Raw genomic sequence first — 115343 nt, 5'->3', positions numbered from 1 at the left:
GCCAATCCTATACTATATAGGTCAATTTTCAGGAATTTTAGACCAAAAAATTTGGGCGGCAAAGATAGTTTTCATACTTTTGCCTCGATTTTTACACGCCGCAACGGGCGTATAGTATAAACCAAACCAATACGTTATGAAAAAACTTTTCCTTCTTCTGGCCACCGCTGCCGTCACCTCGGGAGCATACGCCGAAGGATATCAAGTGAACAACCTCTCTTCGAAGCAGAACGGTATGGGACACGTGGGTACGGCCATGAAGCTCAATTCCGAGTCGATCTGGTTCAATCCCGCCGCCGCCTCGTTTCAGGACTCCCGATTCGACATCTCGGTCGGCATCACCGGCATCGCTTCGAAGGCCACCTATACGTCGCTCCCCGACTATACGGGCAAGACCAAGCCGCAGCACTACACCTCGGACAACAGCATAGCGACCCCGCTTTACGCCTATTTCAACTACAAACCCCTCGACTGGATGTCGGTCGGCCTGGCTTTCAATACGCCGTTCGGCTCCTCGATGGACTGGGGCGACAACTGGCCGGGGGCGCAACTCGTCCAGTCGATCAACCTCCAGGCCTACAATCTCCAGCCGACCGTCTCGTTCAAACTCTGCGAGCACCTCTCCATCGGCGGCGGTCTGATGATGACCTGGGGCAAGTTCGACCTTTCGCGCTCGCTGCTGCCTATCGGCGCCGACAATCCGCAGAACAAAGCGCTCATGGGCGCATTGCAAATGCTCAACCCGCAAATGCCCAACCTCTTCGAAATGGCCGGAGACAAAAACCTGATATCGCTGGGGCTCGAAGGCAAAGCCAAAATGGCCGTCGGAGTAAACCTCGGTGTGATGTGGGACATCAACGAACAGTGGTCGCTGGGCTTTACCTACCGTTCGAAACTCAAAATGAAGGTGGATTCGGGTTCGATCGACCTGCGTATGATCGACAATACCCAAATCGCCCAGGTCATCGGACAGCTCCTGCCCCAGCTGGGTCTCGACCCCGCCAAGCTCACGTCGGCCGTCGTGAAGACCGAGCTGCCCCTGCCGGCATCGCTGACGTGGGGTGTCAGCTTCCGTCCCGTCCCGAAGTGGGAGTTCGCCGTCGACCTGCAATATGTGCTCTGGAGTGCCTACGACAAACTCGACGTCAAGATTCTCGAACCCGGCAGCAACACCCCCGTACTGAACATCCCGGTCAGCGATAAAAAATACTCCAACACGCTGGCGTTCCGTTTCGGCGGCCAGTACCACGCACTCGACTGGCTGACCGCCCGTATGGGTATGTACGTGGATGAAAGCCCCGTGCGCAGCGACTATCTCAATCCCGAGACGCCCTCGATGACCAAGCTCGCCTATACGGCCGGCGTCACCTTCCGCCCGATCAAATGGATGAATATCGACATCGCATACGGCTATGTCAATTCGGCCGATCCCGAACGTACGGGCTCCTATCCCTACACCAATTCGGTACTGGGCATCGTGAACGAAAAACTGGCGGCAGCAGGCGTTCCCGAAAGCCAGCTCACCAATCCGGTCACCGATTTTTCGGGTAATTACACCGCCCGGGCCCACACATTTTCGATCGGCGTAGGGTTCAGTTTCTAAAACCGGGAAAAATTATTATATTTGCGGTGCGCTTTGCAGAAAAGTGCGCCGCAATTTTTATCCGGCCTCATAGTTCAAGGGATAGAACGAGGGTTTCCTAAACCCTAAATTCGCGTTCGAGTCGCGGTGAGGCTACGAAAAGGGAAAGGTTCCGGCCTTTTCCTTTTTTCGTTCCGCCCGGGCGGGAGCGGTTTAAATCTCCTGCCGGAAAAGGGAACATCCGACAATTTACATTATCTTTGCCGCACATATAAAGCCAGTTTATGGAGTCACTCAAAGAATTATATAAGATCGGCAACGGCCCGTCGAGCAGCCACACGATGGGGCCAAAAAAGGCTGCCGAACGTTTTGCCGAACGTAGTCGCGACGTCGATTCATACCGTGTGACACTCTACGGATCGCTTGCCGCCACGGGCAAGGGACACCTCACCGACGTGGCGATCCTTTCAGTGCTGGAGCCCATCGCCCCGACCCAGATCGTCTGGGAGCCGAAGACCGTGCTGCCTTTTCATCCCAACGGCATGTTGTTCGAGGGGCTGAAAGCCGGCAAGGTCGCCGACAGTTGGACGATATACAGCATCGGCGGGGGTACCCTGGCGAACGAGAGTTCGCGCCTGGAGATACCCGCCAGCATCTATCCGCTGACGACGATCTCGGAAATCAAGAACTGGTGCTACCGCGAAGGCAAAACCTATTGGGAATATGTCAACGACTGCGAAGGCCCCGAAATATGGGATTACCTCGACCGGATATGGACGGTGATGTGCGAAACGATCCAGCGCGGCCTGAACAACGACGGCGTACTGCCGGGAGGGCTCAAGGTCGCCCGCAAGGCGAGCACCTACTGGGTCAAGTCGAAGAGCTACACCGACTCGCTGAAATCCCGCGCCCAAATCTACGCCTACGCCCTGGCGACCTCCGAAGAGAATGCATCCGGCGGCATCGTCGTAACCGCCCCCACATGCGGGTCGTGCGGCGTGGTTCCGGCAGTGCTCTACCACCTGGCCAATTCGCGCAACTTCCTGCGCATCCGCATCCTGCGCGCCCTGGCTACGGCGGGACTGTTCGGCAACGTGGCCAAAACCAACGCTTCGATCTCCGGCGCCGAGGTCGGCTGCCAGGGCGAGGTCGGCGTGGCATGTGCCATGGCCGCCGCCGCGGCATGCCAGCTTTTCGGCGGCACCCCTTCGCAGATCGAATATGCCGCGGAGATGGGGCTCGAACACCACCTGGGGCTCACCTGCGACCCCGTATGCGGATTGGTGCAGGTGCCCTGCATCGAACGCAATGCGATTGCGGCAGCCCGGGCTTTCGATGCCAACGCCTACGCCACGCTCTCCGACGGCTCGCACATGGTGAGCTTCGACCGGGTCGTGGAGGTGATGAACGAAACCGGGCATAACCTCCCGAGCCTCTACCGGGAAACCTCCGAAGGGGGTCTCGCCAGGCGCTATAACGGCAAGAAATAATCCGGACAGGATTCTTACGGCGGGGAACCGTGTTTTTTTGTGCTCCGGGATTTTTCGCAATTCGGAACAGGGAATCTTCCAAAAATCAGACCGATAAGCATCCGGATAGCGAATGACCTCCGACCGCTCGTGTTCATGCCCTTTGAACGGCTGCACGGCTGTCTTTTGCACAGTCGCCCTGCGCTCTGTCCAGTCGCCGCGTGCGCCGGAATCCGCGTATTCATAGCTTTAGCTCCGCTCCGTAGCACCATCGTAATTGTGGGCTTCCTCCCGGCGTGCCACAAGCCGTCCCCCGGAATCGTAGACACAGGCGGCTTCTACTCCGGGTTCCCGTAGAACCGCATCGGTTCGAGCCAACCGTCCGGCGGCATCGTCTAAAAATTCGGTCGACCGCCCCACCTGCCGCATCACCCTCGTATTCGAGTTCCTGCGCGGCGATCCGGGCTACGGCACCATAAGTCAGCGATGCCGGCCTCCCTGCCTGCGCATCCCCTCCATACAGAAACACCGTATCCGTCCGAAAAAAGTACGGTTGGCAATGCCGCCGGGAGTGCGAACTATTTCGACTCCAGCTAACCATCGGGACAATGACGGTTGAAGATAATCGAGAATCCGGTCAAAATAAAAAGAAGCCGTTCCCCAGGGAACGGCTTCTTTCGAATCGTATATGCAGCCTCGGATTTACTGCGCCTGCTGGAGCGATTCCAGCTCGGCTTTCGAACCGACCACAAGGTTGTCGTAATCGCGCAGGCCCGTACCGCCGGGAATCAGGTGACCGCAGATAACATTTTCCTTGAGGTTTTCCAGCGGATCGACCTTGGCCTGGATCGCAGCCTCGTTGAGCACCTTGGTGGTCTCCTGGAACGAAGCCGCCGAGATGAAGCTCGAAGTCTGCAACGCGGCGCGGGTAATACCCTGCAACACCTGCGTCGAAGTAGCGGGCACAATGTCGCGCACCTGCACGGGTTTCTGGTCACGGCGCTTGAGGCTCGAATTCTCGTCGCGCAGCTTACGCAGCGAAACGATCTGCCCGGGCTGGAGCGACGTCGAATCGCCCGCATCGGTGACGACCACCTTGTCGTAAAGTTCGTCGTTCACATCCATGAACTCCCACTTGTCGACGACCTGGTCTTCGAAGAACCGGGTATCGCCCGGATCCTCGATCTTCACCTTGTTCATCATCTGGCGGACGATGACCTCGAAATGCTTGTCGTTGATCTTCACACCCTGCATGCGGTATACCTCCTGCACCTCGTTGACGATGTACTCCTGCACCTTCGTCGGGCCGAGGATATTGAGGATGTCGCTCGGGGTGATCGCACCGTCGGACAGCGGGCTGCCGGCCTTCACGTAGTCGTTCTCCTGCACGATGATCTGACGCGACAGGGGCACGAGGTAACGCTTCACGTCACCCTGCTTCGAGGTGATGATGATCTCGCGGTTACCGCGCTTGATCTTGCCGAACGATACCTCGCCGTCGATTTCCGACACGATTGCCGGGTTCGACGGGTTACGGGCTTCGAACAGCTCGGTCACACGCGGCAGACCACCGGTGATGTCACCGCCCGACTTGCCGACGGCACGCGGAATCTTGATCAGGATATCGCCGGCCTTGATCTTGGCGTTGTCCTTCACGACGACGTGCGCCGAAACGGGCAGGTTGTATTGCTTGACCTCCTCGCCCTCCTTGTTTACGATCTTGATGACGGGGTTCTTGGTCTTGTCCTTCGACTCGATGACCACCTTCTCCGAAAGGCCGGTCTGTTCGTCACGCTCCTCACGGTAGGTAATACCCTCGACGACGCTGTCGTAAACGGCCTTACCTTCGTATTCGGAGATGATAACGGCATTGTACGGATCCCATTCGCAGATCAGGTCGCCCTTCTTGACCTCGGCACCGTCCGCCATGAAAAGCGTCGCGCCGTAGGGCAGGTTGTGCGTATAGAGTACGATCTCGGTCTTCGGGTCAACGATGCGGAATTCCGACTGGCGCGAAATGACGATGTTGATCGCCTCGCCGGCGGCATTCTTGCCCTTCACGGTACGCAGCTCGTCGATCTCCAGACGGCCTTCGTATTTCGAAACGACATTGGTCTCGACCGCCGAGCCACCGGCCACACCACCGACGTGGAACGTACGGAGGGTAAGCTGCGTACCCGGCTCGCCGATCGACTGCGCCGCGATGACACCCACGACTTCGCCCTTCTGCACCATGCGTGCGGTAGCCAGGTTGCGGCCGTAGCACTTCGCGCATACGCCCCGGCGTGCCTCGCAGGTCAGCACCGAGCGGATCTCCACCGATTCGAGCGGCGATTTCTCGATCGCCTCGGCAATCGCCTCGGTGATCTCCTCGCCTGCCTTGCAGATGACCTCGCCCGTCAGCGGATGGATCACATCGTTCAGGGCGACACGGCCCAGAATACGATCGTAGAGGGTCTGCACGACGTCGTCGTTGCGCTTGATGGCCGTAGCAGTCAAGCCGCGGAGCGTACCGCAGTCCTCCTCGTTGATGATCACGTCCTGTGCGACGTCAACCAGACGGCGCGTCAGATAACCGGCGTCGGCCGTCTTCAGTGCGGTATCGGCAAGACCCTTACGGGCACCGTGCGTCGAGATGAAATACTCGAGCACCGAAAGCCCCTCCTTGAAGTTCGAGAGGATCGGGTTCTCGATGACCTGCTGGCCACCCTCGACACCCGACTTCTGCGGCTTGGCCATAAGGCCACGCATACCGCTCAGCTGACGGATCTGCTCCTTCGAACCGCGGGCGCCCGAGTCAAGCATCATGTATACCGGGTTGAAACCGTCGTCGTCCTTGATCAGCGTGTCGATCACTACCTTCGTCAGCTTGGTATTGATGTTCGTCCAAACGTCGATGATCTGGTTGTAACGCTCGTTGTTGGTGATAAGACCCATGTTGTAGTCCTCCATGATGGCGTCCGAACGCTCGTAACCTTCCTGTACGAGTTTCTCCTTGGCGTCGGGGATAATCACGGCGTCGAGGTTGAACGACAGGCCGCCGCGGAATGCCATGCGGTAACCCATGTCCTTGATATCGTCGAGGAACGCTGCCACCTTGTCGGCACCGGCCTTCTTCATCACCACCGCGATGATGTCGCGCAGCGAACGCTTCGTGAGGATCTCGTTGATGTAACCCACCTCCTTGGGTACCACCTGGTTGAAGAGGATTCGGCCGATGGTCGTCTCCTTCAGCTCGCGTACCGGGTTGCCGTCCGCGTCGATATCGTCCACCATACACTTCACAATGGCGTGCAGGTCGGCCTGGCCTTCGTTGTAGGCGATGATCGCCTCCTCGGGGCCATAGAATGCGCGGCCCTCGCCCTTGACACCCTTGCGGGGTTTGGTAATGTAGTAGAGGCCGAGTACCATGTCCTGCGACGGCACGGTGATGGGTGCGCCGTTGGCGGGGTTAAGGACGTTGTGCGAACCGAGCATCAGCAGCTGTGCCTCCAGGATGGCGGCATTGCCCAGGGGCAGGTGCACGGCCATCTGGTCGCCATCGAAGTCGGCGTTGAACGCCGTACATGCCAGCGGGTGGAGCTGCATTGCCTTGCCCTCGATCAGCTTGGGCTGGAAAGCCTGGATACCGAGGCGGTGCAGCGTCGGGGCACGGTTCATCAGCACGGGGTGTCCCTTTATGACATTCTCCAGAATGCCCCAGATCACGGGGTCTTTCCGGTCGATGATCTTCTTTGCGGATTTCACCGTCTTCACGATTCCGCGCTCGATGAGCTTGCGGATCACGAACGGCTTGTAAAGTTCGGCCGCCATGTCCTTCGGAATACCCATCTCGTGCATCTTCAACTCGGGGCCGACGACGATGACCGAACGCGCCGAGTAGTCGACACGCTTACCCAAAAGGTTCTGGCGGAAACGTCCCTGCTTGCCTTTCAGCGAGTCGGAGAGCGACTTGAGCGGACGGTTCGACTCGTTCTTCACGGCATTGCTCTTGCGCGAGTTGTCGAACAGCGAATCCACGGCTTCCTGCAACATACGCTTCTCGTTGCGCAGGATCACCTCCGGCGCCTTGATCTCGATCAGGCGCTTCAGACGGTTGTTACGGATGATGACACGACGGTAGAGGTCGTTCAGGTCGGACGTGGCGAAACGTCCGCCGTCCAGCGGCACCAGCGGGCGCAACTCGGGCGGGATCACCGGAATGACGTTCAGCACCATCCATTCGGGCTTGTTCTTGCCCTCCGACGCACGGAACGACTCGATGACGTTCAGGCACTTGAGCGCTTCGCTCTTACGCTGCTGCGACGTTTCGGTCGAAGCCTTGTGGCGCAGTGCATAGGACATCGTGTCGAGGTCGACCTGCTTGAGCAGCGTATAGACCGCCTCGGCGCCCATCTGTGCGACGAACTTGTTGGGGTCGCTGTCGTCGAGCGCCTGGTTGCCCTTGGGCAGGGCGGCCAGCACGTCGAGGTACTCCTTCTCCGAAAGCGTTGCCAGACGTTCGATGCCCTGCTCGGCAGCGGCACCGGCGTTGATCACGACATAACGCTCGTAGTAGATGATAGCCTCCAGTTTCTTCGACGGGATACCCAGCAGGTAGCCGATCTTCGACGGCAGCGAACGGAAATACCAGATATGAACCACCGGTACGACCAGCGAAATGTGGCCCATGCGTTCGCGGCGCACCTTCTTCTCGGTCACCTCCACACCGCAGCGGTCGCAGACGATCCCCTTGTAGCGGATGCGCTTGTATTTGCCGCAATGGCATTCGTAGTCCTTGACAGGGCCGAAGATACGCTCGCAGAACAGACCGTCGCGCTCGGGCTTGTAGGTACGGTAGTTAATGGTTTCGGGCTTGAGCACCTCGCCGCTCGACTGTGCCAGGATCTCCTCGGGGGAGGCCAGGCCTATCGAAATCTGGCTGTAACCATTATTCGTCTTATTGTCTTTGGAAATTGACATATTTGTTCTTCGTTTTTCTTATCCTAAATACACCTTACTCGAGTTTGACCGACAGGGCCAGGCCGCGCAACTCGTGCAGCAGCACGTTCATGGCCTCGGGAATACCCGGTTTGGGCAGGTTCTCGCCCTTGACGATCGCCTCGTAAGCCTTGGCACGTCCCATCACGTCGTCGGACTTGATGGTCAGAATCTCCTGCAGGATATTCGCGGCGCCGAAGCCTTCGAGCGCCCAAACCTCCATCTCACCGAAACGCTGTCCACCGAACTGGGCCTTACCGCCGAGCGGCTGCTGCGTGATGAGCGAGTAGGGGCCGATCGAACGGGCGTGCATCTTGTCGTCGATCATATGGCCCAGTTTGAGCATGTAGATCACGCCCACCGTAGCCGGCTGGTCGAACTTCTCGCCGGTGCCGCCGTCGTAGAGGTACGTACGGCCGCTGTGCGGGATACTCGCCTTGGCGGTGTACTCGTTGATCTGGTCGAGCGAGGCACCGTCGAAGATCGGCGTTGCGAACTTCAAGCCCAACTCGCGGCCGGCCCATCCGAGCACGGTCTCGTAGATCTGTCCCAGGTTCATTCGCGAAGGCACACCCAGCGGGTTCAGGCAGATGTCGACGATCGTACCGTCCTCGAGGAACGGCATGTCCTCGTCGCGCACGATACGGGCGACGATACCCTTGTTACCGTGGCGGCCGGCCATCTTGTCACCCACCTTCAGCTTACGCTTCTTGGCGATGTAGACCTTGGCCATCTGGATAACGCCGGTCTGCGGGAGTTCGTCACCGTTGGTGATGTTGTACTTCTCGCGTTTGATGACGGCATCGGCCTTCTTCCACTCGATGGTATAATTATTAATGGTAGCCTCGATCAACGCATCGGTATGGGCATCGCCCGTCCACTTGCACGAACCGAGGTTCAGGTAACCCATCACCACACCCGTCTTCTCGTCGGTCGACTTGCGGGCGATCTCCTCGAGCAGTTTCTGCGAGAACTTCGTGCCTGCGGGATAGAGTTCCACGCCGAAGTAGTCGGTGATACCCGTCGTGGCCTTGCCCTGGAGCAGCGTCCACAGTTTGGCGACCAGGCGCTTCGTCAGCTCCGAAATCTCGGCTGCGAACTTCTCGTCGAGCTTCTCGAGCTGCGCCTTCTCAGCGCTCTTGCCCTTCTTACCCTCCTTGTTCGCACGGCTGTAAAGCCTCGTGTCGATGACCACGCCGTGCAGCGACGGCTGCGCCTTGAGCGAAGCGTCCTTCACGTCGCCTGCCTTGTCGCCGAAGATGGCGCGCAGCAGTTTCTCCTCGGGCGAGGGGTCGCTCTCGCCCTTGGGGGTGATTTTACCAATCAGGATGTCGCCCGGATGTACGTTGGCACCGATGCGGATGATACCGTTCGCATCGAGGTCTTTGGTGGCGTCCTCGCTTACGTTCGGAATATCCGAGGTCAGTTCCTCGACACCGCGCTTGGTGTCGCGCACCTCCATGATATACTCGTCGACGTGCACCGACGTGAAGATATCCTCACGCTGGATACGCTCCGAGATCACGATGGCATCCTCGAAGTTGTAACCCTTCCAGGGCATGAACGCCACTTTCAGGTTGCGGCCCAGGGCCAGCTCACCGTGTTGCGTCGAGTAACCCTCGGTCAGGATCTGCCCCTTCACGACCTTGTCGCCCGTCAGTACGGCGGGCTTGAGCGTGATGGAGGTATTCTGGTTCGTACGGCGGTAACGCGGAAGTTCGTAGGTCGTGACTTCCGGTTCGAACGAGGCCAATACCTCGTCTTCCGTACGCTCGTATTTGATCTGTATCTTGGTAGCGTCGGCGAAAACGACCTCGCCGTCGCCCTCGGCCACAATCTGGATGCGGCTGTCGGAGATCATATCCTTCTCGATACCCGTGCCGACGATCGGGGCTTCCGATGTTACCAGGGGCACGGCCTGGCGCATCATGTTCGAGCCCATCAACGCACGGTTGGCGTCGTCGTGCTCGAGGAACGGGATGAGGCTGGCCGCAATCGAAGCGATCTGGTTCGGAGCCACGTCCATCAGGTTCACCTCGTCCGCCGTAACCACGGGGAAATCGGCTCCCTGACGCGCCTTGATACGCTCGGGTTGCAGGAAATTGCCCTCGTCGTCGATCGGCATGTTCGACTGCGCCACGATCTTGCCCTCTTCCTCCTCGGCCGAGTAGTAGTGGATGTGCGAGTTGTCCAGGTCGATCCGGCCGTTCTCCACCGTGCGGTAAGGCGTCTCGATGAATCCCATCGGTGAAATCTTCGCATAAACGCACAGCGACGAGATCAGACCGATGTTGGGGCCTTCCGGCGATTCGATCGGGCAGAGGCGGCCGTAGTGCGTGTAGTGTACGTCTCGCACCTCGAAACCGGCACGGTCGCGCGAAAGGCCGCCGGGGCCGAGGGCCGACAGACGGCGTTTGTGCGTAATTTCGGCCAGCGGGTTGATCTGATCCATGAACTGCGAGAGCTGCGACGTCCCGAAGAACGAGTTGATCACCGACGACAGCGTCTTGGCATTGATCAGATCGACCGGAGTGAACACCTCGTTGTCACGTACGTTCATGCGCTCGCGGATCGTACGCGCCATGCGCACGAAGCCCACCGAGAACTGGTTTGACAACTGTTCGCCCACGGTGCGGACACGGCGGTTCGACAGGTGGTCGATATCGTCGACGTCGGCCTTCGAGTTGATCAGCTGGATCAGGTATTTGATGATGGCGATGATGTCCTCGCGCGTCAGCGTGCGGATAGCGGGGTCGATATCCAGATCCAGCTTCTTGTTGATGCGGTAACGGCCCACGTCGCCCAGGTCGTAACGCTTGTCCGAGAAAAACAGCTTCTCGATGACGTCGCGTGCCGTAGCCTCATCGGGCGGCTCCGAAGCGCGCAGCTGCCTGTAAATATATACGACAGCCTCCTTCTCGGAGTTGCAGGGGTCTTTCTGCAGGGTATTGTATATGATCGAGAAATCGATGCCCGAGAGGTTTTCCTTATGCAGGAGGATCGTCTTGGCGCCGCTTTCGAGGATCTGCTCCACGTGCTCCTCCTGGAGGACGGTCTCGCGGTCTACGATCACGTTGTTACGCTCGATGGAAACCACCTCGCCCGTATCCTCATCCACGAAGTCCTCGACCCAAGTCGAAAGGACGCGTGCGGCGAGTTTGCGGCCGACGGCCTTCTTGAGATTGGCCTTCGTGACCTTCACTTCGTCTGCCAGGTCGAAAATCTCGAGGATCTGCTGGTCGGCCTCATAACCGATGGCACGCAGCAGCGTAGTGACGGGCAACTTCTTTTTACGGTCGATGTAGGCATACATCACGTTGTTGATGTCCGTAGCGAACTCTATCCACGAACCCTTGAAGGGGATGATACGCGCCGAATAGAGTTTCGTGCCGTTGGTGTGCATGCTCTGGCCGAAGAACACTCCCGGCGAACGATGCAACTGGGATACGATGACACGCTCCGCACCATTGATGACGAACGTACCGCGTTCTGTCATATAGGGAATCGTACCGAAGTACACGTCCTGAACGACGACGCCGAAATCTTCGTGCTCGTCGTCCGTGCAGTAAAGCTTGAGCTTCGCCTTCAGAGGGACGCTGTACGTAAGGCCGCGCTCGAGGCACTCCTCGATCGAATAACGCGGCGGGTCGATATAGTAGTCGATGAACTCCAGAACGAAATTGTTCCGGGTATCCGTAATGGGGAAATTCTCCTGAAACACCTTGTACAGCCCCTCGCTCTTGCGGTTTTCGGCCGTGGTGTCCATTTGGAAAAAGTCCCGGAATGATTTAAGCTGTACCTCCAGCAGATCCGGATAGGGCACCCGGTTCTTGACTGTCGAAAAGCTAATTCTTTGTTGTGTTTTTGCTGTGGACATCGTAAAATCCAAATTATGTTGAAGTGTAATTCTGGTGGGTTACGCTCCCCGAGTTGCTGGGCATCCGATTATCCCGCCAATGCCCCCGTTTACAGGCGCAATTCGCCTCGGGAGCATCCATTTCCAAAGAGTGGACACAGCTCCTGTTCGGCACTTCCAGTCTTTAGACCAAGAAAAGGCATAGAGCTTACACGCCGGTAAGCCCTATACCTGATTCGTCTGAGCAGACTTAAGCAGCAATGCTACTTAAGCTCAACTTCAGCACCAGCCTCCTCGAGCTGAGCCTTGATCGACTCGGCCTCTTCCTTGGAGACACCCTCCTTAACGGCCTTGGGAGCACCGTCGACGAGAGCCTTCGCATCACCCAGCGACAGGCCGGCGATATCCTTAACGACCTTGATAACCTGGAGCTTGGCCTGGCCGGCGGTCTTCAGGATCACGTCGAAAGTCGATTTCTCGGCAACAGCAGCCTCGCCTGCGCCGGCAGCGGGAGCTGCAACGGCAACAGCGGCAGCAGCCGGTTCAATGCCATATTCCTCTTTGAGGATGGTAGCCAATTCGTTTACCTCGGTAACCTTGAGGTTTACCAGTTCTTCAGCAAGTTTCTTTACGTCTGCCATAGTTGTAAGCTTATTAAATTTCGTTTTTAATTCTTGATTGTGATTAGTTGTTTCTCGATTCGAGCGTCTTCACGATGCCCGCGATCTTTTGGCCTGCATTAGCCTGCAATGCAGAAATAACATTCTTCGCCGGGGACTGGAGCAGGGCAATGATATCGCCGATAAGCTCTTCCTTCGACTTGATGTTGCACAGAGCGTCCAACTGATTGTCGCCCACGTAAACGCACCCTTCGGCGAAAGCTGCCTTCAGGACGGGTTTCTCGGACTTCTTGCGGAATTCCTTGATCAGAACCGCAGGAGCCTTTGCTACGTTCGCGAACATAATCGAGGTGGGACCCTCCAATACTTTTACCAGTTCAGCGTCAGCCTTCTCAACCTTCTCGAGCGCCTTGGCCAGCAGTGTGTTCTTCACTACGACCAGTTTGATGTCGCTCTCGTAGCACTTGCGGCGCAGGGCAGCGGTCTGCTCGGCGTTCAGTGCCTCGATGTCGGCGATGTAGAAGTGAGGATAAGCCTGGAGCTGCTCGGCGATGGCGTTAATAACGACCAGTTTTTCTTCCTTTGTCATCTCTTCTCTCCTCCTTCTATTTGGTTTCTACTGATTTGGAATCAATCTGCAAGCCGGGACTCATCGTGGTCGAGAGATAAATACTCTTCACATAAGAACCTTTAGCAGCAGCCGGTTTCAGTTTGAGAATCATGCCCAGCACCTCTTTCGCGTTCTCCACGATCTGGTCTTCCGAGAATGAAACCTTACCTACCGAAGTGTGGATGATACCGAATTTGTCGACCTTGAAGTCGATCTTACCCGATTTCACCTCCTGAACGGCCTTGCCGACTTCCATCGTAACCGTACCGGTCTTGGGGTTCGGCATCAGGCCGCGGGGACCCAGAATACGGCCCAGCGCACCGACCTGACCCATTACGTTCGGCGTACAGATGATCACGTCGACGTCAGTCCAGCCGGACTTGATCTTGTCGACATACTCGTCCAAGCCTACGTAATCGGCGCCGGCAGCCTGTGCTTCGGCCTCCTTTTCGGGAGTACAGAGCACGAGCACCCGCACCTGCTTACCCGTACCGTGGGGCAGCGTCACAACGCCGCGCACCATCTGGTTGGCCTTGCGGGGGTCAACGCCCAGGCGGACGTCGATATCAACGGACGCGTCGAATTTCGTGAACGTAATTTCCTTCAGAAGAGCGGCGGCCTCCGAGAGCTTGTAAGCCTTAGCGGCTTCCACCTTAGCGTAGGCGATCTTTTGATTTTTTGTCAACTTACTCATCTTCGATTACATATTAGGAAATTCACCGACGACGTTGATACCCATACTACGAGCGGTACCAGCAATCATACGCATAGCAGCTTCCAGGGTAAAGCAGTTCATGTCAGGCATTTTGTCCTGAGCAATCTCGCGCACCTGATCCCACGTCACCTGACCGACCTTGTCGCGGTTAGGCTGTGCGGAACCCTTCTGCACCTTGGCTGCTTCCTTGAGCTGAATAGCTACAGGCGGCTGTTTTACAACGAAATCAAACGACTTGTCGCTGTAAACCGTGATGATGACCGGAAGAACTTTTCCTGCCTTGTCCTGGGTACGCGCATTGAACTGCTTGCAGAAGTCCATGATATTGACTCCCTTAGAACCCAATGCGGGACCAACCGGGGGCGAAGGATTGGCGGCACCACCTTTGATCTGCAATTTAATAAATGCAGCAACCTCTTTTGCCATAGTTTTCCTTGGTTAATTATTCTTTTTCTACTTGTGTGAAACCCAACTCCATAGGAGTTTTGCGCCCGAATATCTTCACCGATACCGTGAGTTTCTTGCGCTCGTTGTCGACGGCCTCGATGGTACCCTGGAAGCTTGAGAAAGGGCCATCGGTGACCTTGACGGTCTCGCCGACAAAGAATGGAACTTCGTTTTCCTCCTCCATGGCATTCATCTCGTCGACGCGGCCGAGGATTCGCGCCACCTCCTGCGGACGCAGGGGCGTGGCATTCATCTTGCGGCTGTCCTCCTTGGTATCGCCGAGGAAACCCAGCACATTGGGAGTATTACGAATTATAATCGGAATCTGACCTACGAACGCGGCCTCCACCAACACATAGCCCGGATAAGAAACCTTCTCCTTGGAGACTTTCTTTCCGTTGCGGATGGTATAGACCTTTTCGGTGGGAATCAGTACCTGAGATATGTAATCCTCCAGGTGGTTGTGGCGAATCTCGGCCTCGATATACTCTTTGACCTTGTTCTCCTTACCGCCGATGGCACGGACGACATACCACTGTTTTTTTATCTCGCTCATCGTTTCAGCAACAATTAACGGCCAAAACCACCCAGTACCTTGTAAATCAGAGCCATCAGGTTCTCGAACGACAAGTCCATCGCCAATACGACGACTGCGAAGATGACCGAAGCCACCATCACGACGATCGTAGAGCTCTGGAGCTGCGGGAACGTAGGCCACGTCACCTTGTTTACAAGCTCGTTGTAGGATTCTTTAACGTAATTGAACATATCTTCTTCTTTTACTTTTGGCAGGAGCAGAGAGATTCGAACTCCCATCAACGGTTTTGGAGACCGCTATTCTACCCTTGAACTATGCTCCTAAAAGCGGGAAGCGGTGCGGAACACCGCTTCCCTATGGTTGTGAAAATTATTTCACGATCTTCAGGATCTGACCGGCACCTACCGTACGGCCACCCTCGCGGATTGCGAAACGCAGACCTTCGTTGATAGCTACGGGGTAGATCAGTTTCACGGTGATGGTTACGTGGTCACCCGGCATAACCATGTCAACGCCTGCGGGCAGATGAACCTCACCCGTTACGTCCATCGTACGCAGATAGAACTGGGGACGATAGTTGTTGTGGAACGGCGTGTGGCGGCCACCTTCCTCTTTCTTCAGGATGTAGACCTCAGCCTCAAACTCGGTGTGCGGAGTGATCGAACCCGGTTTGGCAACGACCATACCGCGCTTAACCTCCTTCTTGTCGATACCGCGGAGCAGCAGACCTACGTTGTCGCCGGCCTCACCCTCGTCGAGCAGCTTGCGGAACATCTCGACACCGGTGCAGGTCGAAGTCAGGGTCTTCTCCTCGAGACCTACGATCTCAACGGGATCACCTACGTGGATGATACCGGTCTCGATACGGCCCGTTACGACGGTACCACGGCCGGTGATCGAGAATACGTCCTCGACAGGCATCAGGAACGGCTTCTCGTTCTCACGCTGCGGGATCGGAATATAGGTGTCGACAGCATCCATGAGCTCCATGATCTTGTCCTCCCACTGCGGCTCGCCGTTCAGGCCGCCGAGTGCGGAACCACGGATAACGGGCGCGTTGTCACCGTCGTACTCGTATTTCGAAAGCAGGTCGCGAACCTCCATCTCGACCAGGTCGAGCATTTCGGGGTCGTCAACCATGTCGCACTTGTTCAGGAAAACTACAATACGCGGCACGTTCACCTGACGGGCGAGCAGCACGTGCTCGTTGGTCTGGGGCATCGGACCGTCCGTTGCAGCGACTACCAGGATGGCACCGTCCATCTGGGCGGCACCCGTAACCATGTTCTTCACATAGTCGGCGTGACCCGGGCAGTCCACGTGAGCATAGTGGCGGTTAGCCGTCTGGTACTCAACGTGCGAAGTGTTGATCGTGATACCACGCTCTTTCTCCTCGGGAGCGTTGTCGATGGAGTCGAACGAGCGGAGCTCCGACAGACCTTTCTTTGCCAGAACGGTCGTGATTGCAGCGGTAAGGGTGGTCTTACCGTGGTCAACGTGTCCGATGGTACCGATGTTCACATGCGGTTTCGAACGGTCGAATTTTTCTTTTGCCATAGTATTAAGTATTTAAAGTATTGTTAAAAATTGCTTTAAAGTTTTAAAATTCATTTCGCAGAACAAGCGGGCGACACAAACGTCCCCGCCACGCCAGCTGGGGTCATCCGTATCACACGCGTCTGCGTCTGGAGCGGAAGACGAGGCTCAAACTCGCGACCCTCAGCTTGGAAGGCTGATGCTCTATCAACTGAGCTACTTCCGCAAAAATATACCGTATCAGAGTCAGCCCTCTCCCTCCGCGATGCCCGCAGGCGGGCACCACTGGAAATCTTGCAACTCCAACCGGCACTTTTTTAGTGGGAAGTGATGGATTCGAACCACCGAAGGCGTACGCCAGCAGATTTACAGTCTGCCCCATTTGGCCACTCTGGTAACTTCCCAAATTATCTGCCCCGAACGGACGAATCCCGCATTGCACCGAATCCCCTCTGAGGCTTTCGTCCTGCCGCTGCCCGGGCTGTGCGGAGACCTCTCCCCTTCCTCGCGTCGGCTTTCCGAGCCGATGGAGGGATTCGAACCCCCGACCAGCTGATTACAAATCAGCTGCTCTGGCCAACTGAGCTACATCGGCAAAATCAACCGTTTTGGATTGCAAAAGTAGGCATAAAAAATTTACCAGCCAAATAAATCCCGATAAATTTTCTACTTTTTTACTCTTCTCAAAGAACGTCATTCAGCCGCCGTTATTTCAGGGATGAAATCGGGTGCAAAGATAGGAAAAGTTTTATATTTTACAACAGCTTATCCGAAAAATATCACCCCGGCGGCCGAAGGTTACCACCTTCCCGTCCGGAACGGCTCCGCACCATACCGCGAGCCAGAGCTAAAAGCCACCACACCTATTATATATTAACAATAATATAAATCACGGGAAATTCGTTATCTTTGGCTGGACAAACACAGTATGCCATGAACGCGATCCCCCTGCCCGATGACTTCGGGTTACGCCCGCTCCGTGCGGACGACGCCCCGGACATCTTTACGGCCATAGACACGCAGCGCGAACACCTCGGGCGCTGGCTCCCGTTCGTGGCCGCGACGCACCGCGTGGAACAGACCCGCGAAGTGGTCGCCGCCATGCTGGCCGACCCGGCCAACCCGGTCTTCACGCTGCGCGTCGGGGATGCCTTCGCGGGGCTTATCGGGTTCAAATCGGCGGACAGCACCACCCTCACCATCGAGATCGGCTACTGGCTCCGCTCCGAATATCAGGGAAGGGGACTTATGACCTCAGCCGTGGAAGCACTCTGCCGCACGGCCTTCGGGCAAATGGGCATGGAGAATGTCGAAATCAAATGCTCCGCAGGCAACCTGCGGAGCAACCGGATCCCGCTGCGCCTCGGCTTCAGGCTCGACCGCATCGAAGTACGCGGCGAGCAGCTCGCCGACGGGGAGTTCACCGACCTCAACGTATACCGGCTGCCACGCCCCTGAAACAAAAAAAACCGGGAAGGCGGTTCCTCCCGGTTCCAACTCCCGACAACACCCCCGCGCTGCCGGCACAGCCTCGTCCCAGTCCAGGCCAGGGGCGACATACAGGGACTACCCTTCCTTGATCGAAGCGATCAGCTGGGCAGGCGTCGCCTGCAGGTAATTCTTGCAGAAACGGCTGAACTGCGTATAGTGGCGGAACCCATACTTGTTCATCAGCGCCTTCGTGCTGTCTTCGCCGTCGCGTATGTCCGAGAAAATCTTGAGTGCCTTCTGGCGCATCATCCAATGGTAAACGCTGTCGTTGAAATGCTCGGCAAAACGACGCTTGAACACCGAAAGGCTCATGCCCGCAAGGGCAGCCAGCTCGGCTACGCCCTGTGCCTTGTCGTAGTTATTGCACACGAAGACACGGAAATTGTCCTGCGGCTGAATCATCGACTGGAAGAAATAGGCATGCTCGGTCGGCGTATAAAGCACCTTGATCATCATGAAAAGCTCCGTAGCCTTCATCTTGTGGTAGCGGGAACAACCGCTCATCTCCGGGATCATGAAAAGCCCTTCGAGCAACCGCTCGATCGACGGATGCATCGCCAGTTTGGGCACGTCCTCATTGGGAATGACCGTATCATAGGGCATCACCTTGTCGAAAATGTCCTGTTCGCAGAATTCGATCCTGTGGATCAGCGACAGCACGACAATATTGGCCTCGTCCTGGGCCGTCGCAACGAATCTTTCTCCGCGTGCCAGGCACACATACTGCCTCGAGGTCACCAGGCACATCGTCTCGCCATGCTCTATCATAAGCGCCCCCGACATGACGAAAAGGATACGCACCATACGGTCGGCAGAGAAAGTCACGCCCTCGCCGGGTGTGAGGGTCATCTGTGCAAAACGGCAATAATTCGAATCGCCGATGCGGCGGAACGGCGCAGGAAACGTAGGACAACTACTACAATCCGCAGGACAATTCTCCTTTAATGCCAGCTCCACAAACTGCGGTTTGATCTGATCCATATATTCGATTGATTGTTTAACTGTTCAAAGTTACACAAAAAAATCATAACCAACAAAAAACAAACACTTTCGTCCACCCTTTTTGCATACAAAAGCACCTTGCTGCCGTAAATTTCCACTTCTACACAGAAGGCCGCAAAATTTCCAACATGCAAAAAAAAGTGCGTAAACCTTGCCGGCAAGGCATATCGGCCCGAAATCCCAGTCCCATGTCACAGTAGCCTCAAACGGCCAAATACTGCCTTTCCACACAAAACAGTCCATCCCTCGAAAAGCACCCGCACACCCGGACGGGAAACGATCCGCAACACAGCCGGACGTATAAAAAACGGGGTGCCGCGATAATTGCGGCACCCCACAGGTACTGCACAGCAAACGAATGCCGGCAGCGACGATATTATTTATAACTGATAATCAAAATCTTCGACGACTCCCAAAAACGCACGGGATCAGTAATAAGCAATTTCGTAACTATTTTATCCTTCTCGCCCCCCGTCACCAGTTGATAGGAATCCTCGGGCTGCGCCGTGACGACGGTCACCTTTTTCCGGCCGACGGGGATCTCGGACAGCAGCCGGGAATCGGCCTTCGTAAAACTCTCCAGGTTATTGGTGTTGTTCACCGTCAGCGTACGCCCGATAAAGCCCTGCTTGTCGATGATCTGCGCGTCGCGGAGTTCTTTTTCCACACCGACGATATAGTAGACCGTGTGGAGCTGGTTCTCCAGTTCGACCTTTTCGCTACTCAGGTTTTCCGCCCGGGCATTCTGCTCGGCGACTTGTTCTGTCAGAACCTCCACCTCGACACCCATCTTGTCCAGGCTCTCCCGCAGGCGGGCGATTTCGTCCTTCTTCCCGGCAAGCTGTTTATTCAGGTCTGCGATCATCTTCTCCAGCCCGTCGATACGCAGGTTCGCCTTGCGCAGCTGGGCTGCAGCACGCTGCAACGAGGCGATCTTGTCCTTGTTCTCCTGCAACAGGCGGTCGATCGCCGCGATATCGTTGTTGATCTCCTCGACGGGACGGCGGCCGCCCTCGCTACCACCCGCCACCGAAATCAGGTTTTCACGGGTCTTTATCAGCACCAAGTTTTCGGAGATGGCGTTGATGTCCTCGAAAACGGCATTTATAAGCGAATCCTTGGCACTGACGACCGAAACGAGCGAATCCCGCTGGTCTTCCACCCTGACGACCGTCCCTTTGCTCACGCAGGATGCGAGGGCGAACGCCGCGCCCAGCGCCATGGCTGTAACGTACTTCATAACTTTCTAAGATTTAAGTTATTGTTTGCTTCTCGGGAGGCAAATATAAATATAAAAACGATACCCTGTTCAAAAATCTTCACGACACGCGGGAAATCTGCATTATCGGCAACGTGACACTCCGGCATGAAAGGCTCGAAGACGGTAAAAACAAAGGCCGCACCTTCCGGTACGGCCTTTATCTTGCAGGGAGGGAAGTCTTACTTCGCGCCCTTCTTATCGTAGCGTTTTGCGTAACGGCTCATAAACTTATCGACGCGACCAGCGGTGTCAACCAACTTCATCTTACCAGTGTAGAAAGGGTGCGAGGTGTTGGAAATTTCCATCTTATACACGGGATAGGTTTCGCCGTTCACTTCGATGGTTTCTTTTGTCGAAACGGCGGACCGACACAAAAACACGTGGTCGTTGGACATGTCCTTGAACGCCACTAAACGATAATTCTCCGGATGAATACCCTTTTTCATTTCGCTGTTTTTGTTTTTTAATTGATGCTTAAGCGGGACAAAGGTACTAAATTTATTTCCAACAAACAACATCCCGTCCATATTTTTTTACGGGGATCGACCGGCCGGACACCGCCGCCCGGCCGGAATCGGACACAGGGCACACCATTTTTTTCGCACACAGCGCCCCGAATGGTTGCGCAATCTGAATTGTTTTTTTATCTTTGCAACGCAAAAAGCGCTCATGCGCCGTGCGGGACCCATAGCTCAGTCGGTTAGAGCAGCGGACTCATAATCCGAAGGTCGTGGGATCATGCCCCTCTGGGNNCTCTTGCGATGTTTCGCAACCTCCCGCCTTCATTTAGTCATCCGGTCGCATCACCCTCCGCCGGCGCCGTATCGTCCCTCCCCGGCAAAAATGCCCCGCACAGGGCGGTATCCGGAGCAGGGAGATAGCTACCGCCCGGGCGGCATCGGGCTATCGGTTCTCGTCGTCGGCACGGATTGCCTTGCGGCGGATCTTACCGCTGATGGTCTTCGGAAGTTCGTCCACGAATTCGATGATGCGCGGGTACTTGTAGGGCGCAGTGATCTGCTTCACATGATCCTGCAGTTCCGGATCAACTCCTCCCCGGCCCGCGGCCTGTATTTATCCCCGAGGATGATCGTCGCTTTAACCACCTGCCCCCGGATCTCGTCGGGAACCCCCGTGATGGCACATTCGACGACGGCCGGATGGGTCATCAGGGCGCTCTCCACCNNCTTGCCGCTGATGGTCTTGGGCAGCGACTCCACGAACTCGATCACGCGCGGGTATTTATAAGGAGCCGTGATGCGCTTCACATGGTCCTGCAACTCCCTGACCAGCGCCTCCCCGGCCTGCCCGCGGTAGGCCTCGGCGAGCACGATCGTCGCCTTGACGACCTGGCCGCGGATCTCGTCGGGAACGCCCGTAATGGCGCACTCCACCACCGCCGGGTGGGTCATCAGGGCGCTCTCCACCTCGAAGGGGCCGATCCGGTAGCCCGAACTCTTGATCACGTCGTCGGCACGCCCCACGAACCAGAAATATCCGTCCTCGTCGCGCCATGCCACGTCGCCCGTATAGTACACGCCGTCGTGCCAGACCTCGTGCGTCATCCCGTCGTTCAGGTAATACTCCTTGAAAAGCCCCAGCGGCTTCCCCCGGTCGGTACGGATCACGATCTGCCCCTGTTCGCCGTCCTCGGCCGAACGGCCGTCGGGCGTCAAGAGATCGATATCGTACTGGGGGTTGGGCACGCCCATGCTGCCGGGCTTGGGCTCCATCCACGGAAAGGTGGCGAGGGTCAGCGTCGTTTCGGTCTGCCCGAAACCCTCCATCAGACGGACGCCGGTCAGGCGTTTGAACGTGTCGTAAACGGCACCGTTGAGCGCCTCGCCCGCGGTCGTACAGTACTCCAGCGACGAAAGGTCGTATTTCGAAAGGTCTTCGCGAATCAGGAAACGGTAGATCGTAGGCGGCGCACACAGAGAGGTTATCCGGTACTGCCCGATCTTGCGCAGGATGTCGGCAGGCGTAAATTTCTCGTGGTCGTAAACGAAAATGTTGGCCCCGGCCAGCCATTGCCCGTACAACTTGCCCCAGGCGGCCTTCGCCCATCCGGTGTCGGCAATGGTGAGGTGCAGGCTGCCCTCGTGGAGGTTGTGCCAGAAGCACCCCGTGCTGATATGCCCCAGCGGATAGGTGAAATCGTGGGCGACCATCTTCGGTTCGCCCGTCGTGCCGGAGGTGAAATACATCAGCATGATGTCGTCGTTGGTGTTCACATGCTGCGGCCGCACGAAAGGCGCTGCATGGCGGATGCCCTCGTGGAAATCGAGGAACCCTTCGGGAACCTCGGGGCCGACGCTTATCAGCAGCTTCGTGGTAGGGCTTTCCGGCATGGCCGCGGCAATATGGCCGGTTATCACCGGCTCGCCCGCGGCGACGATCGCCTTGACACCCGCCATGTTGCACCTGTAAACGACATCCTTCCTGGTCAGCAGGTGGGTCGCCGGGATGGCCACGGCTCCCAGTTTGTGCAAGGCAAGGATCGAAAACCAAAATTCATAGCGGCGCTTGAGGATCAGCATCACCATGTCCCCCCGGCCGATGCCGAGGCTCTGGAAATAGGAGGCCGTGCGGTCGGTTTCACGCTTCATGTCGGCAAAGGTGAACTGGATCTCGCCGCCCCGGTCATCCGTCCACAGCAGCGCCTTCTTGTCGGGTTCCTCCGCCGCATAGGCATCCACCACGTCATAGGCAAAATTGAAATCCGCGGGGACGCGGATGCGGAAATTCCTTATGTAGTCTTCCTGGGAAGTAAATACCGTCCGGGATAAAAATTTCTCCACCATACGCCTACATTATTATCGCCAGGAAACGTACCGGCTTGCCGTCGAGCGCCTTCATGCCGTGCGGCAGGCCGGAATCGAAATAAAGGCTGTCGCCCACGCCGAGCACCAGCTCCTTGCCGCTGACCGAGATCAGCAGGCGCCCTTCCAGCACGTAGTTCATCTCCTGCCCCGTGTGGCAGTTCAGGTGCATCGGGGCATCGGCGGCCGAAGGCTCCACCGTCACGATGAAGGGGTCGGCCCTGCGGTCGCGGAAACCCGAGGCCAGCGCCTCGTACTTATAGGCCGTACGCCGTTCGACCGATACACCCGTGCCGGCACGGGTGATGAAATAGGAGTTCATCTTGGGCTCCTCGCCGAACATCAGCACATCCAGGCTGATCCCGTAGCGGCGGGCTATGGTTTGCAGCACATTGACCGAAATATCGGCATCGCCGCTCTCCATATCCCTGTACTCGTCGACCGACAGACGGCAACTGTCCGCCACTTCCTGCTCCGAAAGTTCGAGCACCTCGCGCAATCCGCGCAAACGGGTTGCGATCGATTTAATCGGATCACACATCATTCTATAATTTAAATTATCGGATAGGTTCGGCATTTGCGAAATTCCACCGCGTAAAGTTACGATCCGTAATCGAATCGCCCCACAGCCAGCTTCCCATGCCGGAAATTATCACCTAACAACCTGGGCGTAAAGATAGTAAATATTATTAAAAACTACAACCATCCCCCTTTTCTTTCATTGTCCGCCGGAAAAACGCCCCGTCCCGGCGAAATCCGCAGGCGGCGGTGATATAGCGCAGGCACGGCAGCACCAGAAGCACCAACGGCACCGGCGGCACGGGAAACACCGGCGGCACAACGGCTTACGGGGAATGCGGGCATCTTGCGGGAAGTCTGCGGGAATAATGCAGGAACCTTGCGGGGACTCTGCGGAGCGCCCTGACGGCATCGCAGCGGCAAAACAAAAGGAAGGCCGTACCTGCACAGTACGGCCCCCTTTTCCAAACCGGATCGCCTATCGCACGCTGAAGCGGTAGATACCCGACCCAACGCCGAATACGCGGTACCCGTCCTCCGTACCGAGGCTTTCGACATCCTTGCACTGCGCGACTTCGAGCCCGCTTTCGCAAACCCGGCTGCCGGCAGGGGCGGGGACGTATATCCGCGCCGTTGTGTTGGCCGGCACCTCGACCAACAGGTCGAAACCGCCCTGTTCGGTCGTCCACTCGCTGCGGATCAGTCCATAGGGCGAGCGGAACGAGGCCTCGGCGCTGCGCAGGTCTCCCACGATCTCGGGCCTGACGATGAATTTCTTATAGGCCTGCACCGAATCGTCGCGGCGGATGCCGCCCACATAGGTATAAAACCATTCGAGCAGGTGTCCCAGCATCAGATGGTTATGCGACTTGCGGGGCAGTGCCTGCCATGATTCGGGCAGCGCCGTGGCGCCTTGGGCGAGCATATAACCGTAGCCGTATACGTCGTATCGCGAGTTCATGTCGAAGATCACCTGCGAATTCCCGCTCTGCTCCAGCGCCCGCAGCACGTAGTTGTATCCCACGTCGCCCGCCGTCAGCGCATTGCCGCGGCTGCGGATGTCCTGCACCAGGTTCGCCAGCACGGCATCGCGGTTCTGCGGCTCGCAAATGCCTGAGTAGAGCGCCAGCGCATTGCCGGCCTGGCTGTTCTTGTCATAACTCCCAGTCTGGGGATGATAGTATTTTTCGTTGTAGGCCTTGCGGATATCCTGTGCCAGCTTCCCGTATTTCGCGGCATCCTCCTTGCGCCCCATCTTCTCGGCCGCCTTGCGGATCGTCTCGGCGTCCATATAATAGATCGGTGTCGCCGTTCCGGCCAGGGAGGTGAGCTGCGCTCGGCCGGGGTATTTGGGCCCCAGGTCGCACCAGTCGCCGAGCCCGTGGGAAAGGATATGCCCGTCGGCCTTCGTGCCGAGGTAATCCACATAGCGCTTCATCGCCTCGTAATGCCGTTCGACCAACCGGAAATCACCGTAGTACTCGTAGACCAGCCACGGCGCCAGCACGAACGCACTGCCCCACTCGGGCGAATCGCGGAATCCGTCGAGGAAAGTGACATATTCGGGGCAGATATCGGGAATAAGCCCCTCGGGCGTCTGCGCGAGCTCCATGTCGGTCAGCATCTTGTCGTAGAGGGTATACACGTCGAACTTCGATTGCAGCGACCCGAACATCAGGTGCAGCTGCTCGATCCACGGCAGCTTCTCGCGGTGGGGGCAGTCGGTGAAATAGCTCACCATATTGCCCTTGATACCCCACGCGATAAGCTCCTCGGTCTTGTTGAGCAGGTCGTTCGAACAGTGGAACGTCCCGGCCATCCGGGTGGCGTTGCGCGTATGCAGGCCACGAAGGGTAACGATCTCGGGCAGCCCCTCGGGATTCTCCTCCCCGGCCGGGACGGCATTGCTCACCAGCACGTAACGCTGTCCGAAATAGGTGAACTGGGGGCGCCACGTCTCCATCTCGTCGCCGCGCAGGGTGTAGGTCAACCTGTATTCACCGCGGTAGCCGCCGCATTCGGTAATCGAGTCGCACTCGAAATTGAACAGCTCGGTGGTGTTGAGCTGCACGCTCTGCCCGCGTTTGCCGCGGACTTCCAGCTGCACCGTCCCCGAGAAGTTCTGGCCCATGTCGTAGAGCCATTTGCCGTGGCGGGTCTTGCGGATCGAGACCACGGGGAACTCCTCCATCACCCGCACGGGTTCGGCGACGGGGGAAACCAACTTCCCGCGCTGGGTCGTCACCAGCGGCTCGGCCCAGGCCGAAGCGTCGTAGCCGGGCAGCATCCATCCTGTCCGCTCGCGCGTCGCATCGTAATCCTCGCCGCCGAAGATGCTGCTGTACGTCACGGGGCTTTCGGTTACACGCCAGGCGCGGTCGCTGACAATCGTTTCGTGCGTCCCGTCGGCATACTCGATCTCGGCCTTGAAGATCATCTTGGGATAACCGAAGCTGATGAGCGCCTTGAAATAGCGTTCGCGCGGCACATTGTAGAGGCCGTTGCCGAGCATCACCCCGAACACGTTGCCTCCCGGCTGCAATTCTTCGCTGATGTCGAACGTCTGGTAGCACACCTGCCTGTCGTAGTCGCTCCACGCCGGGTCGAGGAAATTGTCGCCCACCTTCGCCCCGTTCAGAAACAGCTCGAACTGTCCCAGGCCGCAGACATAGACCGTCGCCCGCTCGACGGGCTTGGTAACCTTCACTTCACGGCGGAACTGCGGCAGCCGGTTGAGCGCCGTTTTCCTGTCGCCGATCTTTATTTTGTTGAACTCCTGTCCGGGCACCACGCGCAGGCTGTCGGGCAGCTCCTCGAAGGCGATCCACCGGGCTCCGTCCCAATCGCTGCCGCCGAGCAGGCCGACCGCGAACGACCGGATTTCGCTCCACGGCGAATAATTCCCCGCAGCATCGCTCACCCGCACGCGCCAGTAATAGCGCTGCCCCGGCTTCAGCATCCGCCCGGCATAGCGCACATGCAGTGAAACATCGGATTTGCGTTGTTCGTCCCACAAAAGCTTCCGGCCCCTGGCCAGGTCGGCGGGGTCGGACGCCACCTGAATCTGATACCCGGCCTGCAGGAATCCGCGGCCGACGGAAAGCGTCTGCCAACTGAATTGCGGCGTCAGCGTATTGATCGCCAACGGGTTGTCCCGGTATTCACACCTCAGTTCCGCCACACGAAACTCATCTGCGGCAATGCCCCACAGGCAGCTTAGCAGCAATGGGAACAATAGTAATAGTTTTTTCATAATCATTAAGATTTGGTTTCGTTTCAGGTTGTTTTTAATTTCCTTTGAAGCCAAAAATAATGTTTTTATTTTACTTTTACACGCTCTTGCAAAAAATACGAATCCAAAAAGTCATTTTTCGAATATAAAAAATCATATTTCGAACTTTTCCGGCAAAGGTACTATCCCCGCACAGGCTGCCTACCTGCCGCCAAAGCCCGGCAAACAACCGAATATCAGGCAGGCAGCGCACAATACCCAAGCTACCGGACAGCCGGGCATGCAGCGTGCAAAAATGAAAAACCCGCCCTTCGGGCAGGCCGGAAATCGCACAAAATCATCTTACCCGGCTGTACTGGCCGACCGGACAGGCAACCGAACATAGGGAGTCCGGCGTTGGCCGTGCAAAAAACAATGAAAATATGCAGGATGCGGGTGTTGCGGCATCAAATTGAGGTTTTTGGACTGCGAATCGGGGGAGATTCGGCCGTTACGCCCCGCCCGGCAAAAAATTCTTACGGCTTTTTCAACCGCTCCCGCTCCGAATGTCCCGATTTTTTTCCTACCTTTGTCACAAACAAATCTATCAACACATTTTACATCGATACCATGGAATTCGAAGGAACCGTTTACAAAATAATGCCCGTGACGAAAGGCACCTCCGCACGCGGCGACTGGCAGCGCCAGGACGTAGTGTTCGAGATGAACGAAGGCTCGTTCGCACGCAAAATCTGCGTGACGTTCTTCAACAAGCCCGAAGACGTCGCCCGGCTGAAAGAGGGTGCCGCCTACACCGTCTCGGTCAACATCGAGTCGCGCGAATACAACGGCCGCTGGTACACCGACATCCGCGCATGGCGCATCCAACCCAAGCAGGCCGAATCCGCCGCCCCGATGCCCGACATGCCGCCCATTCCCGAAGAGCCCTCATACGCCTCTTCCCCGGCAGAAGTGGACGACCTGCCGTTCTAAAACGGGCAGACACCATACACAGCGGCGGCCGGAGCGATTTCCGGCCGCCGTTGCTTTATACGCATAAACATGGAAAAACCTACCGACACCGCCATACGCCCCCTGCACGAAACGGAACTGCCGGCAGCATCCGCCCTCGCTGGGCGCGTCTTCGCCGAGTTCGAAGCCCCGGAATACAGCCCCGAGGGCATCGGCACATTCCTCCGCTTTGTCGCACCGGAAGCCCTCGCGGCACAGCACCGCAACGGGTCGATGCAATCGTGGGGCGCTTTCCGGCGGGGAAGGCTCGTCGGGATCATCGCCCTGACGCGACGCAGCCACCTGTGCCTGCTTTTCGTGGAGAAAGCCTGCCATCGGCAGGGCATCGCCCGGACCCTGTTCTCAACACTGCGCGACCACTGCCGCACGGCACCGGACACGCCCCGGATCACGGTAAACTCCTCGCCCTATGCCGTCGGAGCCTACCGCAGGCTGGGATTCCGCGCGACCGGCGACGAACGCACCGTCGACGGCATCCGGTTCACACCGATGGAATACCTATTTATATAAAAAAGAAGCGGGCTCCGCTCGGAGCCCGCTTCCAAATATCTTCCGGAAATGCATCCCGCTTATTTTGCAGGTGCCGGTGCAGGAGCCGTCGCGGTCGAATCGGCCGGTGCGGGCTCCTCGTAAGGGATTACTTCGATCACTTCCACATCGAACTGGAGCGCCTCGTTGGGGCCGATGTCACGGCCTGCACCACGCGTACCGTAAGCCAGGTCGCTCGGAATCCAGAGCGTGATCTTACCGCCCTCGCCCACGAGCTGGAGACCTTCCGTCCAACCCTTGATGACACGGTTCAGCGGGAACTTGGCGGGTTCGTCAGCCTCCTTGGGAGCGCCCTTTTCATCGAACGAATCGGGGCTCTGCTTGCGCATCATCTCCTGCTGCTCTTTCGAGCGGTTCTTGAAGATCGAGGTGTCGAACACCTTGCCTTCACGCGTATATCCGGTATAGTGTACCCGAACCACATCGCGGGGATCCTTCGCCATCTTGGCAGCGTCGCCCTCCTTGGTAACCTTGTAGAGCAGGCCCGACTCGGTCTTCTTGACGCCCGACTTCTTCTCGGTCTTCTCCAGCCATGCCTTCGATGCGGCGGCATTCTCGGCAGGGCGCTTCACCATGAAATAATATTGCAGGTACTGGTTTACCTCGTCCTCGGTCATCTTGGCCTTGCCGTCACGTACGTCCTGCATGGCCTGACCGATCCAAACCAGCTGTATGGGCATACCGCTCTGGCTGATGTTGTAACCGATGTCGTTACCGAAAGCATACGAAATCTCGGCGCGCTCCTCCTCGTTCTCGAACATGGCAGGGTCGGCCGTGGGATATTCGACCTTCGTGCTGTCGCCTCCGGCCAGACGGATGCTGTCCTGCTCGGCACGTTTGGCGGCGATTGCCTGGGCGCGCTCGCCGCGCTTGGTCATGAAGTACTCGCGCAGCATTTCGAGCGATTTGTCGTGCTCCTGCGTAGCCTTACCCATCGCACTTTCCTTGATACCCTTGTCGATGGCCTTGAAATCGAAGGGGATGTCCCTCATTTCAAAATTTATACCGTTACCAATGTTCGCACCCAGCACATACGACAGCGAGTCGAATTCGGAAAGGCTGCCCATACGGACACCGCCGCCCTTGTCTCCGCAGGCGGTCAGGATTGCGGCACCCGCAAGCGCCGCGGCAAAAAGAATCTTTTTCATCGTTTTTTGAATATGTTTAGTCTAATCGTTTGAGCCTGTTCGGGGTTCACCCGCGCAAAGTTATAAAATAATTACGATATCGCCCCAAATTACCGGCGTAAATTATTGCGCCGCGACCAATTCGTATATTTGTCGAGATCGACAAGCTCGATTTCGTAATAAAGCGTGGCATTGGGCCGGATCCCGAGCTCTTTGTCCCCCGCAGAGCCATAGGCAACCGCAGAAGGCATCCATGCATTGATCTTCCCGCCCTTGCCGATCAGCTTCACGCTCTCCTTCATCCCTTTGTTCAGGCTGCCGAGCGACGTGCGCAGCGTGTCGCGGCGCTCGTAGGAGGAGTAGACGTCGGCCCCGTCGGCCGTGCGGATGATGTAGCGCAGAGCAACGCTGTCCCGGTCGGAAACCGGAATCTGCTCCTGATCGCCCAGCACCTCCACGGCGTAGGTCACGCCCGACGGCGTGCGGGCATAGCTGCGGTTCGATTTGGCGAAGTCCGCGAGGAACTGCTCCTCGTAGGCACGCGCCTTTTCGGGCAGCACATAGTTCATGTAACGCAGGTAATAGACCTCGGCATCGTCCGCCGAGAGTTTCGCCCCGGCACGGAACACGTCGCGGATACCCTCGCATACGGCATTGACGTTGAGCGTCGAATCCATTTTGAGCAGGTTCATGCCCACGTTCATACCGATGATATAAGCTACCGAATCGGTGTCGGCCTTGAGTTTCACGCCCCCGCCCGACTTCCTGGAGCAGGCTCCGGCCAGCAACGCCATGGCTGTCAGGGCAAAAAATGTTTTACGCATATTATTTATTTCCGTTTCTTCGAAAAAACCAAAATCAGCAGGCTTCCCAGCACGGCCGCGGCCGTCGAGCCCATCAGGATCGCTATCTTGCCCCGGTCGATCAGGTCGGGTTCGGTGTAGGCCAGCGCGTCGACGAACAACGACATCGTGAAGCCGATACCGCCCAGGCAGGCCACGGCCAGCAACAGGCGCCATGTAGCCCCCTCGGGCATCACGGCAAGGCCGGATTTCACGGCACCCCAGCTCGCAAGAAATATGCCCAAAGGCTTACCGACCACGAGCCCGAAGAAAATACCCATCCCGATCGACCCGATCTCGGACGAATAGTGAAAAATATTCAGGTACTCGGGCGAGGTGATCTCGACACCGGCGTTCGCCAGTGCGAAAATCGGCATCACCAGGAACGTGACATAGGGCGCCAGCGAATGCTCCAGGCGGTAGCTCATACCCACCGAGTCGGCCGCCAGCAAACGCATGCGGCGCATGTAGAACCGGTGGTGCTCGTTGGGAAAATCATCGCCCGACGTTCTCGCAGCCAGCATCAACTCCTTCAGGTGGCGCATCTTATGGGCGAAATACTCCTTGCTGTAACGGGGCGTCATCGGGATCAGCATGGCCATCGCCACGCCCGAAATGGCCGAATGCACGCCCGAATAGTAGAACAACCCCCAGATCACCACGGCGGGCACCAGGTAGAAGAACATGCGTTTTTCGCCCATCTCCTTCATGAAGTAGACCGCGAGCATGATGACCAATGCCGCCAGCAGGCAGCTTATCTGCACCTGCCCCCCGTAAAAGAGCGCGATGACCAGGATTGCCCCCAGGTCGTCGGCGATGGCCAGTGCCGTGAGGAATATTTTGAGCGAAACCGGCACGCGGTCGCCCAGCATCGAAAGGATGCCGATGGCAAAGGCGATGTCCGTGGCCGTGGGTATACCCCATCCGTTGGCCGCTATGGTGCCGTGGTTGAAGAACAGGAAAATGATCGCAGGGGCGAGCATGCCGCCTGCGGCCGCCAATACAGGCAGGATGGCCTGGCGTGCCGACGAAAGCTGCCCGCAAACGATCTCCCGCTTTATTTCGAGTCCGACGGCGAAAAAGAAAATCACCATCAGGCCGTCGTTAATCAGCTTCTCGACGGTCATTCCGCGCGGGAAAACCCAGTCGATCAGCCCGTCGGGGCTGTGCACCATCAGCGAAAGATCCGTTTCGAGCAGATGGCGGTAATAGAGCGAAGTCCCGGGCAGGTTGGCCAGCAGCATGGCTACGATCACACAACCGAGCAGTACGACGCCTCCCGCCCAGGGGGCTTCCAGAAAATTGCGGCCGCGTATACCGATCATATGACGCTCACGTACCCAGCGGTACATTGAAAATAGTCGCATTTACTGTCCGTTTGATTTTAATGTCAAATTACACAATTTCCAGAGCATGCGCGCCCCGGTGATGGCATCCACCTTCGCTTCGGGCGCCGGAGCGACCTCCACGACGTCGAACCCGATAATGCGGCGCCCCGAACGCACGAGCGTATCGAGCAGCCACACGGCCTGATTGAACGTAAGCCCCCCGCAGACGGGCGTACCCGTATGGGGACAGTTCTCAAAAGTGAGGCCGTCGATGTCGAAGCTCACGTAAACCTCCTGCGGCAGCGCATCCACGATTCGCCGGCACAGCGCGTCCCAGGTCTCGCCGCGGAACATCGCGGCGGCGAGCGACAGGTCGTCGAAGGTGGCAACACGGGCGGAAGAAGCGGCCAGGGCGGCTTCCGTCCCGCTGAAATCGCGCACTGCGACCTGGGCGATTTTTTTCACCGAAGGCACGTCGCGCAGGACGTTGAACATGATCGAAGCATGCGAGAACTCGAAGCCTTCGTAAGCATCGCGCAGGTCGCAGTGGGCGTCGATATGCAGGATGCCGAACTCCCCGTGGCGGTCACCCAGGGCACGGATCAGTCCGTAGGGCGTCGAATGGTCGCCCCCGACCAGTCCCACGGTCTTCCCTGCGTCGAGCCACCGCGCCGCCTGCGCCCCGATGTTGGCGTTCATGGCGCGGCAGCCTTCGTTGATGCGGCGCACCTTGCGTACCGCATAGTCGTCCTCGGGACTTCCCCCGCCTTCGAGATGGGCAATCACCTTCTCCGCATCGCTGCGCAAGCGTTGCGACTCCTCCAGCAACGCATAGTCCACATCGGCCGTGGCGATACCGCGGCGCCACACGCCGGGAGCCAGCGGCTCATGGAAGTCGAGCTGCGTCGAGGCTTCGATCACGGCATCGGGCGCATGGGCCGTCCCAGCGCCGTACGACACCGTCACGTCCCACGGAGCCGAAACCAGCACCAGTTCGGCCGTTCCCGGCTCGAAAGGAAGCCCGAAATAGGTTCCGTTATCCACACCGACCCCGTCGGGATCGAAGGCGTTTAGTTCCATACGGTTGAATTTCATTCTCCATTTTCCGCGCCCGGCACAGATAGTCTGCTTGCAACCTCTGTCCCCGCTTAATGAAAATGTTCATTTTAAGTGACAAAGGTACAAAAATTTTAATTTTTCCCTATATTTGTTTCCCGGAAAGAAAAGAAATCAGGAAAAAGCAACTATCCATGAAAATCGTCGCAGACAGTGCCATCCCCTTTTTGCAGGGAGTCCTCGAGCCGTGGGCCGAGGTACGCTACCTGCCCGGCAGCCGGATCGCCGCGGAGGACGTGCGCGATGCCGACGCCCTCATCATCCGCACCCGCACCCGTTGCGACGGGCGCCTGCTCGCCGGTTCGCGCGTCCGTCTGATCGCCACGGCCACCATCGGGTTTGACCACATCGACACGGCATGGTGCGCGGCGCACGGCATACGGGTCGCCACGGCAGCAGGCTGCAACGCCCGCGGCGTACTGCAATGGGCGGGCGCCGTACTGGCCCACCTCGCCCGCACACAGGGATGGGAGCCCGCACAACGGACGCTGGGCATCGTGGGCGTGGGGCACGTGGGATCCCTCATCCGGGAATACGCCTGCCTGTGGGGCTTCCGCGTCGTCTGCTGCGACCCGCCGCGCGAAGAGCGCGAGCATTGCGGGTTCCTGCCGCTGGAAGAGGTCGCACGCCAAGCCGACATACTCACCTTTCACACGCCGCTCGACGCCTCGACGCGGCACATGGCCGGCGAGGGGCTGTTCGCCCGCCTGAAACCGGACGCCGTAGTGATGAACTCCTCGCGCGGCGAAGTGGTCGACGGCGACGCATTGCTGCGGAGCGGCCATTCCTGTGTGCTCGACGTCTGGGAACACGAACCGCACCTCGACCCGCAGTTGCTCGACCGCACGCTGCTCGCCACGCCCCACGTCGCCGGCTACTCCGAGCAGGGCAAAGCCACGGCCACGGCCATGTCCGTGGCCACGCTGGCCGGCTTCTTCGGCCTTCCGCTCCGGGGCTGGTACCCCTCCGAAGCCGCCCCCTCCGTCCCGCGGCCGATCCCGTGGCAGGAGCTTTGCACGACCATCGGCGACGCCTATGACATCGAAGCCGAAAGCTGCCGCCTCAAGGCGCGGCCCGCCGATTTCGAGGCCATGCGCGACCACTACCGCTACCGCAGGGAATACTTTTAGCGAAATCAATTCTTTTTTAGTACCTTTGCGGCCACGGACAATGCCCTTAAGAATATGTACCGGAGAATCATAAAGCCCATACTTTTCTCGCTTACCATCGAGCGGGCACACCATGTGGCGCTTCTGTTGTTGCGCATCATCGGGCTCATACCCGGCGGCCGGTGGCTCCTGCGCAAATGTTACACCGTACGGCACCCGGCGCTCGAACGCGAGGTCTTCGGTGTAAAATTCGCCAATCCCATCGGCCTGGCCGCGGGCTTCGACCGCAACGGCGAGGCCTACCGTGAACTGGCGGCGCTCGGGTTCGGGTTCATCGAAATAGGCACCGTCACCCCGCGCCCGCAGGCAGGCAACCCGCGCCCGCGCGTGTTCCGGCTGCCCAAAGACCGCGCCATCATCAACCGCATCGGGCTCTCCAACCGCGGACTGGACAAGACGATCTGCCACCTGCGCCGCCCGCACGAAGGGCTCATCGTGGGCTGCAACATCGGCAAGAACACCGTGACGCCCCCCGAAAATGCGGCGGCAGATTACCTCCGGCTCTTCCGCAACCTCTACCAGTATGCGGACTATTTCACGGTGAATATCAGTTGCGACAACTCCTGCCGCGAAGGCACCACCTACACACGCACGCACATACTCCAGATACTTGATCCGCTGTTCGACTTCCGCCGCGGGCAGAACCAGTACCGGCCGATCATGCTCAAGGTGTCGCCCGACATGTCGGACGAAGTCATCGACGAAATCAGCGACATCCTGCTCGAAACACCGCTCGACGGCATCGTGGCCACCAACGGCACCCACCGCCGCGAAGGGCTGCATACGAGCCACATGGCGCTCGACAAGATCGGCAGCGGCCGCCTGAGCGGCGCACCGCTCACCCAACGGGCCGTAGAGGTCGTGCGGCGCATCCACACCCGCTCGGGCGGCAACTTTCCGATCATCGGCGTGGGCGGCATCATGAGCCCCGCCGATGCCAAGGCGATGCTCGACGCAGGCGCAGACCTCCTGCAACTCTACACCGGTTACATCTACGAAGGGCCGGGGCTGGTCGGCGAAATCTGCCGTTCGCTGATCGCCGATGCCGAAGCGGCCGCAGCAGCCAAGGCAGCCGCAGAAGCGAGAGCCGAAGAAGAGGCCCGGGCTGCTGCTCAGGCCGCTGAGGCAAAAGCCGCAGCAGCGACGGCTTCAGGCGCACAGGCACCGGAAGCCGGGAAGGCCGCACCCGGAACGGAAACCGCCGCGACAGCCCAAACGCAGGCCGCCGCACCTGCAGAATCGGTGCCGAACCCGTCACCGGAAACACAGAACAGCCCGGCACAACCTGCAGATAACGAACCGGACACCCGCAAGAAACAGCCCGCATCCTGAGCCTCAAATATTGCCATGAAAGCAACGATCATCACCATCGGCGATGAAATCCTCATCGGCCAGATCGTGGATACGAACTCCGTATCCATCGCCAAGCACCTCAACGCCGCCGGCATCGTCGTACACGAAAAGGTTTCGATCGGCGACGACAGCACACAGATCGTCCGGAGCGTGGAACGCGCCCTGGGAGATTCCAACGTCGTCGTCATCACCGGGGGGCTCGGCCCCACCAAGGACGACATCACCAAAAAGACCCTGGCCGGAATGTTCGGCTGCGAACTGGTGCCCGACCAACGGGTCGCCGACCATGTGAAACGCATGCTCGAAGGGCGCGGCATCGAGTTCAACGAACTCAACCGCGGGCAGGCGATGGTTCCGGCCTGCTGCACGGTGCTGTTCAACGCCCACGGCACGGCTCCGGGCATGTGGTTCGAACGCGACGGCAAGGTGGTAGTCTCGCTGCCCGGTGTCCCCTACGAGATGGAACACCTGATGCAGGACGAAGTGATGCCGCGCCTGAAAGCGCATTTCGAACTACGCCAGATCATACACCGCACGATGATCACGGCCGGGCTGCCCGAGTCGATGCTCGCCGCAAAGATCGAAGCATGGGAAAACGCCCTGCCATCCTACCTGAAACTGGCTTACCTGCCCAATCCGGGCGCCGTACGGCTGCGCCTGTCGGCCTATGAGGTCGAGGGCGAAAGCGTTTCGAAGGAGATCGAACGGCAATTCGAGGCACTGCGGAAAATCATCCCCCACAACATCATCGGGTACGAAACGGCCACCATGCAGGAACTGGTACACAAGCTGCTCACCGAGCGCGGGCTGACCCTCGCCACGGCGGAAAGCTGCACCGGAGGCAACATCGCGGCACGTTTCACGGCCATGCCGGGTGCTTCGGCCTATTTCCTCTGCGGCGTAGTTTCGTACAGCAACGCCTCGAAACACGATATCCTGGGCGTAGACCCGGAGGTCATTGCCCGCCACGGCGCCGTCAGCGAAGAGGTCGCACGGCGAATGGCCGAAGGGGCACGACGGATCTCGGGTGCCGACTACGCCATAGCGACCACCGGTATCGCAGGCCCCGCGGGCGGCTCCGCCGAAAAGCCGGTCGGCACGGTATGGATCGCCGTGGCGACCCCACACCGGACGACCGCCATCCTCAAACAGTGCGGTTCCGACCGCGGGCAGATCATCGACCGGGCCAGCGCCTTCGCCATCAGCCTGCTGCGCGACGAACTCAACGGTAAATAATACATTCGTCCCATGCATAGAATACTTGCCTCAACCATCGGTGCACTCCTCGCCCTCACATCCTGCATGCGTCAGCAGCCCGAGGAGCGGGTGCATAAACTCCTGACCGACCGCATCCAGACCCTTGCCACGGCGGAAAGCTGCACGGGCGGTACCATCGCGGCACGCTTCACGGCCATGCCGGGTGCCTCGGCCTATTTCAAATGCGGCGTAGTGACTTACAGCCTCGATGCCAAGCAGAACTTCGTAAACATCTGCTGCGATACGATAGCCCGCTACGGCGCCGTCAGCGAACAGGTCGTACGCCAGATGGCCGAAGGCGTCCGCCATCTGGCAAATGCACACTACGCTATCGCCACGACAGGGATCGCAGGCCCCACGGGCGGCACCCCCGAATACCCGGTCGGTTCGGTATGGATCGCCGTCAGTTCGCCCCTGCGCACCACGGCCCGGCTGATCCATGCCAAAGGCGACCGCACGCAGATCATCCGCGAAGCGGGAACGGCCGCCATCGAACTGCTCGAAGAAGAGTTGCTCGCCGCCCAACCGGGCAAATAGTTTCAAATTACGGCTGATCCGTTTGTTTTTGCAAACAATTTAGCTTATTTTTGCAGCAATTCAGCCCAGCGCAAAATGAAAAGAACCTTATTCCTGTCGGTGTTGTTCGGTATGCTCCTCACCACGGCCCATGCTGAAAACGAAAGCCACCAACAAGTAGACAGTACACTTTACGCCTATTACCGCTGGTGCAACAACAACATACGCGACACGGCCGTCCTCAGCAAGGCGGACACGCTGTTCCGGCTCTCGGGCGAGAAGCACGACATCCGGATGCAGGCCGTCGCCCTGAGCTTGAAAGCCGACCATTACTATTTCAACAACAACCTCGACTCGCTCAAGGCATGGATTCCCCGCGTGCAGGATTTCGCTCGCAAGAATGACCAGATCAAGTATTACTACTTCACCTGGTCGCGGCTGATTCTCTATTATACCAAACAGGCGCAATACACGCTCGCCCAATACGAACTGGAGCAGTATATGTCGCAGGCCGAAAAGGACAATTACAAACCCGCAACCGCCGAGGCATACAAACAGCTCGGACACATCTACCGCACCCGCGGATTGAAAAAACCCGCTGTGGAATACTACCGGAAGGCAATCGATTTCATCATCCAGAACGGGCTCAACACATTCCATCTCTCGAACCTCTATTCGGAACTCGCGACCATGCTGATGGATCTGCAACGCTATCCCGAAGCCGCAGAAGCCGTCGAAAAAGGCAAGGCATGCATTCCGCTACCGGACTACATCTGGGGTCTGAAGGCCAAGGAAACGCACCTGCTCGCCCAGACAGGCCAGACCGACAAAGCCAAAGCACTTTTCAACGAGATCAAGGACGGGCAGAACGGCAACCTCTCGGAGATCAAACTCGCTGAAATCGAGGTCGCCATCTACAACCATTCGCACGAATACGGCAAGATGATCGCCGCAATCGACAAATTGATCAGGTCGTTCGAAAGAGAAGGATACAAGGAATCCTATTTCTACTACCTCTATGAAAACCGTGCAGCCGCCTACGCCGCCCTCGGCAATTTCGAAGCCGCCTACCGGGACATACAGCATTACACCGAACTCTACCACAAACAAGTCAACGACGACAACGAGAAGACACTCGGAGAATTCGCCACGCTGCTCGATGTCAACCGGTTGAACATGGAAAAAGCAGAACTGCGCCAACAGGCGCAGGAAGAGCGCCTGCACCGCACCCAACTGGGCACGATCGGCTTGGCGTGCATTCTCTTGCTGGCCGCTGTCTTCATCGCGGTAATGCTCCGCATGAACCGCCACCTCGCCCGCGCGAAGAGAGCCGCCGAAGAGAGCAACCGGATGAAAGGCATCTTCATCCGCAACATCACGCACGAGATCAATACGCCGCTCAACTCCATCGTCGGATTTGCGGAGCTGGCCGCAGCCTCGGACGATGCCGACGCCGCCGAACGACAATCCTATATAAGCATCATCCAGGAAAACAGCGGCTATCTCCAAAAACTCGTGGACGACGTGCTCTACATCGCCGGACTCGAATCGTCGGAAACCCCGCCGGCCATGAGCCCGACCGACATCAACGAATGCTGCCAGGAGTGTATTCAGAAGGTCTCACAGTCCAGTTCCCGGGCGGTGAGTATCCGTTTTGTCCCGGCACGCGAGAAATTCCACCTGCACACTTCGTGCATGCTGATATCCAAAGCCATCACCGAAATGCTGCGCAATGCCGTACATTTCGCGGCCGACGGAGAAATCACGCTCGCATATACGCTGGACGGCGGCAACCGCCGCATCACATTCACGGTAACCGACTCGGGGCCCGGCATCCCGGCTTGCGAGGCCGAGCATATTTTCGGACGCTTCGTCAAGCTCGACACCTTCTCGCAAGGGCTCGGGCTCGGGCTGACCGTGTGCCGGCTGATCGCCTCGGCCCTGGGCGGCACGATAAAACTCGACACAAATTACAGCGGAGGGGCACGTTTCGCACTTTCGATACCGTTACGTTAAACACTAAAAACCAATACAATAGACCACGCACCGGAAAATTAATGTGGATTATTAATCTTTAATTCTCATTTTTTCCTTATATTTGCACTCCCTTACGGGAATAACGAACAAATTTAGCGAAAACAACAATGAAAGTTTGCGAAATCACAGGCAAGGTAGCGATCGTGGGCAACAACGTCTCGCACTCGCACCACAAGACCAAACGCAAATTCAGCCCCAATCTGAAAACCAAGCGTTTCTGGTTCGAGCAGGAAGGCCGCTGGATCACCCTGAAGGTGTCGGCAGCCGGAATGAAAACAATCAACAAGAAGGGTCTTGCAGTAGCACTGCGCGAGGCTGCCGCACCCAAGTCCGTTTACTAAAACACCGAAGTAACAAATGGCAAAGAAAGGCAACAGGGTTCAGGTCATTCTCGAATGCACCGAACAGAAACAGAGCGGAGTTCCGGGAATGTCCCGTTACATCACGACGAAAAACAAAAAGAACACCCCCGACCGTCTGGAGCGTAAAAAGTACAATCCGTTCTTGAAGAAGGTCACCGTTCACCGTGAAATTAAATAGTTTTGAAGCTCTATGGCAAAGAAAGTAGTCGCAACACTGAAAACCGGCACGGGTAAGAACTTTACGAAGTGCATCAAGATGGTCAAGTCGGACAAGACCGGTGCTTACATGTTCAAGGAAGGCATCATTCCCAACGACCAGGTCAAGGAATTCTTCGAAGAGAAGAAATAAGTATTTTAAGAGCTAATCTTAAATACAAAGGGCATCCGATCGGATGCCCTTTGTATTTCTCCGGCTCTCTCCCGGCGAATCAGAACTTGTGTACCGCGCGCACCAGAAAATTGTTATACTTGGGAATTTCGACGACATAGGGAGGTTCGATACCCATATGCGACGTAAAGGCCGACTTCTCGTCCTTCTCGGTCGAGGAGAAATAGTAGACCAGCCGATCCATACGCTTGCCGCCGTTATTCTTGAGGGCGTTGTTGAACCGGTTACGGGCCTGGCGGCTGGACTGCACACGCGTCCCGCCGCTGTAATTATGGCCGATGTTCAGCAGTTCGTCGATCGACGGAAGGTACCAGCCCTCACCCTTCTCGCGGCACCACTTGAATGCCGGGAAATCGTCCCACGAAAGGTTGTTCTCGGCGATGTAGGCCGCAACTTTCTCCATGTTCACACTGCCGTCGGAACGGTTGTCCGTACCGATGACGCGCAGGTCGGGCTTGCGGAACTCGCTCCAGTGCAGGTAAATCTCATCGAGCGAGATTACCAGCCCGTGCTGGCGGTCGTCGGAGAGCATACACACGACGCCCTTGATCCCGTCCTGGTTATAGAATTCGCCGATCTCGTACTCCTTGACCACATACTTCACCCCATCGGCAGGGCTGGCGGCAGGCGCCTCGGCCGCAGCGGGAGCGGCGGGAGCGGCGGAAACCTTAGCGGGCTCCTCGGCCGGGATGGCCGGGGTCAACGGTGTTGCAGGAATGCTCGCGGCAGCCTTGAAATACTCCTTCTCGCCGTTTGCATATTGGATATAGCTGATTTCCGACACGGGCAGGACGTAAGTCGGGCCGTCGGGATTGGAGAAACGCTTGTAACGAACGGACTCGGGGGTTATCTCCGTCACTTTCGCTTCGACCTTCGAGGCGTCAGCCTTGATTATCAGGTCTTGGGCTGCGACAGTCAGTACGCCGCAAAACGCTGCCAACAGCAGCAGGATCGTTTTTTTCATCATTGCAGGAAATGTATATAGCGCAAATATAACGTTTTTTTCCAAACTTTCTTATTATCTTTGTCAGGATATATAAATATAAGTATGGGATTTTTCGATATTTTCAAAAAGAAACAGGATAGCGCCGCAGCGGACATTCCGGAGAGCCGGCAACAGCAGCAGGAAGAGCTTAACGCGGGGCTCGAAAAGACCAAGACCGGAATCTTCTCGAAACTCGCCCGTGCCGTAGCAGGCCGCTCGACGGTCGATGCCGACCTGCTGGACGACGTGGAGGAGGTGCTGATTACGTCGGACGTGGGCGTGGAAACCACGGTGAAGATTATCCGGCGCATCGAAGAGCGTGTGGCGCGCGACAAATACATGAATACGTCCGAGCTCCAGTCCATCCTGCGCGAGGAGGTCATGTCGCTGATGGAGGAGTCGCACGGCTCGGAGAAGCATTTCGGGCTCGACGCCAGGCAGGGCGAACCCTACGTGGTGATGGTCGTCGGCGTCAACGGCGCGGGCAAGACCACCACCATCGGCAAGCTCGCGGCACAGCTGACCAAGGCCGGGCTGAAAGTCTGGATCGGTGCCGCCGATACGTTCCGCGCCGCCGCCATCGACCAGCTCAAGGTCTGGGCCGACCGCGCCGGGGCGACGATGATCCGCCAGGAGATGGGATCCGACCCGGCATCGGTGGCGTTCGACACGCTGACGTCGGCCAAGGCCAACGGCGCCGACGTGGTGCTGATCGACACGGCAGGCCGCCTGCACAACAAAGTCAACCTGATGAACGAACTGACCAAAATCCGCAATGTCATGGGCAAGGTCATCCCCGGAGCCCCGCACGAGGTAATGCTGGTGCTCGACGGCTCCACAGGACAAAACGCCTTCGAACAGGCACGGCAGTTCACGCAGGCGACGCAGGTCACTTCGCTCACCATCACCAAGCTCGACGGCACGGCCAAGGGCGGCGTGGTGATCGGCATCAGCGACCAGTTCCACATCCCGGTGCGCTACATCGGGATCGGGGAAGGCATCGACCAGCTCCGCATTTTCGACCGCAGGGAGTTCGTGAACGCCCTGTTCGGCCACGAAACGAAATAAAACGCCCCACGCCTGTGAAACCAATCCTCTGGGGCTTATTGCTCGCTCTGGGATGCAGCCTTCCGGGAAAAGCCCAGCAACCGGCCGCGGCAGACAGTTGCCGCATGCAGGCCGACGAACAGGCCGGCACTTCCGCCATGGCAGCACCGACAGCCGGCGACCCCTTCGCGCAGGATTCTGTATGGCAGGAAGCGACGGCCGGGATTCGTGGAACGAAGCGACCAAGGAAAAGCGCTATACGGAGGCATACGACGCATTGAATTCCGCCCTGAAGAAAACCCCGGCAACGCCCCACGCGCTGTCGGACGCTTTGTGGATCGCCCGGGAACTCGGACGGACCAACGAAGAGGTGCAACGGCTCGAATGGCGGCTTTACGCCCTGCTGACATGGATAAGCCTGCTCGGGGAGGGGAGCGAACAGTACCCGGCTGTCGTGGTCAACGTCCGCGACGAATATACCTTCATGTACGATTACATGGGAGTCCGGAAAGTTCTGGGGCAACAACTCATCCGCAAAGACGACGGCATCCCCTACGACAAGATCGACATAGAACCGCTGGACACATCCGACTCCAAAATCTCGGAGGTTTGGTTCGATGTCAGCTACCCGTTCACCATGCTGGCTTCCCCCGGGCATTGGGCGAAAAAACTCACGGGCGAAACACTCACAAAGGACACCGCCCCAGAAAACGAACCCGGCGTCCCGTCCCCGGGAGAATAGCTGGGAACGGGATAGCAACCGCCCCCGGTTTGCGCCGGAACAACGGACGACACACAGTAACAATATAAGTATCAGGCGACAGGCTCCGAAATCGGAGCCTGTCGCCTTTTTTATGTCCGGTTCAACCGAACGGCCCGTGTAGGGAAGTCAATTATACGCAATCTGAGGATTCAAATACGCAAACCACGCCCAGCAAGAATTTCGATATACATAATTTTGAATATCAAATTTCCACATATTACAAATCGACGACAAACACCCGCGATTATTTAAATTATTTTAATAAATCAAGCCAACCTATTCGGTGCAAACCGAGCCTCTATACCAATAATACTAATATTAACCTTAACTCTATGAAAATGAATTTGACTACTTCGGAGAAGAACAGGGGCATCGTCCGCTTTCTTCTGATGAGTATGCTGCTGTGCCTACTCATTCATCCGGCCCAAGCGCAAGACCGCGTCACGGTTACAGGGCGTCTGACCGACACCAGCCATGCACCGCTCATCGGCGCTTCGGTCATAGAACAAGGGACGACCAACGGCGTTACGACCGATACGGAAGGTAACTACCAGATCTCCGTAAGCGGCAACGCGACCCTCGGCTTCTCGTTCATCGGCTACAAACCCCAGAGCGTCGCAGTCCTGAACCGCACCGTGATCGACGTCACGCTGGAGGAGGATGCCACGATGATCGGCGAAGTCGTAGCCATCGGTTACGGTTCGCAGCGCAAGGAAGACCTCTCGATGGCCGTGACGACCGTCAAGCTCGACGAAGCGGCCAAAAGCCGCGCCTCGAACCTGGCGACCATCCTCCAGGGCCGTATGCCCGGCGTCACCGTACAGCAGACCGGCGACCCGATGAAACCCGCCTCGTTCACCATCCGCGGCCGCGGCTCGAAAGGCAACGACGACGACCCGACCTCGGGCGACGGCGTACTTGTCGTCGTGGACGGCGTGCCCAACGCCCCCTACATGATGGAGGACGTCGAGACGATCACCGTGCTCAAGGATGCCGCCTCGGCTGCAATCTACGGCGCATCGGTAGGTTCGAGCGGCGTCATCCTCATCACGACGAAGAAGGCCCAGAGCGGCAAACTCCGCGTAGACGTGAATGTCTCGCTCGGCTTCGAGAAGGTGACCAACCTGCCGAAGATGCTCACGGCGGAACAGTACAACGAAGTGTGGGCAAAAACCGTGGAGAAGAACCCCGGCAGCCAGCTTCCCAGCGCCTCCAACCCGGAGGTATACCCCTGGGGCAACGTAACCCGCACCGACTGGCTGGATGAGATTTTCCAGACCGGTTTCACGCAGCACTACGCCGCAACGATCTCGGGCGGCAGCGAGAAGGTACAGTCCATCTTCTCGGTATCCTACGACAAGAAGGACGGCGTGCTGCTCAACACCTACAGCGAGAGTTTCAACGGCAAATTGCAGACCGACTTCAAACTCACCAACTGGCTCAAGATTTCGGAGCGTGCGTCATTCGTGGTATCCAACGGGCAGGGCAACGTGGACACCAGCCACCAGGGCCCGATCATGGGTGCCATATGGTACCCGCGCGCGGCTTCGGTCTACGAGATGAACGAGGACGGGACATACGCCCGCGACGAGAAGGGCAACCGCTATTACGGCGGTACGAGCCCCGAGTGGGCGGACGTGAACGGCACGCCGATGCTCTACAACCCGGTAGCATACCTCGAAAGGATGCACCGCAAATACCCCGAGCATAAGATCTTCTCGACGACCTCGATCGAAATCAAGCCGATCTCGTCGCTGACGATCAAGTCCGACTTCACGGTCGACCTGCGCAACAAGGAGTCCGACGAGTTCTACCCCACCATGACGGAGAAAGGCCTGCGGCGCGACATCAACTACCGCGAACAGTTCTTCGACCGGGACAACCACTGGCTCTCGGAGACGATCGCGACCTACGCACAGGTATTCGGCCGGCACCACATCAGCGCGATGGCGGGCTTCACGGCCGATTTCAAGAGGCTGCACAGCCGGGAAGTCTATTCGAGAGGGTATCCCGACAACGATATCAACAGTTCGATTTGGGATCAGGCCAACGACTGGACTTCGAACACGCCCAAGGAGAGCAAATACGAACAGACCATGGTGTCGTTCCTGGCCCGCCTGGGTTATTCGTTCGACGACCGCTATTTCCTGGTGGGCAGCGTGCGCCGCGACGCATCCTCGAAACTGCCCACGAGCAAGAACTACGACTGGTTCCCCTCGGTATCGGGATCGTGGAAACTCTCGTCCGAAAAATTCTTCCAGAATGCAGGCCTCGACAAGGTTTTCGACCTGGTCAAGTTCCGCGCAGGCTGGGGGCGTATCGGTAATGTCGACCTCTATCCAAACAACGTCGCCACCGTCGAGCTCCTGAACTACCAATACCCGATCATCTTCGGCCAGAACCTCGACCAGTTGCTCCAGGGAACCTACCTCAACACGATTCCCAACTATTCCGCCCGCTGGGAAACCACCGAGCAGACCAGCGCGGGCCTCGACCTGACGATGTTCAAGAACAAACTGAACATCAGCGTGGATTACTACCACAAGGTAACCAAAGACCTGATCGACTACATTCCCACGCCCGAGCAGATCGGTGTGGCGGATCCTCCCATGGGCAATATGGGCAACGTACTGAACAAAGGCTGGGAGTTCTCGGTGAACTACAACGGCAGTGCGGCACAGGGCAAGCTGACCTACAACGTCTGGGGCAACTTCTCGACGAACAAGGGTTACGTACGCGAATACGGGGTACGCCAGGGCGCCGTGATGCACACCTCGCCCAACCTGAACAGCAACCCGATCCTCTACTCCGATGCAGGGCAACCCTGGTATTCGTTCATGGTCTACCGCACGGCAGGCATCTTCCGTTCGCAGGACGAAATCAACAAGTACATCTACAAGAACCCCGAAACCGGCGAGGCGAAACTGCTGATGCCCGACGCGAAGGTCGGCGACCTGATCTTCATCGACACCAACAACGACGGCGTGATCAACGACGACGACAAGACCTTCGCAGGTTCCTACACCCCCAAGAACACCTTCTCGTTCGGAGGCTCGCTCAACTGGAAAGGCTTCGACTTCAGCTTCTTCTTCCAGGGCGTGACCGGCAACAAGGTCTACAACGGCCTCAAGCAGATGGCCATGAACGGCCGCAACGACTACGGCAACCTCATTTCCGACGTATTCAACAGCTGGGACTTCGACCCCCAAGGCAGCAAATACCCCCGCCTGGCCCTGGTTACGGGCAGCGATACGAACGGTAACTACAGCAAATTCTCCGACATATTCCTCGAAGACGGCGACTACCTGCGCCTGAAGAACATCACGCTGGGTTACACGCTGCCCAAGAGCGTCAGCCGCTTCGTCGGGATGGAGAACGGTTCGCTGCGCGTCTACATGAGCGTCGACAACGTATGCACGATCACCGGTTATTCGGGCGTCGATCCCGAGGTCGGCAACTACGGTATCGACCGCGGTGTTTACCCCGTATCGCGTTTCTTCAATTTCGGTGTGAACATTAATTTCTAACCAACACAAACTACAATAGCGATGAAAAAGATATTGATAATAGCCAGCCTCGCCCTTTGCTGTTCCCTTTTGGCGAGCTGCGAAGACTTCCTCGACACCAAGAAATACGGAGCCAAGACGGACTGGGAGACCCAGGAAGACGTAGAGAAAGCACTCGTCGCCCTCTTCTCCTTCAACACGAACGACTCCGAGGGCGTCACCGGCCGCGGCATCACGTGGTTCGAATGCTGCAGCGACGACATGACCGTAGGCCGCCCCCAGGGCGAAGCCGAAGACATCCGCAACTTCCGCATGTCGCCCAGCAACGGCCGCGACGTGAAGAACAACTGGAAGATCATGTACGAGGTCAACGCCAAGGCCAACAACATCATCAAGGTCGTCCCGACGATGAACCTCGACAACGCGTTCAAGACCAAAGCCACCGGCACCGCCTATTTCTTCCGCGGGTTCGCCATGCTGTGGCTCTCGCCCTACTACGGTGACAACGGCCCCAACGGCGGCATTCCGATCATCCTCGACACGACGGAGCCCGCAGCCATGGACAGCCCGCGCCCGGCCTCCGTATTGCAGAACTACGACCAGATCATCAGCGACCTGCGCGAAGCCGGCGAACGCCTGCCCCTCTTCTCGCAGCTCGCACCCCAAGAGTACGGCATGCCCCACAAGGCCGCAGCCTGGGCCTTCGCCGCACGCGCAGCCCTCTATGCCGCACAGTTCGACGCCAAATACTACGACACGGTCATCGAAATGTGCGACAAGGTGATGGGACTCACCGGCGCCGACAAGCGCGAACTGTTCGACGACGGCACGGACAAGGCCTTCGCCAACCTCTGGCGCAAGCAGCAGAATTTCGGCAGCGAATATATCTTCTCGCTGCTGGGCAGCGCGGTCGACGGCCCGAAATTCCACGGCATGTCCTTCCAGAACGGCGGCTGGGGTCTGTATAACCACTGGGGTTATTTCCAGCCCACCCTTTCCCTGTGGAACGCATTCGAATCGGGCGACACCCGCCGCGACGCGACGATCATCTACCCCGGGCAGACGATCCGCTTCATGGGCCGGGACATCGTATTCGGCAGCAGCTCCTATTCGATCTCCTCGGATACGGGCATGTCGTTCCGCAAATTCCTCTCCCCGTGGGAAGAGGCCGACTGCAAAGGCAAGGAGGTGAATTCCAACGGCGACAACGCCAGCAACACGCTCGGCACCTGCCTCATCCGCTTCGCCGACGTCCTGCTGATGAAAGCCGAGGCGCTGATCTGGAAGAACGGCGAAGGCGACGCCGAAGCCAAACAACTGCTTAACCGCATCCGCAAACGCGCCCGTCTCCCGGAGAACAGCCCGGCGACCAAAGCCGAGCTCAAGAACCAGCGCCGCTGCGAACTGGCGTTCGAGTTCATGCCGAGCCGCCACCTGGACATGGTTCGCTGGGGCGACGCCAAGGAGACCTACGCCAAACCCACGCAGCGTGTGAACTCGCACTGGGATTACGACCTGCAGCAGGTGGTCATCGACGCGCCGAGCAACTATGACAACGGGCGCACGTTCGATCCCGTCATCAACCAGGTTTTCCCGATCCCCGTAACGGCATTCAACGGCACGGTGAACCTGACCCAGAACCAAGGTTATTAGTAAACAACCAAGATCATTACCGAATATGAAACTGTTGAAACATATCATCCGTGCAGGTGCCTTATGCGGCCTGCTCCTTACGACGGCTGCGGCGAAGGCGCAAACCGTACAACTGAAAGTACTGGACTGGAACGTGCTGTCGTTCGAAATGACGGACAAGTCCAACCAGATCGACTTCATCGTCGACGAGTACGTCGACCTGATCAAGGCCCAGAATCCCGATATCGTCTGCATCAACGAGCTCGAGACCGGCACCAGCCGTATGGGCAAGGAGAAACTGACCGAACTGGCGTCCCGCCTGGACATGTACCCCTACTTCATCATGTCCTATCCCAAGGACGTAGGGTTCTACGGCAACGGCATCCTCTCGAAATACCCGATCGTAAGTTCCTTCTCCGCATTGCATCCCTACAAACATGCCAAAGGCGAGGGCAACTACCAGTGGAATACAGGCTATGAATATTATCTGTATGGTTATGACCAACGAAGTATGGGCTACATCGACATTCTGGTACCGACCTCCGATTCGGACGGACAGATCGTGCGCATTATCTGTACGCATTTCGACCATTGCGGAATAGATCAGGTCATCCAACAGCAGGAACAAAATGTTGTAACACAAGCCGGGCTGAACAATCCCGAATACCCGACAATCCTGATGGGAGACTTGAACGTCGTATGGGGAACAAACGTGCTTCCTGAATTCAGAAATTTAGGCGACCACATCGGGGTGTCTTGGGTAGACCACATCTTTGCTTTCCCCAAAGGTCGATGGACGGGCCACGATTTCAAATCCCATTCCTGCCCTGCCGCCAATGGCAAGGCATCGCTCTCCGACCATGACCCGATCACAGCCACCTTGGTACTTAAATAGCAGTTCGTCGAATTCACAAAAGTCGAAAATATGAAAAACATACAAAAATATCTCGCAGCACTGCTCGCGCTCGCCATGGCAGCCCCGGTATTTACCGGTTGTTCGGACGATTACGAGTATTCGCTCAGTTCGGTGGTCGCCAAGCCGTCCGACAAGTTCAACGCCAGGATCCAGTTCGTCAGCCGCCTGAGCGACGGGGCGCTGATTACGGGCGATGCCGACTACACGGCTCTCAACAACTATATGGTCAACACGCTCAAAAGCCGCGAAGAGGCATGGCTCACGGTCTTCGACCGTTCGGACAACGCCAACCTGGACAAGGTGATGCAGATCTCGATCAACACCTACCGCTGGACGGCCTTCGCCTTCAACGGGCTGACCAACAGGACGACCTACAAGGGCAGCACGCTTTTCTTCAACCAGCCGACCCGCTCGGTCAAGGCCACGGCCTGCGGCAAAGGCTGCTACGTCACGGGCTTCTCCCCGCTGATGGAAGGTACGCGCACCGACAAGGATGAAAACGGCACCGTGACCGGCACCGTGGACATCGCCTACGACATCAATTTCCGCACGGTACGCTTCGAAACGAACGAGCAGATCAACGCCTTCGGCGGTGAAAACGGCGTCATGAACACGCTCAAGCGCGAAAATATGAACATGCTGATGATCGGCACGGTCAAGAACGACCTGCTCGGAGCGCTCGAATCGGCAGTACAGAATACGGACGGTTCATTCAAGGTCTACAACGTCGCGTCCGGAAGCGCGTATACGATCTTCATGCTCGCCGAAGAACGCTTCTGGGGCTTTACGGATGTTGCCCCGATATCGGTCGGAAACGGCATCGAGGCCTATACGATAAACGTCATGTGGTAAAGGTTGGTTTAATTTAGTTGGAAGGAGGATGCGGCTTCGGGGCCGCATCCTCTTTTTATGCACGGGAAACCGCCGCGGCTGGCGGCGATTCCGGGATTATTTCGTACTTTTGCAGCGGAAACCAGATACGGAATGAAAAAGATCAACGTCATAACGCTCGGTTGTTCGAAGAACACGGTCGACAGCGAGCACCTGATGGCACGGCTCGCGGCGGCAGGCTACGAAGTCCTTTTCGACAGCGACCGCACGGACGCCAAGGTCGTAGTCATCAACACCTGCGGGTTCATCGGCGACGCCAAACAGGAGTCGGTCGACATGATCCTGCGCGCGGCGGCCGCGAAAAACGCCGGCAAGATCGAGCGGCTGTTCGTCATCGGCTGCCTCTCGGAACGCTATGCCGACTCCCTGCGCGCCGAACTCCCCGAAGTGGACGGGTTTTTCGGCGCCCGCACATGGGATGGCATCGCCCGGGCGCTGGGAGCCGCCGAAGACCCGGCCCTGGCCACCGAACGGCACCTCTCGACGCCCAGGCACTATGCCTACCTGAAAATCTCGGAGGGTTGCAACTGGAAATGCGGCTACTGCGCCATCCCGCTCATCCGCGGCGGGCACGTTTCCGTGCCGATGGAGGAGCTGGAGGAGGAGGCGCGCAAACTCGCGGCCGGAGGCGTGAAGGAACTGATCGTCATTGCGCAGGACACGACCTACTACGGGCTCGACCTCTACGGGAAGCGCCGCCTGGCCGAACTGCTGCGCCGCCTTTGCCGCATCGACGGCATCGAGTGGATACGCCTCCACTACGCCTATCCCACGGCATTCCCCGACGAGGTGATCGAAGCCATGGCATCCGAGCCCAAGATCTGCAAATACCTCGACATCCCGTTCCAGCACATCTCCGACGCACAGCTCTCGGCCATGCACCGCCGCCACACCAAGGCCGAAGCCTATGCGCTGGTCGAAAAATTGCGGGGGGCGATCCCCGACCTGGCCCTGCGCACGACGCTGCTGGTCGGCTATCCCGGTGAAACGGAAGCGGATTTCACGGAACTGGAACAGTTCGTACGGGACGTACGGTTCGAACGCCTCGGGGTTTTCGCCTATTCCGAGGAGGAGGGAACCTACTCGGCACGCGAACTGGCGGACAACGTCCCGGAGGAGGTCAAACAGCAGCGCGTGGAACGCATCATGACGCTCCAGAACGACATCGCCCGCGAAAACAACCTGCGCCGCGTAGGCCGCACGGAACGGGTTCTGATCGATTCGCGGCAGGGCGACTACTATGTCGGACGGACGCAATACGACTCGCCCGAAGTCGACCAGGAAATCCTGATCCCGGCTGCGGAACGGCGTCTTCTGCGGGGGCATTTCTACGAAATACGGATCGACGGCGCCGCCGATTACGACCTTTACGGAAAGGCCGTCAGGAAATAAAATTTGTTTTTTAGCGTTCCTTTTCATACCTTTGAAATGTAAATCGGACTTTACCCGAGACCCAATGGCCGAAAAAAGCGTGATAACGAATATCGAAGCCCGTATCCGGCAACTCATCGATGACCACAAAAGGTTGTCGGAATCGTGTGCGGAACTGACGGCGCAGCGCGACAACCTGAAAGCCGAAAACAGGACTTTGCAGGAGCGCATCCGCGAACTCGACGGCGAATTGTCACGCATGCAACTGACGGAGGGACTGGCGGGTGAAAGCCGCAACCGGGAGAAAGCGCGGGCGCGCGTCAACCGTCTTATGCGGGAGGTTGACAAATGCATCGCACTGCTCGGAAGGCCCGAATAACGAGAAGGGACGGCGAACCGGCAGTAACGCCGCAACCAGCACCCGGGCCGCAGACGAATAAGAGGCAGCAAGATAAACGAAACAAAAAAACGACATGGCACAACAGGCGATAACCCTCAAGATAGCCGGGAAAAGCTATTCGCTCAACATCGAAAGCGAAAAGGAGGAGGTATACCGTCTTGCCGAACGGGAGGTGAACAACTACCTCGCGGCGATAAAACAGAACAACTTCAAGAACTGGACGGGTCAGGACTACCTGTCGATGGCCGCACTGAAATTCGCCATTGCAAACGTCGACATGCGGCAAAGCCGCGAACTGGGCGACGAAGACCTGAAACATCTGGGGCGACTCGGCGAAGAGCTCGACGCCTACCTCAACACCCTGCAACGGTGAGTGAGGGCCAGGCACGGGATTTGCCCGGGCAAACCGTAAAAAACGAGGTTCTTTAACATACGAAGGAAAAATCTACCCGCATAGATTCCTTACAGCTTTGCGAAACTGAACACTTTTTAAATTGGGGCAACTCAAGGCGCTTCAAAATCAGGCCTTGACCCTTCGGGGTGTATGCTACGGCGTACCGTTGGAAGATTGCGATTGTCGGAGCCCCCACACATGACTTATCTGCAGATTCGTCAAACAAGACTAAGGAATCCTATGCGGTTTTTTTATGCACTACAACAAACCCTATAATAACAAATTCAAAACAGCAACAAAAACATGTATACCACCATTTTGGTTGCCTGCATCTCTGCCGTGGCCGCCGTCGGAATCTACGCGGTCGTCACGAACCTCGTAGCCAAGACCTCGATCCGCAAGCGGCGCGAAGCCGCCCTGAAAGAGGCCGAGGCCGAAGGGGAGATGATTAAAAAGGAGAAAATCCTCCAGGCAAAAGAGAAGTTCATACAGCTGAAAAGCGAATACGACCGCCAGGTCAACGAACGCAACCAGAAGATCGCCCAGAGCGAACAGCGCGCCAAACAGATCGAGGGCAACCTGCAGAACCAGCAGCGCGAGCTGGAGAACAAACTCCGCGAGAACGAGCGCTTGAAGGAGCAGATGCAGAACCAGCTGCAAATCCTCGAGCACAAGAAGGAGGAAGTAGACCAGATGATGCGCGAGCAGAACATGCGGCTGGAACAAATCTCGGGCATGAGCTCGGAGGATGCCAAGAACATCCTCATCGAGAACATGAAGGCCGAGGCCAAGACCGAGGCAGCTTCCTATGTGAACGAAACCATCGAGGAAGCGAAGATGACCGCCACGAAGGAGGCCAAGCGGATTATCGTGGCTTCGATCCAGCGCGTGGCCACGGAGACGGCCATCGAGAATGCCGTGACGGTCTTCAACATCGAAAGCGACGAGGTCAAAGGCCGCATCATCGGCCGCGAGGGCCGCAACATCCGGGCACTGGAGGCAGCGACCGGCATCGAGATCATCGTAGACGACACCCCCGAAGCCATCATCCTCAGCGGTTTCGACCCTGTCCGCCGCGAGATCGCCCGCCTGGCGCTCCACCAGTTGGTAACCGACGGCCGCATCCACCCGGCACGCATCGAGGAGGTCGTAGCCAAAGTACAGAAACAGATCGAAGAGGAGATCGTCGAAGTCGGAAAACGCACCACGATCGACCTCGGCATCCACGGGCTGCACCCCGAGCTGATCCGCATGATCGGCAAAATGAAATACCGTTCGTCCTACGGCCAGAACCTCCTGCAGCACGCCCGTGAAACGGCCAATCTCGCGGGTATCATGGCCGCCGAGCTGGGGCTGAACCCCAAGACGGCACGCCGCGCAGGCCTGCTCCACGACATCGGCAAGGTACCCGACGACGAACCGGAACTGCCGCACGCAATCATCGGCATGAAACTCGCCGAGAAATACAAGGAGAAACCCGAAGTATGCAATGCCATCGGCGCCCATCACGACGAAGTGGAGATGACTTCGCTGATCGCACCGATCATCCAGGTCTGCGACGCCATATCGGGTGCGCGCCCCGGCGCCCGCCGCGAGGTGGTCGAAAGCTACATCAAGCGCCTGAAGGAGATGGAGGACATCGCCCTCTCGTACCCCGGCGTCGTAAAGACCTATGCGATCCAGGCCGGCCGCGAACTGCGCGTGATCGTCGGTGCAGACAAACTCACCGACCAGGAGTCGGAAGGGCTGTCGCACGATATCGCCAAGAAAATCCAGGACGAGATGACCTATCCCGGCCAGGTGAAGATCACCGTCATCCGCGAAACCCGCGCCGTATCGTACGCGAAATAAGAACCCCGCCCGTAGGACAGGCTGCACACGGCCTGCCTGCCGCAAATTTATCACAGGTAAAAATCCCTCCGCAAAACGGAGGGATTTTTTTATCTACGGCTCTCTTACCGGTAAGCTCCGGCACACAACGACAGCTTATCCGCGACAGAATCCACACACAATCGCCCGATTCCCGCCACGGGAAGGGCCATAAGCCTCTCACCCGCCGGAGGGGGGGGGCAGCCAGCGGGATTATTTCCAGCTGTTACGCTTCCTGAAATCGGACGGAGTGACGCCCTCCTTATGCTTAAAAAAAGTAGAAAACTGCCCGGTATTCACGAACTTCAAGGCATAGGCGATATCCGATATATTTATATCCGTCCCCGTCAGCATCTCTTTGGCCTTCAGGAGCCGCTGTTGCAACTGGTACTGCGCGGGGGATATCCCGGTGTACTCCTTGAATGTCTTGCGGAACCACGAATAGCTGACCCCCAGTTCCCGGGCGATCGCCTCGACATCGCGGGGGTTATCCACATCCTTCATCAGCTCCCGCGCGGCATTGACTTTCTCGAGGATGAACGTATTGGCATAGGAGTTATTCCGCTCCTTGTAATAGATGGAGCCCAGGATGTGCAGCACGATACTCGACATCATCTGCTGGCACCCCGCCTTTTCGACCGACGCCAACTGCAGGATCTCCTCATAGAGACTCACGATCCCCGAACTTATCCCGATATTATGCAACGGCTGCTCGCGCACTAAAAAGCGGTTCGCTACCCTGTCGTCGATATAGGCACCCTTGAAACCTACCCAGTACTCGTCCCAGCCGGTCTCATCGTCGGGATGGTAGCTATGCCACTCCCCGGGAAACAACGAGATCACCGTCCCGGCCTTCACAGGCGCCTCGGGACAGGACTGCGAGGCGAAATACCCGGAACCCTTGGTGATATAGACCAACTGGTATTCGTTCAGTATCCGTCCGCCGCGGGGCATGAAAGAGTAGTTGTCCGGATGGGCCGACAACGGATACTTCGTCCCCGGCGGAATAAACTGGTACCCGATCGTCGTGACGACAACGCCCCATTTCTCGTCCTTATCCCCGATCGTCAGGTAACATAACTTGTCACGCTCCTGCTTCATGTCAGATTTGATAGGTTGGAAATCATTTTTCATAAGCAAATATAACTTTTTTCCGCATAATATGCAGATTTTAACACAATAAGATTTTCCGGGAGCGATTATTTCATTCCGGAAGCGTCTCCCCCCCCCGAGGCCGGGCTCCCAATCCCCACATCCGGCAACAACAGCCCCAGTCGCGCCGCAATCCGCCCCGCTACCAGTCTCCAAAGCCTCTTCACATCGTTCCGGTTATCCCGCACGGCATAAATCTGTATTGCTGCAACCAGCCTCCGACAAGGCGGCATATACCGATCCGGAAACATCGGGAGACACCTATACATACTTCAAAAAAAGCCCTTCTGCTGCCATATGGAACGGCTTGCGAGGGGATAATTATGAAATCTGATACCGAAATATTAAAAAATGAGAAGAATCGGACTTCCCCCGCGGAGGATTCTTAAAAATGCCCTGGGTTTTATACACGGGACACAATAACGTACTACAAATGCTCAAATTCGTACCTAACGGGGGGGGGAAATCCTCTATATTTGAATTGCAATTTTAACGTGTTGAAAGATACTTTTAACAAATCATAAACCTAAAAACAACCTAAAATCGTATAAGCCTATGCCAAAATGACTCCTTTCCCCTGAGGTTTCTATTATATATACGTACGAATCGTGCATATGGGGGAATTTCATTTTCAATCATCATTCATCTACTATGGACAAAACCAACCAATCTTTATGAAGAAAAATTTATCCATTTTTATGACAGCCGGAAGCTGGTTGCAGCGGGCGCTTGCGTTGTTTTTGTGCGTTGCTGCCCTCGAAGCTGTCCAGGCGGCACCCCAAGACACCAAAAGAACGATCACGGGTACGGTCGTCGACCAGAACAACCTGCCCGTCGTGGGAGCCACAGTCATGATTTCAAACTCGGCTAACGGTACCGCGACCGATTCCAACGGCCAGTTCACCCTTTCGGGTGTAACCGACAACGACGAACTGCAGATTTCGTTCCTCGGCTACAAAACCGTAACGATGCAGGTAGGCACGCGCACCGCCATTGCGGCAACGCTCGAAGAAGATTCGGGCTATCTGGATGAAGTCGTAGTCGTAGGTTACGGCACGACGACGCGGCGCCACATCATCTCGGCCGTTTCGACCGTGAAGTCGGAGGCAATCGAGAATCGCCCGGTAGCCAACATCCAGCAGGCACTGCAGGGTGCAGCAGCCAACCTGATCATCCAGACCAAGAATTTCAACCCGACGGACAACCAGATGAACATCTCGATCCGCGGTGTGAACACCATGGGTAACAACACCCCGCTGGTAGTCATCGACGGCGTTCCCCAGCCGGACGCAGGCCGTATGAACGACCTCAACCCGAACGACATAGAGTCGATCAACATCCTGAAGGACGCCGGTTCGGCCGCCATCTACGGTGCACGTTCCTCGAACGGCGTCATCCTGATCACGACCAAGAACGGCCGCAAGGAGATGGCTCCGCAGATCCGGTTCAGCGCCAAAGTCGGTATCGAGAACCCCGACATCCTCTACAAGGCCGTTCCGACCTACCGCAACGCGATCCTGCGTAACGAGGCCCTGAGCAACGTCGGCCGCGAACCGCTCTTCACGGCTGCCGAAATCCAGGATTTCTACAACCACGGGGACTGCGAGGCTGCCGTAGAGCAGGCCATGCAGAACGCGCTCCAGCAGAACTACAACGTAAGCGTCACGGGCGGTACGAAGACCACCACCTACATGCTTTCGGCCAGTTACTTCGACCAGGAGTCCAACTACGTGGGCCCCGATTACGGCGTAAAGCGCTATAACCTGCGTTCGAACCTGACGACCGAATTCGGCCGGCTGAAACTGGGCGCCAACGTCGGTTTCACCCGTTCGGAGATCAATTCCCCGTCGGATGCCAACGAAGGCTTCCTCTTCGCCGACCTCATCCGTTTCCCGAACTACTACTTCAACCGCCACGAGGAGAACGGAATCTTCTTCGGCAACAACTATAAGTACGGCGGCTATTCCGTATCGCCGCTGGCCGGCCTTATGGGCGGTGGCATCAACAAAAACGACCACGAATACCTCACCGGTACCTTTACGGCCGATTTCGAGATCATCAAAGGCCTGAAAGCCCGTGCCGTCCTTGGCGGTGAAGTCCGCCACGAGCACCGTTTCACCTCCCACAAGACCTACCAGTATGTGGTGGACAACGGCGCCGAACACTCGGATATCTCGACCGCTTCGACCGGCGGCAACACCAAGCGCGAAGCCGACGACTGGACGAAGAAAGTCACGTTCGTCACCGCACAGCTGATGCTGGATTATAACCGCACGTTCAAGGAGAAGCACAATGTAACCGGACTGTTCGGTTGGTCGGACGAATCGGAGATCGGCTATGACATCACGGCCGCCCGCCAGGGTATGAACAGCATCGACCAGCCGGGTGACGGCTCGATCGCTACGGAAGGCACCAAACTGTCGTCCCAGAGCAAATACCGCCGTGCATTGCAGTCGTTCTTCGGTCGCGCCGGATACTCCTACGACGACCGCTACTATTTCGAATTCACCGCCCGTTACGATATGTCTTCGAAGTTCCTCAAGGAGCGCAACGGAGCCTTCTTCCCCTCGGTATCGCTGGGCTGGCGCATGTCGCAGGAGAATTTCATGCAGACCTACCGCGACCGTGTCGGTGACCTGAAACTCCGTGCTTCGTACGGTCTGAACGGTAACCAGCAGGATGTGGGCGATTACGATTTCATGACCACCTACGGCACCTGGGCCAACGCCTACGGTTTCAACGGTGTCCCGGTTCAGGGTCTGATGTTCACCATGGGTAACGAACTGCTGACGTGGGAGACCGCCAAGACTTTCAACATCGGTGTGGATGCGACGTTCTTCAAGAATACCCTGAGCGTCAACTTCGACTACTTCTACAAGCGTACGGAAGATATTCTTCTCTCCCCGATCGTCCCCGGAACCTTCGGTGCCTCGATCGCCAAGGAGAACCGCGGTATCCTCGACAACCAGGGCTGGGAGCTTACCATCAACTATAACCTCTCTCGCGGCGACTGGAAGCACAACTTCTCGCTCAACCTCGCCGACTCGCAGAACGAGGTCGTCCGCTACGGAACCCCGGCTATCAGAACTTCCGACAGCGCCGGCACCATCATCATGGAGGGCCTTCCGATCAATGCGCTCTACGGCTGGAAAACGAACGGTTTCTTCCAGAACTACGATGAAATCCAGGATGCAGCCCTGCCGACCGGCATCGACCGTTCGCAGCTCCGTCCGGGCGACGTGCGCTATGTCGACCTGAACGGCGACGGCAAGATCGACGAAAACGACCGCACCTACCTGGGTTACGCCTTCCCGCGCTATACCTACGGTTTCACCTACAATGTCAAATGGAAGGGCATCGACTTCAGCATCATGCTCCAGGGCGTGCTGAAGCGTGAGAACCCGGTTCGCGGCGAGCTCGTGCAGCCGTTCCACGGCGATTATTCGATGACCATGTTCGACCACCAGCTCGACTACTGGTCGCCGCAGAACCGCGACGCACGCTGGCCGCGCCTGGCAGTATCGGGCTCGGTAAGCGATACGAACAACTGGGGGCACACCGGTTCGGATATGATGCTGCTCGAAGGTGCCTACATGCGTATCAAGAACATCCAGCTGGGTTACACCCTTCCCAAGAAGTGGACGAAGAAATTCGGCTGCGAAGCACTGCGCATCTATTTCGACACCCAGAACCCGCTGACTTGGACTAAAAACGGGTTCGTAGACCCCGAGACCACGTCGTTCGGCAACAACATGAGCGGCGGAGCGGACAACTCTGTGCGCAACTACCCGACCCTGCGTTACTTCGGTGGAGGTATCGACTTGACTTTCTAACAATTAAACAATCGGAAAGAATATGAAAATCAAAAATATATTAGCCATCCTCTCCCTCGGTATGGTCAGCTGCGTAGGCCTTGAGCAATACCCGACGACCTCCTATACCGACGAGACTTTCTGGACAATCGAGGACAATGTCCGCACGGCCCTGTACCTGGGGTACAACCAGTGCTGGCACCAAGACTACTATTTCGCCAATAACCTGCTGTCGGACGACGTGTACGGCAGCCGCCACTCGACGAACGAAACCAGCATCGTAACGGGTATGGCCAATACCTCGAACGGCCGCTTCTCGGACGAATGGGACAAGTGCTACCAGGAACTGCGTACGATCCACACGGCGCTCGACGCCCAGGATCGCATGAATATCGACGAGACCTTCAAGACGCGCATGCTTGCAGAACTCCGTCTTATGCGTGCCTTCACCTACCTGCGCCTGGTAACGTGGTTCGGCGACGTGCCGTTCTTCACGACCAACCCGACGCTCCCCGAATCGCGCGTGGTCAAGGTAACACCCGCCGCCACGATCAAGGAGTTCATCCACTCGGAACTTGCCGAGGTGGCCGAGATACTGCCGAAAAACACGGATATTCCGGAATCTGAAAACGGACGTTACACCCGCGGTACAGCCGTGGCGCTCAATGCACGTGCATACCTTTATGACAACGATTTCGAGAACTGCGCCATCTGGTGCGACAAGCTGATCAATTCGACGGAGTACGGCACCTACGCACTCGAACAGGACTACAAGAAACTTTTCCATGACCAGTCGTGCTGCTACGGCCCCGAGTCGATCATGACGATCGAATTCGCCACGCTCGGAGGCATTGACAACATCGTCAGATCCTGGAACAATTTCAATGCTTTCGTTCCCCAGTCCATCGGTAACAAGGGTGTAACCACCCAGTCGCCGACGCAGGAACTGGTCGATACCTACCGCAAACTCGACGGCAGCGTCGCCGATGACACGGACTACGAGAAGCGCGACAAGCGTTTCGAAGCAACCATCGCCTACAACAACTGCACCGTGGATATTCCGGAAGCAAAAACCCTGAGTCTGGCTGGCTCGGAAGGCACGGGTAAAGGCACTTACCAGGTCTTTACGAAGGCATCGGACGAGAGCCAAACCAGCGACAAGCAGCACCGTTTCGACTCGTACAACGGCACGCAGGATCGCACGGCTACGGGGTATTATACCCTGAAAAACTACAATGCCGACATGGTCGACAGCAAGGGCAACACCTACAAATCACTCATGGAAATCCGCTACGCCGACGTGCTGCTGATGTATGCCGAATCGATGAACGAACAGAGTAAAATGACGTCCGACATCTGGGACAAGACGATCAAGCCGCTGCGCGAGCGAGCCGGATTCGACGCCGCATACTGCTCCTATCCGGGCAGCAGCGACCTGCGCCAGGTTATCCGCGACGAGCGCCGCGTGGAGCTGGCCCTCGAAGGCCGCCGTGTATTCGACCTGCGCCGCTGGGCGCTGCTCGACAATCCGTCGCTCAAGAGCACGGGAGCCGCATACCTCACGACCCGCGCTACGGGTGCCCCCTTCCTCGACGATGGCAGTAACATCCAGTGCCAGAATGCCTACAACATGAAATACTGGTTCCCCATTCCGCAGAAGGAGCGTGACATCAACGCCAACCTGCCGCAGAACCCGGGATGGTAACAGCCAAGTTGTAAAGGAGATTAACTAACCAATCAAGAAAAACACATGAAAACCATATTGAAAAATATCATGTTGTTCGCCGCAGGAGCCCTCACCCTCGGGTTTACCGCCTGTGAGGAGGATGGCCAGGATCTGAATTTCAATATTCAGCCCGGCAACGAGCTCTACGCACCCGCGGACAATGCATCGGTCAATCTGGATCAGGGATTGAATACCAGTTTCGAATGGGCACCTTCCGTTGCCGAAGACGGCGGATACATCACTTACGAAGTGCTGTTCGACAAAGCGGACGGCGATTTCTCGGCACCGCTTGCCGTTAAGAACAGCCAGATGACCGGCTCCAAAGCCTCGCTGAGCATCTCGGCCAAAGAGCTGAACGAAGTGGCTGCCCTGGCGGGAATCGAGAATGCCAAGACCGGGCAGCTCAAATGGACGGTACGTGCCGGCAAGGGTTTGTTCGCCCAGACCTACACGCAGGCCAATGTGCTCACCGTTTCACGTATCAACCTGGTCGACCCGCTGCCGACGGCCGTTATGCTGAAGGGTGAAGCCGTGGAGGATGCCGCAGGCATCAAGCTGATCCCGGCGTACCTCGACGGCAAAGCAGTCGGTTCGGGTGTATACGAATGCTTCACGAAAATCTCGGAGGGCGAATTCACCGTAGTCGACGAACTGGATCGCTACTACTCGCTCAAGAGCAACGGCCGCATCAAGCATATCGTCGACGGCTCTTCGACCGCCAACACGCTGAAGGCCGGCATCTACTGGATCAAGATCGACTTCAGTGCGATGACCTACACCGCAGTTCAGGTCAGCATGATCGAATACTATGCCGCATCGTGGGCAGACAACTCGATGTCGACCGTCTACAAGACCCTCACCTACAAAGGGAAAGGCGTATGGGAGCTGCTCGACTACGATAACGAAATATCCGTCAACTCTTCCAACGATACGCGCCACCGCTTCAACATGACGACTGCCGACGGCAACAAATGGTTCCTCGGAACGACGTCCTCGCTGGGATCTTCCTACACGACCGACTATCTGAGGGTGTACATCTATACTTTCAACGATAACGATAAGGACTGGAACAAGACCTATAATTTCCTCGTTTCGGATTGCGGCCGTGATTTCGACTGCTACCTATACCTGAACGGAGACAACAAGGCAGGCGGATTCTGGCACGAATACATCTTCAAATAGCAACAAGATACCGGACGGTTCCTCCCTCCGGGGAGGGGCCACCCGGAACCTTTGCCGCGCAGTACGCAAGGCGGCACGCGCGGAAAGCTATTCGAAGCACGGATTCAGACACGGAACCGGAAACAAAACAGTATTGAATAAAAATTAAAATCAACCTATAAATTATGAGAAAATCTCTATTCAGATGGACTGTTGCCATGCTGACCCTTTCCGCAGCAGCCGTCTCGGGCGCCTGCTCGGAACAAGAATACGAGGATCTTACCAAGCCGGAAAAAGTAACGGGGAACACCCAGTACGCGCCCTACACGATCGATTGGACTGAGGCTGCGGACTCCTGCTCCACGGCTTTCATCGAGCGCTTCTACTGCAGTGAAAACCGCAATGGCTACGAAGGCGTGTTCTCGTACAGGGAATACAATGCGACCGGTAGTGCCAATTCCAACAACTACTGGCAGCAGGCACACGCCATGGCTGCCATGGTAGAGTACTACAACCGTATCAAGGCGACCGATGCCGAGGAGAAAGCCCGTATCGAGGGCTATTTCCAGAAATGGTACGATAAGCGCGGCAACAACTACGAAGGCAATCAGAACTGGCGCGGTTCGACGGGTTTCGGCAACGATTTCACCGACGACACCTGCTGGATCATTATCGCCTTGTTCCAGATGTACGACGCAACCGGCAACCAAACCTATTACGATGCAGCCAAACAGACCTGGGACGAGTGCGTATGGCCCCGTCACGAGTTGACGCAGTCCGGCTGGCTGCCTTGGAAATGGTCGGATCTGGGGCCCAACGAGTGCACGAACGGCCCTGCAGCCATCGCAGCCGCGACCCTGGCACAGTACAGCCGCGCAGCAGGCAACGAAGAGGCTGCCCAGGAATACATCGACCAGGCCTGCACCTGCTTCGATCAGAACATCGACGCGATGGCATCCGACGGCACGCTGGGTTCGACCCCGCTGAGCTACACGCAGGGTACCTGCATGGAAGCCGGCCGTCTGATCTGGAAACTGACCGGCGACACGGGCTACCTGCGCAAGGCCATCCAGGCGGGCCGCGGCCAGATGACCTCAACCCGCATGAACGAAGTTTACAACTATGAAATGGTATCGCGCGACGAGGGTACGGACGAGAACAACTCGATCTTCCACGCCGTGATGTTCCACTGGTTCACGCGCATGATCCTCGACACGGAAGTCGACTCGTTCGACGGCAAAATCCGCAAGGAGCTCTACGATTATCTCTATCGTCATGCCTCCTACTACTGGGCGACGATCGACAAGACGCCGGAAGGCTGGCCCGAGGCTTACTTCGGTGTGAAGTGCTACCAGCCCCGCTCGTCGATGAACGGCGACGTAGGCGGTTCGCTGGGTGCATATACCAGTGCTGCGCAGGCGATCGAATCCATGTGGATGATCAAGGATGTCAAGTTCTAACCCGTCAAAACCAACCGATTTATGAAGAAGATTATCATGATGCTGGTCGCCGGAGCCATGGCATGTGGCCTGGCCGCCTGCAGCGACGACGATACGACGCCTTCGGGCAATATCACCCCCGCGGATCAGCTTTACCTGCCGCGCAATAATGCGACGATCATGCTGGAGACCGGCAACACCACCCACTTCGAATGGGCGGTTTCCAAAGCGAGCAAGAACGGCTATATCACCTACGAACTGCTGTTCGACAAAGTAGACGGGGACTTCAGCCAGCCGCTTTATGTCCTCACCAGCGACAACAACGGTTACGAACCCTCGGCCAAGGTCGCAAGTTCTACTTTAAATACGGTCGCCACACTCGCAGGTGCAGACCTGGGCGAAACCGCCACCGTCAAATGGACGGTACGCGCCTGGTGCGGCCTCAACTCGGAGATTTACGGCAGCGAAGCCGGCGTACGCACGGTATCTCTCACCCGTATCAATTCCGTAGACCCGATGCCTTCGGAGATCAAGATTTCCGGAGGAATCACCGAGGAACAGAAGGAGCTCACCCTGTTCGCTGCCAGCGTCATCCACACGGCGAAAGGCAAGTACACGGATCAGCGCGAGGCCGGGGCTTACGAAATCTTTACGAAACTGACTGCCGGCGAACTGGTTATCACCGACGACCTCAACCGCCATTTCAGACTGGCCGAGAAGAACAGACTGGAACTCGTCAAGGACAACGAAGCGACGACTGCCGTAACTGTCGAACACGACGGCATTTACTGGCTCTACGTGAACTTCTCCAACATGACCTATAAGTTCAAGGAAATCTCGAAGGTCGAGCTCTTCATTTCCAACCCGGGCAACAAGGCCGAACTCACGTACGAAGGCAACGGCGTATGGGGCATTATGGACTACGCATGGAACGTCAAAGAGGGCGGTAACACGGACTCCCGCCACAAGTTCATCTGTACCTATGCCGACGGCTCGTCCGAGTTCTGGGGACATTTCGAAGACGACTGCCATGACTCGGAGAAGTCCGAGGCTGAAAAGAATCCGCTGTTCTACAACATTTTCCGCCATACATTCAACAACCAGTGGGATAACACTTGGAAAGTGAATGAAAAGGAAAGGGAAGGCTACGGAAAGAAAGTTTCGTTCTGGGTTCATATGAACAATACGGATGACGACCTCTTCCTGCTGGAGCGTTCGCTCGGAGTACCCCTCGCAGTCAACATGCAGGGTTCCGCCACCGAGAACCAGGAAGCCATCGCCCTGAACAAAGCCCTGCCTGTTTTGGTTGCGAAGGGAAGTGACGATCTGAATGTCGGCCGTGAAGCGAGCATTTTCGAATGCTTCACGCAATTGTCTTCGGGTGATTTCAGCATTACCGACGACAAAGGCCGCTACTACAAGCTCGACGCAAGCAACATGACCTTCGCCATCGCTGAAAACCCGGCAACGAACACCGTTTCGAAAGCCGGTATCTACTGGGTCGCCCTGGATTTCAACACCATGACCTACAAGATGCGCGAAATCGAGAAAGTGGAACTCTGGAACAAGCCCTGGTTCGGACATGATGTACCCGATACGGCAGAGATGACCTATCAGGGGCAGGGCGAATGGAGTATTTCCGATTATGCATGGGTCGTTTCGCATGAAGACGGAAGAAAGGACACCCGCTACTATTTCATCTGCACCTATGTCGACGGCTTCAAGGAGCGTTGGGCGTATTACAGCGACGACTGCCGGGAGCCCCAGAACAGCAACCCCGGAAATTATCCGAATTTCTACAATATCTACCGCTTCGACCACTCGAAGTTGGAAGAATGGGATGATTCATGGAAAACGCTGAACGACTCGGAAGGCGTAGGCAAAAAGGCGACGTTCCATATCTACATGAACAATACGTACGCTGCAGACTACAAGCACACGCGCTCGTTCAAATAACAGCACAAACCGATAAGGATAGCATCCTTATACAGAAAAGAAACGGTCGACAGAAACAGTCGGCCGTTTCTTTTTACAGTATCCCCGGTCAAACGAGCTATCCGGATAAATATATTACTTTTGCACCTATGAAACCATCCGAAGAACTGAAGGCCTACATCGAGGCCGAGATCATTCCCCGCTACGGGGCGTTCGATGCGGCACACCGCACCGACCATGTGCGCACGGTCATTGCGCAGAGCCTCGTGCTTGCCGGGCATTACGAGGTGGATGCCGACATGGTCTACGCGATCGCAGCCTACCACGACACGGGGCTGGCATACGGACGGGAGTCGCACCATATCCGCTCGGCCGAAATACTCCTCGCCGACACCTTCATGCGGCAGCGGTTCACAGAGGAACAGATGGCCGTGATGCGCGACGCCATCGAAGACCACCGGGCCTCGTCCGACCACGCCCCGCGCACGATTTACGGACGGATCGTAGCCGAGGCTGACCGCTGCATCGATCCCGAAACCGTAATCCGCCGCACGATACAATACGGGCTGGCACACTACCCTGCGCTCAGCCGCGAGGGGCAGTCCGACCGTTGCGTGGAACACCTGCAACGGAAATATGCCGAAGGCGGTTACCTGCGGCTCTGGATACCCGAATCGGACAACGCCCGCAAACTGGCGGAACTGCGTGCGCTGATTCGCGACACGGCACGGCTGCGCGAAGCCTTCGGGCGGATTTACGAAGAGATATACCGGAGCTGATCCCCGGGGACGGAATACCGTATTACGATTCCGGAAACAGCAGGCATCGGGTACGAAACCCCACCTGTAACGGCACACAGCAAGGCAAAACGAAGAGAGAAAGGAAGAGACCCATACCGGCGGATCCCTTCAAACGCAATATTCCCCGAAGACCTCAGCAGATCTCCGGGGAATATTTTACATGCGGCTGCCCGCAAAGGTTATTCGGCATCGTGCGGAAAATATTTCATATACTGCACGCGCTGGTACACGTCGCTTTCGGCGTTGCCGTAATCCATCCTGCCGCGGAACTCGCCCAGCGACTCGAAACCGTGGCGCTCGGCCCACTGGTCGATGAACCGGTTGATGTCGGCAATGACCCCGAAGCCCTTCTCGTGGATCGCCGAGCAGACCTGCACCGCATTGGCACCGCACAACAATGCCTTGACGGCAGCCTCGCCGTCGTGCACGCCCGTCGATACGGCGACATCGAGCTGCGGCAGGGCCGTAGAGCAAAGCGCCACGCTGCGCAGGACATTGCGCAATTCCGCAGGTTCGCTGAACGGGTTGCCGTTGACGAACGCCATGCGCTCCACGTCGATATCGGGTTCGAAGAAGCGGTTGAACAACACCACACCCCGCGCCCCGCGCGCCAGCAGAGAATCGGCGACGGCAAGCACATTGGTCAGGCGCATCGGCAGTTTCACCGACACCGGGATCTTCACGGCAGCCGCCACGCGGCGCACGACATCGGCGTAGTCCTGCTCCAACTCCTGCGCCGTACGGTGGCGGTCGGTCGGTTGCAGGAAGATGTTCAGTTCCAGGGCTGCGGCCCCCGCAGCCTCCATGGCCACGGCGTAGTCCGTCCATCCGTCATCCGCCGCGATGCAGTTGATGCTGGCGATGACGGGTACCCCTGTCGTACGGGCATCGGAGACGAGTTTGAGAAACTCACCCTTATACGCATCGCCGAGGTAACGTTCGAGGTATTCACCCGAATCGCCCATGCCCTGCGACGGATAGTCCAGCGCGGCGGCATGACGGATGATCTGCTCCTCGAAGATGGATTTCAGGACGACAGCGCCCGCGCCGTTCGCTACGCATTGTCCGATATTGGCCACAGTCGCCGTATAGGGCGAACTGCTGACCACGACGGGACTCGAAAGGTCGAGTCCGAGGTATTTTGCTTTCATATCACAGAATTACATTAATTTTCAAAACATTCCCGAACCGGGCAGGCCGGAGTGCAATCCGGCCGGGCAGGTTAAACGAACGGGATCTTCACCACCTCGGCACGCAGGGGCTTCTCGCGGATAACGACGGCGATTTCCGTGCCCGGCTTGGCGTATTCGGGCTTCACGTAGCCCAGGCCGAAGCCAACCTTCAGGCAGGGCGACATCGTACCCGACGTAACATGGCCGATCTCCCCGCCACCGGCCGCAGCGATCGTGTAACCGTGACGCGGGATTCCGCGGTCGATCATCCGGAACCCGACAAGCTTGCGCGTAACCCCCTCGGCCTTTTGTTTTTCCATCAGCGCCCGGTCGATAAAATCCTTTCCTTCGGCGAATTTGGTAATCCAGCCCAGGCCGCCTTCGATGGGCGATGTGGTGTCGTCGATGTCGTTGCCGTAGAGGCAGAAGCCTTTTTCCAGGCGCAGCGTATCGCGGGCCCCGAGGCCGATGTTCTTCAGCCCGTACTCCCCGCCGGCCTCCCAGAGCGCCTTCCAGAGTTTGTCGCCGTCCTCGTTGGCCGCATAGATCTCGCAGCCGCCCGATCCGGTATAACCCGTAATCGAAAGGATGGCATCACAGCCGGCGACCTTCATCTTTTTAAAGGTATAGTATTCCATATCCTCGACCGGCTCCGCGCACATTTTCTGCACGACCTTCATCGCCAGGGGCCCCTGTACGGCCAGCTGGCAGATTTCGTCCGAAGCGTTGTAAAGCTCCTTGCCGTGGCCGGCCTCCATGCCGAACGCCCGGCCCTGCTCGCAGATGTGCTTCCAGTCCTTTTCGATATTGGCGGCGTTGACACAGAGCATATAGGTTTCGGCATCGACACGGTAGACGAGGATGTCGTCCACGATGCCGCCGTGCCCGTTGGGCATACACGAATACTGCACCTTGCCGTCGAAGAGTTTCGACACGTCGTTGGTAGTGATGCGTTGCAGCAGGTCGAGCGCCTTGGGGCCCTTGACCCAGATTTCGCCCATGTGGCTCACGTCGAAGACACCGGCGCCGTTGCGTACGGCCATGTGCTCGTCGTTGATCCCCGTGAACTCGATCGGCATATTATATCCCGCGAATTCGGCCATCTTGGCCCCCGCGGCAATGTGGTACTTGGTAAATGCTGTGGTTTTCATATAGGTACGGTTTTAGGTTTTACTCGCGGCGTTTCACCCCCAGGCGCGGACAGCGGTGGAACTCCTTCGTCCGGTCGAAGAGGTAACGGTAGGTGGTGTGTATCTTATGGCGCGTAGCGCAGACATAAGTCTCGATCATACGGTTCATTACGGGGTTGAAATCGCCGATCCAGGCCAGCTCGAGTGTCTTGTAGCGGCTCTGCGTCTCCATCATGAAGTGCCAGTAACGCGCCATGATGGCCGACTCCACACCCTTGCCGTGGAATTCGGGGGCGATGCCGAAGATGATGCCGAAGATACGGTCGCAGGATTTACGGACTTTCAGCTCCCACATCAGGCGGAGCTTCTGGATCAGCCCGAATTTGCCGTTGAACTTCCCGATGATGCGGTTCAGGTCGGGCACGGTGATGAAGAACCCGATCGGTTCGTCGTTGAAATAGGCGAAAAAGATGATGTCGGGGTCGATAATCGGCTTCATAGCCTTCATCATCTGCATCGCTTCCTCCTGCGCCATGGGTCTGACACCCGAAAAGAGCGCCCACGCCTTGTTGTAAACCAGCCGGAAATTCTCGGCGGCGTCCTCCAGGTTGTTCATGTCGATATTCTCGACATGATACCCCGGCGTAGAGAGGAGCCTTTCGGCGCGGTCGAAAATCCGTTCGCTGGCCTCCGAGACATTGGCACGCCAGATAAAGCTGTGCTGGTTGAAATAGTTTTTGAAGCCGTAATTCTCGAACAGCTCCTTATAATAAGGCGGGTTATAGGGATTCTTGTAGAGCGGCTGGAATTCGTAGCCTTCGACCAGCAGTCCCCACCAGTCGCGCCGCTGCCCGAAGTTGATCGGCCCGTCCATCGCCTCCATGCCGCGGCTGGCGAGCCACATGCGCGAAGCATCGAACATCATGTCGGCGACCTGCTGGTCGTCGATCGCCTCGAAGAAGCCGCAGCCGCCCGTGGGCTGTTCCTCGATGGCCGCCTTTTCGCGGTTGTAAAACGCCGCGATACGCCCCACGACCTCGCCGGCCTTGTTGCGCACCACCCAGCGGACGGCTTCACCGTCGGCGAAAAGTTCGTTTTGTGCCGGATCGAAGACCTCGGTTATGTCCTGATCCAGCGGGCAGACCCAGTTGCGGTTGCCCTTGTAAATCTTCTTGGGTAAATCGAGCCATTCACGCTCCTGTGCGGAGGTTGTGACTTCCTGAAGGATATATTTGTCCGTATTCATTGCGAATCGTTTTTTTATCAGAACAAAGATAGAAATAAAAAACGAAAATCGCGCAGGCCCTGCCGGAAAGTCGCTGACAGGCAAAAGAAAGCCCCTGTAAATAAACCCCGTTCCGCTTGCGCGCGATGAAAAATATGCCTACATTTGTTTGTTATTGCGTCTTCAAATCCCACTACACCATGACGACATCCAGCTACAATGAATTCGGATGGCGCGACGCCCAGCCGATGTTCTACCACAAACTGCTCGGCAAATACATCGAGCGGTTACTGCCCACGGACGGTTCGCCGATTCTGGATGTAGGCTGCGGAAACGGTTACTTCGCCAATTACCTGGCTGGGAAAGGCTATTGCGTCTACGGCATCGACGCATCCGAACAAGGCATAGCGATCGCCAACAGGATGAAGGGAGGGGGAAATTCGAACCGGTTTTTCGTCTGTGATGTAACCTCGGGCAAACTCCCGCCCGAACTGCGCGGCATTCCCTTCAAAACAGTGATTTCGATGGAAGTCATCGAACACCTCTACCAACCGCGGGCATTCGTATTGTTCATCCGCAGCATCCTCGAAGCCAGCGGCGGAGGCCAGTTCATCGTCACCACGCCCTACCACGGCTACCTGAAGAACCTCACCATCGCCTTGGCCAACAAAATGGATCACCACCTGAGCGCCCTGTGGGAAGGCGGCCACATCAAGTTCTGGTCGCGCCGGACACTCGCCATCCTGCTCAGGGAGGCGGGATACCATCACCTGGCCTTCACGGGCGCCGGACGCATACCCTACCTCTGGCGCCACATGGTTTTCAGCGCCAGGGTCTGAACCCGGACGCCCCCGGCAACACCCCTCGTCCGCCGGCAATACCTGCCGGCGGAAAGTTTCTTTTTCCCAGTTGGCGATTTTTTCCTATTTTTGTTGAAATAAACGAAGTCGCGATGAACAAGAATCTCGAAGAATACCTGCCGGACGGGAACAAGGCCCAGTACCGGTTCATGAAATACCGAATCCACAAGATCCTGCTGGTCTGCTGCAGCTACGACGGGTATATCCTCGAGGAGGACGGACACATCGAATCGCAGATCAACCAGGAATACCTCGACCTGAACATGTCGAACCCGCCGTCGTTCACGCGCGTGAGCTCCACACGCGAAGCGTTGGAGCTGCTCGGCCGCGACGACTCGTTCGACTTCATCCTGACGATGTACAACGTCGGGGAGCTGGACGTATTCTCGTTTGCCAAGATCGTCAAGGAACGCCACGCCCAGATCCCGGTCGCGCTGCTCACCTCCTTCTCGAAGGACATCTACCGCCGTTTGGAGGAGCAGGATCGCTCGGGGCTCGACTACATCTTCGGCTGGCACGGCAATACCGACCTGATCATGGCCATCATCAAGCTGGTCGAGGATAAAATGAACGCCGAGGAGGACATCACCGACGGCGGCGTGCAGGCCATCCTGCTCGTCGAGGACTCGATACGTTTCTACTCGACCTACCTGCCCGAGCTCTACAAGCTGATCCTGCTGCAGAACACCGAATTCCTCAAGGACGCCTTCAACGAGCAACAGCAGATTCTGCGCAAGCGTGCCCGGCCGAAAATCCTGCTGGCCACCAATTACGAGGAGGCCGTGGAACTCTACGACCGTTACAAGAAGAACATCCTGGGCGTGATCTCCGACGTTGGGTTCGTGTTGCACCGCAACGACCCGCCCGAGAGCGAGAAACGCGACGCGGGCATCGACCTCTGCCGCCGCATCAAGGCCGACAACCCGCTGATGCCCGTCCTGCTGCAATCGTCGCAGACCGAGTTCGAGGTACAGGCCCGCCAGCTCGGAGCGGGGTTCATCGCCAAGAATTCCAAAACGCTGCTCACGCAGTTGCACGAATATATCGACAAGGAGTTCGCCTTCGGCGAATTCCTCTTCAAAGACCCCGACACGGGTGCCGTCATCGGCAAGGCCAAAGACCTGGTGCAGATGCAGGAGATGATCGCCACGATCCCCGACAAGGCATTCGAATATCACACGTCGCAAAACCACCTTTCGAAATGGCTCTATTCCCGGGGGCTGTTCCCGCTGGCGGCGGCGATCCGCCGGGGCAACAAGAGCCAGTTCGCTTCGACCCAGGAACATCGCCAGCGCATCGTCAACCTCATCAAGGATTACCGCACGCTGCTCGGCCAGGGCGTAGTAGCGCGTTTCGACCCGGAAACTTACAGCGACGCGGTGGCCTTCGCACGCATCGGCGAGGGCTCGCTCGGCGGCAAGGCCCGCGGGCTGGCCTTCATGAATTCGATGATCCTCAAGCACCGGCTCTACGACAAGCACGCCAACGTGCGCATCATGATTCCCCGCTCGGTGGTCATCGCCACGGACTATTTCGACGACTTCATCCGCCTCAACGGCCTCAAATACATCATTTCGCAGGAGTTCTCGGACGAGGAGATACTCTCGGAATTCGTCAGTTCGACGGTTCCGGCCAAGTTGCAGCAGGAGCTGAAGGCCTACATCCAGACCGTCCGCACGCCGCTGGCCGTACGTTCGTCGTCGAAGTTGGAAGATTCGCACTACCAGCCCTTCGCAGGCATCTATTCCACCTACATGATCCCCTACGTGGACAACGGGGATCAGATGCTCCGACTGCTGCTCAAGGCTGTCAAGAGCGTCTACGCCTCGGTCTATTTCGCCACGTCGAGGGCTTACCTCTCCTCGTCGCAAAACCTGATCTCGGAGGAAAAAATGGCCGTCATCATCCAGGAGGTATGCGGCACCGAGCAGGACGGCCTCTTCTTCCCGACCTTCTCGGGCGTGGCCCGGTCGATCAACTACTACCCCATCGGCGACGAGGCCCCGGCCGACGGCGTCTGCAACATCGCCATGGGGCTGGGCAAACTGGTCGTCGACGGCGACCGTACGCTGCGCTTCTCGCCCCGCTACCCGCAGAAGGTACTCCAGACCTCGACCCCCGAACTGGCGCTGCGCGACACGCAGAACGAAGTGCTGGCGCTGAGCCTCAAGCCCGAAGAGTTCCGCACGTCGATCGACGACGCGGTGAACCTGCACAGGCTGGACATCGCACAGATCGCCGGCCTGCGCAACGCACGGTTCGTCTGCTCGGTATGGGATCGGGAGAACGAACGCATCTCGGACAGCCCGTTCGACCGGGGACGCAAAGTAATCACATTCAACAACATACTAAAATACAACACCTTCCCGCTCGCGGACATCATCGGCGATATCCTGAGGCTGGGGGCCGAGGAGATGCGCTGCCCCGTAGAGGTCGAATTCGCCGTCAATATGGACGTACAGGCCGGAGAACAACAGATATTCAACCTGCTCCAGATCCGCCCGATCATCGACAACCAGGACAACCGCCCGATCGACTGGAGCAAGGTGGACGTTTCCGACGCGCTGGTATACGGCCAGAACGCGCTCGGGATCGGCATGATGGGCGACATCGCGGACATCATCTACATCAAGGGCGACACGTTCGACTCGCTCTCGACCGAAAAGATCGCCGAAGAGCTGCTCGAATTCAACAACCGTATGCAGGATGAAAAACGCTCCTACATCCTCGTCGGCCCCGGCCGCTGGGGCTCTTCCGACCCGTTTCTGGGCGTCCCCGTGAAATGGAACCACATCTCGGAAGCGAAGGTGATCGTCGAATGCGGCATCGAGAAGTTCGAGGTCGAACCGTCGCAGGGCACGCATTTTTTCCAGAACGTCACCTCGCTGGGCGTGGGTTACCTGACGATCAATCCCTTCCGCGGCGACGGTATTTTCCGCGAAGGGGAACTCGACGGCCGCCGCGCGGTCTACGAAGGGACGTTCCTGCGGCAGGTGCGCTTCGAAAAACCCCTGTGGGTCTGCATCGACGGGCGCTCGAACAAGGGTATCGTCAAGGAAGAGGGCGATAAATAATAATTCCGCGGAAAAATTCGTCCCGAAGTTACAATTTATAAGAAATAATATTATATTTGTAATAAAGAAACAACCTTTTAAAACTTCAGGCAATATGGACGTAAACAAATTGATGGCGGAACTTGAGCGCAAGCACCCCGGCGAAAGCGAATACCTGCAAGCCGTGCGCGAAGTTCTCATGACGGTAGAGGAGGCTTACAACCAGCATCCGGAATTCGAGGCCAACCGCATTGCAGAACGCATCGTGGAGCCTGACCGTATCTTCACCTTCAAGGTGGTCTGGGTCGATGACAAGGGCGATGTCCAGGTCAACCTCGGGTACCGCATCCAGTTCAACAACGCAATCGGCCCCTACAAGGGCGGCCTGCGTTTCCATCCCTCGGTGAATCCCTCGATCCTGAAATTCCTCGGTTTCGAGCAGATTTTCAAGAATGCGCTGACGACGCTGCCCATGGGCGGTGCCAAAGGCGGCTCGGATTTCAACCCCAAGGGCAAATCCGACCGTGAGGTAATGCGTTTCTGCCAGGCCTTCATGGTCGAGCTGTGGCGCCATATCGGCCCCGAGACCGACGTCCCGGCGGGCGACATCGGCGTGGGCGGCCGCGAAATCGGATACCTCTACGGCATGTACCGTAAACTGGCACGCGAGAACACGGGCGTACTGACCGGCAAGGGCATGACCTACGGCGGTTCGCTGATCCGTCCCGAGGCCACGGGGTTCGGTGCTGTTTATTTCCTGCGCCAGATGCTCGAAAAAGCCGGCATGGACATCAAGGGCCAGACCATCGCCATCTCGGGCTTCGGCAACGTGGCATGGGGCGCTGCGACGAAGGCTACGGAGCTGGGCGCCAAGGTGGTGACAATTTCGGGCCCCGACGGCTACATCTACGACCCCGCAGGCCTCGACGCCGAAAAGATCGCCTATATGCTCCACCTCCGCGCATCGAACAACGACGTCGTGGAACCCTATGCCAAGAAATTCCCCGGTTCGCAGTTCTTCGCGGGCAAGAAACCGTGGGAGGTCAAGGTCGACATCGCCATGCCGTGCGCCACGCAGAACGAGCTCGACGGCGAGGATGCCCGCAAACTGCTGGCCAACGGCGTGAAGGTCGTGGCAGAAGTTTCGAACATGGGCTGCCGTCCCGAGGCTATCGACGCATTCATCGCGGCGAAGATTCCCTATGGCCCGGGCAAGGCCGTGAACGCCGGCGGCGTCGCCACGTCGGGTCTGGAAATGACGCAGAACGCCCAGAAACTCAACTGGACGGCCGAGGAGGTCGATGCCAAGCTGCACCAGATCATGTCGTCGATCCACCACGCATGCCTCGAATACGGCACCGAGAAGGACGGTTACATCAACTATATGAAGGGCGCCAATATCGCCGGCTTCATGAAGGTTGCCAAGTCGATGGTCGAACAGGGTGTCCTGTAAAAACCGACCGTAATACACAGAGAAGCGGGCTCCCGGAAAGAGGGGCCCGCTTTTTATTCGGGGACGGGATCCTGAAACCGGGGACTCCCTCCTAAAATACGGCACATGCAGCCAGTGAAAACGTCAGCATATGCAACCGCTGGCGGGAATCCTTCGCAAAAGGCGGCGCCATGTCGTAGTCGGTCGAGAAGCGGATCCCGAAATTCCGGGAGGCAAGGTAGGTGGAAGAGATGCCGGTCGCGAGCACAAAGCCGCCACGATCACCCAATTTCTGCAAATCCGTGTTACACGATTTATAGTATCCGTACCCGCCGAGCAGTTTCGACCCGACCAGCCACCGGACGGAAAGCGGATAGGACAGGTAAAGGCCGGCAGCCGCCGAGCCGCTCTCCAGATTATCGTCCTGCGGCACACCATTGACGGTCATCTCGAGGTTCGTCACGGCAAAACGCCCGCCCACGCCGACATAGGGCGAGGCGAACCATGCCCCCTGCGCCCCGACCGTAGGCCCGGCCTTGAACGAAGTCCTCATCCCCGGGTACGGCAAATAGGAGCCGGGCGAAGTGGTCACACCGACCGTAAAACTGAGGAACGAAGGCCGGCGGAAGCGGTCGTACACGAGTTGGGTCTCGCCGACATGCAGCCCTTTGTCCTTGAATATCAGGTCTGCGAGGAAATAGCCAAACTCCGTGGCGAGGATACCGATACCGGCGCCGACCATCACGTCGCTCATCCAGTGGCGGTTATTGAGCTGGCGCGTAACGCCGGTGACCGTCGCCACGGTATAGGCCCCGATGCTGTACCACGGGCTGCGGTGCCCGTACTCCTTGTGGAGCATCGTCGCCGTCATGAAAACCGTGGCCGTATGCCCCGAGGGAAACGAATTGCGGGTAGAGCCGTCGGGACGCATCACACGGAACGAATATTTCAGCGAATTGACCGCTGCGGCCATCAGCCCCACCGAGAACGCATCCGAGACGAGCATGCGGCCCCAGGAGCTGCGCCCCTTGACGCCGAAAGCCTTCAAGCCGAGCATCACGGCAGCGGGTGCATATTGCAGGTAGTCGTCGTAATCGTGGTGGAACGACTTTACGTAGCCGTTGCGCAGTCGCCGGAAATCGGTGTCGTAAACCGACATCACGGCACCGCCCACGATCAGCGGAGCCGCAATGAAGGTCATGCGGTAGCCCTTCGTGGAGGTGCGCCGGTCGATATAACGGGCGAAACCGCCCTCATCGGCAGCCGGGACAAGACAAACCTTCCCGAGGCTGTCTGTGATTTGTGCCGATACGGTGACAGACGCAACCACCGCCAGCAAGCAGCAACAAAAGAATTTCTTCATATGTGGGATCGGGGTGGGTCAACGCTTGCGGCCTATGGCCCGGACGATCTCGCCGCCGATTGCAATCAGCGACGTACTGCCGATGATGACTGCCCACTCCCGCCATGCCAGCGGTTCGGTTCGGAAAACCTCGCCGCCGAATTCGACGATGAGTACCTGCCCCACGGCGATGGCCAACAGGATCAGGAAGAATTCACGGCACCCGCGCAGGCAGGAAAAGACCGAATGGCGTGTTTCGAAACCCTTGGCGTTGAACATATTCCAGAATTGCAGGAATACGAACGTCGAGAAGAAGACCGTCAGCTGGCGCACGGTCAGCCCGCCGGTCGTGATCGTCCACCAGAACAGCATGCCCAGCAATACCGCGACCATGATAATGCCGCACGTGAAAAGCGTGCGCGCCATGGCGCGCGTAATGATGAATTCATTGCGCGGACGGGGTTTTTCGAGCATCACCTCGGGGTTCGGCGGCAGCGAGGCCATGGCCATCGCGGCGAAGGTATCCATGATGATGTTCACCCACAGGATTTGCACCACCGTAAGCGGCATGTCCGTACCGAACACGGCACCGACGAAGCAGATCAGGATCGCCGCGAAGTTGATCGTGAGCTGGAACAGTACGAAACGCTGGATATTGCGGTATAGCGAGCGTCCCCACATCACAGCCGTGGCGATCGAAGCGAACGAGTCGTCGAGCAGCGTGATATCGCTGGCATCCTTGGCCACCGACGTCCCGGAACCCATCGAAAGCCCGACATTGGCGAAATTCAGCGCCGGGGCGTCGTTCGTACCGTCGCCCGTGACGGCCACCACCTCGCCGCACTGTTGCAACAGGCGCACGAGCCGCTGTTTGTCGAGCGGCCGGGCACGCGACATGATCTTCAGTTCCTGTACGCGGCCGAGCAGCTCCTCGTCGCTCATCGCGGCGAATTCCGTACCGGTCATGTGGTTGCGGTCGGTATCCCGGGCGTCGTTCCACAGGCCGATCTGGCGGGCGATCTCACGCGCCGTAGCCGGGGTGTCGCCCGTGACGATCTTGACGTCGATCCCCGCCTTCAGGCAACGCCCGACGGCTTCGGGGACATCCTCGCGCACGGGGTCGGAAATCGCTGCGACGCCCGCAAAATGAAGCTGCGCCGCGGCGACAGCCCGCTGACAATCGTCCTCGGCCGTCTCAGCCCATGCCACGGCCAGCGTACGCATCGCCCGCCCCTGGAACCCGAGCAGCTGTTCCGCCACCTGCTCGTCTTTCCCGTCCGGCGCACACATCGCACGCACGATTTCGGGCGCACCCTTCACGCAAACGATCCGGCGGCCCGAAATACCGCTCTGGATAATCGTCGCCATATACTTGCGCTCGGTGGAGAAGGTCAGCCGGTCGACGATCTTCGCGCCCGCACGCAGAGGTTCGTAGTCCTCGCCCTGCGCGTGCAGCCATTCGAGCAGCGCCCCTTCGGTCGGATTGCCGATCACGGCACCCGAAACATCGAGGAAGGCCGTCGAATTGGCGGCTACGATCTCGGCGAAATCGTGCATCGGCAGCGCGTCGTAGCGCACCAACTCCTGCACGTGCATCCGGTTCTGAGTCAGCGTACCGGTCTTGTCGGTACAAATCACCGTCACCGCCCCCATCGTTTCGCAGGCATGCATGCGCCGCACGAGGTTATTGGTCTTGAGCATCCGCCGCATGGACATGGCCAGCGACAGCGTAATGCTCATGGGCAACCCTTCGGGAACGGCCATCACGATGATCGCCACCGAAACCATGAAGATGTGCAGCACGTGCTGCGAGATGGCGAGCCAGTCGCCTTCGAGCAACCCGTTGATGAAGATCGCCTTGCCGAGCATGACGCAGAAAATAGCGATGGAAAGCACGATGCCTGCACGGCCGATCAGTTTCGAAAGGCGTGTCAGCTGGCGGTTGAGCGGCGTCTGCTCTTCGCTCTGGACGGTCGCCTGTTCGGTAACGCGCCCGGCTTCGGTCGCATCGCCCACGGCCGTCGAGACCATCACGCCGTAACCGTCGGCGACCGTAGTGCCGCGCAGCACGACGTTCGACGGATAGGTGGCATCGGGGTCGAAATGCGCCTCGTCCACCGTTTTGTCAACTTCCAGTTCGCCCGTGAGCGTGGATTCGTTGATCCTCAGCGACACGGCCTCGACCAACTCGCCGTCGACAGGCACCGTCTCGCCGCTCTCGATGTAGACCACGTCCCCGACCACGACGTCGCGGCGCGGGACTTCGTGCATCGCACCGTCGCGCATCACCTTGACCGGAATATCGTCGTTGACCTGGTTCAGCCGCCGGAAACGCCGCATGGCATCCCACTCGAACCAGAAACCGACGCAAGTGGCTAAAATAATCGCACAGATAATACCGATGGACTCGGTGAAATCCTTATGCACGAAACCGATGGCGAGCGAGAGCACCGCAGCCAGCAGAAGGATGCGGATGATCGGGTCGCGGAACTTATCGGCCAGCAGTTTACATACCGAATCGTCCTTCGGCGGCGTAATGACATTGTCGCCGTGCTGCCGTCTGCTCTCGGCGACCTCGTTCGGAGACAAACCCCGGGGATTGTAACGGATCATGTGTGTCAGAATTTATTATTCAGGGAGAATTGCCGCGTCGACGCATCGAGCCGTACGGCAATGAACAACAGTATTGTAAAGGCAATGAGCGACGAGCCGCCATAGCTCATGAACGGCAGCGGGATCCCCATGACGGGCATCAGCCCGATGGTCATCCCCACGTTCACCAGCACATGGAACAGCAGGATGGCCGCCACGCAATAGCAGTAAATGCGGCCGAAAGGTTCCTGCTGCCGCTCGCCCATGCGCATCAGGCGCAGGATCAGCAGGCACAGCAGCGCCAGCACGACCATCGTCCCCACAAAGCCCCACTCTTCGCCCACGGTACAGAAGATGAAGTCGGTATGCCGCTCGGGCACGAACCCGTACTTGATCTGCGTACCCTGCAGAAAGCCCTTTCCCAGAAAGCCGCCGGAGCCGATGGCGATCTTCGACTGGTTGACGTTGTAGTCCGTCCCCAGCGGGTCGCTGATGATGCCCAGGAAGCTCAGGATACGGTCTTGCTGGTGGGGTTTGAGGATCGAATTGAAAATATAGTTGGTCGTAGGCAGGAAAACCACCGTGCAAAGGAACAGCCCGACCGTAATGAAGATATTGTTCAGGTTGGTGCGGTAGGCATAAACCACCACCCAGACCAGCGACAGCAGCGTCACGGTCAAGAGGCAGGCATGCAGATCCATGAAGCCCGGCGCGACAAGCCCCATCGCCATGCAGAGCAGGATGCTCCCCAGGGCCAGTGCGGCAAGGTAAACGAGGCATTGGCGCCAGTGGCCGTTCATCATCGCCTGCGAAAGGGTGCAGACCAGAATGATCGACACGAGCATCGTCATGGGCGAAAGCAGGAACGAGAAGATGAACAGCGCGGCGATCAGCAGCGCCGGGATGCAGAGCCACTTGTTGAGCCCTTCGCGGTAGAGCACGAAGAGGAACGACCCGAGCACGATGCCCGAACCGGTATCGTTCTGCAGGATGATGATAAACAGCGGGACGCAGATCACCATCCCGACCTTGAACAGGTCGCCCGGCCGGTTGATCGAGAACGAATAGGCGCTCATCACGCGGGCGAGCGCCAATGCCGTAGCGATCTTCACGAACTCGACCGGCTGCATGCGGAACGACCCGAACTCGAACCACGCCTTGGCTCCGTTGACCTCCCGGCCGAACAGCAACGCACCGACCAACAGCGCAAGGCCCGCGAAATAGGCCGGGTAAGCGAACATATGGTAAAACCGGTCGTCGAGCAACAGCACGACGACCGCCGTAGTCCATGCCACGCCGATCCACATCAGCTGTTTCATGTAGAAGTGCGAAAAGGAGAAGACATCGGCCGTACCCTCGTCGTACGAGGCCGAAGTGATCGACACCCACCCCGCCATCACGATCAGGACATAGAGCAGGACTGTCCAGAGGTCGACACCGTAGAAGATACTGTTATGGCGGTTAGCGGTCATACGCGGGGTAATTTATGGTCATGTTCCTGACATAATCCAGCAATACCGGGCGGCGGATCGTATCCGTCAGGTAATACTCTTCCAGCAGGCTGGCGATGGGCAGCGCCGCCGAGGCGCCGAACCCGCCGTTCTCGACATAGACCGAAATGGCGATCTTCGGGTTGTCCTTCGGTGCGAACGACAGGAAGGTCGAGTGGTCGCGCCCGCGGGGGTTCTCGGCCGTACCGGTCTTACCGCAGACATCGAGCCCTTCGAGCCGGGCCAGCATCGACGTGCCGCCGACGTTGACGCCCCGCCACATGCCCTCGACGATCGGCTCGAAATGCCTGGGGTCGACTTTCGTATAATGGCGCTCGTAGAAACGGCGGTCAAGCGAATCCCGCCCCTCGACCTTCTTGACGATATGCGGGATGTAGTAATAACCGCGGTTGGCGACGATGGCCGCGAGGTTGGCCAGCTGCAACGGCGTGCAGCCCAGCGCATCCTGCCCGATGGCGAGCGAAATGACCGTCAGCGAATTCCACGACCCGCGGTACTGGCGGTCGTACCAGCCCCGGTCGGGGACATACCCGTCGCGCTCGTCGAGGAAGTCGGAACCCAGCTTGCGGCCGAAACCGAAGCTCTCGACATACTCTTTCCAGGCATCGTACCCTTCCTTGACGTTCCCGTATTTGGGATTGTCCAGGATATCGCGGAAGACATAGCAGAAATAGGCATTGCAAGAAGTCGCCACGGCAAAACGCAGGTCGAGCGGCGAAGCGTGCGAATGGCACTTCATACGCCGTCGCCCCGCCTGGTAGCCCTCGTGGCAGACATGCAGATCCGACGGCCGGAGTACCCCTTCCTGCAAACCGATCAGGCCCTGCACCAGCTTGAAGGTCGAACCCGGCGGGTATTTGGCCCTCACGGCACGGTTATACAACGGCTGGCGTTTGTTGCCCAGCATCTTCATGTAATTGTTGCCGCGCTCGCGCCCCACCAGCTCGTCGGGATCGTACGTCGGCGAGGAAACCATCATCAGGATCTCCCCCGTGGAAGGTTCGATCGCCACGGCCGCCCCGACCTTGCCGCGCATGAGTTCTTCGCCCAGCAGTTGCAGGCGGGCGTCGATGGTGCTGACGATATATTTGCCGGGCTCGGGCAGCGAATCGTAAACGCCGTTCATGTAGGAGCCCTTGATGGCCCCGTGGGTGTCGATCTCCTGGATCTTCACCCCCTTCGTTCCCCTCAGCAACGGTTCGTAGGCCGACTCCACGCCGCCCATGCCCACATAATCGCCGATCTTATATTCGGGATTCCGCTTGAGGTAATCGGCATTCACCTCGCTCACATACCCCAGCAGGTTACCGCCGATTTTACGCGGATAACGGCGGACGGTGCGGTAAACCGTATAGAAACCGCGGAAATTGCACTCGTCGAAACGGAGTTTGTCCTCTTTCGAAATGTAGTTGGTCACGACGCGGGGCGCACGGGGGCGCATCCGGGCATTGGCCAGCTCTTTTTCGAGTTTCCCGCGCGAAAGCCCCAGCACGTCGCACATGCGCAGCGTATCGAACCCATGCTTGTCGATCTCGCTGTAAATCACCATCAGGTCGTAGCACTCGCGGCTCTGAACCAGGTATTCGCCGTTACGGTCGAACACCTCGCCGCGCGGCGGGTACTGCACCACATGGCGCAGCACATTGGCCTTGGCCAGTTCATTGTATTTCGAATCGACAAGCTGGATATAGGCCAGGCGGCCGGCGATCAGCAGGAAGATGAAAAGCACCACCCCCTGCAAGGTACGCATCCGCACGAAGCCCTCGGAACTTTTCATATGCGGACGGGGAGTTTGGCGGTGAAGATGCGGGCGATGACCCAGATGAAGGCCACCGACACGGCACCGCTCGCCACGGTACGCACGATCGTGCGCACGATATGCGCCCACGAAAGTGCTTCCAGCGAGAAAAATACGGCATGGTGCACCAGCACCAGCACGATCAGGTAATTCAGGAAGACCCGGTTCCCGAGCCGTCCGGTACTGGGGATGCCTCCCTCCCGAATATCGTCACGGGAGTACAGCAGCCCGAGCAGCGTCGGGCGGGCAAAGGCGATGAGCAGCGTGGCGATGGTGTTCACACCGGCAGCCCCCATGGCCAAGTCCATCGTAACACCCGTGGCCAGCCCCGACAACAGCAGCACGACAGGCGGCGTGTCGAGCGGCAGCAGGGCGATGAAAGCCACGTAGACAAGCGGATTGAGGTAAATGCTGATGGACAGGTTGTCGAAAAGGAAAACCTGCAAGAGCACCACAACGGCAAAGAGTGCGAGATATGGGAGCGTCTTGTGCATCTATCTGTTCTGTCGGGTATGTTGTTCTACTTTCTCACTGTTTTGCAATTCGCGCACCTCCGTGAGGTCGCGGTTCTCGACGAGGATCACGTCCGTCAGGCGCGTCATCTCGGCCGCCAGCCGCACGTGCACCCTGTAAGCCGTACGGGTCTCGTTCAGATGGGCACTCTCGACCCAGCCGATCAGCACGTCGGCCGGGAAATACTGCGAAAACCCGGTCGTCACGACCTCCTGCCCGGGTTGCGGGTCGGCATACTTGGACAACTCGTCCAGCACCACCGTATGCTGGTCGCCCCCGTCCCAGTAGATCGAGCCGAAATAATCGGAGCCGGCGAGCTTGCCGCTGGCCCGGAACGAGGTGTTGAGCACCGACATCGCCACGGCATAGCGCTCCGTGCAGTCGACGACATACCCCGCCATGGCCCCGTCGGACGACAGCACGGCCATCTCTTCGGCGACCCCGTCGCGGCGGCCGCGGTTGAGCACGATCAGGTTCTGTGCCCGGTTGACCGTATTGGACGTTACCGAAGCGGTCATGATGCGGTATTTCGAAACCCCGATATCCTGCATGTAGCCGTCGAGCCGGGCCGCGGTCTCGGCCTCTTCGTACATTGCCAGTTGTTCCTTCATCCGGGCGACATGCGCCAGCAGCTCACGGTTCTCGCGCCCGAGCGAAAAATAGTGCCGGACACCCGCGAACAGCCCGTGGACGCCCCCGACCAGTTGGTTGGAACGTGCCAGCAACCGTGCCTGGGTGTAGTAGGTCGAGTGGGCGTAATAGCTGATGGCTATTGCCTCGAGCACCACGAACAGCACCACGACATAGACGCTTCGGATAAACTCTAAGAGCTTGCGCAAGGTTTCTCGTTAATTTGAGATTGCGGACACTGGGCCCGCAATCCGTTTATGTGACTACACACTCCCGTCCCGGCAAAGCGGGGACAGGCCGCAACTATTTCATCAAGAATGAGAAGCGGTTGATATTCTTCAGTGCGATGCCCGTACCGCGCGCAATGGCGCGCAGCGGGTCTTCCGCGACGTGGAACGGAATGCCCGTCTTTTCGCCCAGGCGCCGGTCGAGCCCCTTGATCAGGGCGCCGCCGCCGGCCAGGTAGATACCGTTCTTCACAATGTCGGCATACAGCTCGGGGGGCATCGATTCGAGCACCTTCATCAGCGCCGCGTCGATCTTGGTGAGCGACTTCTCGAGCGCATAGGCGATCTCGCTGTAACTGAGCGAAACAGTCTGCGGCAAGGCCGTCAGCATGTTGGGCCCCGTGACCACGAAATCCTCGGGTTCCTCCTCCAGGTCGGAGACAGCGGCACCGATCGAACACTTGATGGCTTCGGCCGTGCGTTCGCCGATACGGATATTATGCTGCTGGCGGACATAGCTCTGGATGTCGTTGGTAAAGACGTCGCCGGCCGTATTGATCGACTCGGAGCAGACGATGCCGCCCAGCGAGATGCAGGCGATCTCCGACGTACCGCCGCCGATGTCGATGACCATGTTGCCTTCGGGCGCCTCGACGTCGAGGCCCGCACCCAGCGCCGCGGCCATCGGTTCGTAGATCATGTAGACTTCGCGGCCTCCGGCGTGCTCGGCCGAATCGCGCACGGCACGTATCTCGACGTTGGTCGATCCCGACGGGATGCAGATCACCATCCGCAGCGAGGGGGCGAAAAGGCTGCCCGAGGTCTTGACTTTCTTGATCATGCCGCGCAGCATCAGCTCCGTGGCATTGAAATCGGCGATCACGCCGTCCTTCAGCGGCCGGATCGTCTTGATGTTCGGGTTGGTCTTTTCGTGCATCTGGCGCGCCTGGTGGCCGATGGCGACCACCTTGCCCGTATGCACGTCGAGGGCCACGATCGACGGTTCGTCGACAACGACCTTGCCGTTATAGATTATCAGCGTGTTGGCCGTTCCGAGGTCTATGGCCAGCTCCTGTGTCAGTGAAAAAAGTCCCATAATGTCACACCCAACTATTATTTTTCCTAATCATTTTATAATCAACTCCATAAACCCCTCCCCGCCCGAACCGGCGCGAAAAGGTTACATATCCGGACAAAGGTAGCAAAAAGCGAGGGATATTTTTACATTTTTTTATTATTTTTTTTGATTACATTTGTCCTGCGAAACAATCGATCCGCACATGGAATATAAAATCGGAAATGAGACCCGCTGCGCCGTGATAGGCTACGGCAGCTGGGCAACGGCCATCGTGGGACTGCTCACGGCCAACGAAACCCGCGTAGGCTGGTATGTCCGCAATCCCGAAGTGCTCGAAGGGCTGCTCACCGAAGGCCGCAACCCCCGGTACCTGAGCGACATGGAGTTCGACCGCGACCGCATCGCCCCCTCCGACGACCTGGACGGGATCGTCCGCGAAGCCGACATCCTCATCCTGGCCACCCCCTCGGCCTACCTCAAGACCTTCCTCGAACCGCTGACCGTTTCGCTCAAGGACAAGTTCGTCGTTTCGGCCATCAAGGGCATCGTCCCGGGCGACTACAAGACCATCGTCGAGTATATCCACGACCATTACGGGCTGTCCTACAAACAGATAGGCATATTCACGGGCCCGTCGCACGCCGAGGAGGTTTCGCGCGGAAAGCTTTCCTACCTGACGGTCGTCTGCACCGATCCCGGAAACGCACGGTCGTTAGGCGCAAAATTCGCCACGGACTACATACACCTGAGCTACTCCACCGACCTTTACGGCATCGAATATGCCGCCATCCTGAAGAACATCTACGCCCTGTCGGTCGGCATCGCCGTGGGACTGGGCTACGGAGACAACTTCCTGGCGGTGCTGATCGCCAACAGCGCGGGCGAGATGCGCCGTTTCCTGGAGGAGAGTTACCCCGCGGAACGCGACACGCTCGTATCGGGCTACCTGGGCGACCTGCTGGTGACCTGCTACTCGGTATACAGCCGCAACCGGCGGCTGGGACTTCTGATCGGCCACGGATGCACGGTCAAAAGCGCCCTCAACGAAATGACGATGGTGGCGGAAGGCTACTTCGCGGCCGACTGCATCCGCTACATCAACGCCCGCCACAAGGTCGACATGCCGATCGCCGACATGGTCTACAAAGTCCTTTACGAAGGCGCATCGGCCCGCAAGTGCATGAAAGAACTGACAACCAAATTAATCTGACGATAACATGGAAACGATTAAATTAGACATCTCCAAAACCGGCATTGCGGTCTCGGCCGAAATGCAGGCCAAAGCACAGGCCGCCAACGCCCTGCTCGAATCGGGCAAAGGCGCGGGCAACGACTTCCTGGGCTGGGTACACCTCCCGTCGTCGATCTCGGCGGCAGAAATCGAAGCCATCGAAAAACAAGCCGCGAAACTCCGCGAAAAGGCCGAGGTTATCATCTGCATCGGCATCGGGGGTTCGTACCTGGGCGCCAAGGCCGTACTCGAAGCCATGAGCGACCCGTTCAGATTCCTGCACAAGGAGCAGACGGCTCCCGTGGTGCTATTCGCTGGCCAGAATATTTCGGAAGACTACACCTACGAACTGCTCGAAGCCGTAAAGGAGCACTCGATCGCCACCATCGTGATTTCGAAATCGGGCACGACGACCGAACCGGCCATCGCCTTCCGCCTGATAAAGGCCGAGATCGAAAAGCGCTACGGCAAAAAGGAGGCTGCGGAACGGATCGTGGCGATCACCGACAAGGCGCGCGGCGCTCTGAAAACGCTCGCCACCAACGAGGGGTATCCGACGTTCGTCATCCCGGACGACGTGGGCGGCCGCTTCTCGGTGCTCACGCCCGTAGGCCTGCTGCCCCTGGCCGCCGCCGGCGTCGACATCGCGGCACTGGTGCGCGGTGCGCAGGAGATGGAGCGTGCGACGGCCGACGGCACGCCTTTCGGACAGAACCCGGCGGCGGTCTATGCAGCCGTGCGCAACGAACTTTACAACGGCGGCAAGAAGGTCGAAATCCTCGGCTCCTATGAGCCCAAGCTGCAATATATCAACGAGTGGTGGAAACAGCTCTACGGCGAGAGCGAAGGCAAGCAGGGCAAGGGTATCTTCCCGGCCAGCGTCACGCTGACGGCCGACCTGCACTCGATGGGACAGTACATTCAGGACGGCGAACGCACGCTGTTCGAAACGATCATTTCGGTTGCCAAACCCGCCCACGAGGTGGTTATCGAGGCCGAGGCCGAAAACCTCGACGGCCTCAACTTCCTCGCAGGGAAACGCATTTCGGAGGTCAACCGCATGGCCGAGCTGGGCGTGCAGCTGGCACACGTCGACGGCGGGGTGCCCAACATCCGCATCGAAATCCCCGCAATCGACGCACACGCCATCGGTTCGCTGCTCTACTTCTTCGAGAAGGCCTGCGGCATCAGCGGTTACATCCTCGGCGTAAACCCGTTCGACCAGCCCGGCGTGGAGGCGTACAAGAAAAACATGTTCGCCCTGCTGGACAAGCCGGGCTACGAGGAGGCATCGAAAGCCATCAAAGCACGGCTGTAAACAGCCCCGGATTATGGAAATGCGGAACCTCGCACGGGGTTCCGCATTTTATTTTGCCCCGGAAACCGGACGGGAGGGCACGCAGGAACGGTATGGCATAAAAAATGCACCCGGGCAATCAGCCCGGTACGGGCATCACCCCCACCGTAAAATTATGAAAGTACGTCCGTTATTGACTCTGCTGCTGTTCGTGGTATCGACAGGCATCCTCGTCTGGATATACTTCGCGGCACTGCGCGGGCAGCGGGCGCCGCATCGCCGGCAATGGACGGAAACGCTGGCCGACCTGGACGCCTGCTGCCGCCACAAACACATCAAATCGAGGCAGTACGACCATTTCGCAGAGACCGCCCGGACGGAACAGCGGCCCGGCGCGGAACATCTGTTCCGGGCGATGGCCTTCTCGGCACGCCTCCAGGAATACAACTGCGCCAATGCGATCGTGCGGCTCGGCGGCCGCTACACCCCGCCGGAGAAGGTCACGGTTTTCCGCGGCACGACCGACCAAAACCTGCAACGGAGCATCGACTACGAACGCCGTCCGCCCGACGCGCTGCACGCCGGGGAGATCGACCGGGCACTCGCCGCAGGCAACCGCTATGCGGCCCGGGTGCTGATCTGGTCAAAGGCGGGGGATGTACGCCATAGGGCATTGATGGCGAGGTATATTGCCACAGGCGAGACCGGGCATGAAGCCGGCTACCGAATATGCCCCGTCTGCGGGAATATCTATGCAGCGGAATATTGCGACCCGTTCTGTCCGCAATGCCAGACCGACGGCCGGGAGTTCGTCCGCATCGGAGAGTGATACAGGCACTTATACGGCCGGCAGCGAGTTGCATATGGGGGGGGGCAGACATGCCGCGCCGACCGGCCGCAGCCGACGGAATCGGGGAGTGGAGCCGGGGGAATGGCACCAGAGGCCGGAACCGCAAATGACACCGGGGAGGGGCTGCCGCCACTTTACGGAAGCACCAGAAGCCGGGCGGCGGATGCCCGGAGGTAAGATTCGAACCGGTCGTCGAACCTGAACTGCCCGATGCCGATCAACGGCTTGGTCTTGCCATGGAAATCGCTTCCGCACGTCATAAGCGCACCGCGCCGCCGAACCAGCGGGGCGAAATAGCCGATCTGCGTTGTGTCGTGATAGTTGTTGAAGACCTCCAGCCCCTCGGCCCCGAAGTCTAGCAATCTCTCGGCCACACGTTCCCTGCCCCGGAAATTGAGCCCGGGATGTGCCACCACAGGTACGCCGCCGTTGTCCCGGATCAGGGCGACGGCATCCCGGTAATCCATGAAATCGACGGGCACGAACGCAGGCCGCCCCTGCGCCCCGTAATCCAGGTAAAAGTTGATGTAGGGCATATCGCCCCGCGCTCCGCCTTCGCGGTAGGGAGCCAGCAACGGCGTGTCGTACGCCGCATCCGACAGCATCACTTCGGCGACCAGTTCCAGCGTGGGCAGCTTCCCGCCCGCAGCCGCAAGCACCGCCGCGCCGTCGACCGCAAACCCCAGCTTGCGGAGCCGGTGCACCGTCTCCCCGAATGCCTCCGTGACCTTCGCCGCAACGTCCTCCTCTAACGACGCGAAATCCCGGGAACGCCAGTCGATGCCGTATCCCAGCAGGTGCAGGTCGGTGCCTTCGAAATTGCAATCGACCTCGATGCCGGGCACAAATCCCAGCCCTGCCTTCGACGCGCCCCCGGCGGCTTCGTCCAGCCCCCGCACGCAATTGTGATCCGTCAGCGAGAATATCGCCGTCCCCGAAGCCGCACACCGCTCCGCAATACCCGCGACAGGGATTTCGCCGTCGCTGCTGTAAGCGGAGTGGATGTGCAAATCCATACCGATCCTGTGTTCCATCTCATTCCGGGAGCCCGTTTATGGCCTCCCCGTGCGTAAAGGTAGGAAATAAAGCGGCGGCGAAAAAAAATCCGCCCCGGAAAAACAGGCTTCCGGGGCGAAAAGATATCGGGCATGAAACGGCGGCTACTCCTCGTCCACCTCTTTCATATTATGGTATACGTTGGTCACGTCGTCGTCCTCTTCGAGCTTCTCGACGAGTTTCTCGATCGACTCGCGCCCTTCGGCATCGAGCTCCTTGGTGTCGGTCGGCAGGTAGACCGACTCGCCCGACACGATTTCGTAGCCCTTGTCGTCGAGCCATTTCTGGATCGCCCCGAAGGATTCGTAAGGAGCGTATACCGTCACACCGTCCTCCTCGGGATAGAACTCGTCGACACCCAGGTCGATCATTTCGAGCTCCAGCTCCTCCATGTCGGCACCTTCGGCCGCATGGAACTTGAAGACGCATTTATGGTCGAACATGAAAGCCACGCTGCCGCTGTTGCCCAGCGTACCGCCGCACTTGTTGAAATACATGCGGACGTTGGCCACCGTGCGGTTGGTATTGTCGGTCGCAGTCTCCACGAGGAAGGCGATGCCGTGCGAGCCGTAGCCTTCGTAGATCACCTCCTTGTAATCGGCGGCGTCCTTCTCGGTGGCACGCTTGATGGCACGCTCGACGTTCTCCTTGGGCATGTTCTCGGCCTTGGCGTTCTGCATCAGGATACGCAGGCGGGTATTGCCCGAAGGATCGGGGCCCCCGGCCTTGACGGCGATCTCGATTTCCTTACCGATCTTGGTAAACACGCGGGCCATGTGTCCCCAGCGCTTCAGTTTACGCGCCTTGCGATACTCAAATGCTCTTCCCATATGAATTTTTCGTTATTATTTTATTCGTGGTGCAAAGGTATAAAATTAAGCATTAAAAAATAAGAATTATAGATAAAATTTATATATACGCGGGGCGTATGCGGATTTCACGATAATTGTGTAATTTTGCAGCGTACAAAATTTGGGAACCATGGAAATCAAGAGCCGATTCGACCATTTCAACATCAACGTCACCGACCTCGCGAAGAGCCTGGAGTTTTACGGCAAGGCCCTGGGGCTGAAAGAGACCGGCCGCAAGGAGGCTGCCGACGGGAGTTTCGTACTGGCCTATCTGGGCGACGGGCAGACGGGATTCCGACTCGAACTGACCTGGCTGCGCGACCACACCGGGGCCTACGAACTGGGGGAGAACGAGAGCCACCTGTGCATGCGCGTGGCGGGCGACTACGACGCCGTGCGCGAATACCACCGTGCGCTGGGCTGCATCTGCTACGAAAACCACGAGATGGGGCTCTACTTCATCAACGACCCCGACGACTACTGGATCGAAATACTGCCCGCAAAATAACCGACATGCAGAACAACAACGAATTGCAGCGCGAGGCCGACGAGGCCGTCCGCGTGCTCAAAGAGGGCGGGCTCATCCTCTACCCGACCGATACGGTCTGGGGACTGGGCTGCGACGCGACCAACGCCGAGGCCGTGGAACGCATCTACAAACTCAAGCGGAGCGAAAACAAGAAGTCGATGCTCGTGCTGTGCGCCTCGGCCGACATGGTCGTGCGCTACGTCAACCGGGCACCGGGCATCGCCTTCGAGGTAATGGAACTGGCGACCAGCCCCCTGACGGCGATCCTCCCGGGTGCCGTGGGCGTTGCCGGGAACCTGATCCCCGAGGAAGGGACGCTGGGCGTGCGCATCCCCGACCACGCCTTCTGCCAGCGGATGCTCCGCGGGCTGGGCAGGCCGATCGTTTCGACCTCGGCCAACATTTCGGGCGAAGCGACGCCCGCAGGGCTCGCCGGGGTGTCGCGCGAGGTGGTCGACGGTGTCGATTTCGTCGTCAACCCCCGTTTCGAAGGCAAGCCCACGAAAAAGGCTTCGGCGATCATCGCCTTCGGCGAGGGCGGCGAAGTGAAAATCATCCGCGAATAACGACAAATGGCAAAGGTACTCGAAACAGAGATCCAGAAACGGTTTTCGGACGTAGACCCGTTCCAGCACGTCAACAACGTCTCGCAGCAGATGTATTTCGACGTGGGGAAGATGGAATACTACGAACAGGTGCTCGGCGACGAAGTGCTGCTGGGCGACCTGCGCATCATCACCGTTTCGACTTCGACCTCCTACATGGGGCAGATCCGCCTCCATGACCGGGTGCGCGTCACCACGACCTGCGAGAAGATCGGCAACAAAAGCCTCACGCTGTTCCAGCAGCTCGTCGTCGACGGCCGGGTGCGCAGCGAGAGCCGTTCGGTGATGGTCGCCTTCGACTTCGCCAGGCAGTTGAGCATGCCCGTGCCCGAGGCATGGCGCACGAGGCTGCTCGCGGACTAAGTGCGCAGCCGCCCGTCGTGCCCCACGGGCGGGAGTCCGTGGCGAACATAGTATTTATACCCGATCACCACCAGGACGACCCCCGCGAAGATGAAGGCCAGCGCCACGATATTGGCGGCATCGAACACCGCCTGCCCGCGGACGAGGGCCAGGATGCCGGCGATGACGGGCTGGATATAGCGGTACAGGGCCGTATGCACCGAAGTCAGTTTCTCGGTGCCCCGGTAAAGCAGGTACATCGGCAACACCGTCCCCAGGATCAGGATGTAGGCCAGTTCGGCCTGTGCCTGCAACGGCAGGCGCAGGAATTGCGTATGGTCGATGTATTTCCAGAAGAACGGCGCCGTCACGGCCAGCCCGACGATGTAATACCATCCCATCACGACCAGCGTTCCCAGCCGTTCGAGCTGGGGTTTGATAATGACCGTATTGATGGCGATCGCCACCACCGCGACGAGCACCAGCGCATTGCCGTAGGCGCGGCTGCCGTGCGTGAGCACGAAGCCGTGGTCGAAGAGCAGCACCGCAGCCCCCGCCAGCGCGCAGAAGACGCCCACGACCCGCGACCTGATATATTTGCGCGGGTGCATGATGTGATCCATGATCAGCGTCACGGCCGGGCCGAGCGTCGAAATGATCGAGGCGTCAATGGGCGAGGTGTAAGAGGATCCCCAGAGCAGCATGTACATCCAACCGTAGACAATCAGCATGGTGACGACCAGGATGTTGCCCGCGTCGCGCCACCGGATGCGGAAAGACTGCTTCGAAAAAAGGGCGAACGGGATGAAGAAAATCGCGCCCGAAAGCACCTGCAACATGAATATCTGCTGGAAATCGAGGTAATTGCGCGTGAGCGAGACATAGAATGAAAAGTTCGCCCCGAAAAAGATGTTGGCAAATACCAGGTCGAGATTATAGCGCGTTTTACTCACAAAGATCCATCCGGGCAATTATTACACCAAATTTTACCTATATTTGCCGCGTCAATCCCGCAAACGTATGGACGGAAAACTGAAAGGGCATGCGGCTCTTTGGGTCGCGAATATCATCTGGGGCCTCAACGCACCGATCGGCAAAAGCGTACTCTGGTCGGAAACGCACCCGCAGGGAGTCAGCCCGTTCGCACTGAGCGTATACCGTATGCTGGGCGCCTGCCTGTTGTTCTGGACGGTATCGCTCTTCCTGCCCAGGGAGAAAGTCGCCCCGCGCGACATCGTGCTGCTGCTGTTCGCCTCGGTGTTCGGCATCCAGCTCAACCAGATGCTTTTCCTCTGGGGCCTTTCGCTCACCTCGCCCATCGACACCTCGATCATCGCCACCATCGTCCCCGTACTCACCATGGTGCTGGCGACGCTGTTCCTGCGCGAGCCGATCACCTGGCTCAAGGCGGGCGGCGTACTGCTCGGCTGCGGCGGGGCGCTGCTGCTGATCCTCGTCAGCAGGCACGGCACGGGCGGCACGTCGAGCGTGGCGGGCGACGTACTGTGCGTCGTCAGCGCTATCAGCTATGCCACCTACCTCACGGCATTCCGCAACGTGATCGTCAAGTATTCCCCCGTGACAACGATGAAATGGATGTTCCTCTTCGCCGCCGTCGCCGCCGTGGCGATCTACTACCGGCCGCTCGCAAGGGTAGACTACGCCGCGCTTGCACCCCGCACCTGGGCCGGCATCGGCTATGTGGTGGTCTGCTCGACCTTTCTCTCCTATTTCATGGTGCCGGTCGGACAGCGTTACCTGCGCCCGACCGTCGTGTCGATGTACAACTACGTGCAGCCCCTGGTGGCGGTGCTGTTCACCGTCGCCGTCGGGCTCGACACCTTCGGCTTTACGAAAGGCGTCGCAGCCCTGTGCGTCTTCGCCGGGGTATGGCTGGTCACCAAGTCGAAATCGCGGGCACAACTGGATGCGGAGAAAGCCGCAGCGGGACAGGCACCGGAGAATCGGCCCCGGGCATAAAAAACCGGCTGCCGGAAATACTAAATTACTGATTGTTCCCGTTTTGCAGAAAACCGACCTCTTACTGACATGAAATCCCTCCTGCTCCTCGCCGCAACGATCTGTTGTGCATGCTGCTCTTGCGTGCAGCCCAAACACTACCCCGACTATTCGGTCTCTTCGGGCTTCGCACTCGACTCCCTCGACGCCCGGGATCCGCAGGTCATCGAAAACCTCGGTGTCACCTGCCGTGTATGGGGTTACGTCAAGTACCACCATCCCGTTTTCGCCGATTCGACCCTCAATGTCGATTACGAGCTTTTCGGGCTCTTGCCGCAAGTCGCCAAAGCCACACCGGAGGAACGAAACAGGGTACTTTCCGAATGGGTAAAAGGGCTCGGACGGTTCAGCACCGACAAGGCGGAATACGACGAAGCCCTGAAAACCGTGAAATGCACCCGGACAGCCGACCTGCTCTGGATGGACGACACGGCACGGTTAGGCAACGTCCTCCCGCGCCTCCTGCGGGAATTGCGCTACGCCAAACGCGAAGCAAACCGCTACACGGATTTTACAGCAAACGCAGGAAATTTCGTGATGCGAAACGAAAGCACTGCCGGTTCGTCCGACGACTGCGGTTACCGGATGCTGTTCCTGTTCCGCTTCTGGAACGTCATCGAATATTTCTCCCCCAACCGTAACCTTACCGATACCCCGTGGGGCGAAATCCCGGAAAAATACATTCCGCTTTTCATACCCGGGCAAACACCCGGCAACCCGAACCAGGCCATGCTCCTGCGGGAGCTGTGCGATTCGCATTCAGCCTTGGTCAGATACAATATGTTCGGGTACAACACCGTTCCGGCGGAGGTGCGCAACGCCGAAGACCGGGTCTTCGTAATCGCCGACGGCCCGCTGCGCAAGGGCGACGAAATCCTCTCGATCGACGGCCGCGGATGGAAAAGCACGCACGACGGGCTTGCCCGTTTCGAAGCCGCATCCAACGCCGAGAACCGCAACTACATGACGGCCATGTGTATGGTCTGTTCCCACCGGGATACGGCCGCCGTGGAGCTGGTGCGCGACGGCCGGCGGCTGACGGAACGGATTGCGACGCGCAGTGTCATGGATTGGAGCCCCTACATCACGGAGCGCATGCTCGACACCGCCAACATACGCATGGTTGCCGACGGCATAGGTTACATGACGGGGGTTAACTACACCAAAGCGGACGGCGCCCGGATTATGGAAAAATTCCGGGATACGAAGGCCCTGATCGTCGATCTGCGCTGCTATCCCCGCGAGTTCATGATCTTCGACTTCATCGGCCGCTACTTCATGCCCCGTACGTCGCCGCACGTCATCTGGCTTGCGCCGACCGGCGCACTGCCCGGAGTATTCCATGAGTTGCAGGACTCCCTCTTCGTAAACCCGGACAATCCCGCCGTCGCGGAGAATCCCGATTACTACAAAGGGCGCGTCATCGTGCTGGTAGACTCATCGACCCAAAGCCAGGCGGAATATACTGCCATGGCATTCCAGGCCACACCGCGCTGCACGGTCGTCGGCACGCAAACGGCAGGCGCCGACGGCAACATTTCGGCACTCGTAATGCCCGGGGGCGATTTCGGATATTTCTCCGGGCTGGGCGTCCTCTATCCCGACGGCACGAACACCCAGCGCGCAGGCGTTCGGATCGACGTCCCGGTTCATGCCACAGTCCCGGGCTTACAGGCCGGACGCGACGAAATCCTGGAAAAAGCCCTCGAAATAATCGCCACCGGGGCTTACGACCCGGCAGCCAAAATATAATCCGGCTAATAAAAAAGGCCGAGCGGAAAACTCGACCTTTTTTATTTAATACAACAACGTGGCGGCAGCGTTCCTACGGGTTCCGGGCCGCGGCTTTGGTCAATCCCTTTTCCGCGGCCAGCCGCTCCATCAGGGCATAGGCCGCGTCGTAGTCGTTGGGAATCTCCCCGTCGAGGATCGCGTTCTTGATGACCTCCTTGATGTCGCCGATCGCACGGCACGGCCCGATGCCGTAGGTCTGCATGATGACCTCGCCCGTGATCGGAGGCTGGAAGTTGCGGATACGGTCACGCTCCTCGAGGTCTTTCATCTTGCGGCGCACCAGGCCGAAATTGGCCAGGTAGCGCTTCACCTTGACGTCGATGCCCGACGTGATGTCGGCCTCGCACAGGGTCATCAGTTTTTCCACGTCGTCCCCGGCTTCGAACAGCAGCCTGCGCACGGCCGAGTCGGTGACCATATCCTCCGAAAGGATGATCGGCCGCAGGTGCAGGAAAACCATCTTCTGCACGAATTTCATATGCTCGTTCAGGGGCAGTTTCAACTGCCGGAAAATACCGGGTACCATCTTCGATCCCACGACCTCGTGCCCGTGGAACGTCCAGCCGGCCTTCGGATCGTAGGCTTTGGTCAGCGGCTTGGCGATGTCGTGCAGCACCGCGGCCCAGCGCAGCCACAGATCGTCGCTGTGCCGGGCGACGTTGTCCAGCACCTTGAGCGTATGGACGAAATTGTCCTTATGCGCATGGGCGCCGCGCTTCTCGACCCCTTTGAGGTTATGCAGCTCGGGGAATATCCGCTCCAGCAGCCCGGTCGCCTCCAGCAGTTCGAAGCCGATCGACGGGACGGGCGACAGGACGATCTTGTTGAGTTCGGCGGCAATGCGCTCCCGGGATACGATCCCGATCCGCGGCGCATTGCGGCGGATGGCATCGAAGGTCTCCTCCTCGATCGTGAAGCCCAGCTGCGAGGCGAAACGCACGGCACGCATCATGCGCAGGGGGTCGTCCGAGAAGGTGATGTCGGGGTCGCACGGCGTACGGATGATGCACTCCTCCAGGTCGTACATCCCGTCGAACGGGTCTACCAACTCGCCGAACGAATCGGCATCGAGCGACCATGCCATCGCATTGATCGTAAAGTCACGGCGGCGCTGGTCGTCTTCCAGCGTCCCGGCCTCGACCTGCGGCTTGCGCGAATCGTGCGTGTAAGACTCCTTGCGGGCGCCCACGAATTCGACCTCGATTCCCCCGGCACGGAGCATCGCCGTGCCGAAAGTCTTGAAAACGGACACTTTGGTATGCAACTCGCGCCCCAACGCTTCGGCCAGGGCGATCCCGCTCCCCACGACGACGACGTCGATGTCGGTCGAAGGGCGGCGAAGGTAGTGGTCGCGCACGTAACCGCCGACGACAAAGGCCCGCACACCCTGCTCGCCGGCGATACGCGAAATTTTCCGGAATATGGGGTTCGACAGCGGCACGCGGCTATTTCACGTATTTCTCGATGACCTCTTTCCAGGCGAGATACCCCTCGCCCATCAGGTGCAGCCCGTCGTTCGTATAGCGCTGGTCGAGCATTCCCTTCTGATCGACCAGTGCCGAATAGACGTCGATGTAGAGCACATTCTTGCGGCCTTCGCAGAGCGCTTCGATCAGTTTGTTGGCCTCGATGATCTCGGCACCCTTTTTCCAGTGATTCTTGGCTTTGGCCTTGGTATCCACGCCGTTCACAGGGAGGATGCTCTGTACGTAGATCTTTGTCCAGGGCGACTCCTCGGCGAAGCGGTCGAGCAGTTTCCCGATGTTGGCGGCCACCTCCTCGGGCGACACGCCGGCCGCCAGGTCGTTGGTGCCGATCATCAGGAACAGTTTCTTGGGATGGCCGTTGACGATCGGATCGAGACGGTCGAGCAGCCATCCCGAACGGTCGGCGCTGATGCCGCGGTTCTTGATATGGCGGTTGTTGAACAACTCGGCCCACTCGCAGCCGTCGGTGATGCTGTTCCCGAGAAAAACGATGTCGTTACCCCGGATCGGCAACTGTTCGAAAAGGCTGCGTTTCTGATAGTTGTATTCGTTTTGGGCGAACGATGCGACCGCGACGAACAGAGCCGCGGCAAAGAGAATGGCTTTTTTCATATCCGGCTTCTATTTTTTTAATATTTAAGTTCACGTTTATAAAGCTGCACGGTGTTTTCCAGCCCGTAGTAGAGCGCATCGCAGATCAGCGCATGGCCGATCGACACCTCGTCCGTCCACGGGATGCGGCCGACGAAGAAGCGCAGGTTTTCCAGGCTGAGGTCATGCCCGGCGTTCAGCCCCAGCCCCTGGCGGCGCGCCTCTTCGGCAGCAGCCAGGTAGGGTGCCAGCGCGGCGTCGGCACCTGCAGGGTACTCGCGGGCATAGGCTTCGGTATAGAGCTCCACGCGGTCGGCGCCGCAAGCCTTCGCACCGGCGACCATCGCAGGGTCGGGATCGACGAAGACCGAAACCCGGATCCCCTTTTCGTGGAACCGCGCCGCGACCCCGGTCAGGAAATCCCGGTTGGCGAGCGTATCCCACCCGGCATTCGACGTAATGGCGTCATGCGCATCGGGCACCAGGGTCACCTGGGCCGGGACGACCTCCAGCACGAGGTCGACGAAACTCGGGATGGGGTTGCCCTCGACGTTGAGTTCGGTAGTTAGCACACACTTCAGGTCGCGCACGTCGTCGTAACGGATATGCCGGGCGTCGGGGCGCGGATGCACCGTGATGCCGTCGGCGCCGAAACGCTCGATATCAAGGGCTGCGCGAACCACATCGGGCATGTTGCCGCCCCGCGAATTGCGCACCACGGCAATCTTATTGATGTTTACACTTAACTTTGTCATAAAATTCGCTATATTTGCACGTAATGACGGCACAAGCCGCTTGTATAAAGCCCCAGGCGGAGCACGAACCATGCCGTCCCGATGTTGAACCCGACCGCGCCGGCCGATCCGCACGGGGGCACGAACGGCTCCCGGATGTCGTCTTGACGTGGTAAAGTTACTTATTTTTTCGAAACTCCGCCGATGAAAATCATACTTTTTTCCCGCAGGCAGCTCTCCCACACCGCAGCCGAGATATGCCAATTGTTCGATGCACTCCGCCTTTTCGGGTTCGACTACGCCGTCAACGAGGAGTTCGCCCCCCTCGTCACCGAACTCACGGGCATGCAGATCCCGCCCGAAAAAGTCTACGGGCAATGCATCGGGCAGCAGCCCGCCGACAGCCTGATGGTCTGTTACGGCGGCGACGGCACGCTGCTCGAAGGCGTACACCGCCTCTGCGGCGCCCCGATCCCCGTCATGGGCATCAATGCCGGGCACCTCGGGTTCCTGACCAGCGCCCCGAGCGCCGGGCTGAACCTGATCTTCGAAGAGGTAGCGGCAGGACGCCTCACCACCGAGCCCCGCTCGATGATCGAAGCCACGGGCGACTATGCCGAGCAGCCCGACACGGAGCTGGGGCTCAACGAATTCACCGTACAGCGCCACGGCGCCGGCATGATCTCGGTCGAAACCTACGTCGACGAGCAGATGGTGGCCACCTACCACGGCGACGGCGTGATCGTCTCGACCCCCACGGGGTCGACGGCCTACTCGCTCAGCGCCGGAGGCCCCGTCGTAGCCCCGACATGCGCCTGCCTGGTGATTTCCCCCCTGGCTCCGCACAACCTCACAATGCGCCCCGTAGTCATCCCCGACTCGGCCACGATCACGCTCCGTGTCGACGCGCGGCGCTCCGACGCATTCGTCACCCTCGACAGCCGTGTGTACGCCATCGGGCAGGAAGCGGCCTTCACGATAAAACGCGCCGATCAGAAGATTTTTCTGGCCGTACCGCACAATATATCATTTTATGACACGTTACGGAATAAAATGATGTGGGGCATCGACATCCGCAGTTGAAGCCCTTGTCTTAAATCGGTGTAAAGTTGTTCAGTAAAGTAGGTAGATTTTCATTTTAATTCCCTATATTTGTGCCCTAATATGAGCGAGCAGAATCGCATACCCCAACACGTCGCCATCATCATGGACGGCAACGGCCGCTGGGCCGAGCTGCGCGGCAAGGAGCGTTACGAAGGCCATGTTGCAGGTGTGGAGCCTGTCCGGGCATCGTTGCGCGCAGCGGCACGCTGGGGCGTCAGGTACCTGACGCTCTATGCGTTCTCGACCGAAAACTGGGGGCGTCCCGCGCAGGAGGTCGACGCGCTGATGGAGCTTTTCTGCAAGAGCGTGGTCAACGAAACCCCGGAACTGATCCGCCAGGGGGTGGAGATCCGGATGATCGGCGACCGCACGCGATTTTCGGAAAAGGTGCAGCGCTACCTCTGCGAAGCCGAGCAACGGACGGCCGGGGGCAAGACGCTGACGCTGATCCTTGCGCTCAACTATTCGTCGCGCAGCGAGATCACGCGCGCTGTGCAGCGCATCGCCGCAAGGGTCGCAGCCGGAGAGCTCGCCCCGGGGGAGATCTCCGAGGGGACGGTCAGCGCTTCGCTCGACACGGCGCCCTACCCGAACCCCGACCTGGTCGTCCGCACGAGCGGCGAATGCAGGTTGAGCAATTTCCTGCTCTGGCAGGCATCCTATGCCGAACTTTATTTTCCGGAGGTGCTGTGGCCCGATTTCACCGAAGAGGAGTTCGACCGGGCAATCGAGGAATACGCCCGCCGCGACCGACGTTTCGGGCTGGTTAAATAGATGAAGTAAAGATTAGATTAAAATAGATGAATTATTTCGGTAAGATATTCACGGCAGCCGTGACCTTCGTGTTATGCTGCACGAATATATTCGCCCAGGAACAGAATCCTGCAGACACCGCGGCCTCGTCGAAGCCCGCATTCCCGGAAAACGCCCCCATGATGCGGCAGGATGGCGCCCAGAAGCTCTACTACATCCGCGACATCAATATCCACGGTGTGCAGTACCTCAATTCCGACATCCTCAAATCCTCGGCGGGACTGATCGCGGGCGACTCGATCTACCTGCCCAGCAACTTCATCGCCAATGCCATTTCGCGCCTGTGGAGCCAGCGGTTTTTCTCCGACGTGAAGATCGGAGCCGAGATCGAGGGCGACAGCCTCGACCTTGAGGTCTTTCTCAAGGAGCGTCCCCGTGTCAACAACTGGGATTTCGAAGGCATCTCGAAGGGCAAGAAGAAAGACCTGCTGGAGAAGCTCAAACTCAAGCGGGGCAGCGAATTATCGGATTATATCATCGACAAGAACAAAAAGCTCATCAAGGCCTACTGGTCGGAAAAAGCCTTCCGCAATACGGAGGTGGACGTGCGCATCACCAACGACACGCTGCGCCCGCAGATGGTGAACGTCACGTTCCTCATCGACCGCAAGAACAAGGTCAAGATCGGCAAGATCAATTTCACGGGCAACGAACAGTTCAAGGACAAGCGCCTGCGCCGTACCTTCAAGAAGACCCACCAGAAGAGCATCAACATTTTCCGCGGGGCGAAGCTCAACGAAAACGATTACGAAGAGGACAAAGACCTCCTGATCGACTTCTACAACTCGCGCGGTTACCGTAACGCTACGATCGTGCGCGATTCGATCTACCCGATCAACGACAAGCGGCTGGGCATCGACCTCGAAGTCTCGGAAGGCAACAAATATTACATCCGCAACGTATCGTGGGTGGGCAACTCGGTCTACGAAACCAACGACCTGCAGCAGATGTTCGGCGTGAGCAAGGGCGACACCTACGACAAAAAGTCGATGCACAAACGACTGGGCATCGGCAAGGAAACCGACCCCGAGGCGATGTCCGTCTCGTCGCTCTACCAGAACAACGGTTACCTGATGTCGCAGATCGAACCCGCCGAGACGATCATCGGCCCGGACTCGATCGACATCGAGGTCAAGGTATTCGAGGGCAAGCAGTTCCAGATCAACGAGGTGGGCATCACGGGCAACCAGCGCGTCGACGACGAAGTCATCCGCCGCGAGCTGCGCACCTTCCCGGGCGAACTCTACGACCGCTCGCTGCTGATGCAGACCATCCGCACGCTCGGTTCGATGGGGCATTTCAACCCCGAGACGATCATGCCCGACATCAAACCGGTATCCGACCGGCTTGTCAACGTCAACTGGCCGCTCGAGGAGCAGGCTTCCGACCAGTTCAACATCGCGGGCGGCTGGGGCTCCGGCACGTTCGTAGGTTCGGTCGGCATCACGCTCAACAACCTTTCGGTCAAAAACTTCTTCAAAAAGGGTGCATGGCGCCCCTATCCGATGGGGCAGAACCAGCGCCTGTCGGTATCGGCCCAGACCAACGGCACCTATTACAAAGCTTTCGCCCTGAGTTTCACCGACCCGTGGCTCGGCGGCAAGAAACCCAACTCGTTCACGATCTCGGCGCATTTCTCCGAGCAGAACAACGCCTACTACGTATGGCAGAAGAGTACGCAGTATTTCCGCACGTACGGCGTGGCAGCCGGACTGGGTAAGCGTCTGAACTGGCCCGATCCCTACTTCACGCTCTACGGAGAGGCCAGCTACGAACGTTTCTCGCTCAAGAACTGGAACACGTTCGGCATGACCAACGGTGCAGCCAACCTGCTTTCGCTCAAACTCGTATTCGCCCGCAACTCGGTCGACCAGCCGATCTATCCGCGCCGCGGTTCGGAATTCAGTGCTTCGGTGCAGTTCACGCCCCCCTATTCGCTCTGGGACGGCAAGGATTATAAGAAACTCGAGCAACTGGCCAACAGTACGAACAGCACGACCGCCGACAAGGCCAACCAGGAGCGTTACCGCTGGGTAGAATTCCACAAATGGCAATTCAAGGCACAGTGGTTCCAGGCGCTGACGAAAAACTCGAACCTGGTGCTGATGCTCAAGGCCGAGATGGGTTACCTGGGCAACTACAATAAACACAAGGTTTCGCCATTCGAGCGTTTCGAGGTCGGCGGCGACGGTATGTCGGGGTATAACATATACGGTATCGACATCATCTCGATGCGCGGTTACGAAGACGGCGCACTCGACCCCACGAGCGACTATTCGGTCGGCTACAACAAATACACGGCCGAGTTGCGCTACCCGGTCATCCTGAAACCCTCGTCGCAGATCTATGTACTGGGCTTCCTCGAAGGCGGTAATGCGTTCGAATCGTGGAAGAAGTTCTCGCCCTTCAAGATCAAGCGTTCGGCCGGTTTCGGCGTCCGCCTCTACCTGCCGGTGGTAGGTATGCTGGGCATCGACTGGGGTTACGGTTTCGACGCCCCGGCAGGTTCGACCAAGAAGAGCGGCAGCCAGTTCCACTTCGTACTGGGGCAGCAGTTCTAACCCGCGGCACGGCGGGGCGGCCAGCGGGAGGGCAACTCCCCAGCCGGCTTTCCGGGCAAACATACGGGAAGCGCAAATAAAGCGCAGTGTGGCAATAAATTTGAAAGAAAATAGTTATATTTATAGCACCGTTCCGGGAAACCGGCTGAATATTAACTTAAAACACAAAGGATTATGAAACGTCTGATTTTAATAGCGGCATTCGTTCTCTCGGCTGGCACACTGGCTGCCCAGAACTACATAATCGTAAACAGTGAAAAAGTCTTCAAGTCCATTGACGCTTACAATACGGCGCTCTCCACGCTGGACAAACTGGCAGAACAGTATCAGGATCTGGTTGACGCGAAGTTCGCAGAGGTGGAGACGCTCTACAACAATTACATGAACCAGAAAGCCTCGCTCACGGCCGCGACGCGCCAGGCCCGGGAAAACGACATCCTGGCCAAAGAAAAAGCGGCACAGGAGTATCAGGAAACCCTCTTCGGCAACGACGGCACACTGATGAAAAAGCGAATCGAAATGATCGAGCCGATCCAGAAACAGGTCTTTTCCGCGATCGAAGCCTATGCCAAACAGGTGGGTGCCGACGTGGTGCTCGATTCGGCCAACAACCCGACGCTGCTCTACTCGAACCCCAGTGTGGATCGTACGCAGCAGGTTATCGACGTCCTCAAAAAATAGAATCATCAAAACATTAACTGATAATTTATGAAAAAAACAATCAAACTAACCCTTGCGGTTGTATTCGTGATGGGCGCCACATCGCTCTTCGCACAGAAATTCGGGCGCATCAACACCCAGGAAGTTATCTCGGTGATGCCGGAAATGAAGGAGATGCAGACCAACATCGAAGCTTACAGTAAGGATCTTCAGGAGAGCATGGAGAACATTGTCGTCGAATATAACAACAAGTATCAGGAGTTCAACAAGAATTTCTCGACCATGTCGGACGCCGTGCGCCAGCTCAAAGAGAAGGAACTGAATGATCTCATCCAGCGCCGCAACGATTTCGAACAGGTCGCACAGCAGGATCTCCAGAAGCGTTACAACGAGTTGCTGGCCCCGATCATCGACAAGGCCAAGGCCGCTATCGACAAGGTTGCGACCGCAGGCAGCTACCTGGCAGTCTTCGACACTTCGACAGGGTCGCTGGCCTATTTCGACGAGGCCATGCTGACCGACCTCGCCCCGGCCGTGAAGAAGGAACTGGGGATCACGGACGCCCCGGCAGCTACGCCCGCCGCTCCCGCAGCACCTGCGGCAAAATAAGGTAAGACGAATAAACTCAAAATAAAAACTTAAAAAGTGCCGGCTCCCCGGCACTTTTTTCATGCCCATATCCGGCAAAACAACCGGAAAAATACGGAAAGGAGTCTATATTGTTCATTTCGTTCGATTATCGAACATAATGAACTTAAATTACTGTTTTTTTGCTATATTCAGCCCGACTGTAAGGGATAAATGAACAGAAAACACACAGAAACTATGATCAACTCATTCACGCTGTCGCAGCTCATCGAAATGTCCGGGGACAACCGCCAGGGCCTGATGAGGGAGTGCTTCACGGCCAGCAGCGACAACCGTATGGAAATTTTCCGGTTCCCGTGCCGCATCGACGCCTTCGTCATCGGCGTCGGCACGGAAGGCGAAACCAGCGTATCGCTCAACCTGCACGAATACCGGCTGAAGAAAAATTCGATCTTCATCTTCAGCCCGAAGAATATCCTCCAGGTCAAGTCGGAGGAGTATTTCAGGGCCGACGTAATCGTCGTATCACCCGATTTCCTGCGCCGCATCAACATCGACACAAAAAACCTGCTCCAGCTTTTCCTGCAATTCGCAGCCAACCCCTGCCTGACGCTCACGCACGAGGAAAGCCACTCGATACGCAGTTTCATCGCGCAGATCGAGCGTGAAACCCGGGGCAAAGAAACCCATTTCACGTACGATATCATCAACGGGCTGATTGCCGCGACGATCTACAAGGTCGGGGACGTCCTCTACAACTACCTCTCGGAGCATCCCGAAGTACAGAATCCCATACACAACCGGGCCGAAGAATATTTCAAGCAATTCACGCACTTGCTGGGCGAACACTACCGCACCGAACGCAGCGTGGGGTTCTATGCCCGACAACTCTGCATCACGCCCAAATACCTCACGACGCTCATAAAACGGATCAGCGGGCTGTCGGTTTCGGAGTGGATCGACAACTACGTGATCATCGAGGCCAAGACACTGCTCAAATATTCCACCATGAGCATTCAGGAGATCGCCTACTACCTCAATTTCCCGAACCAATCGTTCTTCGGCAGCTACTTCAAACGCAATACGGGCATGTCGCCTTCGCAGTACAAGGCACAGAACTGACGGCACGGCATTGCCGCAGACAACGAAGCCTCCCCGGCCATACGGCCGGGGAGGCTTTATGCGTCGGGCTCCGAGGGTAATCCTCCGCCGGCAAAAAAGGAAAGGGCGGGGATCAGAAGGGATACCCCACGCCGAAATTGAGCGCCGTATTTTTCCAGCGCAGGTTGTGTATCCACTTTTCGCCGGAGGGATTGTTCGGATTATGGAGCTGCACGCCCCAGTCGAGGCGGAGTACCGCAAACTTGATGTCCAGCCGCAGGCCGATCCCCGTATTGAAACCCAACTGCTTGTAAAACTTGTCGAAATGAAAGACCGCATCGTCGGAGTAGTCGGAGCTCTGGCGGATATACCAAATGTTTCCCAGGTCGAAGAAGGTCGCGCCATGCACCATGCCCCATACCGGGAAACGCAGTTCGAGGTTGGCCTCCAGCTTCACATCGCCCGTCTGTATCGGGAAGGAGCTGTGAGGGTCGGGCACCGAACCCTGCCCCAGCGTACGGGGCGCCCAGCCGCGCATGCCGTTGCTGCCGCCGCAATAGAACTGGCGGTCAAACGGAACGGAGGCCGAATTGCCGTAAGCCATCGCCACGCCGCCATAGATGCGGCCGACGAGTGCCGTGGCGCCGCCCAGCATGATCTTGCGGCTGATGCTCAGGTCGGTACGGAAATACTGTGAATATTCGATCCCGAAGATCTTGGCCGGGCTTCCGTCTTTGGGACGTGCGTAGAACAGGCGGTCTACGGCGTCGATCAGGTTGCCCGCCGTCTCGAAATTGAACCGAATATTGGTCGCATTGCCCCCAAGGTTCTTGCGCTGGTTGTTGTACGAATAGCCGAACGTCAGCCCGCCGATGAACTGCGTCCGGAAACTCTCGAGCAGGTACTTGTTCGGAGTGAGTTCCTGGTGCCCCGCAGAGTCGGTCTTGTTTATCATCAGGAACGATTCGTCGAGGTTGTTGACATCGACCACGTTGATGTCGATGGGCCGCAGCGAGAACGACGAGTAACGGTCGTTCGTCCACTGGTAGGTGATGCCCGCGCTGGAAAGCGTGCGCCGGTAATAGGGGCGATCCTGGAAATTGACCGACAACTCGACCTTGGTCTTGGGCTGGTTGACCGAACGGAACCGCCGCGTGCGCCAGGGCATCAGGAAACGCGGGAAAGTCAGCCCGGTCGTTATGCCGAACTCCGTAGCCTGCTTCTTCCTGGCATCGGGAGCCTTCATAAACTCATAGCCGGCCGTGAACGAAACGTCGAATGCTTCGGCACCCCGGAAAATATTGCGGTTCTGGTAGCCCACGGTGGCTTTCAGTCCGTAGAAGCTCGACGTGGTGCTTCCTTCCAGATCGACCTTGAAGCTCTGTTTCAGGGTCGGGGTACAGAGGATATTGCATTTCAGGTACCCTTCCCGCGTATAGCGGGTCTGCGTGGAATCGGCCGATGCTCCGATAAAGGAGACATAGTTGGTGACATCGGCACTCTGGGGCTGCTCCTCGAATTCGATTTTGGCGCTCTTGAAATACCCGAGCGACATCAGGTCGGTATACGCGCGGTTCACCTGTGCCGAATTGTAGACATAGTTCGGGTAGAGCGGCACCGCCTGCCGCAGGATCGCGGGTCGCAGGTTGGGGCGTTTCTCGTAGACGATATTCAGGCCGCGGTAATAGAGCGTGTCGAGCCGCTGCAGGAAGGTCGAATCGGTTCGGGCTACCGTAGGGTCGTAATTGGGGAAGACGTTGATCTGGTCGATACGGTAGACCATGTTGTTGTCCATGACCGGAAGGCCGCGCTCGTCATATCCCGTAAGGTTCTGCTTGACAACCAGTTCGAGCCCGACCTTATGGCCGCCGCCCAGCGTATCGGCCACATACTCGATGTTGTTGACCGTAAAGTTGTAATACCCCCGCTCCTTGAGGTAGGCCGCAATACGCTCGCGCTCGCGGTCGAGTACCGTGATGTCGAAGATGCCGCCCTTGCGGAGCAGCGTATTGGCGGTATCGGGAAGGATGATCTGTTCGAGGAACTTGTCCCGGAACTCATAGGAAACGGAGTCGATCCGGTAAGGCTCGCCCTGCCGGGTTCGGTAGGTGACCCTGGCGCGTTTGCGCCGCGAAGTGGTATCCACCTTGAAGGTCACCTGCGACGCGCGAAATCCCTTCGAATCCATAAAGATCTTCAGGTTCTGGGCACTCCGCTCCGTCAGGCCCATGTCCAGCAATACGGGCTCCTGCCCGATCCGGCGCTTCCAGTTGTTCCACCAGTTCTGCTTGCCGGGATTGGCCTGCTCGTAGAGCCAGACATAGAAATTGGTACCCAGAAAACGTTTGTTAGGGGTCTGGCGCACGTATTTCTCGAAATCAGCCGCAGTGATACGCTCCTTGCGGGGCGTCGACTTGTCGGCGTCGATCTTCACCTTCTGCAACAGGTACTGACCTTCGGGGATTTTGCGTGTGACGCTGCATGCGGAGCAGATCAGGCCCAGCATGACGGCAACGAATATACGACAGGCCCCCCGCACCCCAGCGTCAGTTGTTAAAGAACCCTTTTTCCTTCAGGAGCGCGAAATAGGAGTTCGAAATCGCGAGGTTGTCCTTGCGGACGTAGCGGCGCTGCGTGAAGACCTGCGCCAGGTTGGGTAGGTCGTTCTCCTCGAGGAGGCGTTTGGTGAGCTCCGACTCTTCACGCTCGGCCCACAACTCGTCGATTTCGGCAGCCGTATAGTCGGTATATTTCTCATAGTGCACCACGCCTTCGAGCGGCAGGCGATCGGTCAGCCCGGGCGACTCGTCGGGATACCCCACGACGACGGTCGTCAGCGGAATGACGCCCTTGGGCAGTTCCAGAATGTCGGCGATCTCGCCGGCAGTATAGATCGTCGTTCCGAGATAGCAAATGCCCAGCCCCTTCAGTTCGGCCTCGACGCACAGGTTCTGGGCGGCGAGCAGGGCATCGGTCGCGGCATTGAGGAACCACGCGAAATTGTCATAGGCCGGGTCGGCATCGCGCTGCCGGCACCACATCGAGAAGCGGTGCACATCGGCGCAGACCGTCACCACGCACGGAGCCTGCGTCACCATCGGCTGGTTGAAGTGGCACGGGGCGAGCCTCCCGCGCAAAGCGGCATCGCGGGTCACAACCAGCGAGTAGAGCTGCATGTTGCCGCATGTCGAAGCACGCGATGCCGCTTCGAGAATCTCGTGCAGCACGTCCTCGGGAATTGGGGTGGAACGGAACTTACGTATCGAACGATGCTTGAAAAGCACACTTTTCATGGGAATTGTATTTATAGGTTTTCTGAAAAAACAATACGGGCGCCTGCCGGTAGCGGCGAATACGCATATTTTCCACAAAAGTAGTAAAACTTTTAGAAGTTTTATTATTTTTGCGATGATATAACCACTATCGGAAGTGCTGGTAAAATTCGTCAAATACGAGGGGGCGGGCAACGATTTCATCCTGATCGACGACCGCGAGGGAGCATTCCGGCCGGATGCCGGACATATCGCCGCCCTGTGCGACCGTCATTTCGGCATCGGCGCCGACGGGCTGATGACCCTGCGCCGCAGCGCCGGGCTGGACTGCTCGATGCGTTACTACAACGCCGACGGGTCGGCAGGGGAGATGTGCGGCAACGGCGCCCGCTGCTTCGCGCTCTTCGCCGAACATCTGGGCATCGGCGGGGAAACCAAATATTTCGACGCGACGGACGGCGTGCATACGGCACACATCCGGCGTGCGCAGGGCCCCGCGGGCGAAATCGAGCTGGGCATGATAAATGTATCGGAAATCCGCAGCGGCGACGGCTGGTGGTTCCTCAATACGGGGGTTCCCCACTACGTGGAAATGGTGCATGATGTCGACGGCATCGACGTAAACGGACGCGGCAGGGGTATCCGTTACGATACGGGGCGGTTCCCGCAGGGTACGAACGTCAATTTCGTCGAGGTCACGGGCAACGGAGCGATCCGTATGCGCACCTATGAACGGGGCGTCGAGCACGAGACGCTGGCCTGCGGCACGGGTGCCACGGCTGCGGCGATCATAACCAACTATGCTTTGCAGCACGGAACGACAAAATACCGGATACAGGTTCCCGGCGGAGAGCTGATCGTGGGCTTCACGCACGAGGCCGGGACACAGAATTATACGAATATCAGGCTCACGGGCCCTGCCCGCAGGGTTTTCAGCGGGGTATTCGAAACCGACAATTTCTAAAACCAATCCTCTCCCACCCATGAAAACACCCAAGGGAATCCGCGAACACGACGCAGACGAACTTCGAAAGGCAAAACGCCTCGATCCGATACGCAAGAGCGGCAAAGAGCGGCACTCGCTCTACCGTTCGATCGACGAAGAGGACGACGAGAACCTCCTCGGCACGACGCGGCGCGAATCCGTACTCGACTACCTCGACGAAGGGGATGACGAGGAGGAATAATTCCCGGGACATGACCGAAAAATTCATAATGGCGGGGACTACGGCCCTGCATATCTGCGATTCACAGGCCGGTGAAAAGTGCGTCGTGCTGCTGCACGGCTATCTCGAATCGTCACTGGTATGGGAGGATTTCGTCCCCTACCTCTATAAAGAGGTACGCGTAGTGACGCTGGATCTGCCGGGGCACGGCATTTCGGTCGTCACAGGCGAAGTGCATACGATGGATTTCCTGGCCGACACGGTAGCCGACGCCCTCACGGCCCTTGGTATCGGGCGCTGTACGCTCGTTGGACACTCCATGGGCGGCTACGTGGCACTGGCATTCTGCGAGCGCCATCCGGAGATGCTCGACGGGCTCGTCCTGCTCAGTTCCACGCCCAATCGCGACACTCCCGAAAAAGCTGAAAACCGCCGCAGGGAGATCGCCCTCGTAAAGGCAGGCAAGAAGGAGATGCTCGCCCGGGTAGCTCCGGCAGCAGGCTTTGCCGAAGAGAACCGCGCGCGGATGCAGGATCATATCGAAGACCTGACCGAACAGGTTTTCCTTACCGAGGACGAAGGGATTGTCGCCCTGCTGGGCGGCATGATCGCCCGCAAAGACCAGAACGCGATGTTGCGCTCGTCGAAGGTGCCGCAGCTCTTTATCCTCGGCAGGAAAGACGGTTACATCCCGCCCGAAGCGGCCGAGAAAATGGTCGCGGAGCATCCGCAGGCGAAGGTCGTATGGCTGGAAAACTCGGGACACATGGGATTCCTCGAAGAACCCGAGGCGACGGCCCGGGCGATCCTGGATTTCGTGCCAAAATAACACCCCCACCCCAACACACAATCCCAAACAATAATGACAAGAAAACACTTTCGCCGGCTTATCAGCGGCATTTATCTGATTTCAACGGGGATAGGCATTTCAATCTCCCTCATAGCCCTATACTCCAAGTTGGGCAGCGACTACTCGACTCCTCTGACATGGCTCGCCGTCTTCGAATTCTGGACTCTCCTGCTTCCCGCACTGGTGACCTGCATAATCGTGGGGCTGGTGCGACTGACCAATAAAATAGAACCTCTTTCGGAAGAGGAGCGACAGCAGAGTTTCGTGGAGCGATTGTCGAAAACCCAGCTCTTCATACCACTGTCGCTGTTGCTGGCCGTACCGTCCGCCTTCTTAGCTTCCACAATACCCGACATCTGGATTCGGGGATTCTTCCGGGTATTCTCCATTTTCATTGCGGTACATCTTTTTATTACCTGGCTGCTGGTACTTCTCCTGCGCAGAACCACCCGTATCCGAAAAACCGGCTGGAAAATAGTGCTGATCCTGCTTTTCATTCTGTCGACCATCGCATACATTCTGGTCTCGACCATCGCATGCGACCTCGCCTCGACCGACGCATTCTATTGGTCGGAATCGCATCGCCGCTCGACATCGGACAACCGGGAATATACGGAATCGGACGCGCAGCGAGAAACCCCGGACTGCCCCGACGAAGAGGTAGTCGTGAGTGAAGAAACCGCAGAACGTCTTGCCGACGACGCTATGTATATCTACAACCAATACGATTGGGCAGCACTGGGTGAAGACTACGTTTATTCTTTTGTAATGGAGTGCAGCGAAATATTGGAATATAATCCGAATGCGATTTATACGCCTTGTATCCTAACGAGTCCCGAGGAGATAGGCGAAGAAAAATACAGGGAATTCGCGGCAAGGGACAGCATGCGCTTCGTCGTCAAACAGCGGTTAAGCCGCTTTTACCATCAGGTATTCCACTCGGACTATGAGGATTTCGATTCGGAGGATTTCGACACCATGCTCTGGTGGCTGAAAAAAGCGCTGCTGAAAAGAAAGGACGCTATCGATTATAATTTCTTTGCCAAAAGGGTCGACATGCTCGATCTGGCCTGGCGGGAGTTGAACGCACTGGGTGAAAAGAACGGCAGGGACGCTTTCACTGACATTTACAACTATGCAAACGAGGAAGACACGTATCTGCTTTGGCGAGAATACGGCGACTACATCACCAATCCCTATGTACGCTACACGGTCAACAGAAATTCCGACGATCAATATCTGTTGCTTTGGGCTTATACGTTCTGGGGGCGGCGTTCCAACGACGGAACCAGCGCCATGTGGCGCATACTCCTCGATCAAATACTCGACGTGTATCCGAACGAACTTTATCCTGCGGAAACGGTTCGCAGCCAGACCCGCAATATAGCCCGGGCCAAAGAGAGGGCTACCGAGTTTATCGACTGGTACAAAGCCAATTACTGGTCGTTCAAGGAGCTGAAAGCTGCAAAATACGATGACGAAGGCAAACTTGTAAAACTCGACCGGGATGAACTCGGCAAATACGTCCACGCACTGAAGCAAAGCAATTACCTTACGCCCGACCTGCTCAAGAGTCTGGAAACGACTTTCGACCAGATGGCCGATAGTGTTAAAACAGGCAAAATAGGCAGCGGACAGGGCGAGTGGCTCCGCAAGGATCCGCTGATCGACAACTACTCCGCCATCGCAGAAGAGATGAACCCGATAACCTGGAAAGTGGACTTTATCTGGGATACCAGACGGCAGGAGATGCAACTTACCTCATCGGACGGGAATCTGAATGCCACGGTCAAAGGTATAGACGACCAATGGATGATCGACTGCTTTTGCTTTTAACCATGCCCGCGAATATATCCGGCAAATAAATTTGCCGGAAACGGGAATTGCCTACATTTGTAAAATGGATATTTCCGGCACAGACTAAACCGATCCTCGACGAACCGCGCCTCATCGGTTCCGGCAGGATATAAAACTTTAGAACGATGAACGAAGAGATGAAATTCTGCCAGAGCTGCGGCATGCCGATGCAGGCGGCGGGCGATTTCGGCACTGAAACCGACGGAAGCCCGAGCGGGGAATACTGCGTCTATTGTTACAAGGGCGGCACCTTCACCGCGGCATGTACGATGGAGGAGATGATCCGCCACTGTGCACAGTTCCACGAACAGTTCCGCGACGAAAATGGCAAAAGCTATACTTTCGAGGAGTCCGTCACGCTGATGCGCGAATACTTTCCCACACTCAAGCGCTGGAAAAAAGACTGAGCTTCGCAGCACGGCAATAACATTCGGAACCGGGAAAACCGAATGGGCTTTACGTCCATAGCGGTTCCCGGATAATTTGCTATCTTTGCCTGGAAACTTAAAACTCCGTAAACGAAAATGAAGAAACTCCTGCTTTTATGTTCCGTCCTGTCCCTAAGCGTCCTGTGGCCCGGGGATGCGATTGCCCAGCTGAAAATCGGCGGCAAGAAACTCAACACGGCAAAACTGCTCGACGCCGGGAAGGATGTCGCCAAAGCGGTGACCCTGAGCGACAGCGACATCGCACAGTTGAGCCGCGAAGCCGTAGCATGGATGGACGCCAACAACCCCGTCGCCGATGAGACGACCGAATACGGGGCCCGCCTCAAACGCCTGACCGAGGGTATCACAGAGGTCGACGGGTTACCGCTCAACTTCAAGGTTTACAAGGTGGCCGACGTCAATGCCTTCGCTTACGGCGACGGTTCGATCCGCGTCTTCAGCGCCTTGATGGATCTGATGGACGACGACGAACTGATGGCGATCATCGGGCACGAAATCGGGCACGTAGTCCACGCCGACACAAAACATGCGATGAAAAACGCCTACCTGGCATCCGCGGCCCGCAATGCTGCCGGGGCTGCGGAAGGGAGCAGGCTGGCCAAGCTGAGCGGCTCGCAGCTGGGCGAATTGGTGACGGCCTTCACCGATGCGCAATTCTCGCAGAAACAGGAGTACGAAGCTGACGAATACGGATTTGAATTCTCCGTAAAACACGGTTTCAGCCCCTATGCGATGGGCAACTCGCTGAACAAACTGGTAGAACTTTCGAAGGGAGCCAAGGCATCGACCGTACAGAAGATGTTTTCATCGCACCCCGACAGCGAGAAACGCGCCGCCCGGATGAAAGAGAAGGCCGACGCACACGCGGCCGCGCAACAACAGTAGAAGTTACACCGAAATAATACCGGCTCGCCCGGGACAGGGTCACAACAGGGAGAGTCCGCACAGCTATTCGGCAGCCCATGCGGCCAATAATCTATCTGCCGCACAATTACGCAAAAGCCGGGGAAATCCCCGGCTTTTGCCGTTCATTCTTTCGGCGGAACCGCAGACCGGGCATCTTTGAAAAACATATCCGCCCCCTCCAGTAAACCCGGTGCTATTTCAACGGCTGGCAATGCGGGCAATAGTAAACCGCCCCGCCCAGATAGGCCTCCTTGACAAGTGCACCTCCGCATACTGGGCACGGATCCGCATATGTATTTTTCGAGAGGATGACCTTATACCCGCCGGAATTGCCGAAAAGATCCTTCTCCGTATCCCGGCCACCGACCGCTGTCATTTCGGCCAGCGTGGATTTCACAGCGCCGAACAGCGCGTCCAGTTCTCGCTCGCCCAACGTCGCCATCTTCCGTTTAGGGTGGATCCGTGCATTGAAAAGAATATCCTGCAGGACGCCGTTTCCCAAGCCGGGAATCCGCTGTTGCGTAGCAAGGAACGCTTTGGCGGAAAGATTAGGTTTAGCACCGGCCACCAGGCGGTCGAAATAAGCGGCATCGAACCCATCGCCGAGCGGGGAAGGTTTCGACAAGGCACCCAGGTAGTACGGATTATCCAGTGTATCCCGGAAAGCATTGATCCCGCCATACATGGCCACCGTGAAGACCAGGAAACTGTCATCGTCGAATGCTATTAGCAACTGGTATTTGGGCGGGATATCCGCTCCGGCCGGACAGTAACGCATGTGTACGCCGTCGGAAAGCGCGATATGCACCCTATCCTCCAACAGCAGGTCGACAAATGCCCCATAACCTGCGGCAGCCAGAACTTTTTTTCCGGCGAACAAACTCCTGTATGCGGCCGGATCCCCGGTATACCAGGTAAATTTATGAGGATACGTTGCGTTGAAAACATCGGTAACCGTCCGTCCGGACAGCATATCGCCGGCTTGCCGTGCATACGCGTGAGATTCGGGAATTTCGATCATTTTTTTAGTTTCAGGTGTTGCAGCAAAGATAATCAAATTTCCATGCGATGCCGGAGATCGGCTTCGATTTCGGCTATTCCGATTTTTTATATATATTTGTAGTGACGAATTTTAAATCGCACTGCCTATGAATTAACAACAGAAGATCTCTAATTCAGATTATTACGCCCTTGCATTCAAAAAAAGCAGGGCATACATATAAAAAGCGTTAGCTTTATACCTTGCTTTTCGAAACTTAGGAACTTTCTGAAGTAGTACGAGGAATGAAGTTTGACGCTCACGTTTCCAACGTGGGCTTCATTCTATATTTGTACTACATGGTTTCCTAAGACCTCGAAAAGCAAATATATGAGTTTTGTCCCACGTTTTTTTATGATACAATCCCACTATCCCCACTTACATACGCCGAGGGACCGGCTGACTGATATTATGAATAGCTATCTACTGCTAATCTGCATCAGTTTCGTCCCTGCAACAGTCAGTATTTGCGCCACACTGCCGCTCTGGTTCTCGAAACACATGCAGAACAGGATCATCCGCCTATCCGGACTGACTGTACTTTCTTTGATAATGGCAGGCGGATTATTTTTTGCATTTGCCTGCCAGAATCCTTGGTTCGGATTGTCATGCATCGCCGTGAGCAGCATTAATATCCTCCTGTTCAGGCAATATGAACTGTTATTATCGACACTGCGCTGCTCCAAGTGCCATAATATTTCATTGCATCTCCTCTCCGTCCAAAACAACACTTACGAGTTGACATGCAGCCACTGCGGATTTCATAAAAAATGGAAGAAATAAAAAACAGAGCGCCCTAAAGGCCGTCCGTTTTCGACATGCAACTCCGGCCGTAAAAATCTAAACATAAAAAAAGGTCAGATCTAATGATCTGACCTTGAAGAGGCGGCTACCTACTCTCCCACGGGAAAACCGCAGTACCATCGGCGTTAGTGAGCTTAACTTCTCTGTTCGGAATGGGAAGAGGTGGAACCTCACTGCTATAACCACCTAAAAGAACGTTTTCGATAAACCGGGACAAAGCAAACCTGTTTGTTTTGTCGTGTGGAGAAAACGAAGGACGAAGTCCGACATGCTCCATGCTATCGAAGTAGTGCGAGCAGCCTTTTAGTCGCTGCAATCCGTCGCACCCGGTATAAGTTGACATACTTCGGAGATGAGATAAAGAATCTTGTAAAAAAGCCTTTCGGGTAATTAGTACTGCTCGGCTTTGACATTACTGTCTTTACACCTGCAGCCTATCAACGTAGTCGTCTCCTACGCCCCTCAAGGGAAGACTTATCTTGGGGATGGCTTCGCGCTTAGATGCTTTCAGCGCTTATCCAGACCGAACGCGGCTACTCGGCAGTACACTTGGCAGCATAACCGATACACCGGAGGTTCGTCCAACTCGGTCCTCTCGTACTAAAGTCAGGACCCCTCAATCTTCCTACGCCCGCAACAGATAGAGACCGAACTGTCTCACGACGTTCTGAACCCAGCTCGCGTGCCACT

General features: G+C 57.7%; 94 protein-coding genes, 5 tRNA genes and 2 rRNA genes (1 of these 101 only partly in view). 54 read left to right on the top strand and 47 right to left on the bottom strand.

The window, feature by feature from the left end; genetic code table 11:
- Nucleotides 1-136: 136 nt before the first annotated feature.
- The 3 genes from B3C38_RS02780 to B3C38_RS02770 all read left to right on the top strand — a co-directional run bounded on the left by B3C38_RS02780 (nt 137) and on the right by B3C38_RS02770 (nt 3072).
- Entirely contained in the window at nt 137-1603 is a 1467-nt protein-coding gene (locus B3C38_RS02780) for an OmpP1/FadL family transporter (RefSeq protein WP_286725137.1), read from the top strand.
- Between the two features lie 63 nt (nt 1604-1666).
- Nucleotides 1667-1738, top strand: a tRNA-Arg gene (locus tag B3C38_RS02775).
- A 128-nt stretch (nt 1739-1866) separates the two neighbouring features.
- On the top strand, nt 1867-3072 hold the full coding sequence (locus B3C38_RS02770; protein ID WP_286725134.1) for an L-serine ammonia-lyase, iron-sulfur-dependent, subunit alpha: 1206 nt from the start codon (nt 1867-1869) through the stop codon (nt 3070-3072).
- A gap of 681 nt (nt 3073-3753) precedes the next feature.
- On the opposite strand, the gene rpoC is transcribed toward B3C38_RS02770, so the two are convergent.
- From rpoC to B3C38_RS02705, 13 genes are all read right to left on the bottom strand, one after another.
- Nucleotides 3754-8013 carry a DNA-directed RNA polymerase subunit beta' gene (rpoC, locus tag B3C38_RS02765; protein WP_196012378.1) on the bottom strand — a complete coding sequence of 1420 codons (4260 nt, stop codon included), beginning with the start codon at nt 8011-8013 and terminating at the stop codon, nt 3754-3756.
- 34 nt (nt 8014-8047) lie between these two features.
- Entirely contained in the window at nt 8048-11908 is a 3861-nt protein-coding gene (gene rpoB, locus B3C38_RS02760) for a DNA-directed RNA polymerase subunit beta (RefSeq protein ID WP_117508023.1), read from the bottom strand.
- Nucleotides 11909-12150: 242 nt separating this feature from the next.
- Nucleotides 12151-12528 carry a 50S ribosomal protein L7/L12 gene (rplL, locus tag B3C38_RS02755; protein WP_018696707.1) on the bottom strand — a complete coding sequence of 126 codons (378 nt, stop codon included), beginning with the start codon at nt 12526-12528 and terminating at the stop codon, nt 12151-12153.
- Between the two features lie 43 nt (nt 12529-12571).
- Complete coding sequence (rplJ, locus tag B3C38_RS02750; RefSeq protein ID WP_032136138.1) at nt 12572-13096, bottom strand: 50S ribosomal protein L10; 525 nt, start codon at nt 13094-13096, stop codon at nt 12572-12574.
- Between the two features lie 16 nt (nt 13097-13112).
- The gene (rplA, locus tag B3C38_RS02745; protein WP_286725126.1) at nt 13113-13811 is read right to left on the bottom strand and encodes a 50S ribosomal protein L1; all 699 of its coding nucleotides are present in this window, start codon (nt 13809-13811) and stop codon (nt 13113-13115) included.
- 6 nt (nt 13812-13817) lie between these two features.
- On the bottom strand, nt 13818-14258 hold the full coding sequence (rplK, locus tag B3C38_RS02740; RefSeq protein WP_009596474.1) for a 50S ribosomal protein L11: 441 nt from the start codon (nt 14256-14258) through the stop codon (nt 13818-13820).
- A 16-nt stretch (nt 14259-14274) separates the two neighbouring features.
- The gene (gene nusG / locus B3C38_RS02735) at nt 14275-14835 is read right to left on the bottom strand and encodes a transcription termination/antitermination protein NusG (protein ID WP_018696710.1); all 561 of its coding nucleotides are present in this window, start codon (nt 14833-14835) and stop codon (nt 14275-14277) included.
- Nucleotides 14836-14849: 14 nt separating this feature from the next.
- Nucleotides 14850-15047: a preprotein translocase subunit SecE gene (gene secE, locus B3C38_RS02730; RefSeq protein WP_022332076.1), complete on the bottom strand. Its 198-nt coding sequence runs from the start codon at nt 15045-15047 to the stop codon at nt 14850-14852.
- An 18-nt stretch (nt 15048-15065) separates the two neighbouring features.
- A tRNA-Trp gene (locus tag B3C38_RS02725) sits at nt 15066-15139 on the bottom strand.
- 47 nt (nt 15140-15186) lie between these two features.
- A complete protein-coding gene (tuf, locus tag B3C38_RS02720) occupies nt 15187-16374 on the bottom strand; it encodes an elongation factor Tu (protein WP_018696712.1) in 1188 nt (395 codons plus the stop codon).
- A gap of 129 nt (nt 16375-16503) precedes the next feature.
- Nucleotides 16504-16579: transfer RNA gene (locus B3C38_RS02715), tRNA-Gly, on the bottom strand.
- 95 nt (nt 16580-16674) lie between these two features.
- Nucleotides 16675-16757, bottom strand: a tRNA-Tyr gene (locus B3C38_RS02710).
- A gap of 117 nt (nt 16758-16874) precedes the next feature.
- Nucleotides 16875-16948, bottom strand: a tRNA-Thr gene (locus tag B3C38_RS02705).
- Nucleotides 16949-17286: 338 nt separating this feature from the next.
- Between B3C38_RS02705 and B3C38_RS02700 the strand changes: the two genes are divergently transcribed.
- On the top strand, nt 17287-17811 hold the full coding sequence (locus tag B3C38_RS02700; RefSeq protein ID WP_286725109.1) for a GNAT family N-acetyltransferase: 525 nt from the start codon (nt 17287-17289) through the stop codon (nt 17809-17811).
- Nucleotides 17812-17919: 108 nt separating this feature from the next.
- On the opposite strand, the gene B3C38_RS02695 is transcribed toward B3C38_RS02700, so the two are convergent.
- From B3C38_RS02695 to B3C38_RS02665, 7 genes are all read right to left on the bottom strand, one after another.
- Complete coding sequence (locus B3C38_RS02695; RefSeq protein ID WP_229107452.1) at nt 17920-18825, bottom strand: helix-turn-helix domain-containing protein; 906 nt, start codon at nt 18823-18825, stop codon at nt 17920-17922.
- A 397-nt stretch (nt 18826-19222) separates the two neighbouring features.
- On the bottom strand, nt 19223-20086 hold the full coding sequence (locus B3C38_RS02690; RefSeq protein ID WP_055203935.1) for a hypothetical protein: 864 nt from the start codon (nt 20084-20086) through the stop codon (nt 19223-19225).
- Between the two features lie 200 nt (nt 20087-20286).
- Nucleotides 20287-20553: a type B 50S ribosomal protein L31 gene (locus B3C38_RS02685; RefSeq protein WP_009596455.1), complete on the bottom strand. Its 267-nt coding sequence runs from the start codon at nt 20551-20553 to the stop codon at nt 20287-20289.
- A gap of 457 nt (nt 20554-21010) precedes the next feature.
- On the bottom strand, nt 21011-21133 hold the full coding sequence (locus B3C38_RS02680; protein WP_286725105.1) for a hypothetical protein: 123 nt from the start codon (nt 21131-21133) through the stop codon (nt 21011-21013).
- Entirely contained in the window at nt 21130-22911 is a 1782-nt protein-coding gene (locus tag B3C38_RS02675) for an AMP-binding protein (protein ID WP_286725102.1), read from the bottom strand. The genes B3C38_RS02680 and B3C38_RS02675 overlap by 4 nt, the downstream gene beginning before the upstream one ends.
- A gap of 4 nt (nt 22912-22915) precedes the next feature.
- On the bottom strand, nt 22916-23470 hold the full coding sequence (locus tag B3C38_RS02670; protein WP_055204009.1) for a helix-turn-helix domain-containing protein: 555 nt from the start codon (nt 23468-23470) through the stop codon (nt 22916-22918).
- A gap of 456 nt (nt 23471-23926) precedes the next feature.
- On the bottom strand, nt 23927-26701 hold the full coding sequence (locus B3C38_RS02665) for a family 78 glycoside hydrolase catalytic domain (protein ID WP_286725099.1): 2775 nt from the start codon (nt 26699-26701) through the stop codon (nt 23927-23929).
- A gap of 28 nt (nt 26702-26729) precedes the next feature.
- On the opposite strand from B3C38_RS02665, the gene B3C38_RS02660 reads away from it, so the two are divergent.
- The 3 genes from B3C38_RS02660 (at nt 26730) to B3C38_RS02650 (ending at nt 28201) form a co-directional block, all read left to right on the top strand.
- A complete protein-coding gene (locus B3C38_RS02660; protein WP_141404893.1) occupies nt 26730-27065 on the top strand; it encodes a hypothetical protein in 336 nt (111 codons plus the stop codon).
- A gap of 224 nt (nt 27066-27289) precedes the next feature.
- Nucleotides 27290-27652: a DUF3127 domain-containing protein gene (locus B3C38_RS02655; protein ID WP_022333736.1), complete on the top strand. Its 363-nt coding sequence runs from the start codon at nt 27290-27292 to the stop codon at nt 27650-27652.
- 69 nt (nt 27653-27721) lie between these two features.
- Nucleotides 27722-28201 carry a GNAT family N-acetyltransferase gene (locus tag B3C38_RS02650; protein ID WP_022333735.1) on the top strand — a complete coding sequence of 160 codons (480 nt, stop codon included), beginning with the start codon at nt 27722-27724 and terminating at the stop codon, nt 28199-28201.
- Between the two features lie 59 nt (nt 28202-28260).
- Here the strand turns inward: B3C38_RS02650 and B3C38_RS02645 are convergent, their stop codons facing one another.
- From B3C38_RS02645 to B3C38_RS02630, 4 genes are all read right to left on the bottom strand, one after another.
- Complete coding sequence (locus tag B3C38_RS02645) at nt 28261-29388, bottom strand: FKBP-type peptidyl-prolyl cis-trans isomerase N-terminal domain-containing protein (protein ID WP_022333734.1); 1128 nt, start codon at nt 29386-29388, stop codon at nt 28261-28263.
- A gap of 89 nt (nt 29389-29477) precedes the next feature.
- Nucleotides 29478-30191, bottom strand: coding sequence for an FKBP-type peptidyl-prolyl cis-trans isomerase (locus tag B3C38_RS02640; protein ID WP_018696721.1), 714 nt, complete (start codon nt 30189-30191; stop codon nt 29478-29480).
- A gap of 5 nt (nt 30192-30196) precedes the next feature.
- Nucleotides 30197-31576: a Na+/H+ antiporter NhaA gene (gene nhaA / locus B3C38_RS02635; RefSeq protein ID WP_229107451.1), complete on the bottom strand. Its 1380-nt coding sequence runs from the start codon at nt 31574-31576 to the stop codon at nt 30197-30199.
- Nucleotides 31577-32617, bottom strand: coding sequence for an agmatinase family protein (locus B3C38_RS02630; protein ID WP_055204011.1), 1041 nt, complete (start codon nt 32615-32617; stop codon nt 31577-31579). It abuts the gene before it with no gap.
- A 170-nt stretch (nt 32618-32787) separates the two neighbouring features.
- On the opposite strand from B3C38_RS02630, the gene B3C38_RS02625 reads away from it, so the two are divergent.
- The 8 genes from B3C38_RS02625 to B3C38_RS02590 all read left to right on the top strand — a co-directional run bounded on the left by B3C38_RS02625 (nt 32788) and on the right by B3C38_RS02590 (nt 39696).
- Nucleotides 32788-33783, top strand: a complete 996-nt coding sequence (locus tag B3C38_RS02625) for a 4-phosphoerythronate dehydrogenase (RefSeq protein WP_286725091.1) — start codon at nt 32788-32790, stop codon at nt 33781-33783.
- A gap of 54 nt (nt 33784-33837) precedes the next feature.
- Entirely contained in the window at nt 33838-35154 is a 1317-nt protein-coding gene (locus tag B3C38_RS02620) for a quinone-dependent dihydroorotate dehydrogenase (RefSeq protein WP_286725088.1), read from the top strand.
- A 15-nt stretch (nt 35155-35169) separates the two neighbouring features.
- Entirely contained in the window at nt 35170-36411 is a 1242-nt protein-coding gene (locus B3C38_RS02615; RefSeq protein WP_022333729.1) for a competence/damage-inducible protein A, read from the top strand.
- A 12-nt stretch (nt 36412-36423) separates the two neighbouring features.
- On the top strand, nt 36424-36969 hold the full coding sequence (locus B3C38_RS02610) for a CinA family protein (RefSeq protein WP_022333728.1): 546 nt from the start codon (nt 36424-36426) through the stop codon (nt 36967-36969).
- A gap of 75 nt (nt 36970-37044) precedes the next feature.
- Nucleotides 37045-38964, top strand: coding sequence for a tetratricopeptide repeat-containing sensor histidine kinase (locus B3C38_RS02605; RefSeq protein ID WP_022333727.1), 1920 nt, complete (start codon nt 37045-37047; stop codon nt 38962-38964).
- Between the two features lie 128 nt (nt 38965-39092).
- Nucleotides 39093-39326, top strand: a complete 234-nt coding sequence (gene rpmB, locus B3C38_RS02600) for a 50S ribosomal protein L28 (protein ID WP_286725081.1) — start codon at nt 39093-39095, stop codon at nt 39324-39326.
- A 16-nt stretch (nt 39327-39342) separates the two neighbouring features.
- Nucleotides 39343-39525 carry a 50S ribosomal protein L33 gene (rpmG, locus tag B3C38_RS02595; RefSeq protein ID WP_018696729.1) on the top strand — a complete coding sequence of 61 codons (183 nt, stop codon included), beginning with the start codon at nt 39343-39345 and terminating at the stop codon, nt 39523-39525.
- A gap of 12 nt (nt 39526-39537) precedes the next feature.
- On the top strand, nt 39538-39696 hold the full coding sequence (locus B3C38_RS02590) for a DUF4295 domain-containing protein (RefSeq protein WP_009596369.1): 159 nt from the start codon (nt 39538-39540) through the stop codon (nt 39694-39696).
- 79 nt (nt 39697-39775) lie between these two features.
- Here B3C38_RS02590 and B3C38_RS02585 read toward each other — a convergent pair whose 3' ends face one another.
- Nucleotides 39776-40702, bottom strand: a complete 927-nt coding sequence (locus B3C38_RS02585) for a hypothetical protein (protein ID WP_286725072.1) — start codon at nt 40700-40702, stop codon at nt 39776-39778.
- Between the two features lie 81 nt (nt 40703-40783).
- Here B3C38_RS02585 and ftsY point away from each other — a divergent pair, with 81 nt between their 5' ends.
- From ftsY to rny, 10 genes are all read left to right on the top strand, one after another.
- Nucleotides 40784-41788 carry a signal recognition particle-docking protein FtsY gene (ftsY, locus tag B3C38_RS02580; RefSeq protein ID WP_117508004.1) on the top strand — a complete coding sequence of 335 codons (1005 nt, stop codon included), beginning with the start codon at nt 40784-40786 and terminating at the stop codon, nt 41786-41788.
- Nucleotides 41789-41969: 181 nt separating this feature from the next.
- Nucleotides 41970-42509 (top strand): DUF4919 domain-containing protein, encoded by a 540-nt coding sequence (locus B3C38_RS02575; RefSeq protein WP_022333724.1) that lies wholly within the window; start codon nt 41970-41972, stop codon nt 42507-42509.
- Between the two features lie 353 nt (nt 42510-42862).
- Nucleotides 42863-46057: a SusC/RagA family TonB-linked outer membrane protein gene (locus B3C38_RS02570; RefSeq protein WP_286725068.1), complete on the top strand. Its 3195-nt coding sequence runs from the start codon at nt 42863-42865 to the stop codon at nt 46055-46057.
- 21 nt (nt 46058-46078) lie between these two features.
- Nucleotides 46079-47689 carry a RagB/SusD family nutrient uptake outer membrane protein gene (locus B3C38_RS02565; RefSeq protein ID WP_286725066.1) on the top strand — a complete coding sequence of 537 codons (1611 nt, stop codon included), beginning with the start codon at nt 46079-46081 and terminating at the stop codon, nt 47687-47689.
- Nucleotides 47690-47714: 25 nt separating this feature from the next.
- Nucleotides 47715-48563: an endonuclease/exonuclease/phosphatase family protein gene (locus B3C38_RS02560; RefSeq protein ID WP_286725065.1), complete on the top strand. Its 849-nt coding sequence runs from the start codon at nt 47715-47717 to the stop codon at nt 48561-48563.
- A gap of 30 nt (nt 48564-48593) precedes the next feature.
- On the top strand, nt 48594-49436 hold the full coding sequence (locus B3C38_RS02555) for a hypothetical protein (protein WP_055211570.1): 843 nt from the start codon (nt 48594-48596) through the stop codon (nt 49434-49436).
- A gap of 132 nt (nt 49437-49568) precedes the next feature.
- Nucleotides 49569-50867, top strand: coding sequence for a 30S ribosomal protein S12 methylthiotransferase RimO (rimO, locus tag B3C38_RS02550; protein ID WP_286725063.1), 1299 nt, complete (start codon nt 49569-49571; stop codon nt 50865-50867).
- Between the two features lie 64 nt (nt 50868-50931).
- Nucleotides 50932-51225, top strand: a complete 294-nt coding sequence (locus B3C38_RS02545; RefSeq protein WP_022333718.1) for a hypothetical protein — start codon at nt 50932-50934, stop codon at nt 51223-51225.
- Between the two features lie 94 nt (nt 51226-51319).
- Nucleotides 51320-51619 (top strand): cell division protein ZapA, encoded by a 300-nt coding sequence (locus B3C38_RS02540; protein WP_286725059.1) that lies wholly within the window; start codon nt 51320-51322, stop codon nt 51617-51619.
- Between the two features lie 324 nt (nt 51620-51943).
- Nucleotides 51944-53491: a ribonuclease Y gene (rny, locus tag B3C38_RS02535; protein ID WP_018696740.1), complete on the top strand. Its 1548-nt coding sequence runs from the start codon at nt 51944-51946 to the stop codon at nt 53489-53491.
- Nucleotides 53492-53722: 231 nt separating this feature from the next.
- On the opposite strand, the gene B3C38_RS02530 is transcribed toward rny, so the two are convergent.
- Nucleotides 53723-54643, bottom strand: a complete 921-nt coding sequence (locus B3C38_RS02530; RefSeq protein ID WP_022333717.1) for an AraC family transcriptional regulator — start codon at nt 54641-54643, stop codon at nt 53723-53725.
- A gap of 716 nt (nt 54644-55359) precedes the next feature.
- On the opposite strand from B3C38_RS02530, the gene B3C38_RS02525 reads away from it, so the two are divergent.
- The 6 genes from B3C38_RS02525 (at nt 55360) to B3C38_RS02500 (ending at nt 65513) form a co-directional block, all read left to right on the top strand.
- Nucleotides 55360-58494, top strand: coding sequence for a SusC/RagA family TonB-linked outer membrane protein (locus B3C38_RS02525; RefSeq protein WP_162508123.1), 3135 nt, complete (start codon nt 55360-55362; stop codon nt 58492-58494).
- 22 nt (nt 58495-58516) lie between these two features.
- On the top strand, nt 58517-60178 hold the full coding sequence (locus B3C38_RS02520; RefSeq protein ID WP_082426708.1) for a RagB/SusD family nutrient uptake outer membrane protein: 1662 nt from the start codon (nt 58517-58519) through the stop codon (nt 60176-60178).
- A gap of 45 nt (nt 60179-60223) precedes the next feature.
- The gene (locus B3C38_RS02515; protein ID WP_117507990.1) at nt 60224-61381 is read left to right on the top strand and encodes a SusE domain-containing protein; all 1158 of its coding nucleotides are present in this window, start codon (nt 60224-60226) and stop codon (nt 61379-61381) included.
- A gap of 164 nt (nt 61382-61545) precedes the next feature.
- Nucleotides 61546-62820: a glycoside hydrolase family 76 protein gene (locus tag B3C38_RS02510; protein WP_022333714.1), complete on the top strand. Its 1275-nt coding sequence runs from the start codon at nt 61546-61548 to the stop codon at nt 62818-62820.
- A gap of 21 nt (nt 62821-62841) precedes the next feature.
- Nucleotides 62842-64755 carry a SusE domain-containing protein gene (locus tag B3C38_RS02505; RefSeq protein WP_022333713.1) on the top strand — a complete coding sequence of 638 codons (1914 nt, stop codon included), beginning with the start codon at nt 62842-62844 and terminating at the stop codon, nt 64753-64755.
- A 128-nt stretch (nt 64756-64883) separates the two neighbouring features.
- A complete protein-coding gene (locus tag B3C38_RS02500) occupies nt 64884-65513 on the top strand; it encodes an HD domain-containing protein (RefSeq protein ID WP_022333712.1) in 630 nt (209 codons plus the stop codon).
- A gap of 200 nt (nt 65514-65713) precedes the next feature.
- On the opposite strand, the gene B3C38_RS02495 is transcribed toward B3C38_RS02500, so the two are convergent.
- The 3 genes from B3C38_RS02495 to B3C38_RS02485 all read right to left on the bottom strand — a co-directional run bounded on the left by B3C38_RS02495 (nt 65714) and on the right by B3C38_RS02485 (nt 69082).
- Complete coding sequence (locus B3C38_RS02495; RefSeq protein ID WP_022333711.1) at nt 65714-66685, bottom strand: dihydroorotate dehydrogenase-like protein; 972 nt, start codon at nt 66683-66685, stop codon at nt 65714-65716.
- Nucleotides 66686-66756: 71 nt separating this feature from the next.
- The gene (gene gcvT / locus B3C38_RS02490; RefSeq protein ID WP_022333710.1) at nt 66757-67857 is read right to left on the bottom strand and encodes a glycine cleavage system aminomethyltransferase GcvT; all 1101 of its coding nucleotides are present in this window, start codon (nt 67855-67857) and stop codon (nt 66757-66759) included.
- A 19-nt stretch (nt 67858-67876) separates the two neighbouring features.
- The gene (locus B3C38_RS02485; RefSeq protein ID WP_286725048.1) at nt 67877-69082 is read right to left on the bottom strand and encodes a hypothetical protein; all 1206 of its coding nucleotides are present in this window, start codon (nt 69080-69082) and stop codon (nt 67877-67879) included.
- Between the two features lie 179 nt (nt 69083-69261).
- Between B3C38_RS02485 and B3C38_RS02480 the strand changes: the two genes are divergently transcribed.
- From B3C38_RS02480 to gdhA, 3 genes are all read left to right on the top strand, one after another.
- Nucleotides 69262-69900, top strand: coding sequence for a class I SAM-dependent methyltransferase (locus B3C38_RS02480; RefSeq protein ID WP_286725047.1), 639 nt, complete (start codon nt 69262-69264; stop codon nt 69898-69900).
- 113 nt (nt 69901-70013) lie between these two features.
- A complete protein-coding gene (locus tag B3C38_RS02475; protein ID WP_286725043.1) occupies nt 70014-72995 on the top strand; it encodes a PEP/pyruvate-binding domain-containing protein in 2982 nt (993 codons plus the stop codon).
- Nucleotides 72996-73089: 94 nt separating this feature from the next.
- Nucleotides 73090-74427: an NADP-specific glutamate dehydrogenase gene (gene gdhA / locus B3C38_RS02470; RefSeq protein ID WP_286725041.1), complete on the top strand. Its 1338-nt coding sequence runs from the start codon at nt 73090-73092 to the stop codon at nt 74425-74427.
- A gap of 91 nt (nt 74428-74518) precedes the next feature.
- Here gdhA and B3C38_RS02465 read toward each other — a convergent pair whose 3' ends face one another.
- From B3C38_RS02465 to B3C38_RS02435, 7 genes are all read right to left on the bottom strand, one after another.
- Nucleotides 74519-75769, bottom strand: a complete 1251-nt coding sequence (locus B3C38_RS02465) for a phosphatase PAP2 family protein (protein WP_117507975.1) — start codon at nt 75767-75769, stop codon at nt 74519-74521.
- An 18-nt stretch (nt 75770-75787) separates the two neighbouring features.
- Nucleotides 75788-78361, bottom strand: coding sequence for a calcium-translocating P-type ATPase, PMCA-type (locus B3C38_RS02460; protein WP_286725038.1), 2574 nt, complete (start codon nt 78359-78361; stop codon nt 75788-75790).
- Nucleotides 78362-78366: 5 nt separating this feature from the next.
- Entirely contained in the window at nt 78367-79812 is a 1446-nt protein-coding gene (gene rodA, locus B3C38_RS02455; RefSeq protein WP_022333704.1) for a rod shape-determining protein RodA, read from the bottom strand.
- Nucleotides 79802-81628, bottom strand: a complete 1827-nt coding sequence (locus B3C38_RS02450) for a peptidoglycan D,D-transpeptidase FtsI family protein (protein ID WP_286725036.1) — start codon at nt 81626-81628, stop codon at nt 79802-79804. Before B3C38_RS02450 ends, rodA begins: the two co-directional genes overlap by 11 nt.
- On the bottom strand, nt 81625-82143 hold the full coding sequence (locus B3C38_RS02445) for a hypothetical protein (RefSeq protein ID WP_022333702.1): 519 nt from the start codon (nt 82141-82143) through the stop codon (nt 81625-81627). The genes B3C38_RS02450 and B3C38_RS02445 overlap by 4 nt, the downstream gene beginning before the upstream one ends.
- Nucleotides 82144-83001, bottom strand: a complete 858-nt coding sequence (gene mreC, locus B3C38_RS02440; RefSeq protein WP_022333701.1) for a rod shape-determining protein MreC — start codon at nt 82999-83001, stop codon at nt 82144-82146. It abuts the gene before it with no gap.
- Nucleotides 83002-83095: 94 nt separating this feature from the next.
- Nucleotides 83096-84115, bottom strand: a complete 1020-nt coding sequence (locus B3C38_RS02435; RefSeq protein WP_018696759.1) for a rod shape-determining protein — start codon at nt 84113-84115, stop codon at nt 83096-83098.
- A gap of 184 nt (nt 84116-84299) precedes the next feature.
- Here B3C38_RS02435 and B3C38_RS02430 point away from each other — a divergent pair, with 184 nt between their 5' ends.
- The 3 genes from B3C38_RS02430 to B3C38_RS02420 all read left to right on the top strand — a co-directional run bounded on the left by B3C38_RS02430 (nt 84300) and on the right by B3C38_RS02420 (nt 87454).
- The gene (locus B3C38_RS02430; RefSeq protein ID WP_286725028.1) at nt 84300-85307 is read left to right on the top strand and encodes an NAD(P)H-dependent glycerol-3-phosphate dehydrogenase; all 1008 of its coding nucleotides are present in this window, start codon (nt 84300-84302) and stop codon (nt 85305-85307) included.
- Between the two features lie 7 nt (nt 85308-85314).
- Nucleotides 85315-86646, top strand: coding sequence for a glucose-6-phosphate isomerase (locus tag B3C38_RS02425; RefSeq protein WP_055203982.1), 1332 nt, complete (start codon nt 85315-85317; stop codon nt 86644-86646).
- A gap of 154 nt (nt 86647-86800) precedes the next feature.
- Nucleotides 86801-87454: a rubrerythrin family protein gene (locus tag B3C38_RS02420; RefSeq protein WP_286724977.1), complete on the top strand. Its 654-nt coding sequence runs from the start codon at nt 86801-86803 to the stop codon at nt 87452-87454.
- 155 nt (nt 87455-87609) lie between these two features.
- Here B3C38_RS02420 and B3C38_RS02415 read toward each other — a convergent pair whose 3' ends face one another.
- The gene (locus B3C38_RS02415; protein WP_286724974.1) at nt 87610-88491 is read right to left on the bottom strand and encodes a PHP domain-containing protein; all 882 of its coding nucleotides are present in this window, start codon (nt 88489-88491) and stop codon (nt 87610-87612) included.
- Between the two features lie 144 nt (nt 88492-88635).
- Nucleotides 88636-89361 carry a YebC/PmpR family DNA-binding transcriptional regulator gene (locus B3C38_RS02410; RefSeq protein WP_018696764.1) on the bottom strand — a complete coding sequence of 242 codons (726 nt, stop codon included), beginning with the start codon at nt 89359-89361 and terminating at the stop codon, nt 88636-88638.
- Nucleotides 89362-89512: 151 nt separating this feature from the next.
- Between B3C38_RS02410 and B3C38_RS02405 the strand changes: the two genes are divergently transcribed.
- From B3C38_RS02405 to B3C38_RS02395, 3 genes are read left to right on the top strand one after another with little or no spacing between them, the layout of a single operon-like run.
- On the top strand, nt 89513-89890 hold the full coding sequence (locus tag B3C38_RS02405) for a VOC family protein (RefSeq protein ID WP_022332434.1): 378 nt from the start codon (nt 89513-89515) through the stop codon (nt 89888-89890).
- A gap of 5 nt (nt 89891-89895) precedes the next feature.
- The gene (locus B3C38_RS02400; RefSeq protein ID WP_022332433.1) at nt 89896-90477 is read left to right on the top strand and encodes an L-threonylcarbamoyladenylate synthase; all 582 of its coding nucleotides are present in this window, start codon (nt 89896-89898) and stop codon (nt 90475-90477) included.
- A gap of 6 nt (nt 90478-90483) precedes the next feature.
- Nucleotides 90484-90879 carry an acyl-CoA thioesterase gene (locus B3C38_RS02395; protein WP_022332432.1) on the top strand — a complete coding sequence of 132 codons (396 nt, stop codon included), beginning with the start codon at nt 90484-90486 and terminating at the stop codon, nt 90877-90879.
- Here the strand turns inward: B3C38_RS02395 and B3C38_RS02390 are convergent.
- Nucleotides 90876-91829, bottom strand: a complete 954-nt coding sequence (locus B3C38_RS02390) for a DMT family transporter (protein WP_032136168.1) — start codon at nt 91827-91829, stop codon at nt 90876-90878. The two genes, B3C38_RS02395 and B3C38_RS02390, sit on opposite strands and share 4 nt — an antisense overlap.
- A gap of 49 nt (nt 91830-91878) precedes the next feature.
- Here B3C38_RS02390 and B3C38_RS02385 point away from each other — a divergent pair, with 49 nt between their 5' ends.
- Both B3C38_RS02385 and B3C38_RS02380 read left to right on the top strand, forming a co-directional pair.
- Entirely contained in the window at nt 91879-92838 is a 960-nt protein-coding gene (locus B3C38_RS02385; protein ID WP_286724962.1) for a DMT family transporter, read from the top strand.
- Nucleotides 92839-92907: 69 nt separating this feature from the next.
- Entirely contained in the window at nt 92908-94629 is a 1722-nt protein-coding gene (locus B3C38_RS02380) for a S41 family peptidase (RefSeq protein WP_286724960.1), read from the top strand.
- Between the two features lie 73 nt (nt 94630-94702).
- Here the strand turns inward: B3C38_RS02380 and B3C38_RS02375 are convergent, their stop codons facing one another.
- From B3C38_RS02375 to B3C38_RS02365, 3 genes are read right to left on the bottom strand one after another with little or no spacing between them, the layout of a single operon-like run.
- Complete coding sequence (locus B3C38_RS02375; protein WP_276793720.1) at nt 94703-96112, bottom strand: CCA tRNA nucleotidyltransferase; 1410 nt, start codon at nt 96110-96112, stop codon at nt 94703-94705.
- 4 nt (nt 96113-96116) lie between these two features.
- Nucleotides 96117-96770 (bottom strand): GDSL-type esterase/lipase family protein, encoded by a 654-nt coding sequence (locus B3C38_RS02370; RefSeq protein ID WP_055204897.1) that lies wholly within the window; start codon nt 96768-96770, stop codon nt 96117-96119.
- A gap of 17 nt (nt 96771-96787) precedes the next feature.
- Nucleotides 96788-97504 carry a pyridoxine 5'-phosphate synthase gene (locus B3C38_RS02365; RefSeq protein ID WP_022332426.1) on the bottom strand — a complete coding sequence of 239 codons (717 nt, stop codon included), beginning with the start codon at nt 97502-97504 and terminating at the stop codon, nt 96788-96790.
- A 183-nt stretch (nt 97505-97687) separates the two neighbouring features.
- Here B3C38_RS02365 and B3C38_RS02360 point away from each other — a divergent pair, with 183 nt between their 5' ends.
- The 6 genes from B3C38_RS02360 (at nt 97688) to B3C38_RS02335 (ending at nt 104331) form a co-directional block, all read left to right on the top strand.
- On the top strand, nt 97688-98566 hold the full coding sequence (locus tag B3C38_RS02360) for an NAD(+)/NADH kinase (RefSeq protein WP_022332425.1): 879 nt from the start codon (nt 97688-97690) through the stop codon (nt 98564-98566).
- Nucleotides 98567-98647: 81 nt separating this feature from the next.
- Nucleotides 98648-99361 carry a polyprenyl diphosphate synthase gene (uppS, locus tag B3C38_RS02355; RefSeq protein ID WP_117507944.1) on the top strand — a complete coding sequence of 238 codons (714 nt, stop codon included), beginning with the start codon at nt 98648-98650 and terminating at the stop codon, nt 99359-99361.
- A gap of 26 nt (nt 99362-99387) precedes the next feature.
- Entirely contained in the window at nt 99388-101961 is a 2574-nt protein-coding gene (locus B3C38_RS02350) for a BamA/OMP85 family outer membrane protein (RefSeq protein WP_195998676.1), read from the top strand.
- A gap of 174 nt (nt 101962-102135) precedes the next feature.
- A complete protein-coding gene (locus B3C38_RS02345) occupies nt 102136-102642 on the top strand; it encodes an OmpH family outer membrane protein (RefSeq protein ID WP_195998677.1) in 507 nt (168 codons plus the stop codon).
- 27 nt (nt 102643-102669) lie between these two features.
- Entirely contained in the window at nt 102670-103230 is a 561-nt protein-coding gene (locus B3C38_RS02340; RefSeq protein WP_055204884.1) for an OmpH family outer membrane protein, read from the top strand.
- 216 nt (nt 103231-103446) lie between these two features.
- A complete protein-coding gene (locus tag B3C38_RS02335; protein WP_229107549.1) occupies nt 103447-104331 on the top strand; it encodes a helix-turn-helix domain-containing protein in 885 nt (294 codons plus the stop codon).
- A gap of 112 nt (nt 104332-104443) precedes the next feature.
- Here the strand turns inward: B3C38_RS02335 and B3C38_RS02330 are convergent, their stop codons facing one another.
- A complete protein-coding gene (locus B3C38_RS02330) occupies nt 104444-106816 on the bottom strand; it encodes a BamA/TamA family outer membrane protein (protein WP_286724949.1) in 2373 nt (790 codons plus the stop codon).
- Nucleotides 106817-106856: 40 nt separating this feature from the next.
- On the bottom strand, nt 106857-107603 hold the full coding sequence (locus B3C38_RS02325; protein ID WP_022332420.1) for a nitroreductase family protein: 747 nt from the start codon (nt 107601-107603) through the stop codon (nt 106857-106859).
- A gap of 136 nt (nt 107604-107739) precedes the next feature.
- Here B3C38_RS02325 and dapF point away from each other — a divergent pair, with 136 nt between their 5' ends.
- From dapF to B3C38_RS02295, 6 genes are all read left to right on the top strand, one after another.
- On the top strand, nt 107740-108546 hold the full coding sequence (gene dapF, locus B3C38_RS02320) for a diaminopimelate epimerase (RefSeq protein ID WP_022332419.1): 807 nt from the start codon (nt 107740-107742) through the stop codon (nt 108544-108546).
- A gap of 19 nt (nt 108547-108565) precedes the next feature.
- On the top strand, nt 108566-108769 hold the full coding sequence (locus B3C38_RS02315) for a hypothetical protein (RefSeq protein ID WP_022332418.1): 204 nt from the start codon (nt 108566-108568) through the stop codon (nt 108767-108769).
- A gap of 10 nt (nt 108770-108779) precedes the next feature.
- On the top strand, nt 108780-109577 hold the full coding sequence (locus B3C38_RS02310; protein WP_022332417.1) for an alpha/beta fold hydrolase: 798 nt from the start codon (nt 108780-108782) through the stop codon (nt 109575-109577).
- Nucleotides 109578-109706: 129 nt separating this feature from the next.
- Complete coding sequence (locus tag B3C38_RS02305) at nt 109707-111434, top strand: hypothetical protein (protein WP_286724940.1); 1728 nt, start codon at nt 109707-109709, stop codon at nt 111432-111434.
- 146 nt (nt 111435-111580) lie between these two features.
- Nucleotides 111581-111862: a zinc ribbon domain-containing protein gene (locus B3C38_RS02300; protein ID WP_022332415.1), complete on the top strand. Its 282-nt coding sequence runs from the start codon at nt 111581-111583 to the stop codon at nt 111860-111862.
- 117 nt (nt 111863-111979) lie between these two features.
- The gene (locus B3C38_RS02295) at nt 111980-112789 is read left to right on the top strand and encodes a M48 family metallopeptidase (RefSeq protein WP_286724906.1); all 810 of its coding nucleotides are present in this window, start codon (nt 111980-111982) and stop codon (nt 112787-112789) included.
- 214 nt (nt 112790-113003) lie between these two features.
- On the opposite strand, the gene B3C38_RS02290 is transcribed toward B3C38_RS02295, so the two are convergent.
- From B3C38_RS02290 to B3C38_RS02280, 3 genes are all read right to left on the bottom strand, one after another.
- Entirely contained in the window at nt 113004-113831 is an 828-nt protein-coding gene (locus B3C38_RS02290) for a zinc finger domain-containing protein (protein ID WP_286724904.1), read from the bottom strand.
- Nucleotides 113832-114729: 898 nt separating this feature from the next.
- Nucleotides 114730-114843: ribosomal RNA gene (gene rrf, locus B3C38_RS02285) — 5S ribosomal RNA — on the bottom strand.
- Between the two features lie 179 nt (nt 114844-115022).
- Nucleotides 115023-115343, bottom strand: a 23S ribosomal RNA gene (locus tag B3C38_RS02280); its annotated part runs 359 nt beyond the window's last position; the annotation flags it as partial.

The organism is Alistipes sp. UBA1686 (assembly GCF_002320215.1).
Classification (GTDB): Bacteria; Bacteroidota; Bacteroidia; order Bacteroidales; family Rikenellaceae; genus Alistipes; species Alistipes onderdonkii.
The sequence above is the reverse complement of the archived record's forward strand: the minus strand, read 5'-3'. Positions and strand labels throughout refer to the sequence as shown.

Bases quoted from the DNA above. Each gene is read 5' to 3' on its own strand.
- B3C38_RS02365 (WP_022332426.1), bottom strand. From the start codon at position 97,504: ATGACAAAGTTAAGTGTAAACATCAATAAGATTGCCGTGGTGCGCAAT.
- B3C38_RS02650 (WP_022333735.1), top strand. From the start codon at position 27,722: ATGGAAAAACCTACCGACACCGCCATACGCCCCCTGCACGAAACGGAA.
- B3C38_RS02495 (WP_022333711.1), bottom strand. From the start codon at position 66,685: ATGAAAGCAAAATACCTCGGACTCGACCTTTCGAGTCCCGTCGTGGTC.
- B3C38_RS02665 (WP_286725099.1), bottom strand. From the start codon at position 26,701: ATGAAAAAACTATTACTATTGTTCCCATTGCTGCTAAGCTGCCTGTGG.
- B3C38_RS02540 (WP_286725059.1), top strand. From the start codon at position 51,320: ATGGCACAACAGGCGATAACCCTCAAGATAGCCGGGAAAAGCTATTCG.
- B3C38_RS02415 (WP_286724974.1), bottom strand. From the start codon at position 88,491: ATGGATTTGCACATCCACTCCGCTTACAGCAGCGACGGCGAAATCCCT.
- B3C38_RS02530 (WP_022333717.1), bottom strand. From the start codon at position 54,643: ATGAAAAATGATTTCCAACCTATCAAATCTGACATGAAGCAGGAGCGT.
- B3C38_RS02450 (WP_286725036.1), bottom strand. From the start codon at position 81,628: ATGAAAAGTTCCGAGGGCTTCGTGCGGATGCGTACCTTGCAGGGGGTG.
- B3C38_RS02315 (WP_022332418.1), top strand. From the start codon at position 108,566: ATGAAAACACCCAAGGGAATCCGCGAACACGACGCAGACGAACTTCGA.
- B3C38_RS02385 (WP_286724962.1), top strand. From the start codon at position 91,879: ATGGACGGAAAACTGAAAGGGCATGCGGCTCTTTGGGTCGCGAATATC.
- B3C38_RS02590 (WP_009596369.1), top strand. From the start codon at position 39,538: ATGGCAAAGAAAGTAGTCGCAACACTGAAAACCGGCACGGGTAAGAAC.
- B3C38_RS02585 (WP_286725072.1), bottom strand. From the start codon at position 40,702: ATGATGAAAAAAACGATCCTGCTGCTGTTGGCAGCGTTTTGCGGCGTA.
- B3C38_RS02420 (WP_286724977.1), top strand. From the start codon at position 86,801: ATGAAAGTACGTCCGTTATTGACTCTGCTGCTGTTCGTGGTATCGACA.
- rny (WP_018696740.1), top strand. From the start codon at position 51,944: ATGTATACCACCATTTTGGTTGCCTGCATCTCTGCCGTGGCCGCCGTC.
- B3C38_RS02360 (WP_022332425.1), top strand. From the start codon at position 97,688: ATGAAAATCATACTTTTTTCCCGCAGGCAGCTCTCCCACACCGCAGCC.
- B3C38_RS02435 (WP_018696759.1), bottom strand. From the start codon at position 84,115: ATGGGACTTTTTTCACTGACACAGGAGCTGGCCATAGACCTCGGAACG.
- B3C38_RS02295 (WP_286724906.1), top strand. From the start codon at position 111,980: ATGAAGAAACTCCTGCTTTTATGTTCCGTCCTGTCCCTAAGCGTCCTG.
- B3C38_RS02350 (WP_195998676.1), top strand. From the start codon at position 99,388: ATGAATTATTTCGGTAAGATATTCACGGCAGCCGTGACCTTCGTGTTA.
- rpmG (WP_018696729.1), top strand. From the start codon at position 39,343: ATGGCAAAGAAAGGCAACAGGGTTCAGGTCATTCTCGAATGCACCGAA.
- B3C38_RS02525 (WP_162508123.1), top strand. From the start codon at position 55,360: ATGACAGCCGGAAGCTGGTTGCAGCGGGCGCTTGCGTTGTTTTTGTGC.
- B3C38_RS02485 (WP_286725048.1), bottom strand. From the start codon at position 69,082: ATGAATACGGACAAATATATCCTTCAGGAAGTCACAACCTCCGCACAG.
- B3C38_RS02300 (WP_022332415.1), top strand. From the start codon at position 111,581: ATGAACGAAGAGATGAAATTCTGCCAGAGCTGCGGCATGCCGATGCAG.
- B3C38_RS02670 (WP_055204009.1), bottom strand. From the start codon at position 23,470: ATGTGTGATCCGATTAAATCGATCGCAACCCGTTTGCGCGGATTGCGC.
- B3C38_RS02630 (WP_055204011.1), bottom strand. From the start codon at position 32,617: ATGGAACTAAACGCCTTCGATCCCGACGGGGTCGGTGTGGATAACGGA.
- B3C38_RS02395 (WP_022332432.1), top strand. From the start codon at position 90,484: ATGGCAAAGGTACTCGAAACAGAGATCCAGAAACGGTTTTCGGACGTA.
- B3C38_RS02505 (WP_022333713.1), top strand. From the start codon at position 62,842: ATGAAGAAGATTATCATGATGCTGGTCGCCGGAGCCATGGCATGTGGC.
- rplK (WP_009596474.1), bottom strand. From the start codon at position 14,258: ATGGCAAAAGAGGTTGCTGCATTTATTAAATTGCAGATCAAAGGTGGT.
- B3C38_RS02615 (WP_022333729.1), top strand. From the start codon at position 35,170: ATGAAAGCAACGATCATCACCATCGGCGATGAAATCCTCATCGGCCAG.
- rodA (WP_022333704.1), bottom strand. From the start codon at position 79,812: ATGACCGCTAACCGCCATAACAGTATCTTCTACGGTGTCGACCTCTGG.
- B3C38_RS02645 (WP_022333734.1), bottom strand. From the start codon at position 29,388: ATGAAAAAGATTCTTTTTGCCGCGGCGCTTGCGGGTGCCGCAATCCTG.
- rplL (WP_018696707.1), bottom strand. From the start codon at position 12,528: ATGGCAGACGTAAAGAAACTTGCTGAAGAACTGGTAAACCTCAAGGTT.
- B3C38_RS02575 (WP_022333724.1), top strand. From the start codon at position 41,970: ATGGCAGGAAGCGACGGCCGGGATTCGTGGAACGAAGCGACCAAGGAA.
- ftsY (WP_117508004.1), top strand. From the start codon at position 40,784: ATGGGATTTTTCGATATTTTCAAAAAGAAACAGGATAGCGCCGCAGCG.
- rimO (WP_286725063.1), top strand. From the start codon at position 49,569: ATGAAAAAGATCAACGTCATAACGCTCGGTTGTTCGAAGAACACGGTC.
- B3C38_RS02510 (WP_022333714.1), top strand. From the start codon at position 61,546: ATGAGAAAATCTCTATTCAGATGGACTGTTGCCATGCTGACCCTTTCC.
- B3C38_RS02325 (WP_022332420.1), bottom strand. From the start codon at position 107,603: ATGAAAAGTGTGCTTTTCAAGCATCGTTCGATACGTAAGTTCCGTTCC.
- B3C38_RS02700 (WP_286725109.1), top strand. From the start codon at position 17,287: ATGAACGCGATCCCCCTGCCCGATGACTTCGGGTTACGCCCGCTCCGT.
- B3C38_RS02475 (WP_286725043.1), top strand. From the start codon at position 70,014: ATGAACAAGAATCTCGAAGAATACCTGCCGGACGGGAACAAGGCCCAG.
- B3C38_RS02290 (WP_286724904.1), bottom strand. From the start codon at position 113,831: ATGATCGAAATTCCCGAATCTCACGCGTATGCACGGCAAGCCGGCGAT.
- B3C38_RS02770 (WP_286725134.1), top strand. From the start codon at position 1,867: ATGGAGTCACTCAAAGAATTATATAAGATCGGCAACGGCCCGTCGAGC.
- B3C38_RS02425 (WP_055203982.1), top strand. From the start codon at position 85,315: ATGGAAACGATTAAATTAGACATCTCCAAAACCGGCATTGCGGTCTCG.
- B3C38_RS02310 (WP_022332417.1), top strand. From the start codon at position 108,780: ATGACCGAAAAATTCATAATGGCGGGGACTACGGCCCTGCATATCTGC.
- B3C38_RS02565 (WP_286725066.1), top strand. From the start codon at position 46,079: ATGAAAAAGATATTGATAATAGCCAGCCTCGCCCTTTGCTGTTCCCTT.
- B3C38_RS02605 (WP_022333727.1), top strand. From the start codon at position 37,045: ATGAAAAGAACCTTATTCCTGTCGGTGTTGTTCGGTATGCTCCTCACC.
- gdhA (WP_286725041.1), top strand. From the start codon at position 73,090: ATGGACGTAAACAAATTGATGGCGGAACTTGAGCGCAAGCACCCCGGC.
- B3C38_RS02460 (WP_286725038.1), bottom strand. From the start codon at position 78,361: ATGATCCGTTACAATCCCCGGGGTTTGTCTCCGAACGAGGTCGCCGAG.
- B3C38_RS02620 (WP_286725088.1), top strand. From the start codon at position 33,838: ATGTACCGGAGAATCATAAAGCCCATACTTTTCTCGCTTACCATCGAG.
- gcvT (WP_022333710.1), bottom strand. From the start codon at position 67,857: ATGAAAACCACAGCATTTACCAAGTACCACATTGCCGCGGGGGCCAAG.
- rplJ (WP_032136138.1), bottom strand. From the start codon at position 13,096: ATGACAAAGGAAGAAAAACTGGTCGTTATTAACGCCATCGCCGAGCAG.
- B3C38_RS02405 (WP_022332434.1), top strand. From the start codon at position 89,513: ATGGAAATCAAGAGCCGATTCGACCATTTCAACATCAACGTCACCGAC.
- nhaA (WP_229107451.1), bottom strand. From the start codon at position 31,576: ATGCGACTATTTTCAATGTACCGCTGGGTACGTGAGCGTCATATGATC.
- B3C38_RS02430 (WP_286725028.1), top strand. From the start codon at position 84,300: ATGGAATATAAAATCGGAAATGAGACCCGCTGCGCCGTGATAGGCTAC.
- B3C38_RS02445 (WP_022333702.1), bottom strand. From the start codon at position 82,143: ATGCACAAGACGCTCCCATATCTCGCACTCTTTGCCGTTGTGGTGCTC.
- B3C38_RS02380 (WP_286724960.1), top strand. From the start codon at position 92,908: ATGAAATCCCTCCTGCTCCTCGCCGCAACGATCTGTTGTGCATGCTGC.
- B3C38_RS02400 (WP_022332433.1), top strand. From the start codon at position 89,896: ATGCAGAACAACAACGAATTGCAGCGCGAGGCCGACGAGGCCGTCCGC.
- B3C38_RS02520 (WP_082426708.1), top strand. From the start codon at position 58,517: ATGAAAATCAAAAATATATTAGCCATCCTCTCCCTCGGTATGGTCAGC.
- B3C38_RS02500 (WP_022333712.1), top strand. From the start codon at position 64,884: ATGAAACCATCCGAAGAACTGAAGGCCTACATCGAGGCCGAGATCATT.
- B3C38_RS02335 (WP_229107549.1), top strand. From the start codon at position 103,447: ATGATCAACTCATTCACGCTGTCGCAGCTCATCGAAATGTCCGGGGAC.
- B3C38_RS02690 (WP_055203935.1), bottom strand. From the start codon at position 20,086: ATGAAGTACGTTACAGCCATGGCGCTGGGCGCGGCGTTCGCCCTCGCA.
- B3C38_RS02695 (WP_229107452.1), bottom strand. From the start codon at position 18,825: ATGGATCAGATCAAACCGCAGTTTGTGGAGCTGGCATTAAAGGAGAAT.
- B3C38_RS02640 (WP_018696721.1), bottom strand. From the start codon at position 30,191: ATGCGTAAAACATTTTTTGCCCTGACAGCCATGGCGTTGCTGGCCGGA.
- B3C38_RS02545 (WP_022333718.1), top strand. From the start codon at position 50,932: ATGGCCGAAAAAAGCGTGATAACGAATATCGAAGCCCGTATCCGGCAA.
- B3C38_RS02610 (WP_022333728.1), top strand. From the start codon at position 36,424: ATGCATAGAATACTTGCCTCAACCATCGGTGCACTCCTCGCCCTCACA.
- B3C38_RS02570 (WP_286725068.1), top strand. From the start codon at position 42,863: ATGAAAATGAATTTGACTACTTCGGAGAAGAACAGGGGCATCGTCCGC.
- rplA (WP_286725126.1), bottom strand. From the start codon at position 13,811: ATGAGTAAGTTGACAAAAAATCAAAAGATCGCCTACGCTAAGGTGGAA.
- B3C38_RS02330 (WP_286724949.1), bottom strand. From the start codon at position 106,816: ATGCTGGGCCTGATCTGCTCCGCATGCAGCGTCACACGCAAAATCCCC.
- B3C38_RS02340 (WP_055204884.1), top strand. From the start codon at position 102,670: ATGAAAAAAACAATCAAACTAACCCTTGCGGTTGTATTCGTGATGGGC.
- B3C38_RS02780 (WP_286725137.1), top strand. From the start codon at position 137: ATGAAAAAACTTTTCCTTCTTCTGGCCACCGCTGCCGTCACCTCGGGA.
- rpoB (WP_117508023.1), bottom strand. From the start codon at position 11,908: ATGTCCACAGCAAAAACACAACAAAGAATTAGCTTTTCGACAGTCAAG.
- nusG (WP_018696710.1), bottom strand. From the start codon at position 14,835: ATGAGCGAGATAAAAAAACAGTGGTATGTCGTCCGTGCCATCGGCGGT.
- B3C38_RS02655 (WP_022333736.1), top strand. From the start codon at position 27,290: ATGGAATTCGAAGGAACCGTTTACAAAATAATGCCCGTGACGAAAGGC.
- B3C38_RS02515 (WP_117507990.1), top strand. From the start codon at position 60,224: ATGAAAACCATATTGAAAAATATCATGTTGTTCGCCGCAGGAGCCCTC.
- B3C38_RS02370 (WP_055204897.1), bottom strand. From the start codon at position 96,770: ATGAAAAAAGCCATTCTCTTTGCCGCGGCTCTGTTCGTCGCGGTCGCA.
- secE (WP_022332076.1), bottom strand. From the start codon at position 15,047: ATGTTCAATTACGTTAAAGAATCCTACAACGAGCTTGTAAACAAGGTG.
- rpoC (WP_196012378.1), bottom strand. From the start codon at position 8,013: ATGTCAATTTCCAAAGACAATAAGACGAATAATGGTTACAGCCAGATT.
- B3C38_RS02560 (WP_286725065.1), top strand. From the start codon at position 47,715: ATGAAACTGTTGAAACATATCATCCGTGCAGGTGCCTTATGCGGCCTG.
- tuf (WP_018696712.1), bottom strand. From the start codon at position 16,374: ATGGCAAAAGAAAAATTCGACCGTTCGAAACCGCATGTGAACATCGGT.
- B3C38_RS02410 (WP_018696764.1), bottom strand. From the start codon at position 89,361: ATGGGAAGAGCATTTGAGTATCGCAAGGCGCGTAAACTGAAGCGCTGG.
- rpmB (WP_286725081.1), top strand. From the start codon at position 39,093: ATGAAAGTTTGCGAAATCACAGGCAAGGTAGCGATCGTGGGCAACAAC.
- uppS (WP_117507944.1), top strand. From the start codon at position 98,648: ATGAGCGAGCAGAATCGCATACCCCAACACGTCGCCATCATCATGGAC.
- B3C38_RS02625 (WP_286725091.1), top strand. From the start codon at position 32,788: ATGAAAATCGTCGCAGACAGTGCCATCCCCTTTTTGCAGGGAGTCCTC.
- B3C38_RS02345 (WP_195998677.1), top strand. From the start codon at position 102,136: ATGAAACGTCTGATTTTAATAGCGGCATTCGTTCTCTCGGCTGGCACA.
- B3C38_RS02685 (WP_009596455.1), bottom strand. From the start codon at position 20,553: ATGAAAAAGGGTATTCATCCGGAGAATTATCGTTTAGTGGCGTTCAAG.
- B3C38_RS02555 (WP_055211570.1), top strand. From the start codon at position 48,594: ATGAAAAACATACAAAAATATCTCGCAGCACTGCTCGCGCTCGCCATG.
- B3C38_RS02465 (WP_117507975.1), bottom strand. From the start codon at position 75,769: ATGAAGAAATTCTTTTGTTGCTGCTTGCTGGCGGTGGTTGCGTCTGTC.
- B3C38_RS02480 (WP_286725047.1), top strand. From the start codon at position 69,262: ATGACGACATCCAGCTACAATGAATTCGGATGGCGCGACGCCCAGCCG.